General features: G+C 41.3%; 83 protein-coding genes and 1 CRISPR repeat array. Of the genes, 53 read left to right on the plus strand and 30 right to left on the minus strand.

Annotated features, from left to right (window positions below; genetic code table 11):
* Positions 1-280 precede the first annotated feature (280 nt).
* On the minus strand, positions 281-1,030 hold the full coding sequence (locus tag WAE64_RS22390; RefSeq protein WP_340240025.1) for a DeoR/GlpR family DNA-binding transcription regulator: 750 nt from the start codon (positions 1,028-1,030) through the stop codon (positions 281-283).
* Positions 1,031-1,406: 376 nt separating this feature from the next.
* Here WAE64_RS22390 and WAE64_RS22395 point away from each other — a divergent pair, with 376 nt between their 5' ends.
* Positions 1,407-2,462, plus strand: a complete 1,056-nt coding sequence (locus WAE64_RS22395) for a hypothetical protein (protein WP_340240027.1) — start codon at positions 1,407-1,409, stop codon at positions 2,460-2,462.
* A 257-nt stretch (positions 2,463-2,719) separates the two neighbouring features.
* Here the strand turns inward: WAE64_RS22395 and WAE64_RS22400 are convergent, their stop codons facing one another.
* Positions 2,720-3,298: a Crp/Fnr family transcriptional regulator gene (locus tag WAE64_RS22400; RefSeq protein ID WP_340240028.1), complete on the minus strand. Its 579-nt coding sequence runs from the start codon at positions 3,296-3,298 to the stop codon at positions 2,720-2,722.
* A gap of 1,094 nt (positions 3,299-4,392) precedes the next feature.
* Here WAE64_RS22400 and WAE64_RS22405 point away from each other — a divergent pair.
* The 9 genes from WAE64_RS22405 to WAE64_RS22445 all read left to right on the plus strand — a co-directional run bounded on the left by WAE64_RS22405 (position 4,393) and on the right by WAE64_RS22445 (position 14,611).
* Complete coding sequence (locus WAE64_RS22405; RefSeq protein ID WP_340240029.1) at positions 4,393-5,265, plus strand: universal stress protein; 873 nt, start codon at positions 4,393-4,395, stop codon at positions 5,263-5,265.
* Positions 5,266-5,617: 352 nt separating this feature from the next.
* On the plus strand, positions 5,618-6,010 hold the full coding sequence (locus WAE64_RS22410) for a hypothetical protein (protein WP_340240031.1): 393 nt from the start codon (positions 5,618-5,620) through the stop codon (positions 6,008-6,010).
* 285 nt (positions 6,011-6,295) lie between these two features.
* Positions 6,296-7,102: an MbnP family protein gene (locus WAE64_RS22415; RefSeq protein ID WP_340240033.1), complete on the plus strand. Its 807-nt coding sequence runs from the start codon at positions 6,296-6,298 to the stop codon at positions 7,100-7,102.
* The gene (locus tag WAE64_RS22420) at positions 7,099-8,142 is read left to right on the plus strand and encodes a cytochrome-c peroxidase (RefSeq protein WP_340240035.1); all 1,044 of its coding nucleotides are present in this window, start codon (positions 7,099-7,101) and stop codon (positions 8,140-8,142) included. The genes WAE64_RS22415 and WAE64_RS22420 overlap by 4 nt, the downstream gene beginning before the upstream one ends.
* Positions 8,143-8,205: 63 nt before the next feature.
* A complete protein-coding gene (locus WAE64_RS22425; protein ID WP_340240038.1) occupies positions 8,206-9,108 on the plus strand; it encodes a hypothetical protein in 903 nt (300 codons plus the stop codon).
* A gap of 410 nt (positions 9,109-9,518) precedes the next feature.
* A complete protein-coding gene (locus WAE64_RS22430; RefSeq protein ID WP_340240040.1) occupies positions 9,519-10,931 on the plus strand; it encodes an FG-GAP repeat protein in 1,413 nt (470 codons plus the stop codon).
* Positions 10,932-11,036: 105 nt separating this feature from the next.
* A complete protein-coding gene (locus WAE64_RS22435) occupies positions 11,037-12,194 on the plus strand; it encodes a tail fiber domain-containing protein (RefSeq protein ID WP_340240042.1) in 1,158 nt (385 codons plus the stop codon).
* 89 nt (positions 12,195-12,283) lie between these two features.
* Positions 12,284-13,423 (plus strand): DUF4268 domain-containing protein, encoded by a 1,140-nt coding sequence (locus tag WAE64_RS22440; protein ID WP_340240045.1) that lies wholly within the window; start codon positions 12,284-12,286, stop codon positions 13,421-13,423.
* 216 nt (positions 13,424-13,639) lie between these two features.
* The gene (locus WAE64_RS22445; RefSeq protein WP_340240047.1) at positions 13,640-14,611 is read left to right on the plus strand and encodes a hypothetical protein; all 972 of its coding nucleotides are present in this window, start codon (positions 13,640-13,642) and stop codon (positions 14,609-14,611) included.
* 269 nt (positions 14,612-14,880) lie between these two features.
* On the opposite strand, the gene WAE64_RS22450 is transcribed toward WAE64_RS22445, so the two are convergent.
* Positions 14,881-15,321, minus strand: coding sequence for a hypothetical protein (locus tag WAE64_RS22450; protein ID WP_340240049.1), 441 nt, complete (start codon positions 15,319-15,321; stop codon positions 14,881-14,883).
* An 88-nt stretch (positions 15,322-15,409) separates the two neighbouring features.
* Positions 15,410-16,159: a hypothetical protein gene (locus WAE64_RS22455; RefSeq protein ID WP_340240051.1), complete on the minus strand. Its 750-nt coding sequence runs from the start codon at positions 16,157-16,159 to the stop codon at positions 15,410-15,412.
* A gap of 150 nt (positions 16,160-16,309) precedes the next feature.
* On the opposite strand from WAE64_RS22455, the gene WAE64_RS22460 reads away from it, so the two are divergent.
* The 6 genes from WAE64_RS22460 (at position 16,310) to WAE64_RS22485 (ending at position 21,574) form a co-directional block, all read left to right on the plus strand.
* Positions 16,310-17,281 (plus strand): hypothetical protein, encoded by a 972-nt coding sequence (locus WAE64_RS22460; protein ID WP_340240053.1) that lies wholly within the window; start codon positions 16,310-16,312, stop codon positions 17,279-17,281.
* Positions 17,282-17,434: 153 nt separating this feature from the next.
* Entirely contained in the window at positions 17,435-17,911 is a 477-nt protein-coding gene (locus WAE64_RS22465) for a terminase small subunit (protein ID WP_340240055.1), read from the plus strand.
* Positions 17,904-19,460: a hypothetical protein gene (locus WAE64_RS22470; protein WP_340240057.1), complete on the plus strand. Its 1,557-nt coding sequence runs from the start codon at positions 17,904-17,906 to the stop codon at positions 19,458-19,460. Before WAE64_RS22465 ends, WAE64_RS22470 begins: the two co-directional genes overlap by 8 nt.
* Positions 19,461-19,757: 297 nt before the next feature.
* Entirely contained in the window at positions 19,758-20,426 is a 669-nt protein-coding gene (locus WAE64_RS22475) for a class I SAM-dependent methyltransferase (protein ID WP_340240059.1), read from the plus strand.
* A gap of 163 nt (positions 20,427-20,589) precedes the next feature.
* Positions 20,590-21,036, plus strand: coding sequence for an SMI1/KNR4 family protein (locus tag WAE64_RS22480; RefSeq protein ID WP_340240061.1), 447 nt, complete (start codon positions 20,590-20,592; stop codon positions 21,034-21,036).
* A 91-nt stretch (positions 21,037-21,127) separates the two neighbouring features.
* Positions 21,128-21,574 carry an SMI1/KNR4 family protein gene (locus WAE64_RS22485; protein WP_340240063.1) on the plus strand — a complete coding sequence of 149 codons (447 nt, stop codon included), beginning with the start codon at positions 21,128-21,130 and terminating at the stop codon, positions 21,572-21,574.
* Positions 21,575-21,726: 152 nt separating this feature from the next.
* Here the strand turns inward: WAE64_RS22485 and WAE64_RS22490 are convergent, their stop codons facing one another.
* The 4 genes from WAE64_RS22490 to WAE64_RS22505 all read right to left on the minus strand — a co-directional run bounded on the left by WAE64_RS22490 (position 21,727) and on the right by WAE64_RS22505 (position 25,415).
* Positions 21,727-23,400, minus strand: a complete 1,674-nt coding sequence (locus tag WAE64_RS22490) for a choice-of-anchor Q domain-containing protein (protein ID WP_340240065.1) — start codon at positions 23,398-23,400, stop codon at positions 21,727-21,729.
* Positions 23,401-23,610: 210 nt separating this feature from the next.
* Positions 23,611-24,018: a hypothetical protein gene (locus WAE64_RS22495; protein ID WP_340240067.1), complete on the minus strand. Its 408-nt coding sequence runs from the start codon at positions 24,016-24,018 to the stop codon at positions 23,611-23,613.
* 36 nt (positions 24,019-24,054) lie between these two features.
* Complete coding sequence (locus WAE64_RS22500; RefSeq protein WP_340240069.1) at positions 24,055-24,720, minus strand: hypothetical protein; 666 nt, start codon at positions 24,718-24,720, stop codon at positions 24,055-24,057.
* Positions 24,721-24,977: 257 nt separating this feature from the next.
* Positions 24,978-25,415, minus strand: a complete 438-nt coding sequence (locus WAE64_RS22505) for a hypothetical protein (RefSeq protein WP_340240071.1) — start codon at positions 25,413-25,415, stop codon at positions 24,978-24,980.
* 310 nt (positions 25,416-25,725) lie between these two features.
* Between WAE64_RS22505 and WAE64_RS22510 the strand changes: the two genes are divergently transcribed.
* The 4 genes from WAE64_RS22510 to WAE64_RS22525 all read left to right on the plus strand — a co-directional run bounded on the left by WAE64_RS22510 (position 25,726) and on the right by WAE64_RS22525 (position 30,050).
* The gene (locus tag WAE64_RS22510; protein ID WP_340240073.1) at positions 25,726-27,114 is read left to right on the plus strand and encodes a phage portal protein; all 1,389 of its coding nucleotides are present in this window, start codon (positions 25,726-25,728) and stop codon (positions 27,112-27,114) included.
* Between the two features lie 238 nt (positions 27,115-27,352).
* Positions 27,353-28,720, plus strand: a complete 1,368-nt coding sequence (locus WAE64_RS22515) for an OmpA family protein (protein WP_340240074.1) — start codon at positions 27,353-27,355, stop codon at positions 28,718-28,720.
* Positions 28,721-28,743: 23 nt separating this feature from the next.
* On the plus strand, positions 28,744-29,604 hold the full coding sequence (locus WAE64_RS22520) for a YfaP family protein (protein WP_340240076.1): 861 nt from the start codon (positions 28,744-28,746) through the stop codon (positions 29,602-29,604).
* Positions 29,605-29,774: 170 nt separating this feature from the next.
* Positions 29,775-30,050 (plus strand): hypothetical protein, encoded by a 276-nt coding sequence (locus tag WAE64_RS22525; protein WP_340240078.1) that lies wholly within the window; start codon positions 29,775-29,777, stop codon positions 30,048-30,050.
* Positions 30,051-30,113: 63 nt separating this feature from the next.
* Here WAE64_RS22525 and WAE64_RS22530 read toward each other — a convergent pair whose 3' ends face one another.
* From WAE64_RS22530 to WAE64_RS22540, 3 genes are all read right to left on the minus strand, one after another.
* Positions 30,114-31,646 (minus strand): NHL repeat-containing protein, encoded by a 1,533-nt coding sequence (locus WAE64_RS22530; protein ID WP_340240080.1) that lies wholly within the window; start codon positions 31,644-31,646, stop codon positions 30,114-30,116.
* A 446-nt stretch (positions 31,647-32,092) separates the two neighbouring features.
* Positions 32,093-32,425 (minus strand): hypothetical protein, encoded by a 333-nt coding sequence (locus tag WAE64_RS22535; protein ID WP_340240082.1) that lies wholly within the window; start codon positions 32,423-32,425, stop codon positions 32,093-32,095.
* Positions 32,426-32,639: 214 nt separating this feature from the next.
* The gene (locus tag WAE64_RS22540; RefSeq protein ID WP_340240084.1) at positions 32,640-35,069 is read right to left on the minus strand and encodes a TonB-dependent receptor; all 2,430 of its coding nucleotides are present in this window, start codon (positions 35,067-35,069) and stop codon (positions 32,640-32,642) included.
* Between the two features lie 418 nt (positions 35,070-35,487).
* Here WAE64_RS22540 and WAE64_RS22545 point away from each other — a divergent pair, with 418 nt between their 5' ends.
* The 4 genes from WAE64_RS22545 to WAE64_RS22560 all read left to right on the plus strand — a co-directional run bounded on the left by WAE64_RS22545 (position 35,488) and on the right by WAE64_RS22560 (position 39,552).
* Positions 35,488-36,285: an SDR family NAD(P)-dependent oxidoreductase gene (locus tag WAE64_RS22545; protein ID WP_340240086.1), complete on the plus strand. Its 798-nt coding sequence runs from the start codon at positions 35,488-35,490 to the stop codon at positions 36,283-36,285.
* Positions 36,286-36,293: 8 nt separating this feature from the next.
* Positions 36,294-37,214: a helix-turn-helix domain-containing protein gene (locus tag WAE64_RS22550; protein ID WP_340240088.1), complete on the plus strand. Its 921-nt coding sequence runs from the start codon at positions 36,294-36,296 to the stop codon at positions 37,212-37,214.
* Positions 37,215-37,630: 416 nt separating this feature from the next.
* Entirely contained in the window at positions 37,631-38,290 is a 660-nt protein-coding gene (locus tag WAE64_RS22555) for a FadR/GntR family transcriptional regulator (RefSeq protein ID WP_340240090.1), read from the plus strand.
* Between the two features lie 44 nt (positions 38,291-38,334).
* Complete coding sequence (locus tag WAE64_RS22560; RefSeq protein WP_340240092.1) at positions 38,335-39,552, plus strand: MFS transporter; 1,218 nt, start codon at positions 38,335-38,337, stop codon at positions 39,550-39,552.
* A 136-nt stretch (positions 39,553-39,688) separates the two neighbouring features.
* On the opposite strand, the gene WAE64_RS22565 is transcribed toward WAE64_RS22560, so the two are convergent.
* Positions 39,689-40,483 (minus strand): carboxypeptidase-like regulatory domain-containing protein, encoded by a 795-nt coding sequence (locus WAE64_RS22565; RefSeq protein ID WP_340240094.1) that lies wholly within the window; start codon positions 40,481-40,483, stop codon positions 39,689-39,691.
* A 7-nt stretch (positions 40,484-40,490) separates the two neighbouring features.
* Entirely contained in the window at positions 40,491-41,072 is a 582-nt protein-coding gene (locus WAE64_RS22570; protein WP_340240096.1) for a hypothetical protein, read from the minus strand.
* A 286-nt stretch (positions 41,073-41,358) separates the two neighbouring features.
* Between WAE64_RS22570 and WAE64_RS22575 the strand changes: the two genes are divergently transcribed.
* The gene (locus tag WAE64_RS22575) at positions 41,359-41,703 is read left to right on the plus strand and encodes a zinc ribbon domain-containing protein YjdM (RefSeq protein ID WP_340240098.1); all 345 of its coding nucleotides are present in this window, start codon (positions 41,359-41,361) and stop codon (positions 41,701-41,703) included.
* A 291-nt stretch (positions 41,704-41,994) separates the two neighbouring features.
* Positions 41,995-43,248: a type IX secretion system membrane protein PorP/SprF gene (locus tag WAE64_RS22580; RefSeq protein ID WP_340240099.1), complete on the plus strand. Its 1,254-nt coding sequence runs from the start codon at positions 41,995-41,997 to the stop codon at positions 43,246-43,248.
* A 72-nt stretch (positions 43,249-43,320) separates the two neighbouring features.
* Here the strand turns inward: WAE64_RS22580 and WAE64_RS22585 are convergent, their stop codons facing one another.
* Together WAE64_RS22585 and WAE64_RS22590 are read right to left on the minus strand one after the other, a co-directional pair.
* Positions 43,321-44,607: a type II toxin-antitoxin system HipA family toxin gene (locus tag WAE64_RS22585; protein ID WP_340240101.1), complete on the minus strand. Its 1,287-nt coding sequence runs from the start codon at positions 44,605-44,607 to the stop codon at positions 43,321-43,323.
* Positions 44,601-44,945 carry a helix-turn-helix domain-containing protein gene (locus tag WAE64_RS22590; protein WP_340240103.1) on the minus strand — a complete coding sequence of 115 codons (345 nt, stop codon included), beginning with the start codon at positions 44,943-44,945 and terminating at the stop codon, positions 44,601-44,603. The genes WAE64_RS22585 and WAE64_RS22590 overlap by 7 nt, the downstream gene beginning before the upstream one ends.
* A gap of 204 nt (positions 44,946-45,149) precedes the next feature.
* Here WAE64_RS22590 and WAE64_RS22595 point away from each other — a divergent pair, with 204 nt between their 5' ends.
* Positions 45,150-45,395 carry a Kazal-type serine protease inhibitor family protein gene (locus WAE64_RS22595; RefSeq protein ID WP_340240104.1) on the plus strand — a complete coding sequence of 82 codons (246 nt, stop codon included), beginning with the start codon at positions 45,150-45,152 and terminating at the stop codon, positions 45,393-45,395.
* A 162-nt stretch (positions 45,396-45,557) separates the two neighbouring features.
* On the opposite strand, the gene WAE64_RS22600 is transcribed toward WAE64_RS22595, so the two are convergent.
* Together WAE64_RS22600 and WAE64_RS22605 are read right to left on the minus strand one after the other, a co-directional pair.
* Positions 45,558-46,637: a 3-coathanger stack domain-containing protein gene (locus WAE64_RS22600; protein ID WP_340240105.1), complete on the minus strand. Its 1,080-nt coding sequence runs from the start codon at positions 46,635-46,637 to the stop codon at positions 45,558-45,560.
* 7 nt (positions 46,638-46,644) lie between these two features.
* The gene (locus WAE64_RS22605) at positions 46,645-49,374 is read right to left on the minus strand and encodes a hypothetical protein (protein ID WP_340240107.1); all 2,730 of its coding nucleotides are present in this window, start codon (positions 49,372-49,374) and stop codon (positions 46,645-46,647) included.
* Between the two features lie 627 nt (positions 49,375-50,001).
* Between WAE64_RS22605 and WAE64_RS22610 the strand changes: the two genes are divergently transcribed.
* On the plus strand, positions 50,002-51,537 hold the full coding sequence (locus WAE64_RS22610; protein WP_340240109.1) for a hypothetical protein: 1,536 nt from the start codon (positions 50,002-50,004) through the stop codon (positions 51,535-51,537).
* Positions 51,538-51,777: 240 nt separating this feature from the next.
* Here the strand turns inward: WAE64_RS22610 and WAE64_RS22615 are convergent, their stop codons facing one another.
* Positions 51,778-52,935, minus strand: a complete 1,158-nt coding sequence (locus WAE64_RS22615; RefSeq protein ID WP_340240110.1) for a redoxin domain-containing protein — start codon at positions 52,933-52,935, stop codon at positions 51,778-51,780.
* A 209-nt stretch (positions 52,936-53,144) separates the two neighbouring features.
* A CRISPR array of direct repeats spans positions 53,145-57,853; the repeat unit is 29 nt; unit sequence GTTTCAATTCCATTTGGTGCGATTAAAAG.
* Between the two features lie 347 nt (positions 57,854-58,200).
* Here WAE64_RS22615 and WAE64_RS22620 point away from each other — a divergent pair.
* Both WAE64_RS22620 and WAE64_RS22625 read left to right on the plus strand, forming a co-directional pair.
* Positions 58,201-59,265, plus strand: a complete 1,065-nt coding sequence (locus tag WAE64_RS22620) for a sensor histidine kinase (protein ID WP_340240112.1) — start codon at positions 58,201-58,203, stop codon at positions 59,263-59,265.
* Complete coding sequence (locus tag WAE64_RS22625; protein WP_340240114.1) at positions 59,262-59,987, plus strand: LytR/AlgR family response regulator transcription factor; 726 nt, start codon at positions 59,262-59,264, stop codon at positions 59,985-59,987. The genes WAE64_RS22620 and WAE64_RS22625 overlap by 4 nt, the downstream gene beginning before the upstream one ends.
* Positions 59,988-60,187: 200 nt before the next feature.
* On the opposite strand, the gene WAE64_RS22630 is transcribed toward WAE64_RS22625, so the two are convergent.
* On the minus strand, positions 60,188-61,756 hold the full coding sequence (locus WAE64_RS22630) for a glycoside hydrolase family 43 protein (RefSeq protein ID WP_340240116.1): 1,569 nt from the start codon (positions 61,754-61,756) through the stop codon (positions 60,188-60,190).
* A 346-nt stretch (positions 61,757-62,102) separates the two neighbouring features.
* Here WAE64_RS22630 and WAE64_RS22635 point away from each other — a divergent pair, with 346 nt between their 5' ends.
* Complete coding sequence (locus tag WAE64_RS22635; protein ID WP_340240118.1) at positions 62,103-63,074, plus strand: Gfo/Idh/MocA family protein; 972 nt, start codon at positions 62,103-62,105, stop codon at positions 63,072-63,074.
* A gap of 259 nt (positions 63,075-63,333) precedes the next feature.
* On the opposite strand, the gene WAE64_RS22640 is transcribed toward WAE64_RS22635, so the two are convergent.
* A complete protein-coding gene (locus WAE64_RS22640; RefSeq protein WP_340240119.1) occupies positions 63,334-63,540 on the minus strand; it encodes a hypothetical protein in 207 nt (68 codons plus the stop codon).
* A gap of 145 nt (positions 63,541-63,685) precedes the next feature.
* On the opposite strand from WAE64_RS22640, the gene WAE64_RS22645 reads away from it, so the two are divergent.
* The 12 genes from WAE64_RS22645 (at position 63,686) to WAE64_RS22700 (ending at position 71,547) form a co-directional block, all read left to right on the plus strand.
* The gene (locus tag WAE64_RS22645; protein WP_340240121.1) at positions 63,686-64,408 is read left to right on the plus strand and encodes a hypothetical protein; all 723 of its coding nucleotides are present in this window, start codon (positions 63,686-63,688) and stop codon (positions 64,406-64,408) included.
* A 16-nt stretch (positions 64,409-64,424) separates the two neighbouring features.
* Complete coding sequence (locus tag WAE64_RS22650; protein WP_340240123.1) at positions 64,425-65,003, plus strand: hypothetical protein; 579 nt, start codon at positions 64,425-64,427, stop codon at positions 65,001-65,003.
* Positions 65,004-65,194: 191 nt separating this feature from the next.
* Positions 65,195-66,277: a major capsid protein gene (locus tag WAE64_RS22655; protein ID WP_340240125.1), complete on the plus strand. Its 1,083-nt coding sequence runs from the start codon at positions 65,195-65,197 to the stop codon at positions 66,275-66,277.
* A gap of 1 nt (position 66,278) precedes the next feature.
* Positions 66,279-66,605: a DUF6706 family protein gene (locus tag WAE64_RS22660; RefSeq protein ID WP_340240127.1), complete on the plus strand. Its 327-nt coding sequence runs from the start codon at positions 66,279-66,281 to the stop codon at positions 66,603-66,605.
* Positions 66,605-66,925 carry a hypothetical protein gene (locus WAE64_RS22665; RefSeq protein WP_340240129.1) on the plus strand — a complete coding sequence of 107 codons (321 nt, stop codon included), beginning with the start codon at positions 66,605-66,607 and terminating at the stop codon, positions 66,923-66,925. The genes WAE64_RS22660 and WAE64_RS22665 overlap by 1 nt, the downstream gene beginning before the upstream one ends.
* Positions 66,916-67,389 (plus strand): hypothetical protein, encoded by a 474-nt coding sequence (locus WAE64_RS22670; RefSeq protein ID WP_340240131.1) that lies wholly within the window; start codon positions 66,916-66,918, stop codon positions 67,387-67,389. The genes WAE64_RS22665 and WAE64_RS22670 overlap by 10 nt, the downstream gene beginning before the upstream one ends.
* A gap of 191 nt (positions 67,390-67,580) precedes the next feature.
* Entirely contained in the window at positions 67,581-67,991 is a 411-nt protein-coding gene (locus tag WAE64_RS22675) for a hypothetical protein (RefSeq protein WP_340240133.1), read from the plus strand.
* A 17-nt stretch (positions 67,992-68,008) separates the two neighbouring features.
* On the plus strand, positions 68,009-68,521 hold the full coding sequence (locus WAE64_RS22680; RefSeq protein ID WP_340240134.1) for a hypothetical protein: 513 nt from the start codon (positions 68,009-68,011) through the stop codon (positions 68,519-68,521).
* Between the two features lie 369 nt (positions 68,522-68,890).
* Positions 68,891-69,397, plus strand: a complete 507-nt coding sequence (locus WAE64_RS22685; protein WP_340240135.1) for a hypothetical protein — start codon at positions 68,891-68,893, stop codon at positions 69,395-69,397.
* Between the two features lie 59 nt (positions 69,398-69,456).
* Positions 69,457-69,630 (plus strand): hypothetical protein, encoded by a 174-nt coding sequence (locus tag WAE64_RS22690; protein ID WP_340240137.1) that lies wholly within the window; start codon positions 69,457-69,459, stop codon positions 69,628-69,630.
* A 53-nt stretch (positions 69,631-69,683) separates the two neighbouring features.
* Entirely contained in the window at positions 69,684-70,145 is a 462-nt protein-coding gene (locus WAE64_RS22695) for a hypothetical protein (RefSeq protein WP_340240138.1), read from the plus strand.
* A 166-nt stretch (positions 70,146-70,311) separates the two neighbouring features.
* Positions 70,312-71,547 carry a protein NO VEIN domain-containing protein gene (locus tag WAE64_RS22700; protein ID WP_340240139.1) on the plus strand — a complete coding sequence of 412 codons (1,236 nt, stop codon included), beginning with the start codon at positions 70,312-70,314 and terminating at the stop codon, positions 71,545-71,547.
* A gap of 181 nt (positions 71,548-71,728) precedes the next feature.
* On the opposite strand, the gene WAE64_RS22705 is transcribed toward WAE64_RS22700, so the two are convergent.
* Positions 71,729-72,298: a hypothetical protein gene (locus WAE64_RS22705; protein ID WP_340240141.1), complete on the minus strand. Its 570-nt coding sequence runs from the start codon at positions 72,296-72,298 to the stop codon at positions 71,729-71,731.
* A 193-nt stretch (positions 72,299-72,491) separates the two neighbouring features.
* Between WAE64_RS22705 and WAE64_RS22710 the strand changes: the two genes are divergently transcribed.
* Together WAE64_RS22710 and WAE64_RS22715 are read left to right on the plus strand one after the other, a co-directional pair.
* On the plus strand, positions 72,492-73,391 hold the full coding sequence (locus WAE64_RS22710; protein ID WP_340240143.1) for a DMT family transporter: 900 nt from the start codon (positions 72,492-72,494) through the stop codon (positions 73,389-73,391).
* 280 nt (positions 73,392-73,671) lie between these two features.
* Positions 73,672-74,376, plus strand: a complete 705-nt coding sequence (locus tag WAE64_RS22715) for a hypothetical protein (protein WP_340240144.1) — start codon at positions 73,672-73,674, stop codon at positions 74,374-74,376.
* 112 nt (positions 74,377-74,488) lie between these two features.
* Here WAE64_RS22715 and WAE64_RS22720 read toward each other — a convergent pair whose 3' ends face one another.
* From WAE64_RS22720 to WAE64_RS22730, 3 genes are all read right to left on the minus strand, one after another.
* Positions 74,489-74,704, minus strand: coding sequence for an acylphosphatase (locus tag WAE64_RS22720; RefSeq protein WP_340240146.1), 216 nt, complete (start codon positions 74,702-74,704; stop codon positions 74,489-74,491).
* A 47-nt stretch (positions 74,705-74,751) separates the two neighbouring features.
* Positions 74,752-74,991 carry a hypothetical protein gene (locus WAE64_RS22725; protein WP_340240148.1) on the minus strand — a complete coding sequence of 80 codons (240 nt, stop codon included), beginning with the start codon at positions 74,989-74,991 and terminating at the stop codon, positions 74,752-74,754.
* A gap of 506 nt (positions 74,992-75,497) precedes the next feature.
* Complete coding sequence (locus WAE64_RS22730; RefSeq protein WP_340240150.1) at positions 75,498-76,559, minus strand: threonine aldolase family protein; 1,062 nt, start codon at positions 76,557-76,559, stop codon at positions 75,498-75,500.
* A 106-nt stretch (positions 76,560-76,665) separates the two neighbouring features.
* Here WAE64_RS22730 and WAE64_RS22735 point away from each other — a divergent pair, with 106 nt between their 5' ends.
* The 7 genes from WAE64_RS22735 to WAE64_RS22765 all read left to right on the plus strand — a co-directional run bounded on the left by WAE64_RS22735 (position 76,666) and on the right by WAE64_RS22765 (position 85,111).
* Positions 76,666-77,523, plus strand: coding sequence for a LysR family transcriptional regulator (locus tag WAE64_RS22735; RefSeq protein WP_340240152.1), 858 nt, complete (start codon positions 76,666-76,668; stop codon positions 77,521-77,523).
* 489 nt (positions 77,524-78,012) lie between these two features.
* Entirely contained in the window at positions 78,013-79,092 is a 1,080-nt protein-coding gene (locus WAE64_RS22740; protein ID WP_340240154.1) for an FUSC family protein, read from the plus strand.
* Between the two features lie 236 nt (positions 79,093-79,328).
* Positions 79,329-80,480 carry a hypothetical protein gene (locus tag WAE64_RS22745; protein WP_340240156.1) on the plus strand — a complete coding sequence of 384 codons (1,152 nt, stop codon included), beginning with the start codon at positions 79,329-79,331 and terminating at the stop codon, positions 80,478-80,480.
* Between the two features lie 419 nt (positions 80,481-80,899).
* Positions 80,900-81,307, plus strand: coding sequence for an FISUMP domain-containing protein (locus WAE64_RS22750; RefSeq protein WP_340240159.1), 408 nt, complete (start codon positions 80,900-80,902; stop codon positions 81,305-81,307).
* 67 nt (positions 81,308-81,374) lie between these two features.
* A complete protein-coding gene (locus WAE64_RS22755; protein WP_340240160.1) occupies positions 81,375-82,208 on the plus strand; it encodes a hypothetical protein in 834 nt (277 codons plus the stop codon).
* A gap of 491 nt (positions 82,209-82,699) precedes the next feature.
* Positions 82,700-84,424, plus strand: coding sequence for a histidine kinase dimerization/phosphoacceptor domain -containing protein (locus WAE64_RS22760; protein WP_340240163.1), 1,725 nt, complete (start codon positions 82,700-82,702; stop codon positions 84,422-84,424).
* Positions 84,425-84,430: 6 nt separating this feature from the next.
* Positions 84,431-85,111, plus strand: coding sequence for a LytR/AlgR family response regulator transcription factor (locus tag WAE64_RS22765; RefSeq protein ID WP_340240164.1), 681 nt, complete (start codon positions 84,431-84,433; stop codon positions 85,109-85,111).
* A 271-nt stretch (positions 85,112-85,382) separates the two neighbouring features.
* On the opposite strand, the gene WAE64_RS22770 is transcribed toward WAE64_RS22765, so the two are convergent.
* The 5 genes from WAE64_RS22770 to WAE64_RS22790 all read right to left on the minus strand — a co-directional run bounded on the left by WAE64_RS22770 (position 85,383) and on the right by WAE64_RS22790 (position 89,615).
* Positions 85,383-85,649 (minus strand): hypothetical protein, encoded by a 267-nt coding sequence (locus tag WAE64_RS22770; protein ID WP_340240165.1) that lies wholly within the window; start codon positions 85,647-85,649, stop codon positions 85,383-85,385.
* 5 nt (positions 85,650-85,654) lie between these two features.
* On the minus strand, positions 85,655-87,061 hold the full coding sequence (locus WAE64_RS22775) for a tail fiber domain-containing protein (protein WP_340240167.1): 1,407 nt from the start codon (positions 87,059-87,061) through the stop codon (positions 85,655-85,657).
* Positions 87,062-87,270: 209 nt separating this feature from the next.
* The gene (locus WAE64_RS22780; RefSeq protein ID WP_340240169.1) at positions 87,271-88,179 is read right to left on the minus strand and encodes a helix-turn-helix domain-containing protein; all 909 of its coding nucleotides are present in this window, start codon (positions 88,177-88,179) and stop codon (positions 87,271-87,273) included.
* A gap of 13 nt (positions 88,180-88,192) precedes the next feature.
* Positions 88,193-88,543 carry a hypothetical protein gene (locus WAE64_RS22785; RefSeq protein WP_340240171.1) on the minus strand — a complete coding sequence of 117 codons (351 nt, stop codon included), beginning with the start codon at positions 88,541-88,543 and terminating at the stop codon, positions 88,193-88,195.
* A gap of 145 nt (positions 88,544-88,688) precedes the next feature.
* Positions 88,689-89,615: an SDR family oxidoreductase gene (locus tag WAE64_RS22790; protein ID WP_340240173.1), complete on the minus strand. Its 927-nt coding sequence runs from the start codon at positions 89,613-89,615 to the stop codon at positions 88,689-88,691.
* Between the two features lie 659 nt (positions 89,616-90,274).
* Here WAE64_RS22790 and WAE64_RS22795 point away from each other — a divergent pair.
* The gene (locus WAE64_RS22795) at positions 90,275-90,736 is read left to right on the plus strand and encodes a glycosyl-4,4'-diaponeurosporenoate acyltransferase CrtO family protein (RefSeq protein WP_340240175.1); all 462 of its coding nucleotides are present in this window, start codon (positions 90,275-90,277) and stop codon (positions 90,734-90,736) included.
* Positions 90,737-91,379: 643 nt separating this feature from the next.
* Here the strand turns inward: WAE64_RS22795 and WAE64_RS22800 are convergent.
* Positions 91,380-92,186 (minus strand): CPBP family intramembrane glutamic endopeptidase, encoded by an 807-nt coding sequence (locus tag WAE64_RS22800; protein WP_340240176.1) that lies wholly within the window; start codon positions 92,184-92,186, stop codon positions 91,380-91,382.
* Positions 92,187-92,359: the final 173 nt, after the last annotated feature.

A 92,359-nucleotide genomic window follows, 5' to 3' on the forward strand; every position in this document is an offset into this window, starting at 1 on the left:
GAAAACCTTTAGCTCATATTACGACCCTTCGCCAGAGTCCCCTAGCTGTGTTAAGGCACTCGCACACGGGAGACTCTGGCGAAGACCCAACGGTTTTAGTATTTTGATAAATTTGTTGTCTCGGCAGAGTCTCCCGTGCGAGTGAGCCATTAGAGTAGAAGGGGACTCTGCCGCTATGGAAAACCTTTAGCTGATATCACGACCATTGGGCCAGAGTCCCCTAGCTATGTTAAGGCACTCGCACACGGGAGACTCTGGCAAAGACCCAAGGGAATCACCCTCACAACATCTCCAAACCAAAACCACGATAAATATCTAGTTTCGGGTCGTTGCTCAATAGGTCGGTTATCAGGGTTTCGATTTTTGTAATGGGGGCTACTCTGTAAAAATCTACTGTTTCGAGCTTTTCGTGGGTGCTCAACACCGCCGTTTTAAATGCCGACTCCATAAAGGCTGTTTTTACTTCTCCTTCTTCTTCAACAGAGGCTGTTATGCCAACTTTGCTATCAATAGCACAAGTGCCCATCAGGTATAAATCTGCCTGATATTTGCGGGCTTCGGCGCAGGTTTGTGCGCCTACATTGGTTTGGGTAAGTCTGTTGTAGCGTCCGCCCAGTACAACGATTTCGATGCCTTTATGAGCCGATAATGCGGGTATCAGCGCAATATTATTGGTTATAATTCTGAATCGGGCATCTATCGGTATTCGGGCCGCTACTTCTAGCATGGTTGTGCCACCGTCCATAAAAACTGTGTTTACACCTTGTAGCAATTGCTGGGTTTTAAGGGCTATAATGCTCTTGCTTTCTGAATATAGCTCGGCTCTGTCGCTGAACGACAAAGGGTTTTTATTCGGGTTGATAGCCCCGCCACGTACTTTTACCAGCAATCCGCTTTTATGCAGAATCTCGATGTCTCGCCTGATGGTATCTTCTGATACACTCAGTGCTTTCGAAAGCTCTTCAAAAAGTACTTTATTGCTTGCTTTCAAGCCGTTTAATATATATTCAAATCGCTCTTCTTTTAACATGCGGTTTCTGTTTTACTTTTGGTGTAGCAAACCACCATATTTCTATTAAAAATAATAAAATATCGGTAAAACTAAATGCATTTTAGAGCGATGTTTGTTGCCCAAGTGGCGTGTGTCATAAACCGATAAAATAGTATGCAAAACTACGAAAAATTGCAAAATATTGTAATAAATGATTGTGTTGGCTTAGTAAAAACTTGGTAATTGTAAAGAGTAGTACGCTAAACTTGATACAATAGATGTTCAATTATATACTTTCAGAAAATCGCAATTATGATTATCGGTTTATTCGTGCTTACTTTTGATAATTTCGGTTACTTTTTATTAACTTTACTTATTAGCCTGTAATTCGGATTCTGCTAAATTATAAACTCTTATGAAACATCTATTTACTATTGGTTTTTTATTGTTTTTATGCGCTTGTAAACCTAAAGATTCGGTGGTGCCCGAATTAATTCTTGAGCTTGACTTGCAACTCGAAGGCAACCAGCTTGTGGTATTTAACAAAGTACAGAACGCCATAAAGTATGACCTGCACTATGGAGATGGCACCGAAATAATAGGCCAGACAGATTTCAGCAAAGCTACTATCGGTTTTAATTCGGGCAGCAAATATACTTATCAGAAAGATGGCGTGTATATTGTTACCCTAACGGCCTACGACCTGAAAGGCAAGGCGAAGTCGGTGAATAAAACCATAAGCATTGATTATTATGCACGAAACAAGCCCACAGCCGATTATGCACTTTTGCAAGCAGGCAATGGAGTAGTAGAATTAAAGAATCAGTCGAAAAACTACCAGTGGATGATGATAAGTGTGATTGGCGGCGGAATGGGCTATAAAACCGAAACCGAAAATCCGGTATTTAATTTTGATTTAAACGGCACTTATATCATCAGCCTTGTGGCAAATGGCGTGGGGCAGTCGCAGAGGATTGATACCGTGGTGGTTAAAAACATAAAAGACCGTGAACTAGGCTATTTTAAAGGCGAAGTTTTTAATCAGGAAGTAGCTATTACAGAGAGTTTTACTAACCAGTCGGTTACCGAATACAATGTGGCAGGCGGTAGTAAAGATAATGTTCAGCTTACAAATAGTTTTCGTTTGCCGGGTAACCAGATGCTTAAAATTTATAATTTCAACCTAAAGCCCAACCAGATGCAAACCAATCAGATGAAATATGAGCAGATTATTTCTAACTACACGGTTGGCGTAAAGAATCCACAGCTATGGGCTATTGAGTTAAGTGGCGTAGGTATGGCTCGCTCAAAGAGCATCGAAATACTAGAAGTAAAAGAGGTTGCACAGCAAAAGATTGTACCCGAAATGGACAACAGGGCTATTTGGGTAACTTATAAAATACAAGCCGACTTTGGCCCCGAACGAGGCATAGTAAAAGGCACCTGGAAAGTACGTTATACAATTTATTGATGAGGCTGTCTCAAAAGAAAACGGCACAAAATATTATTTGGCAAGGTATAGACCCCACTCCCCAACGGCAGCGGCCGACCGTCCCTCTCCCCAACTGTGGGGAGAGGGGCTTTTTAGTCCCCTCCCCATTGTTGGGGAGGGTTAGGGTGGGGTCTTTTCCAAATATTATTTGGTATAAAAAACTTTTGAGACAGCCTCATATTATTTATTTGCTATAAGCTTGTTTCAAAATTATACTGCAAAAGCAAAGTCTGTTTTTATTCTGAAATTTCTTTTCGGATTCGGCTCAACGAAAATTTGGTGATACCCAGATAAGTGGCAATGTGCTTTACGGCAACGTTTTGCACAATATGCGGTTTGGTTTCGAGCAGGTGTATATAGCGGGCCTTGGCTTGGTCGGCAATGATAGACACGCTGTGGTTTTTGAGGGCAAAATAAGAACTTACCAGTCGGCGGCGGCCATGCTCACGAAAGGTTTCGATGCCATTAAACAATTCCTGAAAACTGTCGAAGTCGAGCTGCCAGCATACACAGGCCGAAAGCGCCTGAATGTTTTCACGGGTGGATGTGCGCAAGAAGAACGAGGGCCAGTCGATAACAATATCACCTTCGCTATAAAAATCAGTGCTTATGTCGTTTCCATCGGTATCGTTTACAAAAGAGCGCACAAAGCCGCTTTCTACAAACCAATAATGGTTGGCGGTTGTGCCTTCCTGCAGCAGAAATGCGTTTTTGGCAAACTTAACCCGCTTGAATTTAGGCAGAATAAGCTCTAGTTCACGGGTGTTAAAATCTGTTGGCGAGAAAATATTTTTCAAAAAGTTTTCGTGATTCATGCTTATAAGTGTATGGTAAAAACAATACAAATATAAGCCCGATGCATTAATAGAACATTAATTTTGTGTTTTAAATGGGGCATGAGGGCATTGAAACGACACAAACAACTGTAAAATGTTGCAAAAATTTCTGATTTAATAGCACCAGGTATTGGCTTGTTTTTTTATATGCAGCTCGGCATCAATGCTTATATTTTTAGCCCTTTCTACTTTACACAAACTTCGATTTATTATATTTTTAAAGAATTGCTTCAAGCGGCCGAAAAGTAAATTTGAAAAATAGTGCCGTTTTCTAAAAAATGACTAAAAGGTGTTTTTTGTCGATGAAAAAAAACAATGTATCTTTTTAATATTTTTTGGGTCTTTTTTGTCAAATATTGTGCTAACTTTTGGTGTCAAAAAAAAATATACGAAAAGTCTATTTTTTTTTATGATTTTTATTTTAAATTTGCTTCATGTTACTAACCTGTTATATTTTATAATCATTGCTCTGAATGTCTGTTTATTTACGCAAAAAATATACTTGCTCAAATCGATGGCACAAAAGTAGCATGCCCCTACTGAGAGCCGATTTCCGACAGTGTTGCTCGGTCTGAAACTCCGGTGTTTTTTTTCCTCTTTTTGACTTCACACTTATAAGCATCCATAGAAAACTAAAACTTTAAAAATTGCCTGCAGAATACTATTGCAAGGGCTTGCATTTGCTATGTTCTTCTGGTGTTTAAAAGAGGTTTTTTTTATAGTTACAAGATATTACTATTTGCCGTGCGGCTTCAGGTTAGCTTGCTAGGTTCATTGAAATTGCTGAGGTTTATAATGTACCGTGAACAATCTGCGCAGCTTTATTCGTATCCAAAAAGTAATTTTTTATTAAATTATTTGGAAGTTGAATATTAGTGGTTAGGTAATGGAAAAAAGGCAAGGTTATTTTAACCTTGTCTTTTTAAAGAAAAAAAGCTTTTTATATAGAATCTGTTTAAACAGGTTTGTAATTAAAATATTGATAATCAAACAATTAACACTCTAAGAATTTGCCAGGTTTAAAAGTGTAACAAGAATTTTAAGTGAGACCATTTAATTACTGAGTGTTATCTATGAAAAAAGTATTGCTTACGACCGATTTTTCGGCAGTATCAGAAAAAGCGGTGCGGTATATGTTGAATTTATTGGGCAATCATGCCTGCGAGTTTACTTTTCTACACGCTTATTATTCGTTTCCGAGCGATAGCTCTGCCGAGGCTTCGTTTAGCTATTTCGAGACCATTTATAGCCATTCGAAAGCCAGTATGAGGCAATTTATTGCTAGCGCCGAGCAGGCCGACCAACGCCAGATTCATACTTTCAAGCGTCTGTTGTTGCCGGCGTCTCCGGCCGGAGCACTCCGGTTTCTGAGCTATCAGAACGATTTCGACCTGATTGTTGCCGGTACCAGAGGGCAGCGAGATGATATTTTCTTTGGCAATATGGCCACCGATATTGTGCGCAATGTGCCCGGCAATGCACTGATTGTGCCCGAAAGAATGAATATGGCCCCACTGCGAAACGTAGTGATGGCAGTAGATGCCCAAAGTACTTGTTCGGTAGGGGAGCTAACGGCCTTAAAATCCATATTAAAGGCCAACAATGCCACGCTTACCTTGCTCACAACCATTAAAAACAAGGCTTCAGAGAAAGACCTGAGTATGTTACCTACCTACGACTACCACTATTTCTTTAAGGGTATCGAGGTAGTTGATTATCCGGTTTATGCCAGAAATCTGGAAGACGGCATCAGCAAATACCTTAATTTTCATGAGGCCGATATGCTGGTGACAGTAACCCGCCAACGTTCGTTTTTTGAGGGGCTGTTTAACCGCTCGCTTACGAGCAAACTGGCACAGAATCCAACAGTGCCATTTATGAGTATTTACAGCAAAGCAACAGCAGCAGTTGTTACAAATGAAGCATCAATTTTTAATCAACGCTAAATTGTCTTAGGAGAGTTCTGACGGTTTTATTCTCAATTTTTAAACTTTTAAAATGTGTAAGCAAATCAATTACGGTCCCAGATTTCTCAACTTTATCAATTGAAGTACAGTATCTTATTTCAAACATGAAACCTAAAGCAAAACGGTTTTGGCTTTACTGCCGAAACCGTTTTTTTTGCACCGTGGCACGCCTATACTCGAAAGTAGACGGGCGTGTCACGGTTAATAAGGCTTAGCTACCCACTTCTCACCACTTCCCCTATTACCCGTGCCACAGGGATGTTTTATTCAACAAAACAAGAAGTTTAAAAAAAGTAATGAAGTTTTTCAATTATGACTTAGCTTTGTGGCCATGTTTCAATTCAAGCAAATAGCACTCGTTATTCTTTCACTGGCATTGTTGGTGAAATCGTTTATAGTGCCTTTTATTTGCCTTGATTATCAGATTCGCAAAGACTTTATCATTAAAAACTACTGCGTTAATAAAAATAAGCCCGAGTTACATTGCGATGGTAAGTGTTTTTTAGCTAAAAAAATCCACGAACAAACCGAAAAAGAAGAACAAAACGCACTTCAGAATTTCATTTATAAGCTTTTAGAGGTAAACACATTTGAAAGTCATAGTAATTTTGATTTTACTAATGTGGTTGATATTAAAGATTTTGCTGTTAATAATTATCCTTTTGCAGCACAAACAACAATTGATTTCTCATCTTCTATTTTTCATCCGCCGTCATTGGTCTGATACCCTCCCTTTGATTGTTGTATAGCCAAGATTATTTCTGGGGCTATCAGTACTATTTATCAATAATTTCATAAACAAATTCTCTGTGTTTGTTGAGATATGCCTGTGCGTACCTCACAATACTTATGAAGTTGATTAGGATTGTTTCTTGCGTTTAAAAATGCCTTGTTTTGGCTGCGCCTTGCGCTGCTATTGCCTCACCATCTGGTTTGGCTCGCTCAAAACAACACTATTTTAAACTGTAATTAAACTCCTGAACAACTTCTATATATACTTTCTAAAATAATGAAAAATCTTACATATTTATTCCTTGCTCTTTTTGCGTCTGTTATCATTGTTTCATGCCAAAAAGAAAACGAAATCAATCCGAACGATAAAAATACCGTTATTCTTGAATTTGACAACCGTGTTGGCGACCAAAAATTGGTTTTAGGTACAACAACAGCCAAAAACTCGCTTAACGAAGATTTTACAGTTACACGCCTGAATTATTTTGTTTCGAATATTAGCCTTAAAAACGAAAACGGTAATACGGTAAAGTTTTCGGATAAATATTTTCTTGTAAAGCACTCAGACCCTAATTCGCTGCTTATTAAATTAGAGAATGTTCCGGCCGGAAACTACAACGAAGTGTCGTATATGATAGGCGTCGATAGCCTCAAGTCGGTCTCTGATGTGAGCCAACGTACAGGAGTACTTGACCCCGCTTCTTATGGCGATGATAACATGTATTGGTCGTGGAATATGGGCTATATTTTCTTTAAAATGGAAGGAAAATCGAGTGCGATTCCTCAAAATATGATGAACATGACCGAGTATCAGTTTCATATAGGTGGTTTTGGCGGTATGACAGGCAAAACACCTAATAACCTGCATACCATTACTTTGCCAATGGCCAGCGTAGCGCAGGTTAGGGGTGATGTATCGCCGCAAATTCATATAATTAACGATGTTCAGAAGGTTTTCAATGGTGTGAATCAGATTAGCATTGCTAACTCGTACATGACACACGCACCAGCGGCTGGTATTCCGATAGGTCAGAATTACGCTAAAAGTTTTATTGTTGACCACGTTCATAATGAAAAGAAATGATAAAATCTAAGCTCGTTATTCTGGCGATTAGTGTTTTGATTTACCTGGGAGTTGCCTGTTCAAAAGACAGCTCTCAGGTTATCAAACCTGAAGAACTGTTTACGGTTCCTGCTAATTTCCCTAAACCAGTCTATGATTTATCGAAGAATCCGGTTACAAAAGATGGTTTTGAGTTAGGCAAGGCTCTGTTTTATGACGGGAACTTATCAAGAAACGGAACCATCTCTTGTGCCGAATGCCACAGCCAACCCTATGCTTTTACGCATCATGGCCATGATTTAAGTCATGGTATTGATAACAAGATTGGCATCAGAAATGCGCCGCCTATCCAGAATATGGCTTTTCAGAAAGATTTTTTCTGGGATGGAGGCGTGTTTGATTTAGATATGTTTTCTATTGCACCTATCGAGAATCCGGTTGAAATGGATGAAAAACTGGGTAATGTTTTAGATAAACTCCGCAAGCAAGAAAAATACGCCACGCTTTTTCAGAAAGCCTATGGTAGCAAAGAAATCACTACCGAAAGGTTTCTGAAAGCACTTTCTCAGTTTATGCTTACGTTGGTTTCGGCTAATTCTCGCTACGATAAATACGCAAGAAAAGAGGCTGGGGGCACGCTTACTACCGATGAGTTGGAAGGGCTGGAAATTTTTAAACAAAAATGTGCTTCTTGCCATTCGGGCGAACTCTTCACCGACCAGTCGTATCGTAACAATGGCTTGCCCGTTTATACCAAAGAAGATACAGGCAGGCAACGGATTACGGCAGCGCAAGCAGATAATTATAAGTTTAAAGTACCAAGCCTTAGAAATATAGGTGTTACTGCACCTTATATGCACGATGGCCGCTTTTATAGCCTTGATGCCGTATTGAACCATTATTCAGATGGCGTAATTGATTCAAATACACTTGATGGTTTGCTAAAAAATGGACAGACATTAGGCATTGCTTTGTCTAAAGACGAGAAAACAAAGCTTATAGCGTTTCTTAAAACATTGACCGATGAAGAGTTTTTGAAGAATAAAAAGTTTGCTATCTAATTATAAAAGAATCAGGGTTTGAGGTATTGTTATGAAAGAAATAGACAATGTAAATAGAATGAAATGAAAAAAATACTTCTTGTATTATTATTGATAAGCAGCCAACTAGAAACACTTGCCTGCGATATTTGCGGCTGTGCCAACGGAAGTGCATTTGTGGGACTTACTCCACGTGCAGGTACACAGTTTATCGGGCTTCGGTATAGACACCGCACGTATGATTCGCACCTGAATAGTGTATTGCTGAAAACCCGTGAAACTTACCAGACAGCCGAGCTGTGGGCACGGTTTTATCCGGTTAAAAAAGTGCAATTGATGTTTTTTTTGCCTTATAATTCCAACCATCAGGTATTATTAAATAGCAGAGCCGAAGCGGTTAAAAATGGTATCGGCGATGCCATTGTTTTAGCCCATGTAAATGTATTTAACTCTTTTTTAGATACCACCAATACAAGCCATATTTACCAAAGCCTGATGATTGGCGGAGGGGTGAAACTAGCAACCGGTAAATTTGAATATGGCTATGAAGATGAAATTAATCCTAATTTTCAGTTAGGCACCGGAAGCACCGATTTCCTTTTGAGTGCCATTCATACAATTAAAATTCATGATTGGGGCATAAATACCGAAGTTGGTGCAAGGCTTGCAACCCGCAGTAATGCTAAATATCGGTTTGGTAACCGTATTAATGGGTCGCTGACGGCGTTTTATTCAAAAAACTGGGGGGGATTCTCGATAATGCCCAATGTAGGTGCGCTAATTGACTATGGTTTCAGAGACATAAAAGAAGGGCAACGTAACTCACAAACAGGCGGTTTTGCGACACTGGCTAACGCAGGGCTTGAAATGTACTACAATAGATTCAACGTTGGGCTATCTTACCGGCTACCTGTTTACCAGAACTTAGGCGGCGGCGAACTAAAATCTTTGCCACAATACGGCGTAAGTTTTACAGTAAATTTTTAATGCGTGTCTTTAGTATCGGCAGAGTCTCTCATGTGCGCTTGCCCAAGCTTAGCATGGGGACTCTACCGCTTTGTTTTTCAGCTTTTTGACCACTTCTCCCCACTTACCCGTGCCACGGGCTTTTTCGGACCAGTATACCCGTGTCACGGAGGCCATGTCTCGGCAGAGTCTCTCATGTGCGCTTGCTTAAGCATAGCATGAGGACTCTGCCGCTTTGTTTTTTAGTTTTTTGACCACTTCTCCCCACTTACCCGTGCCACACTAGCCGTGCGCCGTCTTTTTCGGACGAGTATACCCGTGGCACGGGGCGGGGTGATGCGCCTACTTATTTTAGTAGTTTTTTGCCAGTGTGTGAGGCTTTAATTTTGAGCCAACAAAATTTATAGCCAACCAAACCTCACACATGCTTCATGAAAACTAGCGTTTTACTTCTATTGCTTTGCCTTTTTAGTACTTTTTCTTTCGCTCAGAGCATCACACTTTCGCCCGGTACAGAGCAGCAACCTGCCATGATAAACATCAGCAATGCCTATCAGCGAGGTGTTGAGATTCCGCAGATAACGAGTTTGGAGCGCCTCAAAATTGCCAAGCCCTCAGATGGCCTTACGGTTTTTGATACCGACAAAAAAGGACTTTGTACCTATTACGAAAAAGCGTGGTATTGCTCAACCAAAGACAGCATTGTAGATTACAATACTATGCAGAATTTTTCGCCCGATAGCGCTGCCAACGATAAATTCGGGCATGCGGTTGATATTTCGGGTTATTGGGCTGTGGTAGGTGCTGCCCAAACCAAGGTCGGCAATAATGCCAATCAGGGTGCTGTTTATTATCATGGTTTGGCCTACGGTGGCGAAAGCTGGCTTATGGTGAAAAAACTGGTAGCTCCCGACGGCGCAGCCAACGACAACTTTGGCGCAAGTGTGGCACTCGTGGGTGATTATATAGTAGTAGGGGCGCCGGGTGCCAATGCCAATACGGGGGCGGTGTATATTTTTAAGCAGACCTCGGGTGTGTGGGCGCAGGAGGCAAAACTCACAGCCGCCGACGGCGCAACGGGTGACAGATTTGGCACAAGCGTCGATTTTTATAAGAATGCCGCCAATGTACCATTTGTAACCATAAGTACATCGGGCGACGATTTGGTTTCGCCGGCGGTTTCTAATATTGGCTCGGTTTATGTGTTTTCGCCGAGTGCAGGTATCTGGACATTCCAGCAGAAAATTATGAATACCGAAGGCAGCGCCAACGAGGGTACAGAAATAATTGCCCGCATGAAAGACGAAAACACCATTGTGGTAGCCAAACCAAAAGCCAGAAAAGACCAGGAATATAATAACGGTAAGATATTTACTTACCGAAAATCGGGCAATGCATGGAATCTCGTGCAGACTTTTTCAGCACTTGCCCACGATAACCTGGGGCATGATTTAGCCATATCAGGCAATTATATGGTAGTAGGAGGCGCACGTATAGCACGGGTGTATCAGTATAATCCGACTACTAATTTGTGGTTTACCACTTTTGCAACTTTGGTTTCACCGCACCAGTATATGGTGTATTATGGGTATTCGGTGGCCATTGATGGCGACAGGGTATTGGTAAGAGATGTGTACGACAATTTCGGGGTATTTTTTAAGCGCACCGGAGCCACCAACAACACCTGGGTTGCCTACCAGACCATAAGCACACCGGGTTTTTGCTACAACACCGGCGAGGGACAATTAACCGCCATTTCAGACGGCTATTTTATAGCCGGCGAAGGCGCCAACCACTGCCAAAAGCCCGGAGAAGTGCGGTTTGGGTTTTATAATGATAAATAGGGAAACGGCAGGCGTAGCACTGTGCTAAGATTTTAAAACTCCCCTTTTGTTTATCAAAAGGTATTTTGTATAATTGAAGGATTTTTTAATCTTAACATTGTGACTGTGAAAAAACTGCTACTCTTTCTTTTTATTTCTAATCAATCTTTTGGGCAAATTAAAGTTTCAAGTTCTGTTGATGGCTCGATTACAATTACTCCGATGGGTATAAGAGGCCAGACAAATCAAGATTTTTCTTTAGGCAGTATTGCACTTGGAACCAATGCATTAGCATCTAATCCGGTTGGTTATTATAATACTGCTATTGGCGATTCAAGTCTACGGTTTAATTACAGTGGGAGATTTAATTCAGCTTTAGGCAATAAAGCTTTGTATCTAAATAATTCTGGAGACTTTAACACATCTATTGGAGCATATTCTATGAAGGAAAATCAGTTTGGGTCGTTTAATACAGCCGTTGGAATGAATGCGTTAAGAGAAAACAGAGGCGGAGAGGCGAATACTGCTATAGGTCTTTCGACTTTGTTTAATAACTTATATGGTATATATAATGTAGGAATCGGCGCAAGTGCTCTTTTTGAAAATACTACTGGGTTTGGTAATGTTGCAATTGGCGTTAATACTTTAGTAGATGAAAGAGAAGGAGAAGAAAACACTGCTATTGGTAATCATGCAGGGTTTGGTATTATTAATGGAAGCAATAATACCTTAATTGGTGCTCACTCAAGTAGCACTGGAGATTTTTCAAATGCTACTGCAATTGGTGCATATTCAAGTATTAACGCTTCGAATAAAGTTAGAATAGGCAATTCGGCCGTTACAGTCATTGAAGGACAAGTGCCTTGGAGTAACCCCTCGGACCGACGATTAAAAGAAAATATTAACTACACTAGCCGTTTAGGCTTGAGCTTTATTACTCGCCTACAAACGGTATCGTACAACTACACTGCCGACCAGAACAAAACCCGTCATGATGGTTTCATTGCACAAGACGTAGAAAAGGTAATGAAAGATTTAGGTGTGCCTTTCAGCGGACTAAAGAAGTCGGGCGATGGTACTTATTCGTTAGCTTACTCTGATTTTGTGATGCCATTGGTTAATGCTGTGAAAGAGCAACAATTGGAAATCGAAAAACTAAAGAATCAAGTAGCCGACCTAGAAAAACTCAAAGAGCAAAACCAAGTGCTGTTATCTAGTATTGAGGATATTAAGGCGGAGTTGGCAAGAATGAGAGCATCAGATGCTAAGATAGTGGGCAAGTAATAGAGGATATAGCTGTATCATCGTAACTCAAAACTAAACCAGATTAACCTATTCTTAACTTGAAAATCAATTTTAACCCTAATTAACTTATGTATTTAATAAATAAAACTGCTAATAAAATCGAAGAACTAACCCGTGTATCATTTTCAGAAATAGGTTTTACAGAAAGAGCTAATTTGCAAGAATGGCTTGAAGACTTACCTAACGCTCTAGGAGAGCCTTTATTAATAATTCAGAAAGAGTTTAGTGGCTTTGATGATACAAACGAAAGATTGGATTTATTAGCCATTGATAAAGAAGGGAACTTGGTAATAATTGAGAATAAACTTGATGATACAGGAAGAGATGTAACATGGCAAGCGATAAAATATGCCTCTTATTGCTCAACTCTGAAAAAAACACAGATAGAACAAATATACCAACAGTATCTTAATAAAAAGGGTAAAGGTGAAATTGCTATTGAAAAATTGGGAGATTTCTTTAAAGATACCGAATATAGTTATGATGAGTTAAGTATAAACAATAGCCAAACACAAAGAATATTTTTAGTTGCAAAGAAGTTCAAAAAAGAGGTAACATCAACTGTATTGTGGCTATTAAATTATAAAATTCAATTGAAATGTTTTAAAGTTACTCCTTTTATATTACAGGAACAGTATTTTTTAAATATTGAACAAATCATTCCAATTAAAGAGACAGAAGAATATATTATAAAAATGGCTGATAAGATTCAAGATGAATTGTCGACACAAGAGGAGTTAAAAGAAACTCATCAACTGCGATTAGAATTTTGGTCTAAATTATTATCAAAAATAAAAGGTCAAACTTCAATATTTCAAAGTGTAAATCCGACAAAAGACCATTGGCTAAGTTCTGGAGGAACTGGTATCTCAGGCTTATCTTATAGTTTTGTGGTTACCAGGTCACACTGTAATATAGAGTTGGCCATTTTAAAACCTGATGCGCTGGTTAACAAATACATTTTTGATGAATTAAGAAAATTTGAAGAGGAAATAAATAGAAACTTTGGTCATGAATTAATTTGGGTAAGGTTAGATAATAAAAAAATGTGTCGGGTAGCATATGCGCTAGAGGGTGTAAACTTTTTTAAAAGACAAGACTGGGAACAGATGTCAGATTTCTTAATTACAAATATGATTAATCTTGAAAAAGCAATGAGAGAACCCTTGAAAAAAGTAAAATTAAGGTTAAATGAAAAAGAAGAGTAAGAATAAATAGTTTTATTCTCTCGTTCGGCTGAATTTTTAATTTAGTCGGGTGCCGCAGTGGAACTGTCAAGCGTTCTTTGAACGCATTTTTAACATTGTATGCAACAGCCGTTTTAAAAACGGCAATCATGTCGAGGTAATTTTTCAGCCGAACGGCATAAAGAACTTCAATATTAATTCATATACAAGTATTTTAAATTTTGACTAAATAAAACAATGAAAAAAACTCTACCAATATTATTCTTTGCATTTCTTTTGAACTCTTGTGGTAAGTCTAGTGTAAATATTGATCTCAATACTTTTAATGGCGATTTAGCTAAAGCTTTTTATAGTAAATTTAAGTTGACTAATGATGAGGTTTATTTATTGGATTCGCAAAGCCCGTTTACTGGTACAATTGAATTTAAGGCAGACTCAACCATAGGCAAAAAAATGTATATAAAAGATGGAATTATATATGAAGTAACATCTTTCAAAAGTGATGGAGAAGTTTATGATAAAATTACAATTAAAGATAAAGAAGGGACTTTAGAGAATATTCCTGATTCAAATAAAGTAGAAATAAAGTGTAAATTCTTCAATTTAGGGAATCTAGGAATAATTTCTAGTAATCTAAACGATCATGAGTGTGATTGTACTGTGAACGATAAAAAAGAAAATAAGTCATTAAAAATTGTTACCAGAATTGATAAGAAAACGGGAATTATTGTTAGTAACCATAAGGGTACTTCATTAACTTCGAATGAAACTAAAGCCAAGGTAAGAATATATACAAAAAAACTGCCTAGTGGGCTTATTTTAAGAGTGCGTTTAAGTGAAGACTTTGAACCAGAACATTCGTTTTCGTCAATATATGAAGAAGATATGAGTGTAGAAAAAGATGGTGAGTCGGTACGTCTGAGTATTTCATATAGTAAAGATGAAGATATTTATTTATACACGGATATTGCAGATTATGAAAATAAACATTGTAGAGAGTCCGATAAATTAACAAATCATGATACTTACTTATTCCCTAATTTTCAACCTGATAATTCTACTTGTGTAAATGATGGTATAGAGCTTATAAATTCAGCTTTTAATAAGAAATTTACTAGAGAAGAGCTGAAAAACAGGATATTAGATAAGATAAAAAATAATATGTATTTAGGAAAAGATAGGGAGGATGTTAAATTTTTCTTTGAGTAAAGTCTAGTTCAGATGAATTGTACTAATATGTTTCGGCAGAGTCTCTCACGTGCGCTTGCCCAAGCATAGCCCGAGGACTCTGCCGCTTTGTGTTCATAGCGACCGAGTCCTCGTACTTGGTGAAGGCTTTCACACATGAGAGACTCGGTCGAGACTGTAAAGCCTTATTATGATTTTCTGATTCCCTGAGCCTCAGCGCCCCCTTGATTTGCTTTAGGCTATGCACACGGGAGAGATTGAGGGGACGAAAAGTTGTATTTTCTGCTATATTAAGAATTGTTTGCCTTTTTACTCGCGAGATAATCTATATATTCATCGTAATTTTCAAATATTCGTACACCAAAATTGAGAGCAAATTTTACAGTTTCATCATGCGATTCTGAATCCCTTTGGGGCGATCCCCATGAATCTAAATATACAAACAGATATCCTCTGTGATATTTGACTAATGCGTATTTTTCTTTATCCTCTTTTATTTTTTCAATCAAAGTTTTCGTATTATTATCCCTATACTCCCTAAATTCAGAGTAATTTTTAAATATTCGTAAACCAAAATTGAGTGCAAATTCTATAGTCTCATTAAGTAATTCTAAATCCTCATAATGTATCATTCCCCCATTTTCTAATTCGACAAAAAAATATTCTCGTGGGGGCCCGACTAATGCATATTTGTCTTTATTCTCTTGTATTTCTTCAATCAAAGTTTTCATAGTACATGTTAGAATTTGTATTTCGGCAGAGTCTCTCATGTGCGTTTGCCCAAGCCAAGCCCGAGGACTCTGCCGCTTTGTATCTACATCACGGAAACTGTTTTATATGTGTTTTAACATAATTATAAAGCGTTTCAATCAATAATTCGGCATTGTCATGATAAGCTTTTTCAGCGTTTTTATAGAGTGAATCTTGCCGTATTTCATCATAAGCTTTCATAAAACCCCGTTTTTTATGCTCGTACTTTTGATAAAAATAGGCTTTTCTGTTTCTAGATATTCTTATATAAGTAGCTATCTCTGGTAAAAGAAGAATCGTTTCAATTTGCTCGGTTACAATAGCTGTATGAAAAGACACAGCATAATCGAAACCTTCAGAATCTTCATACAAAAGCCACTTTGCAATAGCGGCGAAAGTAAACAAATCCGGGCTTAAGGTATTTAATAATTCAAAATTAAACCATTCATATACCTCTGATTCTTTCTTCTTATCAACTTCTGCTTTTATTTTTCTCTCTATTGCATCAAGCATTAATTTTATTGCGTCTCTTTTATTATTACCACGCCTAAGGATTAACTCCGTAATACTATAAATTACTTTTTCAATTGAATTGAGTGCGGTCTCGACATTGAATTTATTTATAAGCAAATGATGCTGCGCTATTTCTCTGGATACACCTGTTTTGTGTATTAAAATAGCAGTATATTCTTCTTTGATTAATTCTTGCGCTGTATCAATATTACCTCCTGATTTTTCAAGAATTTTTAGGGCATGCGTAACTCCAACCGGGATTTTTTCTCGTAGAATCTTGATTTTCTCTAAGTAGTCTTTATTCATTTTTAATCACAGTGGTTATTCGCTGCTAATTTACTCTAAAAATATTCATTTTAATATATGGTATTAATACTTAAAAATTTAACAATCAGCTTTACTTAAATCATGGTAGATTTTTTTGTAAATTCGGACTTATTAAACCAAAAAGTAAACATGAAGAATAAAATCATTGTATTTCTAATACTAACTATCCAAATTATTGGTTGCAAGTGCGAAGAACCTCTCAAAGAAATTAAAACTGAAGTTGCTTTAGGTAAGGGCGCAGTTTATTATGGGGTATCCAATTCGGATATTTTAAAAAAAGTTGGAGAGTTTAAATTGGTTATAATCGAACCGGGGCATATATCCTCAACTAGTGCTCCTGCTAATGCAATTCCTTATGTGTCGCTTACTGGTGTTAATCAGAACAACGAATCTCTTAGAAAACTTTCCCAAGATATTGCAAATGTTGATGGGTTTTTAAAGAAAAATGGAGTTATTGTAAATGATCATAACGGCCCAGGTACTTATTTAGTTGATTTACGAAAACCCAAGGCCTTTAGCATTATGAAAGATTTTATGGTGGCTCAAGCTAAGTCATACAAAGCTGGGATTTTTCTTGATGCAATCGATTCTGCAACTTGGCAAGAAAATAACAATCCTGAATTTTTAGGATTAATCGATGCTTCTGTAAATCTTATGATAGAGGTAAGTACAGAGGTACATAAAATGGCATCTAAGCAAGTTGTAGTTAATGGAGGGCTTTTCCAGCGTATTAAAAATACTGACAAAGATATTTTTGAAAGTATAGCTTCTGTAGCAGATTGGATTACAACGGAAGCACAATATTATAATACTGATTACTCTGTACGACCAGCATCAGATAACACTTGGACAAATGCAAGACTATCAAGAGCTGCAAATATTTTTGCAGCAAATAATAAAGTAATGCGTCTTTTAATGCTAGAGCCATGTCGTGCAGGACAGCATGCAGCAGCTGCAATGGCGGCTAAGACTTTTTTTCAAACGTTTTTACAGGAAATTGGGAAAAATGCAAAATGTAGTATTGAGGCCTACATTTATGTAAGCCCTAGTTACACAAATGCTATAGATTTAACTGGGAATATTAATTTGCTGGATAAGTAATTCTTTAGTATTCATCTATTTTTTAGCCTCTTTCGTGTTGTAGATATCTACAACACGAAAGAGGCTAATGTTTTTAAATATAAACACTTTTTGGATACATCCTTACAATATAAGCACAAAAATCGTTATATTTGTAGATAATAAATATTCCACATGACTGTTTTGACTGAGAAAGAGTATTACCGCCTGCGGTCTCGTAATGGGCAGGATAAAGTGTATAAAACCGCTAAAGCCCTCGTTGAGGCCTGCAATAATTATTTCGACTGGTGTATCGATAATCCGATGATTGAAGAGAAGGTTTTTCAGCATCAGGGTAGGCCCGTGTCGGCCGAGATTCGTCGCACACGTCCGTTTACCCTTGAGGGGCTTTGTAACCATATCGACATCAGCCTTGCCACTTTTAAAGCCTATGAAGAGCAAGACAAGCTCAGGAATGCTGCCGCACGCATCAGGCAGATAATTGATAATCAGCAGTTTGAGGGTGTTGCTGCGGGGCTGCTCAATGCCAATATTATAGCCCGTAAGCTGGGGCTTGTCGACAAAAAAGACCACACAAGTGCCGGCGAGAGCATTGGCCGAGGCTTTTTTGATTTCCTGAAAGAAACTTCGACCGAGCATGACGATGAATGAAACCTACGAACTGAGCGCCAAGGCTAAGATTATAGCATGGCGGCAGGATTGGTGCGCATTTGCCCGTGAGGCACTGGGCGTGAGTCTTGATGTCGAGCAGGAGGCCATTCTGCGTTCGGTGCAGCTTAATCCTCGCACCAGCGTGGCATCGGGCACGGCTCGGGGCAAAGATTTTGTAGCGGCTGTGGCGGCCATCTGTTTTATGTATCTTACGCCCAAATGGAACGAAAAAGGCGAGCTGATAGCCAATACCAAAGTGGCGCTCACGGCTCCAACCGAGCGACAGGTAAAGAACATTTGTGTACCCGAAATTGCCCGTTTGTTCAACCGAGCCAAAAGTCGGGGCATTGATTTGCCGGGTAAAATGATGGCTTTCGACATCAGAACCGACCACGAAGAATGGTTTCTGACAGCCTTTCGGGCCGACCCTCACAGGCATGAGTCGTGGTCGGGGTTTCATGCCGTCAATACCATGTTTGTGGTTACCGAGGCGTCGGGTATTTTAGACGATACCTTTACGGCCATTGAGGGGAATCTGCAAGGAAACTCAAGGATTCTGATTGTTTTTAATCCTAATACCACCATTGGCTATGCTGCCCGCAGCCAGAAAGGCGAGCGTTGGAGCAAGTTTCGGCTTAATTCGCTTACGGCCCCAAATGTGGTGCAAAAACAAAGCATTATTCCCGGTCAGGTTGATTACGCATGGGTGAAAGACAAGATTGACAACTGGTGCAGCGTGATTCAGGAGGCTGATTATAACGAGACTTTCGACGATTTTGTGTTTGAGGGCATCTGGTACAGGCCCGAAGATAATTTCAGAAAAAAGGTGCTGGGCAAATTTCCGAAGGTATCAGAAGATAATCTGATTCCTGAGGTCTGGATTGAACTGGCACAAAAACGCTGGCTCGACTATCACCAACAACATGGCCAGCACCTGCGCTACGCCGATGCCCTGCGGCTGGGTGTTGATGTGGCAGGTATGGGTCGAGACAGCACCGTGTTCTGTTATCGCTATGGCAATATTGTGCAGCAGTTTACGCAGTCAAATTCGGGCGGAGCTGCCGACCACATGCAGGTGGCCGGAAAAATTGCGGCCATATTGGGGCTTGATAGGCAGGCGCAGGCCATTGTTGACACCATAGGCGAGGGGGCGGGTGTGTATGCACGTATATTGGAGGTCGGTTACAAGTCTCGGGCGGTGTCGTGCAAGTATAGCGAGGCCGCTACAAACGACAAAGGGGAGAAGCTCACCGACCTGACGGGGCAGTATAGTTTTGCTAATATGCGGGCGTATTTGTTTTGGGCGGTACGAGACTGGCTCAACCCCAAAAACCAGCAAAACGCCATGTTGCCTCCCGATGCGGCACTAATGGAAGAGGCAACGGAAATAAAATGGAAGTTTCAGAGCAACGGTGCTATTATCATTGAGCCCAAAGACGAAATCAAAAAGCGACTAGGCCGCAGCACCGACGCCTTTGATGCCCTAGCCAATACTTTTTACCCAACGAAGATGAATAAACGTATAATGAATCTGGGGAATTTGTTTTAGGTGGTGGGTTCCCTCACCCCAACGGCAGGGGCCGTCCCTCTTCCCAGGGAGAGGGGCTAAAAGTCTCTCTCTACTTGGCTACTTTGTACTCATAACTTTTTGTTTAAAATTTCCCCTCCTTTGGGGGCACTTCTCCTTTGCAGTAAGGAGGTTTTAAAGTCCCTCTCCCGTGGGAGAGGGATTTAGGGTGAGGGACTGTTGGTAGCGAGGAAATTTTTCTCTATATCATTTTCTTTGAAACTTTGCCTGGCTGCTTGTATGTTGCTTTAGAGATGGCGTACATTAATTAACACACACATGAATAAAGTAGAGATATTTGAAAACGAGAGAGCAATGGGGTATAATCAGTTTGTGGAAACCTGGATACCAAACTATAATTATTTTCTGGACTGTCTGCCCAAATTATTGAGTGAAACTGCCCAAAAAGACCTCTTGGTGGTTGGTTGTGGCACGGGCAATGAAATAGAACGCTTTGCCAAAGCCGCCGAGCAATGGCAGATAACGGGTATAGACCCCTCGCCGGAAATGATTAAGCAGGCCATTGAAAAACTGCAAAGTTTTGAGAACATACAGCTTATTGAAGGCTTGGTAAATGCACTCGACACCAACAAAAAATACAATGTAGCCACGCTTTTACTGGTCTTACATTTTCTTGACGATAATGGCGATAAGTTGAACTTACTTAAAGATATTGCCGATAGACTGGTTTCGGGTGCAACGTTTGTGATGCTTGATATAACGGGCAACAAAGACCAAATCAAACAAAACCTAGCGGTTCTGAGGCTTCTTTTGCCAGCGGGTTTAGACGAACAACAGATTAACAATCGGCTGAAAAGAATAGAGAATGAGCTTTTTGCAGTATCAGAAGAACGATTGGCTGAGTTATGCGTAGAAGCAGGCTTTGAGCCACCACTCCGCTTTTTCCAATCAGCAATTTATATGGGTTGGCTCACCAAGAAAAGATAATTTACGCAGGGGTTCAAGGTTTTGAACCCCTTTTTATTTTATTATCTTTGGGGGTGTGGGGGAAGTGTTTGATAGATGTTTTAAAAACGGTAGATGCAGGGGCTGTAATTCTATTATGGATTGAACAATCAGGCGAAACAAAGAATAAAAACACATCTAACTAATGAAATACTTAAACGAACTACCCGAATGGTTTATTCAAGATAAGGATAATATTGGCTGTACAAAAGAAGAAATTGAAGAGATGGAAGAGTTTTATGGTTTCTCTTTCCCGGAAGCATACAAAGAATTACTATCTCTTATGGGCAAAAAGCCAGCATATGCATACTTTTTACAAGGTTTTTGTTATTGGAACTACAAATTTATGAAAGAGTATTCTAAGGAAATCTTAGCCATCTATAATGAGTCTTTTGGTTCGGTTTCTCAATATGAAGATAGTTTTATAATTATTGCGATGAGCGATGAGAGTTTTGTTCTAATAAAAAATAATGAAGGAGAAAATCCCCCAGTGTATCTTTTTTATTCAGATGGGCTCGGTTCTGAAATTAAAAAATCACATGATTTTTTCTCTGAATATGTTAAAGACCTTGTACCTGGTGGAGTTAGCTGATATGGGATGAAAAAACAGTTATTAACCTGAGTAAAGCCTGTTCGGATGAATAGCTATTTAACCAAACAAAGAATAAAAACACATCTAACTAATGAAATACTTAAACGAACTACCCGAATGGTTTATTCAAGATAAGGATAATATTGGCTGTACAAAAGAAGAAATTGAAGAGATGGAAGAGTTTTATGGTTTCTCTTTCCCGGAAGCATACAGAGAATTACTATCTGTTATGGGTAAAAAATCACCATATGTATGCTATTTACAAGGTTTTTGTTATTGGAACTATAAATTTATAAAAGGATATTCTAAGGAAGTTTTAGCCGGCTATGAGGAAGATTTTGGTTCGGTTTCTCAATATGAAGATAGTTTTATAATTATTGGTATGAGCGACGAGAGTATTGTGCTAATAAAAAATAATGAAGGAGAAAATCCTCCGGTGTATCTTTTTAATGCAAATGGCCCCGGTTCTGAAATTGTAAAGACACATGATTTTTTCTCTGACTATGTTAAAGTGCTTGTACCTGGCGGAGTTGATTAATGAATTATACCCCATTCGGCTTATTATTTATTCAATATGTGTGTCAAGCCTTCTTCTAGCACATTTTTAATGCATTATACAATTAAATAGCCGTTTTAAAAGCAGGGGTTCAAAACTTTGAACCCCTACAAAATATCGATTAAATATCCACCTCAATTCGGCGTAGCTAAAAGCACAGCACCTTTAGGGGCATCTAATACTGCGTTGGGTTCGGTTTCCAGGGTTTTGCAGCGGGCGTTTTGGCCGTTGTTGAGGCTTACTTTATGGCTGCTTTTGATAACTACGTCGTCGCAGGGTAAAGGCACTAGGTTTAGAGCCCATGTGCCTGGCGTGAGCCAATTGCCCGATGCCTTGCTTAGGTGCTTGTATCGCTCAAATTCATCGGCACCGATGTCGATTTTTGTGCCTCTTACTCTTGGTGTTCCTGAGTAGTCGGTTGCGCCGCCATACACCACCGTTGAGCCTGCATTGATGGCCTGTGAGGCACACCTGATGTTCAGATTACCCTGTGCTGGAGCCTGATAGTAGGGCGTACTAAACAATGAATTTGGGCCATTAGAACAAGCCTTGAAAGTATTGAAATCGCCCGATGAACAGCCGTAATAACGGAACGATTCGCCATAGAGACTTACATCAGAAAACCACAGGTTATAGTTCATCTGGAAACCCGACGGCGTGCTCGGATACTGCGCATTTACTAATTGATTGTATGCACCTGCATAAAAAATGTTATTGATAACCTTGCTGTTTTCGGCGTAATATAGAGTGATTTCGCCAAAATTAATAGGCGATGATTCGCCTGGAGCCGCTATGGCCGGATTGAAATTCTGATAAGTAGAATTGTTGATAATGGCCGAATTTATCACATAGCCGCTTGAACTTGTATGGGCATTGCCGCCTATGTTAAATGCGCCTCGGGTGTTCAGGTACACGTAATTGTTTCTGAGGGTGTCGTTTTCGGCTGTTTTACCATTGGTTTCACAATTAATACTCATGCCTTTCTGGCAATTGTACACTGTGTTGCGCTCGGCGGTTACATTCTTTGCGCCATCGATATAAATACCTGCTGCAATGGCAAAGGGGCTTTTACAATTATAAACTTTATTCTGTAATATTTTGCCATTAGTGGCTCGTCTGTTAATACCGCCATGAAAACCCCCAGCCACAATGCCAATGTTGGTGATGTTGTAGACTTCGTTGCTGCGTATCTCAAAATTACGGGTGTCGTAATTGACCTGTATTCCTTCCGACCAACCTGTGTTGCAGTCGTGCACTTTGTTTTCGGCAATCAGGATATTGCTGATAAAGAAGGCGGCATTGCTGGCACTATGCCCATATACCACCAGCGGATTACAGCTTGAACTGTTGTTGGTAACGTTGATGTTATAAATCTCGTTTTTTACAATCTGGATGTTTGACGTACTACTGCTGGTGCAATAAATACCAATGCCCTTGGCAAAATTGGCTATGTAGTTTTGTATAATCAATCCCTCGATTCTGACATAACTGGCACTTTGAATAATAAGGGCCTCTTTCGAGGTCTGGTTTGTGCCGTCTAGTCGCACAACTTCGTTCAGGTAGGGCTTTATGGTGAGGTAGCCGCTTGAAGTGCCGGATTTTTCAATCCAGAGGTTTTCACGGTAAGTGCCACCTCTTATATTGATAATCGTATAGCTATTAGGGGTAGCGGCGTTTATGGCTGTTTGTATGGTGTTATAGGGGCTTGCAAATGTGCCGTTTCCACCCCCTGGGGCAGAAACATTTACATATAAATTGGTTTGGGCAGCCACAGAAAAAGTGAGCAAAACGAGTAAGAGTGTTTTCATATTTGTTGGATTTTGGAGTGAAAAATAAAACGAAAATTGTGTCGGCGAATCAAGTTAGGCCGAATAATTTAACTTCACAAGTTAAATTTATTTTAAGGAGTGTGTTGAGTTAATATTATTAAGCGGATACGTTTGTGCTTTGGCTAATAAAAAACCGGATAAGCGATTGGCTTTTCCGGTTTTCATTCATATTCAAGTCAAGAAATTTTGCTACCTCACCCGATACACTTTAATTTTTATTGACCCCGAATTATTGTCATAATGCCTGATAGCATCGTTGGCGAAAAAAGACAGAGACGATTGTCGGGCGGGAACAGTCGTTTGGGCATCCAGACCGATGGCGAACAAGTGCTTTTCGTTTTCGTTGTAGGCACCACATAGGCAAAAACAAGGGGTACGTTTGAGCCTTAAGCCTGCTAAAATAGCCAAAGGGTTGAAGAAACCTTTGGGTGTGGTATTGATTAGCCAGTCTTTCCATCGCTGATTAGGTTCGGCGCTGATAAGATAGGTTTCTCCGGCCGATACGCTAATGCGTTCGGAAGAATAAATTTGTTTGGCATGAATCGTCAGTAAAACGCTTTCGCCAACGCCAACTTTATTCATATTTATAATGTTCATAAATCAGGTGTGTTTGATGCAGGTAACGGCAAGGTTCTAGTTGTCTTCCAGAATAAACTCGCCTTTTACAAGCCATGATGTACCAAAAGCCCACAACGCAACCCATTCGCCGATAAACATAATTGTGAAAGGCAAACCTAATGCTTTGGTAAGGGCTCTATCGAGCAGCTCATCAAGGCCTATCAGAATAATACTTGCCAGCATTATATAACCGCAGGTACGGTAAACCCTGTTTCGCTTTTGTTTTTCGGGCGTAGGCTCATGGTCTTTTTCGGTTTGTGGAAACTGAAATAACGAGAAATAAGTGATAACCAGAAAGAACGAAACCGCACAGATATTGTGCAGAACCGGAAACTGATAAAAGCCGTATTCGCCACAGTTTATCTCTTTGGCCGAAGTAGGCAGAAAAGCTACGCCTAAAGCAAAAAAACAAGCCAGATTGGCCGCTATGTCGTCGGTTTTATCGTAGCCTCTGTAAGTAAACAAGAACAAGGCAATAACGCAGATAACCCCAACAAATACATCTCGCACAATGCTATGGTAGTAGTCGCTGACGGCCCCTAATATAAAATCACAATGGCTGAACAACATAGTGCCCAGCACTAAGGCAGGCGGCAGAAGAATACCCAGAAAGCCGATACTACGGCGTACCCATAAAAGCGGAATCAATTGGCTCTGACCCTTTCTTTCTTTTGTTGACATAATAGGTATAGTTTAAAGGTAAGCCTGAATTTGAGAAGATTAAGGCTGAGTATCAAGTATTTTTTATTTAAGGGTACTTTTAATTTCGGAGTAGATAGGCCTGGGGCTTATATGTATTTAGCTGCGAAAAGCAAATGCAAAAAGTAAGCTGACAGGCTCTTTGAATACCAATGAGTTGGAATTAAATTTGAAGATGTGGGCAGAAAAGGGTACGTTGAAGGCAGGGAGGTAGTGATTTTAGACTTTTGATAGCCTGACTACTTCACCTTAAAATAATAATAAGTAGCAGGCATGGCCGACGAGCCTACAAAATTATAGTTGCTTACTTGTATGCTGCCGTCGGAAATCAGTTTGAAATCTCTGCTGGTTTTGTCTCGGTAAGAAACTGTCAGTTCTTTTCTTTTGCAATTTGCATTGGTAGTATCCCATATTTTTGTTGAAACAGTACTATCTTGTTCGAGTACAGTTTCTTCCGTATAACCTTTTCCGCCAGACGTGGGCAAGGTACTTAGGTAATCAATACGTAGGTATTGTGGTTTATCGAAGGTATTGATAGTTGAATTGGCGGTAACAATTTTTTCTAGTTGCCATTTACCAATTAGGTCGGTGGAAACTGGCTCAACACAATCTTTACAGTTCTGAAAAGTAAGCAAAGTTGCTAAAAGGAGTAGACTGATGGCGATTTTGGTTTTCATGAGTTTAGTATGTTCTGGTTATATTGAAGAAGGAGATGTTTTTTAAAAACGAATTTTGTAGAGGTGTATTGCAGTACGACTCTTATCGGCAAATAGATTTTTTGTTTAAGGATACGTTTATTATTGTTCGGCTATATGGTCTCTCTAATGAAATTATCCGTCGAAGTTTCAGGCATTCTCTAAACAGCATTCAATAATTATACTACCAACACAACAAGCTCCACCACAAAATATTTTCAAATATTATCTGTAATTCGTGCTTATAATGTAAGTATAAATTATTATATTTGTTGGATATAAACACACAATAATGAAAGTATTTGAAATAACAGAGACTGATGACATTGAGGCATCGATTAAATTCTTCAAAGATGCCATTGAACAACCAAGAATCGACGAACTGAAAGCGCAGTATCAGGTGGCTCAACACCCTGTTTTTGATTTGCGGAAACGTCCCGACAGAAAAGTACTGAAAGAAGATGGCAGCTTTGAACGCTGGGATTCGGTGAACAGGCTTGGCTTGCCGATTCAGAAAAAAATAGTAGGGGCGTCGGTAGCCTTTTTATTCGGGAATCCCGTAAAACTTATGTGCCAGACACAGAGCCCCGCCGAAACCGAGGCACTTGATTTGATACGTAAAGTAATGCTGGGCAATAAGATTGACAGCTTCAACCGCCGCATTGCCCGTGATTTGTTCAGGGCTACGAGCGTGGCCGAGGTTTGGTTTGTTACAGGCGAAAGCAAGGGCCCCAAACACAGCGACTATGGTTTTGAAACGCCCTACCGCATAAAGGTAATGAAACTAAGCCCCTGGGAGGGCGACGAGCTGTATCCGTGTTTTGATAAATATGGCGATATGGCGGCTTTTTGCCGTGGGTATAGCCTCTTTGTTGATGCCAAAGAAGTACCTTATTTTGAGGTTTACACCGACGAAGAGTATAAACTCTTTGAGAAAACCGACGATGGCTGGCAGGAGCGAGAATCGACTGTGAATAGTATCGGGAAAATTCCGGTGGTTTTTGCGAGCGAAGAGCAGTCAGACTGGGCCGATGTGCAAACGGCTATCGAGCGCCTGGAGCACCTGTTGAGTAATTTTGCCGATACAAACGATTATCATGGCAACCCCAAGATTTTTATTGAAGGCGAGATTGAGGGCTTCGTGAAAAAAGGCGAATCGGGGGCTATTATACAGGGCGAAAAAGGCTCAAAGGCTTCGTATTTGAGTTGGGACCACGCCCCCGAATCTATCAAGCTCGAAATCGAAACGCTTTTCAAGGTTATCTATTCGTTTACACAAACGCCTGACATTTCGTTCGATACTCTGAAAGACCTCAAACAGGGCATTTCGGGCGTGGCACTCGAAATGTTATTCATGGATGCCCACCTGAAAGTACACGAGAAACGAGAGATTTTTGATGAGTATCTGCAACGACGCATCAATATCGTGAAGGCTTATATAGGCTGGCTAAAACCAGAGTTGAAAGCCACGCTGGGGGCAATGGCGGTACAGTCGGAGATTATGCCCTTTATGATAAACGATATAGGCAGCGTTATCAGAAATATGCAGAGTGCGAGTGGGGGCAAGGCGATATTATCGCAGAAAACGGCTATCGAAAAAGCGGGAATGGTAATAAACGCCGAGGCCGAATTGAAGCAGATACGGGCCGAAGAAGAGCTGAAAATAACGAGTAAGTTATAGATTCTTAAACAGTTTGGCCACGTGTGGTGGCATTTTAGGTTTAGATTGTAGAAAAGGCAAATACGATGTGTTTGCTTTTTTTGTTTTTAGGGCTATGCTACAAATATCTGATATAATTTTTGGAAGGAATGTAACCTAATGCTGGTCAGAGAGAATGAACGGTAAGTTAAATTACAGCAGGCAGAAAACCTGCAAATATTGTATTTGGAGTAATACTAATTTTTTAAAACCTGACTAAATGATAAAACCTATCTCTAAACTCATGGTGTATCTGGTTTTGCTGCTGTGTGCCTGCACCACAGTAATTGCACAAGACATTGTTCTTTCGAAAGACAGTGTAGAAACCAGATGTAAAGTTAACTCAATGAGTAGTACGCTCATAAAATTTACACGAACCGACAATGGTTTGCAGGATTCGGTAGAAACGGCCAGTCTCAGGTCGGTTACAATCTCAGATTCAACGTATGTGGTGTATCCGCTTGCTTTTGCAAACGAGGTAAATCTTTTAAGCATGAGCGAGTTTCAGCAGGCATTGGCAATGAAAGATTATGCACTGCTGTTACATGCAAAAGTTATATTGGCTGATGCCGTTTTTCTGACGGGCAGAACCGACTTGCCGCCAAGCTCCCGAACAAAACTTTTGCCTTTTACAAACTTACTCAAAGCCCAGAAAGGGCTTAAATACGCCATTTATGTGCATACCGACTCTATCGGGAAAGCCTATAATAATCTCATGATTTCGCAGAAAAGGGCAAATAGTTTGCGTATTTTCTTTGTCAATAATGGCATAAAAGCCGATAACATTATAGTAGAAGGTAAGGGCGAAACAGAGCCTTCGGCGGAAACCAATGTGAGCGACCGCCGGGTTGAGGTTCAGGTAACAAGCGTTGAAAAACTTCAGATTCTGTATGCCGAAAAATACATACCACCTGTTGTTACGCCTACTCCGGTAGTAGAAGAAAAGAAAGCTGAAACGCCTGTTGAGGCAATCAGTGTGCTCCAGAATCTGGAAAAAGCAGAGTATAAGCCCGTGAAACGTGCAGCTAAAAAGCCAATCAGCTTTGTGCTTTCGGCCGATGGATTATATGCCATAAATTCCCTGTCGGGCGATTGGTCGAGCAAAGATGGCATAGGTATTCTGCAAGGTTTTGGCGCAGAGCTTATGTTTTCGTATTACCCTAAAAAATGGCTGGGGCTAACCATTCAAGGCGGTATGAGCCAATGGAAAGTGCTGCGTAGATACATGACCGACAACAACGAGGTTGTGTACACCACACGGTCGACGGTTCAGCGGATTCCGTTAAGAATAGGTACGAGGGTCTTTTTAGGAAAGACTTTCTATATTCATCCGCAGGGGGGTATGCAGATGCTGAATTTAACTATACAAAATTCAGACACGCATCCGCAAAGTAATGCTACCGAAAAATCAAATGCCTTTAAACCTATTGTAGGTGGTGCTTTGGGTATTGAAAAGAAAATAGGCAAAACCGCCATTTTAGATATAGGGCTGCAGTATTTTATGACACCTAACGAAGACTTTAGCGGTGTAAGAGAAGACCTGCATTATGGCGGTATAAAATTGGGTATCGGCTTTAAAAACGATTAATCTTTCATCAAAAAAATATAATAATGAAAAGACTACTATTTATCTGTTTATCATCTCTTTTTCTGTTTGCCGGTTGTGAGCGTAAAATAGATATAGTTGCGCTACCAGCCAGCATAAACCCGGCAGACGTTAATCTTCTGAGCAAATATTTAACAATGCCTTTTGGTACCAAGTTGTTGAATGGCTTAATGCCCACCACAAGCACAGGCACAAACGTGCCAGTAATTGCCAATTTCGGAAACACTTCTGTTACAACAAGTAACGGGGGCACTACGGCCATTACAGTTAGTATTACTAATCCGGGCGGTGGGATTCAGGGCTATTATGTGCAATTAGAAGGCTCTGATATATACTTTCAGGTACCTTACACGGCATCAACTGATAATCCTAATATTATCAATATTCCGATTGGTATTCCAACCATGACCGAAAATGGGTCGTTTTGTGTCATTATAAGTGTTTATGATAACAATAACCGTATTAGTAGGGTTGTACGCCAATGTGTTGATGTATTAAAGCTAGGCTCGGGTTCTTTGCAAGTTAACCTTACCTGGAACACCAATTATACCGATATAGATTTGCACGTATTAGACCCTAGCGGTACTGAAATATACTACGGCAATCCGTATTCTTATACCGGAGGAGAATTAGACAGAGATGATGTGAATGGCTTTGGGCCTGAAAATATTTTCTGGCTTGGTACAGCACCTGACGGCCAATATAAGGTCTGGATTGAGTATTATGATGGCTACACACCAACTACCAGCTATGTTACAATCAACGTGCCGGGCAGAAGTAAATCTTTTCAGGCTACGATGTCAAGAACAGGAGACCGTAGAGATATAGTAACCATTACGAAAAGAGGAGATACTTATAGTTTTTAGCCACAACGAGGTTCTAAACCTAGTTGCCGACCGTGAGGCTGTTTCAAAAGAAAATAACTCAGTATAGGGTATTTCTTTTGAGGCAGCCTTTTTGGGTTAGTAAGCAGCAACTGAAACTTAACTTGCTGGTACACTTTTTTTGTGTTGTTTGCTATAAAACACACAACAACATGAAAACAATAGAACTATTAGCATTATCGCCGGGATTGATGTATAGCTTCCGATTCCTTAATTTATTTATGAACCCGGGTGATGGTACTTCTTATAATGGTGGCGATATAGCCAACGAAGAAATATTAGAAGACGAAAATCTGGAAGATGAAGAGCTGCCAGCCGAAGCTCCAACGCCATCGCAAGACGCACTAAGCTACGTAGCCGACGACCAGAAAACCCCGCCCGAAGTAGAAGAAAGCAACTTTGAACCCAATAATATTGATGAGAAGTAAGTGGGTTTGGCAATAGCTTCTGCTTTCTATTGAAAGCAGAAGCTAAATGCTGCCTGGCTATTACTACTGTAACCTTGCCACAAAGATGTCAGATGAGCCTTTTGATACTAAACCGACACCACCAAAATTGCTTGTCTCGTTAAAAAAGCCGGAGACATAAATGTTTCCGGAATTATCAATACTTATATCCATAGGCTCTTCAAAGCCTGGGCTTCCTGCCGTTTGTATCCATTGAAACCTTCCATTCGTATTGTATTTAACCACAAAAATATCGTGTTCGCCCAAACCTGTTTTGGAAATATTACCAAAACTAATAGTCCCTCCAAAAGCTCCTGTAACGTAGACACTGCCGGCGTTATCAACAGCTATACCTTTAACAAAATCGCCCTCACCTCCTCCGAAAGTTTGTACATCCAGAAACGAGCCATTGTTATCATATTTAACAATAAATACATCAGGGCCACCATTGGTGGTTTTATTGATAGTCCCGAAAGAAGCATTATTTTGAAAAAAACCGGTAACATATACATTTCCGGCAGCATCTAAGGCAATGCCTTCTGCATTGTCAGGATAGGATCCGCCTGCTGTCTGCACCCATTGTATGGCGCCGCTGGCATTGTATTTGGCTACAAACATATCTGTTTCGCCTTTCCTTACTACACTTAAGCCGCCAAATGTTTCTGTATAATAAAGATGCCCGGTAACATATACATTTCCGGCAGCATCGGTCGCCAGTTTAGTTCCCATATCCTGCCCTGTTCCGCCTGCTGATTGCAGCCATTGCAAACTACCATCAGTGCCAAACTTTGCCAGCATCATATCAAAAGAGCCCAACGATGTGCGGCTGGTGGTTTCAATCGTAATTGTATTCATAAAACCTCCCGTTATGTACACGTTTCCGCTATTATCAAGCGCCAGGCTAGGGAAAAATACAAAATGCTCAATGGTTTTTACCCACTGAAAAACCCCGTTGGTATTGTATTTAACTATAAATATATCGTTTCCTACAGCAGTTTTTGTAGTACTACCAAATGTGGCTGTGCCACCATAAGTACCAGTAACAAGCACATTGCCCGATGCATCTACTTTAACAGCGAAGGCTTCTGAAGGCCCCGTGCTTGCAAGCGTTTGTACCCATTGCAATACGCCGTTGTTATTGTATTTAGCCACAAAAGCATCCCTTTCGGCAGGTGCAATTTTGCTTGTATTACCAAAAGCTACGGTATCGGCATAGTTTCCGGCAACATACACGTTTCCGCTAGCATCTACTGCTACCGAAGAACGGTAATCTCCGCCCTTGCCCCCTATCTGGGCAATAGCCGTGATATTAGGCGAAGGAGAAGGCTCATAGGGTGATTGATACGAACATACCCATTTGCTGCCATTATACACACGTAGGCAGGCAAAGGTGAGGTCGTAGGCTATGTCGCCTTTCTGAGGGTTTGGCAAAGCTACAATAGCATCATAGCTGAGGCGTGGGTGGGTGCTTGCAGGTGTAATGCCGTTGGGAGTAACAGTAACGTGCTGCGCAAACAGTTGAAAATTTATGCCAAGCAAAAGCAGGCATACTAAAAATTTAGTAGTTATTTTTTTCATAAGCTAGGTGATTAGAACAAACATTTACAAAAATATAAAAATATTTTTGATTGAAGTATATACGTAAGTTATTGATAATGAGATAAATATATTTTTTTAGGAAAATTAAAAATTGAATTACAATATTTTGACTAGAGAAAATACAGTATTCAAAGATTTGGAAGATGGCAAAGTAAGTAAGACCAATTATTTACTTTTTGGTAATTGGGAAGTTGGAGGAAGTATTCTGAAAAAACAATAAAAAAAGGCTGTCTCAAAAGAAAACTACACAAAATATTATTTGGCAAGGCTTCAACCCCACACCCCAACCCCTCTCCCCAACTGTGGGGAGAGGGGCTTTTTTGTCCCCTCCCCACAGTTGGGGAGGGTTAGGGTGGGGTTTTTCCCAAATATTATTTGGTATAGAAAACTTTTGAGACAGCCTCTTTAATCTATATAAAACATAATTAATATCTCTGAAAAAGCCAGCTTTTCGAACGGGGCTTTTGGTGCTGCATGGCAAACAATGCTTCTACCAAACGCTTGGTGGTTTGTGCTTGATACGTTGGTTTCCAGCGGCGGCCTGTATAAACCCTGTGGCACGAAAAAGTGAGGTCATAAACAACATCGCCTCTGCTGGGGTTTTGTATGGCCTCAATGGCGCTGTGGCTCATACGAGGGTAATTACTTGTGGGCGGCGTAGTAACACCGCTTGATGCGATGGTTTTCTGGGCATTGAGCTCAAAATAAACTGTAGCGATAAGTAATACTGCTGTAAAGGTAAAAAAGGTTTTTTTCATAATTTTGAACTATTAAATAATAGGCAAATTTAACTCTGAAAAATTGTTATAATACGTTTTTATGTATAGAACGTAAAAAACATGTAATGAATTGTTGTACCCTTGCAGGTTTTTAATAGGCTAATTTACAAGCAATTATAAAAAAAAGCAATGTTTTTGCATCGGTTTTTAGTCGATACAAAAACATTGCGACCACAAATCAGTTAACTGAAGTTTATTTTCTGAGGCGTTCCCGCTCTTCGTCGTCGCTGTTGCGGTTGATGCTGCGGGTATTTTTGCCGAAACTTCGTGAATAAGTCAATTTCACAACTCTGAAACGGGCCGACTCGTCTCTGAAATGCGACTCACTTCTGATATGAAAAGCAATGGGTGTCATGCTACCAATGTGCGTAAAATAAGAGGCGGTCTGAAACAAATCTGGCAAGGCTAACTGAAAAGTCCCTTTGTCGTTTTTCAGTTTCTTGGCTATTCCCAGATTCACCATACCAAAGCCATTCAGGCGATTAGCCCCATCAAAAAAAGGAAAGTTCTGCCAACCCGATAATTCAATTTCGAAGTTTTTTGGCAAGCTAAAGCTCTGCGTAAAACTCAGGTTTTGGAAAAGATAAGTTTTTTCGGCCGGATTGATGCTGTAAGATATTTTGTATCGGCGCAGTGCCGTGTTGCTGCCCAAAGTGAGTTTCCACCATGAAGCAAGCTGAATAGGCGCACTAAGAAACAGGTTGATGCTTTTCTGATAATCAAGGTTCTGCGGCGATTGCATACCAATATCATTCTGCGGATTGGCCGTTATCTGATAGCGCAGAATCGGGTGTAAATCGTACTGAAACGATAGCCCTACGCTATAACCTTTTTTGTTAAACTCGGCTTTCAAAACATCAGTAATGGTAGGTTTCAGTAGTGGATTGCCTGTAAAAACAAAGGTGGCATCAGTATAAAACAGATTCGAGATTAAATCGGTATAAGCGGGCCGACTGATTCGTCGGTTATAACTCAGGTTTATGCTCGACTGGCTGTTTGGGCTAAAACTATAAACCACCGACGGAAACAATTGGGCTATCGTGAAGGCATCTTTCACCGTATTTATGTTACGCTGCCAATACTCGTAGCGCAAGCCCGCCTGCAAATTTGCCTTCGGATTCAGCAGAAAACGAAACTGTGTATAAGCTGCCCATATTTGCTCGCTACCATAAATATTGCTTTGGGTGCGAGGGTCAGGCTCCCATGCATCGCTTACTTTGCGCTCTACGTTGCTATCGTTGGCGTTTTTGGTGTAGCTGCCCTTTATACCAGCCTCGGCATGAACTTTAGCACTAATTTGCAAGGCATAATCGGCCTTGAAAACACCTACATGAATGGTCGAGTGGCTTTGCCCTCGGTTACCATAATTAAATATCGGGTTGGTGGGTGGTATCTCGTTTCTCTCTTTGTCGAAGTAGCGATAGCTGACAAGATTGGGGCTATCGTTGGTATAAGCCAGATAACTCAAATCAAAATTGAGCTGTGATTTAGCCGAAAGTTTATGATTCAGATACACCGACGAGATAAGGTTTGTTCGGCGGTTAGTGCCATCAGAATAACCCCGTGAGCCTAAAAAACTACCATCAGGCATGATGCGGTCGCCAAGAATTTCAACCAGATTATGCGTTTTACCTGCCGCCAGCGAAAACTCTCCACCAAAAGAAGTACGGGGCGTAGGTCGAAACTCGGCTAGTAGATTGAGGTTATGTACCTGCTGAATGCGCTCGGTTAGTCCGCCAAAATCGGTACTATTGAAACCGCCAAGAAAAGGAAAAATTGCCGTGCCGTGACCCAGATAACCCGAGTAGTCGTGGTTATGACCGAAAGAATACGAGGCATTGAGATTAGCTTTTTTGAAACCATGCGAAACGCCCACCGAAGTAAGGGCTTTTTCACGATAACCATAACCAACCGTGGCCGAGAGGTTGAAGCGTGTGCCCTCGTTTTCGTTCTTTTTGAAAACAATATTGATAATACCCGCCCCACCATCGGCATCGTATTGGGCGGTAGGTGCGGTAATAAGTTCTATTTTTTCGATATTATCGGCAACGGTGCTTTCGAGCAGATTCATCAATTCTTCCATAGACATTGGTACCCGTCGGCCATTAAACAGAATTGTTACCCCGTTTTGTCCGTTCAGGCTAAACTGACTATTGCGTCGGTCGGTGATTACGCCGGGCAGTCGTTCAAGCACTTGCAGGGCGCTGCTGCCCTTGGTCATAAGGCTGCTTTGCACATTAATTACCTTGCCCGTTGGCGTGTTTTGTATTAGGTCTTTTCGGGCCGCTACCGTTACTTCGCCAAGTGCATTGCTCTCTTCCACAAGTCGAATAAGCGGCAGTTGTATTGCCATATTGCTAAAAGCAAGAACCCCCGATTGATGGCTTTGAAAACCAATGCTACTAATGCGTAGAAAAAAACTACCTGTTTGGGCAGGGCTTAGTCGAAAATCTCCGTTTTCGTCGGTACTTGTGCCCATAACAATGCTAGAATCTTGTGCCGATAGCAGCACAACGTTGGCAAAAGGTACGGCTTCGTCTTTTGAACCTGTTACCTTACCACTTATTTGCCCCAAAGCGGTAAGCGAACAAAATGTTGTCAGTAATAGCAATAGCGTTTTCATAATGTCTTGAATTTTCATTCAAGTTACGCCGCTGCTAAAAGCGGTTTTGAAGGAATTGATGAAGTGTGGGTGGTGGTTGATGAAGTGTAGGGGAAATGTGATTTGTGATGTTAGAAAATCGTTTTTAGTAGAGCCGTATTGCAATACGGCTCCTATCGTAGAATCTGTTTTTTACCTGATAATTGAGAGAAATTAGAAAAAAAAACAATATTTTTTGCTCAAATTTAATTCGAAAAATTAGATAGTCCTCTGAGCCGTATAGCAATCGCGCGGCGAACCGTACGGCTCTACAAAAAAACTTACAATTCCCCTTCCTCCCCACCAAAAACTCATTTTGGATACAACACACAGGGGTTTGGATACTTTTATGTGGCTTTGGTGTCAGACCTTTGCAGTACAATAAAAACAAACCAAAAATATGAAAGTTACATTGCTTACAGGGGCTTCAAGCGGTATTGGTGAGGCTTGGGCTGATAGATTAGCTGCCGAAAAACATAACCTTGTGTTGGTAGCTCGCTCCGAAAATAAACTGAAACAACTATGCGCAACGTTTAGCCAGAAATACGGCGTTTCGGCGCAATATATTGTGGCTGATTTGAGCCAGCCAAATGCCGATTTGCATATATTTGAAGAAACCGAAAAACGAAAACTAACGGTAGATTGTTTAATAAACAATGCAGGCATAGGCACAGCCGGCGATTTTGTACAGCTTGACCTAGCCAGCGAACAAGCCATGTTGTACCTCAATATTACGGCTTTGGTGTCGCTTACGCACCGTTATCTGAGCCAGATGCGTGAGCGCAACAGCGGTACGGTAGTAAATGTGGCCTCGATGGCGGCTTTTATCCCTGCGCCATTTATGGCAGCTTATGCGGCCAGCAAGGCATTTGTAAAATCGTTTACCGAGGCATTGGCCGAAGAAAATCGTCCGTTCAATATCCGTATTATGTTGCTGTGCCCGGGCGCAACCGAGACCAGGTTTTTTGAAACTGCCAAGATTAACGAGACCGAGAAAAAAGCCTTACTCGGCCAAACCACTATACAAACCCCCGACATGGTAGCCGACGAAGCCATGCGTGGCATGAAAGGCAGCAAAACGGTGGTGGTGTCGGGCTTTGGCAATAGAACAATGGCAAAATTAACCGCCTTAGTGCCTAATAGCCTTGCTGCCAGATTTATAGCCAAGGGTGCACGTGCAACATTACAGAAAGTATAAGTTTGATTATGAAAACCAAAGCAAAAACCTTATTTACGATTGATTCTATTGCCCAGCAGCATGAATTAATGGGCCTGCCAAAGCCGCAACATCCGTTGATGAGTATCAGCCAGTTTGAGGAATCGAAGGGCGTTACGACTAAAGAAACGGGGCAGTTTATAAATAAGTTTTATGCCATTGCTATTAAACGAAAATGTACTTGCCGCACTCGCTATGGGCAAAACGATTATGATTATAACCAGGGCATGATGTCGTTTTTTGCACCCGAACAGGTATTGAGCTGGAATGCCGACGACGAAATGCCGTCAACGGGCTGGTCAATTAGCATTCATCCTGATTTTCTGCGAGGGCACGCGCTGGAGCAAAAAATAAAAGAGTATGGCTTTTTTAATTATGCCGTCAACGAAGCCCTGCATCTGTCGCCCAAAGAAGAAGCAATGCTTGAGCGTCTGCTAAAAATCATTCATGACGAATACCATACCAATATCGATAATTTTAGTCAGGATATTATTCTTTCGCATCTGTCGCTTTTGTTGAGCTATGCCAATAGGTTCTATAACCGCCAGTTTATCACCCGCAAACACGCCAACAGCGATTTGCTAACCAAGCTGGAAGTGTTGCTGACCGAGTATTTCAACAGTACCAAAATAGAAGAAAATGGTTTGCCGACAGTAAAATATCTTTCTGAGCAATTGAATATTTCGCCTAATTATCTGAGCGATTTACTGCGTAATCTGACTGGGCAAAATACCCAACAGCATATTCATAACAAACTGATTGAAAAGGCGAAGGAAATGCTGGCTTCATCAAACCTCACAGTCAGCGAGATAGCCTATTATCTGGGTTTTGAGTACTCACAGTCGTTCAACAAACTCTTCAAAAGCAAAACCAGCATCACACCGCTTGAGTTTCGGGCGTCGTTTAATTGACTGAGTGATTAGTGATTTTTGTCTGAACTTTGATTTAGCTGATTAAACTGATTTTTATGATTAAGTAAGACTTAGAGTATGTTTAAAAATTATGATTCGACCTGCGAAGTAATCTTTTTAGCTATACTTCGTTGCATTTTTTCGATGTAGCTGCTGGCTACATCTGCAAAATGGCGCCTTGTCTAGCCAAAAAATCTTTACTTCTCGGTCAGAATAACAAAATTTAAACATACTCTTAATTTCTTTATCATTTTTTGATTAAATAATGAGTTCATATTTTCAATCAAATCATATTTCAACATCTTAAATCAGGTAAATCACACAAATCAGCTAAATCAAAGTTCAGACAATAATCACTAAATAGCTTTTTAATTTGCTTCATCAAAAATTCAATCTTACCTTTGTCGTCAGATGATATGATGACTACACCCATACATAAACATTCGTTGGCCGAAGTGGTAGCAAACCAACTCAGCAGCCATATTCAGTCGGGGCACTATGCGGTAAATCAGAAATTACCCACCGAGCCCGAACTGATGAAGCAGTTTGGCGTGGGGCGTTCTACTATTCGTGAAGCTGTGCGTATGCTCGCAAACTCTGGTTTGCTGCGGGTACAACAGGGCGTAGGCACGTTTATCAAAGAATATTCATCAGGCAATGAAACCCTGAACCAAAGGCTGAAACGGGCAAAATCTAAAGATATTGACGAGATACGCCAGATGATTGAGGTGAAAATTGCGCAGAAAGCCGCCCTTAACCGAAGCGAAGCGCATTTGGATATTATAGAGGGTTTTCTCAAGCAACGTTTCGAAGCCTCACACGCAGGTTTGTTGGAAGAGTGTATCACGGCCGATATTAATTTCCATGTGAGTATTGCAAGGGCATCGGGCAACGAGATTCTGGCCGATATTTATCACGCTTTTTCGAGCCATCTGAAAAGCTGGTTTTTGCAGGTTCACCCCGATACAACAGCGTTTATCGAAACAAACGAACTTCATGCTTTGTTGTTTCAGAGTATCAAAGAGGGCGATGCCGCCAAAGCCCTGCATTACGCCAATTCGATTTTGAATCTTTAAATTTTTGAGTCTTTATATTTTTTTATCCATAATCATCAGATGATATGATGAATGCAGCAAAACCAAGCACTACCACTCCTCAAACGGGCATTGTACAGCAAACAGTCTATTCGGTATTGTATTCGATTAGCTTTGCGCACTTGCTCAACGACATGATTCAGGCCGTTATTCCCGCTATTTATCCATTAATCAAAGAGAGTTTCCACCTCGACTTTGCACAAATCGGCTTGGTTACGCTGGCTTACCAGCTTACGGCATCTATTCTGCAACCGTTTGTGGGCCTTTATACCGACCGCTACCCGAAGCCCTTTTCGTTGGCCGTGGGTATGGCTATTTCATTGTTAGGGCTTTTTAATCTGGCCTATGCCTCAAACTTCTATTGGATTCTGGCATCGGTGAGCCTGATTGGCGTAGGTTCATCTATTTTTCACCCCGATTCTTCAAGGGTTGCTTATCTGGCATCGGGTGGTAAGCGTGGGCTTGCGCAGGCTATTTTTCAGTTAGGTGGCAATGCAGGCAGTGCTTTAGGGCCATTGCTTGCGGCGCTTATTGTGGTACCGTTTGGTCAGCGTAGCGTTATGTGGTTTGGTATTGCGGCTCTTATTGGTATTGTTTTGCTGTTTAACATAGGCACTTGGTACAAAACAGTGGCATTGCCAAAGGTAACTAAAGCCGTAGATGCCACAAGTGTGGGTTTGAGCCAGAACCGCATCATTATTTCGATGATAATTCTGCTTTTGTTAATCTTCTCTAAGTTTTTCTATATGGCAGGCGTTACGAGTTATTACACTTTTTACCTGATGGATAAGTTTCAGTTGGGTGTAAAAGATGCCCAGATTCAGTTATTTATCTTCTTGGCTGCTGTGGCAGTTGGTACGTTTGCAGGAGGCCCGCTAGGCGATAAATTCGGCCGAAAATATATTATCTGGATTTCTATTTTGGGTGCTGCGCCGTTTACTTTGCTACTGCCTTATGCCAATTTATTCTGGACACCCATCTTGGCTATCTGTATTGGCTTACTTATTTCGTCGGCATTCTCGGCTATTCTGGTTTATGCACAAGAGCTAATGCCAGGCAAAGTGGGTATGATTTCGGGGTTATTCTTTGGTTTAGCCTTTGGCATGGGCGGCCTTGGTTCGGCCTTGCTGGGCACACTAGCCGACCACACGAGCATCAGCTATATGTTTGAAGTATGTTCGTACCTGCCGCTATTGGGTATCCTGACGGGCTTCTTGCCGAATGTTGAGAAAGGTAAAAAGTAGGAGGGAAGTTTTCAGAACCTGTTTGAGTTAAGGTAAAAAAGAGTTTTTTATCATTCAAATTTAACTCAAACAGTTTCTAAGGCAATGAAATGCGCTAAAGCGGTATGCCGCCCTGCAAAGTTCAAGATGACGTTTCTTATTGTCGGTAAGCAATTCCCATTTCGTTGGCTCTGTACGATTCTTCTGTGCCATGAAAATCAATGATGGCGCTGCTGGCGTAGGGGGCGTCGTTCCAGGCATCTTTTACTTTCAGGGCTTTGCCTGTGGTAAGATACACTGCCGTAATTTTATATCTGCCAATCGGAATATCAATCAGTCTGTTGCGGTTTTGCGTGCCGGCTTTGCCGCCTCTTAGTTTCAGGGTTTTACCTTGCGAGCCATCTATTAGGGCACCTTCGGGTGTAAAGGTAAACTCTACGTTTTCGGTGTCGTCTATCTCAATTTCGTTTGGGTCTTTATAGAGTTCAGCCGAGCCACCGTAGTATTGGTTCAGACTTAGGTCGGGCACATGGCCTTGCAGTTTCCATTGAAAATTGCGCACAGGTTTTTCTTCTGCCGAAAACGAATCATCGTTCGATGGGTCGAGCAAAAGTTTATATACACGGCCATTGTATTGTTTCAATATAAAGCCTTTGGCTATCCATTGTCCTAAACCTGCTACCATTGCAATTTTATAAGTGCCGTCGGCTGCTGAAGATGTTTCGGCGCTGCGGTCTTTGATAACCGTATTGTTGATATACACCGTTGCTTTTGAGAGCGGCTTGCCGCTAGGGTCGCTTACTTTACCGATAAGGTAGCCTGCTTGGCCTGTGCCGTTGCCATTGCCCGGGTCTGGGCTGGGGTCGGCCCCTTCGGGTGTAGTGCATGAGGCGGTGCTTGCTGCCATACAGGCAAAAATGACTAAAGGACGGAAACTTGATAAGATAGACATGGCTATATTAGTTGAGATTTTGTTTATGATTGAATCTTAAATAAGAAATAAAATGATTGTTTTGGGCATTCATGGCCGCAATAGCGAACATCGACCACATAAGCGTAGAGTAAATACCTCCGAAATAAAGGGCGAAGTCGTTTCGACCTAAAAGCATACACACCGGAAACCAAAGACCTATCGTTAGTGGCAGAAATTGTCGGAAACCTTTCAGTACGCCACTTTTAATTACTACCCATGCTAGCGGGAACATCAACAAATGGCTTACCGGCCATGCGGCATCGAGTATGTAATACAAAGCAGGTTTAGCGGTGCTGGCAATAGCCCAGATATTTGAGAAGTTGGCTATCAGGAGCGTAAACATAAGCGTGCGGATGGCATACCAGCCAAAGCTATATTTTGGCGTAACTATGGCACGTCTGAGGTTTTCGATAGAGGCCAACCAGCCACTGATGTAGAGGAGTCCGGCCAGACCAGAGAACCAAGGTGTATGCTCGATGATGTGAGGGAATTTTGCTCCAACTACCATATCGATAAATAGGAATGGTGCGCCTACCAAGGCAAAAATCCCTAGAGATTTCGTTTTCATTTGTTTTAAGTAATAGCCCCGTGTAAGTGGGTGTCGATTTTTCATAATTGATGGCTCAAAACTACAGGCTATTGCCAGCAACTGAAATGCGGTGTGTAATGAATTGTAGAATTGGGGTATTGAGGTGTTGGATTTGTGTGGTGAAATGTGGGGACTTGGAAAAGAGTTCTGCCTAACTTCTGCTTTTATGACAACAATCAGTTCTGATTTGTCAGTAAATTATCCTTACTTTGCGGCAAATATTGAGTAATGAACTTCTCTTTTTATCAATAAAAAATATAATTGTATGTCTGAGTTTCCGCCTTGTCCGAAATGTAAAAGTGAATTTGTGTATCCGAGCGATGGTTTGTTAATCTGCCCTGAGTGTTTTTATGAGTGGAATCCTGATGAAGAAGTAGAGGCCGAAGAAACAGGCTCAAAAGTGCTTGATGCCAACGGCAACGAGCTGAAAGATGGCGATACGGTAGTGATAATAAAAGATTTACCCGTAAAAGGCGCACCAAAACCCGTAAAAGCAGGTACAAAAGTAAAGAATATCCGCCTAACCGACGGCGACCATAACATTGATTGCAAAATAGATGGCTTTGGTGCAATGGGTCTGAAATCGGAGTTTGTGAGGAAGGCGAATTAAAAATGGCGAATTAGTGAATGAGTGTTTTTTGTCTTGAACTTTGATTTACCTGATTTATGTGATTGATCTGATTAATTTTTGATTACATTTTCTGTAATTTCAAATTGATTTCAACTATAATCACTTATATATATCTCAAATCAGCGAAATCAGTTTAATCAGCTAAATCAAAGTTCAGACAAGAATCGCTAATTCACCATTCGCCATTACAATTCTTCCCCCTGCAAAACAATATAAAGCCTCTTGGGTTGTTAATAGTATAACCACAGACTTTATACTATCTAATAGCCAATGAAACGACTAATCATTTTACTACTGATTACGGCTCGTGCTGTACAGGCACAAACCATTGCGGAGTTCAGACAATGGTATCTCGATAAACAAATTACTAATCCGGCCTTGCTAGCCAATGCCTCCGATAATAACGTTTTACTTTCGTTTTCGCCCGGCCGTTATACGCTCAATTATCCAACCGAAAAATACACATTCAATAATTACCAGTTTCTGGCCTCGGGTACATATAGTGCGGCTAACAGTGGGCATCATTTTGGGGCTTATGTATGGGGGCAGCAAGAGGCAACCAATAGTTTTGTGGCCAATTATGCCTACGAAATGCCTATCAGCCGTAATACAAATCTGGCTTTCGGGGCAAATCTGGGGGTGTATAAACCCATTCAGTTCGATGGTGGCAAGGATTTCAGGTATGGGGCGGGCGTAGCTTTGCAAAGTAAAAACAAAGAAAACTACGTGGGGCTATCGTTTCCACATATAGTTACGGGCGTGTACAATGGCAAATTCTCGCAGGGGGCTTACAAAGCCCTGATTCTGCAAGGAGGCTACACGTTTTATCTGACCCAGAATATAAGGTTTATTCCGGCGGCTTATTTGCAGGTTGATGTTATCAAGAATCATGGGCCGGCCGGGCCGGGGCAGTTTTTTGCTGCTGATTTGGCCTTTAAATACAAAGACTTTATTTATGTAAATGCAGCGGCAAGCGTAAAGAATTTCAATTTTAAGACTACTGCTTTGCAGCGTTTCGGGGCGGGTATTATGCCGCAACCCAATATTATGATTGGTTACCAGCGAGATGCCCTCGACGGCACCGATTTCAAGTATCATAGTATCTGGGTGCGATACTCGTTTTTAGCAAGAGGCAGAAGGGTATCGAGGTCGAAATCGTCAGGCATTAATAGCAATACCCCTGCGGTAGTTACGCCCAAGCCTATTACAAATAGCCCGACGCCTTCGGTGAATACCAGCAGACCAGAGCCGCCTACGCCCAAACCAACGGTAAGTACGCCTGATGCTAAAACGAATACGAGTGTTAAACCAACTGTCAGCACACCAAATACGAAGGCAAATACTACTACCAAACCAGCGGCGAAACCTGCTAATACTAAGCCAAGCACGAGCAAAACACCTGTAAAAACCACTAAGCCCAAGCCAAGCAGCACAAAGCCTGCTTCAAAAACAGGCGGTACGCAAACCAAGCCTGCGGCCAAACCCACCACAACAAAACCCAAGCCTGTTGTGAAAAAACAGTAGGGGAGTGGCATGCTTAGCACTGGCTTAGGTAGTTATGATTTTATATACTGCCTAAGCCTTTTTATTGAATAGCTATATTTTTTTGATCAGGGTACTGTCAATGCTTTGGGCGAGTTTGCTTTCTACTTTGTATGTTTCGGCATATTCCATCCATTTTCCTACTGTCTCCGATACTTCATTCAGGATACCTTCAGGGTTTCTTATATTGTTCTGTTTGGCAATTGTAAGTAAATCTTCCCTCACAAAGTCTTTTCTTTTGCCATTAATGCTCAGGTTATGCTGGCTCACCCATTCACTTTCGGGGCGGTATGCATGGCATATATCGTAGGCTGGCGCTAATCTCCATTTACCGTTGGGTTCCATCAGGAAAGCAAAGTTTTTGGTATGGTCGTCACAGTTTCTGGCAAGTACATTAAATACCATGCGCCTGTACATCTGCTCTGCTTCGGCATAGCTCAGTTTCAATTGGCGCATGGTCTGAAATAGTTGCTCATAGCTATAACTACTAATCTTATTGAAATCGTAATGCTGTATGGCGCAGAAGGTTTGCATGTGTAGTTTTTCGTTTCCGTTTCTCCTGTCAAACCGCTTGGTCATAAAATGGGCCCTGTTTTCTTCTTCAATCAGGCGGCATTCGGTCATTTCTAAACCTGCATCGGTAGCCATTTTATAATAAGCCATTTCTACACGTCCGTACCCATAGGTAGCTCCAAACTGAGTATCGTTCACCCCGTCGAATTTGATGAGCCAATGTTCATAGCCAGGTTCATGCAAGGTTTGGCCTGAACGAATCATGCCCGTTGCTTCATTGTAGGCTATTATCGCTTTCGGTCTGGCTCCACCGGCCGATGTTCCCATCTTCAGCACGTCGAGCAGTACATCCTGCATATCATTGTCGGTATGGGCTTCAAACTTTTCTCTGCTTTCCAGTAGCTTCATTGTAGTCTCTATCAGGCTGGATAGTTCCAGTGATTGTGTGCTGGTCTTTGTAGCTAAGGTAGAAGGTTCAAATTCTAGTGCGCCCATGCCTCTGTTACCGATAAAACAGAGCAACTCAACCGGATTGAGTGAATTTTCCGGACGGCCGTTTCGAGCAAGCCATATATTAATCAACTCGTTACCGTATCTGTCTGGCAGTGCGTCTGCAAGTAGCCCCGGCAAACCTTTAAAGGTTGATGTGCCTCTAAGTTCCGGAAATGAATATACCCGACCTGCCAAGGGCATACGCACAGGAGCTATATTCAGGTTACCTGTTATAAACTTTTTCTCATATTCAAAGAAGCCCAGTTCCTGGCTTTCATCCCATGCCACAGCGCCAATCCTTTGGCCCCATAGTTTTACAAAAGCGGTCTTTACCATCCCAAGTTATCTTTATCATTTTTATTGTTATTGCCCGAAGCCCTTTTGCGTTTTTTCTCGTCTTCTTTTGCGAGCTGTAGTGGGCTAATCTGCCCTGTTATCTTAAACTGCTCAAATACATAGAGGGCATCTAATACCCGCAATACTTTAAGCAGGTTAGATAAGGAGATGTTATCGCCACGTTCTAGTAAACTGAGGGTAGAACGGCTCATAGCCGCTTGTGCTGCAACTTCATCCTGTGTCAGGTTTTTGTCTATACGTTTGGCTTTTACAAACTCCCCAATCTCTTTCAGTATAGCTGCATCGCTTAATGATGAAATGTATGACAAATCATTCATAGTGGTTTCATTTAGATTCTAATGCGTAAAATATCATTCAAATTTATGAAATCATTTCATCTTTACAAAGCCAATAATATAGGGCACATTTAAAATTTATTGTTCGACCTACAAACGCAGCTTTTATTTGTAAAAAGAATAAAATTTAAACATACACTAAGCTATTTTAGTTTTTCTAAAATGTTAACAAAAACTTTAGATACCATGAAAACCAAAAACGCATTTTTAGCCATAGCAATATTTCTTACCTGTGTGTGTTGTAGTAAGAAATCAAATTCAACAGGCCAATGTGTTGAAAAAGTGAGAAGCGATGTAGCCTGTACAGCCATTTATCAGCCCGTGTGTGGTTGTAATAATAAAACCTACGGCAACGCCTGCGAAGCCGAAGCCCGAGGCATAACAAAGTACACGAGTGGCGAATGTGGTGGTGAGAAATCTCAGAGTTTGTAGGTGGGGTACGTTGACGTGTATAATTTAAACCCTAGTCTATAAAAAAGGTGGCTGAAAGGTTTATAAAATAATTTTATAGAACCTTCAACCACCTTTTTTGACTTTACAAAAAATCTAAGCATTCTCACCTCAGGAGCGAGAATGCCTTATCCCTTCCCTTCATTAATTACAAGCCTTTATTTCGGCTTTGAATACTGCTCCCGGTTTTACTTCAAAACCTGCGTTGAGTACTATTGCGTTGCCAGCCTGATAATTCACGGTTGCACCTTCCAGCTTGTTGCTGGCTGTTAGGGTGCTGCCCACTTTCTGGGTTTTTGTGCCGCTGCTCAAATCATCGGTAGGGCTGCTCAGAAACTTGGTTACTGGGCTTACTGATACCATATCCATAGCCGGATTCCCGGCATATACCTGATTCGACGATACCACCCGCAGCAGGTATTTGTCGCTTTCGGCCGCATTGGCTGGTATGGTACACACCACTGTGCCTGCTGTTGCGCTGTTGCCTATCACGGTCGGGAACTCAAAACTTCCGCTTGGTTGTGATAATTGCACATAAAAATGGTTATCGGGACTGAAAGTACCTGTTGTGGTAAAAGTTACGTTTACGTTACTACCCGCACAGATACTTGCGCTTGATAGTGTGGGCATTGAGATAGTGGCCAGATTACCCACTACTGTAAACTTTGTTATTACAGGGCCGTAGGTTAATACGCCTCCTTTATTGTCTTCCGAATACCCCGTTACGGTGAGCGTGTAGTTACCCGGTATGAAGTTACGGCCGTTGACATTGTTCTGGAAATTATCAAACAGGGCGTTTGGTGTTACGTTCTGAATGATGTTCCAGTTGAGTTCAGGGCCTTGTATGTTCATCTCGAAGCTCTCGATGTTTACATTATCGCACACATCGGTTACGAGAATACTTACTTGCTCGGGTATCTGGTCTATCACCATGTTGTTGGTAAGCGGGAACAGCCCCTGATAGGGGTTTCCGGCTTTTACATAGCGGTAATCAACAATGCTGAGGCAGATATTTGTATTCTGCTGAAATCCCTGCGACAAAGATAGGGTAGGGGCACTGATGGGCGCAATGAAGGTCTCGCCGAGTGTCCAGGATACCTGCAAGTTGCCTGTACCACCATAGCCCCCTGCCGAGGCAGTTACTTGTGGGCTGAAATTCTGAGCCATTGCTGCCTGCCAGCCAAAGCCTGAAACATATAAAACGAAAAGAATTATCTTTTTCATGGGCTTGTTAGTTAAGAGGTGTAGCAATTAGAAAAGAACCAGCACCTACAATAGTAGGGTTGCCGTTGGTAGTCTGGTTTTGTGCCCATCTGACTCTGAAAGTACCTGCCGAACCCGTAGTAATGTAGACCTCAATTGGCAAGGTAGTTGAAAGCGTTGGGTCGGTTACGTTACCGATTTGCGACAATATTAGGTCAGTAGGGAAACTTGTATCTGATGCTGCGGCTATGCGGGGCTCAGTAGGGTTTAGCACAGTTACGTTGGTAGTAGTACCCGAGAAACTGAAATTATACTTGAAGCCATCGCTCGAACTTGCATTGGTACGTCTTCCTAACAATATTCCCTTAATGAAATAAGTTTTGTTTGCTGCCAGAGACAACAAAAGTTCGTCGTCATCTTGCAGGGTTGTGCTTGCTGTAACTGTTTCATCTGTTGTTTTACGAACAAATAATGGCTGGCTGGCTGCTGACGTCCAGACTAGGTTTGTTTCATCTCCTTGATTATCAGCTCCATTTGCAATAGTTGAGCCAACCGTTAATACCTGCCCCAAACTGCCAACTGCTGCTGGCCAGACGTATCTACTTATAACAGAAACATTTGGTGCTCTAATACCTACATATTGCGTGCCGGTACCCGAAGGCTCCTGCCATCTGATATCTCTTGCCAGATTATCAGAGTTTACTAGAGCAATACGGCTATTCGACGTTATCAAAAATGTGCCTGCAAATGTCTGGTTGGCTGTCCATGTATTACTATTGCTTAGGTTTATACCTAATGGGCTACCCGATGTGCCATTTCCCGTCAGGGTGGCGTTACGTGTAACACTTGTCAAGCCATCGGCACCAGTAGGTCCGGTAGGGCCTGTTGCGCCGGTATCTCCTGTTGCTCCCGTTGCGCCAGTAGGCCCGGTTACACCATCGGCACCAGTAGGTCCGGTTGGTCCTGTTGCACCAGTAGCTCCTGTTACTCCGGTGAGTCCAGTTTCCCCTGTATTTCCAGTTGCTCCTGTTGGCCCGGTTACACCATCGGCCCCAGTAGCTCCTGTAGGGCCAGTTGGTCCTGTTGCACCAGTAGCTCCTGTTATTCCGGTGAGTCCAGTTTCCCCTGTATTTCCAGTTGCCCCAGTAGCTCCTGTAGGGCCAGTTGGTCCTGTTGCACCAGTAGCTCCTGTTACTCCGGTGAGTCCAGTTTCCCCTGTATTTCCTGTTGCTCCGGTAGGCCCAGTTGGTCCTGTTGCGCCAGTTACTCCTTGAATACCTTGGATACCTTGCGGGCCTTGTGGGCCAGTTGCTCCGGTATTACCAGTTGCCCCGGTAGAGCCAGTTGCCCCAGTTACTCCTTGAATACCTTGGATACCTTGCGGGCCAGTTGCACCCGTTACACCTTGTGCGCCAGTCGCTCCGGTATTACCAGTAGCCCCAATTGCTCCTTGAATCCCTTGGATACCTTGCGGGCCTTGTGGGCCAGTAGCCCCAGTTACTCCTTGAATACCTTGGATACCTTGCGGGCCAGTTGCACCGTTAGTACCAGTTGCACCAGTCGCTCCGTTAGTACCAGTAGCCCCAGTTGCGCCCTGAATCCCTTGGATACCTTGTGGGCCAGTAGCACCCGTTACGCCTTGTGCGCCCGTTGCTCCGGTACTACCAGTAGCCCCAGCTGAGCCTTGTATCCCTTGGATACCTTGTGGGCCAGTTGCCCCCGTTACGCCTTGTGTGCCCGTTGCTCCGGTATTCCCAGTAGCGCCAGTTGAGCCTTGCATCCCTTGGATACCTTGCGGGCCAGTAGCCCCCGTTACGCCTTGTGCGCCCGTTGCTCCTGTATTACCAGTAGCCCCAGTTACTCCTTGAATCCCTTGGATACCTTGCGGGCCTTGTGGGCCAGTAGCACCCGTTACGCCTTGTGCGCCCGTTGCTCCGGTATTACCAGTAGCCCCAGTTGCGCCTTGTATCCCTTGTATCCCTTGCGGGCCTTGTGGGCCAGTAGCCCCCGTTACGCCTTGTGCACCCGTTGCTCCTGTATTCCCAGTAGCGCCAGTTGAGCCTTGTATCCCTTGGATACCTTGCGGGCCTTGTGGGCCAGTAGCCCCCGTTACGCCTTGTGCGCCAGTTACTCCTTGAATCCCTTGGATACCTTGCGGGCCAGTAGCACCTGTTACGCCTTGTGCGCCCGTTGCTCCGGTATTACCCGTTGCTCCTTTCACTCCCTGAATCCCTTGGATACCTTGTGCGCCTGTTGGCCCGGTAGGGCCTGTTGCGCCTGCAATTCCTTGTGCACCCGTGGCACCAGTTGACCCTTGTGCTCCTGTTGCTCCGGTAGGGCCGGGTGTTCCGGGTGTGCCGCTTTTTTCGGCATATAGTGCATAAGGCACGCTCATCATTTGTGTAGTGCCGATATTCACATAATTAGTTCCTGCGGCGGGGTCTACCTCAACTTGTAGAAACTTGCTACCTACAGCCCAGTTGATACTTGCAAAGGTGTTTGTAAGGGCTGTGCCTGTTCCGACCGAAAGCGTAAATAAACCTAATGCATTGGTAGTGGTGGTGTGTCGCTCGGCATAAGCTATTGTACCACTGGCACTACCTGTAAAAATTGTAAACCTAACGGCAATATTCTGGTTTATGAGTGCATTGCCAGAGGCATTGCGGGCAATAGCCTGATAAGGTATTGCCTGTGGCACTTGTGCCTTTGCATTGTAGCAGAGGCAGAGAAGCAAAAGAAATTTGTAAATTTTTTTCATGGTAAAAAATAATAAATAATAAGGTGAAAAAAGACTTCAGAGTACTACTCATACTTTAGTTTGATGAGTGGGCATATCTATCTGAACTAGCAATTGTTTAAGGGGTTTTATTGCAATGAGTTATTTGCTGCTGATAATACCGTGCAAAAGCCTTATGAGGCAGTTGTCAATTCTGATTGAGTTCGGTTGCAACTGCTCAATAGTGGCATGGTGTATTTACAGAAATAATTCAATTTAATAAATATTAATAACAGTTTATAAGATGTAAAGTTAGTTTTTGAAAATCAGATTTTAAAAGATTTTTTGGAATTCAAACCTATCCGCTTATTATGCTAATTCGTGTGCCAAATTTAGGGTTTAAACAGGGCTTTGCTTTAACTCAAAAATGACATTCTTTAGCTCATTTTGGACATTCGGCCTTTTTTTTGGGTCAAATTCTTAGTTTTATACGATAAATAGCTTGGCCGTGTTTATGGCTAACAGAATAAATTGTGCTGTTAATACTTATCGGATTTTGGCTTCATCAGGCAAAATCTTGCCAACCATTGAATCAATAGCTAGCCATTTTTTATGCTTCTGCTACTTAATTACCTAACTTTGTAAGAAACAATATTTTGCATATCTGGTATGAAAAAAATACTCTACTTAGGTTTTAGTTTTATAGTAAGTTTACAAGTCTATGCTCAAAACGTTACTATTACGCCCGACGGTATTACTCCGGCCTTGAGTGGTACTTATGCCCGCCTGAGCTACGATGCCATATTGGCGCTGCCATCGCCGCAACGAGGTGATATGGTTTATGATATTACTTATGACTGCCTACGTACTTTTGCTTCTGGCAAATGGCTCTGTACATATCAAGATCCTTATAGCCATACGCCAAATGTAGTACCTGTTCTTACAGCCGGAACCATAAATAGCGAGGCTATAAATGATATATTGATAGGCACAAACAACACAATGTATCTGACGGGAACTTTTAATAATACCATTACTTTCGATACAATTACTGTTACTTCTTCAACAACAAGCGATGCTTATATTGCTAAACTAAATGCAGATGGTAAGGCACAGTGGGTTAGAACAATTACGGGGTCATCGATTCAGGTTGCGGAAGATATTGCTGTAGATGCCAGCGGAAATGTTTATGTAACGGGTTTTTTTTTAGGAAGTACCAATTTTGGCGGAACGATAATAAACGCCGTAGGAAATTACGATATGTTTGTGGTTAAATATAATGCAAGTGGAGCATTGGTTTGGGTACGAACAGCAGGTAGTACAGGCGCAGATCAAGGAAACAAAATTAGGCTTGATGCCAGTGGAAATGTATATGTTGGGGGTACTTTCAGTGGCACAATTACTTTTGGCGCAACTACAGTTACGAGCATGGGAAGCACGGATATATTTATAACCAAATATAATGTCAACGGAACTGTGCAGTGGGCATTACCAAGCGGTGGCATAGGTGCCGAATTTATGGGCGATATTGCATTAGACAGCAATGGTGATGTGTTTGTAGGCGGTAGCTATTCGGAAAGTGCTACTTTTGGTACTTTAACCCGAACATCAAATGGTAGTATCGATGCTTTTATTGGTAAATATGATGTTAGTACAAGCAGTTGGAAGTGGGTGATTTCGATAGGTGGAACAGGTATCGATATTATAAGCGCACTGCTAAAAGATAATGCTAATAGCGTATATGCCGCAGGCTCGTTTTCGGGTAGTGTTAATTTTGCTAGTACAACTAAAACAAGTGAGGGAAATGATGATATTTTTCTGCTAAAGTACACCAATGATGGCTTTATGGAGTGGGTGCAAACAACCGGAGGTACAAGTGCAGGTTTTATTGAAGACCTTGCTGTTGATACCGACAATAACGTGTATCTGGCAGGTAATTTTTTTGATATTAGTACTATTGGTTCGGTAACAAAATCGGCACGGGGTTCGTCAGATGCTTTTGTGGCCCGATACGATGCCAACGGTAGTTTCGCATGGGTGCAATCATTCGGCGGAATCAATCAGGATATAGCCACTTGTATCAGTCTCGATGCCAATAATAATATATATGCCGGTGGTATTTACAGAAACACCGTAAACTTTGGCCGAACTTCCAGAACGGCTGTTGGCAATGGAGATATTTTTGTGGTGAAGTTTGATAAATAGGAGGGCTCACGGCCTTTGATTTATATGCCAAAAAACAAAGTTATCACATTCAATTTCACTTTTCAAATTTTTAAACCCGAAATATCTGTAAGCCCGGCTTAGGCCGGGGCGGGCAGATACAATTGTGGTTTGCTAGCGTGTAGTGCTAGTTTTGGAGGGATGATTTAAGAGGGGCATAGGGCACAGCTATAAGTATATATTTCAATACCATTTGGTGCGATTAAAAGACGAGTATATGCGTTAGTACAATGTCTTTTCCAAAAACGATTTAAGCTCTTGCGTGTTTATGCTTCTTTTCAATACTACTCCATCTTTGTCTAACAAGAACTGTTCTATAGGAAAATAGGGTTTTAAGAATATCTGTTGTATGTTTTCCTGATTTTCATCCAGGTATTCAGCCCATGGTAAATTATGTTTTTTTCTGATTTTCTCCAGAAATGCTAAGCCGTCTGAAGTGTCGGTGGAAATATGCATAATTTCAAAACCTTTGTTTGCATACGCATCATACAATTTTTTAAGTTCAGAAAACTCGCCAATACATGAACCGCAACGCCCCCACCAGAAATAGACATAAGTGTAGTCTGCTTTGAGTTGTATTTTTTCACAGGTTTGGGTCTTTAAATTCTTGAAAGCAAGCGAGAATGGGAATTTTGCGCCAACTCCGGTTGGACTAGCCCTATTTAATTTAAGGTTTAAAAGTTGTCCGTATTTGCTTTGTTTTATTTCATCAGAAAGCGATTCATAATAAGTGTCAAAAGTGCCATCAAATTTGATTGAATAAAATCTATCGTACAATACCCATAATGCTAAGTAAGAATCGTTCATGTCTGTAAAAAAATGTCCTCTAACCGTAGTGTCTCTTAGAGCCTGATTGGCTTTAATCCCAATCAGCACATTGGCCAGGCTATCAGGCATTTGTGTTGGGTAAACAGCTTTCAGACTATCAGCAAATGCCCGAAACCATTTTTTATCTCTTTGATACCTCTTGTTCATCGAGTAAAATAAAGTTGTGTAGTAATGATTCATTGAGGCATTAAGCAACTTTGGCATATTGTTGTCTAATTGAATTTCGGCTTTTTGAGTGCCTGCATCGACCAGAAAATAATCTGAGCTATAAAGCAATGAATCATTTCTGACATATTGGAATGCATACATAGCCGGAAAGTCTAAATCGCCATTTATTGTAAATGTTCCATTGGTGATTTCGGCTGCATATACTTTCATTGGCTTTGAATTATTGGCTGAATCAATCGGATTTTTGCATAGCAATTGTACGATTCCGCCATTGGCATTGATAGAGCCATTGATTACAAAAGACGAATCAGTTTTAGATTGACCGATAGTTTTGAAAGAAAGTAAGAAGAGTGCGAGGAGCACTTTTAAGTGTTGATTTTTCATAAATGTAATAGAATATGGAGTTAATTTAGTCAGAGCTGAATGCACAGTAAGTGTTTTACTTGTATAGATTTACCACACAAGATTTTACTTTTTTATTAGTGGGGGCAAGTTAGAAAAATAATTCAGATATTCAAACTAAATTTTTAGTTGAATATTTTTAGTCCAATAAAACTGTGATTTGGGTTATGGTTTTAGGAGATGAGGTAGGGGAGAAAATTCCATTTGGTGCGATTAAAAGCACAAAGAGACGAAATGGTGGTTTGTGAAAGATTTGTTTCAATTCCATTTGGTGCGATTAAAAGTAATAGGGAGGCTTTTTTGTCTGACCTAAACTAAATGTTTCAATTCCATTTGGTGCGATTAAAAGTTAATTTTCTTTTCGCTTAAAACGCCAATTTGGTTGTTTCAATTCCATTTGGTGCGATTAAAAGACTATAATGAAAGAAACATTTATCATCAGAACAGAAGTTTCAATTCCATTTAGTGCGATTAAAAGAAAATTCCTAAAGGTGGCAATCTAATGTCATTTGCGTTTCAATTCCATTTGGTGCGATTAAAAGTGCGGTTACTAACGATGCCTGCACCGCCTGACTAAAGTTTCAATTCCATTTGGTGCGATTAAAAGTTTCTCTACGTGCATCCATTTCACGGCTCGGTTGGGGTTTCAATTCCATTTGGTGCGATTAAAAGTTTCTCTACGTGCATCCATTTCACGGCTCGGTTGGGGTTTCAATTCCATTTGGTGCGATTAAAAGTTTCTCTACGTGCATCCATTTCACGGCTCGGTTGGGGTTTCAATTCCATTTGGTGCGATTAAAAGTTTCTCTACGTGCATCCATTTCACGGCTCGGTTGGGGTTTCAATTCCATTTGGTGCGATTAAAAGGGCTTCGGCTTCGTATCAGGCTTTTTGTCTTGCTCGTTTCAATTCCATTTGGTGCGATTAAAAGCGTAGTAATAGCGGCCTTTTTTGCTCCCTTTTATCTGTTTCAATTCCATTTGGTGCGATTAAAAGGAAAGGCCAAGCCTGGTGCGCATACTTCTGCGAGCGTTTCAATTCCATTTGGTGCGATTAAAAGAAACTGGGATGGTATTTATGCGCAAATGGCTGATGTGTTTCAATTCCATTTGGTGCGATTAAAAGGATTTAGTTTGCGAAGATTTCGTTTACGATATGTTGTTTCAATTCCATTTGGTGCGATTAAAAGGTTACTACAACGGCACAGCCTGGAAGCAGGTTACTGAGTTTCAATTCCATTTGGTGCGATTAAAAGACTGCCTTGATAGATGACATATTATTAGCTCTAAAAGTTTCAATTCCATTTGGTGCGATTAAAAGAATTACCTGGTTTATAAAGAACTTGGTAGCTAATTTGTTTCAATTCCATTTGGTGCGATTAAAAGAATCATAACGGCTTAAAAAATGAACACTAACATTTTGGTTTCAATTCCATTTGTTGCGATTAAAAGTATAAAGAAGCCTTCAAACTCCATGCTGTATGTATCGTTTCAATTCTATTTGGTGCGATTAAAAGCCTTTTTACTTAGCTCTCATGGAATAACTTACCCAATGTTTCAATTCCATTTGGTGCGATTAAAAGGGAGAGATACTTGAGCGTTGCCGCTCCTGGTAGCATGTTTCAATTCCATTTGGTGCGATTAAAAGTATAACAAAGATTATGACTTGTAATCAGTAGGTCGGTTTCAATTCCATTTGGTGCGATTAAAAGAAAAAGAGTTTCTTGATTTCCTGACTACCGACCCGAGTTTCAATTCCATTTGGTGCGATTAAAAGTGAAGCGAAACCGGATTATTCAAAACCTTGTAAACAGTTTCAATTCCATTTGGTGCGATTAAAAGTACGCCGCTTTTCACCCTTTTGTCGACTGGGGTAGCGTTTCAATTCCATTTGGTGCGATTAAAAGGTTGGGGAGTACTGACAAGCCGTTGACGATTAACGAGTTTCAATTCCATTTGGTGCGATTAAAAGTGTGAAGATTCAGCACGACCTTGATGCACAGAATGAGTTTCAATTCCATTTGGTGCGATTAAAAGGCGGTATATTAATACTAATAATGCAACTATTACCGTGTTTCAATTCCATTTGGTGCGATTAAAAGCTTTCGCTACCCGGTCAATGCCGGCAGCAAACTGTTGTTTCAATTCCATTTGGTGCGATTAAAAGGTAGTAGGGAATGACAAAAACTATCCGCCCGAATACGTTTCAATTCCATTTGGTGCGATTAAAAGTACTCCATCCGATATTGTAGCATAATATCGACCTTCGTTTCAATTCCATTTGGTGCGATTAAAAGCGTAGGTGTAGCGATTACCGGAAGCGTATTTCAAAAGTTTCAATTCCATTTGGTGCGATTAAAAGAAATTACAAAATTGCTTTAAAGAAAGCAAAAACTATGTTTCAATTCCATTTGGTGCGATTAAAAGAATGGACCAAACAGGTTACCCAATGAGGGTAAAAGGGTTTCAATTCCATTTGGTGCGATTAAAAGAACATAAGAAGCTTTTAAGCCGTCTAACGCTCCCTGTTTCAATTCCATTTGGTGCGATTAAAAGAAGGGTAATTAACACATTACTTGAACAAATACGAAAGTTTCAATTCCATTTGGTGCGATTAAAAGCGTAGTAATAGCGGCCTTTTTTGCTCCCTTTTATCTGTTTCAATTCCATTTGGTGCGATTAAAAGGGCGCATACCTAATGCATCGGCAAATTTTTCAAGATGTTTCAATTCCATTTGGTGCGATTAAAAGGGTATATTCGTTAAGTGCGGATGTTTTGATGAAAATGTTTCAATTCCATTTGGTGCGATTAAAAGACTACCTTTCAAGTAATGCAGGAAGTTTCGAAAAAGCGTTTCAATTCCATTTGGTGCGATTAAAAGGATACAGAAAATAACTAAGACAATGGAAGATTTAATGTTTCAATTCCATTTGGTGCGATTAAAAGAACGGTTCTACTATTGCTAGCAGATGTTGGTTCATGGTTTCAATTCCATTTGGTGCGATTAAAAGGGAACGTTTCTAACAAAAGATAGCGGCCTTTGGGACGTTTCAATTCCATTTGGTGCGATTAAAAGTTCACCCAACTTTCAGTTTGCGGGGTGTAATCTCCGTGTTTCAATTCCATTTGGTGCGATTAAAAGTTTACACTATTGAGATGCGAAATGAAGGCGAATTAAGTTTCAATTCCATTTGGTGCGATTAAAAGGTAATAGGCTGAATATCATCTATAGAGTGAATAAGAGTTTCAATTCCATTTGGTGCGATTAAAAGTACTTCAAAATGGGCAAAGACAACCTTATTGAGTAACGTTTCAATTCCATTTGGTGCGATTAAAAGTATGGGGTGGAATGACAAGATAGATGTAACCACAGGGTTTCAATTCCATTTGGTGCGATTAAAAGGAACTCGGCCTTATACTCGGTTCAGTAATCAAAATGTTTCAATTCCATTTGGTGCGATTAAAAGTTTAGAGTCCTCGCAGTCTGTAGGGGTGATATTTGTGTTTCAATTCCATTTGGTGCGATTAAAAGTAAAAAGCCAGTTTGATCGTCATCATCACTTGTTACGTTTCAATTCCATTTGGTGCGATTAAAAGGCCTGACTTGTCGGAATACAGAGGGCAGTCAGCAACGTTTCAATTCCATTTGGTGCGATTAAAAGTATTTATTATACCCCTCTTTTGCCGATTTGCGAGCAGTTTCAATTCCATTTGGTGCGATTAAAAGTAGCCAAACCTAATATATTTTCAGGGCAAGAAAGTATGTTTCAATTCCATTTGGTGCGATTAAAAGCCTAATGACCAATTAGTCGAAAGACGGGTTTCTTAGTTTCAATTCCATTTGGTGCGATTAAAAGTAAGTTTGTTGTAAGCGTTCGGATGCCTTCCCGATTGTTTCAATTCCATTTGGTGCGATTAAAAGCCACCCGGCAAATTTCTTTTGACTTAGGCTTTGTGGGTTTCAATTCCATTTGGTGCGATTAAAAGAAAAAGTTGAAGGCGTCTTCTACCGTTTTAATATCCGTTTCAATTCCATTTGGTGCGATTAAAAGGGAGAAACTGCATATACCTTTGATTCTTGCAGTAATGTTTCAATTCCATTTGGTGCGATTAAAAGTCTGAAAAATACGAGTCTGGTCTTATTCAAATCGCAAGTTTCAATTCCATTTGGTGCGATTAAAAGACATCAGTATGTGTTTGTGCTGTGGGAGCGTGTTTAGTTTCAATTCCATTTGGTGCGATTAAAAGAAATACTACTACTACTACAAGCGCAGGTGATTTTTTGTTTCAATTCCATTTGGTGCGATTAAAAGACACTTGAAAGTAAATTAGCAAATGCTAATCCTGCTTGTTTCAATTCCATTTGGTGCGATTAAAAGTACTTTTTGGCCAGCCATTCTTCATCGACCTGAATAGTTTCAATTCCATTTGGTGCGATTAAAAGGTTACCGCTTACTTCGAGCTTATTCCCGGCATTGGGGTTTCAATTCCATTTGGTGCGATTAAAAGGCTCGTAGCCTTCGTTACGTAGGCCGTTATCTTCATGTTTCAATTCCATTTGGTGCGATTAAAAGGACCAAACTAGGTGTAGTGATAAGAGATGTAAATGCGTTTCAATTCCATTTGGTGCGATTAAAAGATTTTTTAATTCCCTCGAATTCGAGGGAATTAAAAAGTTTCAATTCCATTTGGTGCGATTAAAAGTTTCAGCTCTTTTTTGGATGCACGCTCAAGTAAACTAGTTTCAATTCCATTTGGTGCGATTAAAAGATTTCAAACAAATCTGTTCTTATGTTTAAATCTTTGGTTTCAATTCCATTTGGTGCGATTAAAAGAAAATCGTAAAAACTAAACAAAAAGACGAATGCTGTGTTTCAATTCCATTTGGTGCGATTAAAAGCCGTTTTTGTGATGGCTTTAGAGATGCTATTTTACGGGTTTTTTTGGGAAAAAACAAATCAAAAAGTCGTCGATGTTTAATCATATAATTTACTAGGCTGTCCGACGACCGCCCATTTGGTGTTTCTTGGGTCGTATTTGAGCATTTTTTAATAATTATTCTTTCCTATTCTGTAAATTAAGTCCTCAAAAAAAATCATCGACGACATACTTATTAATTTTTCGGGGTAAGTGCCTAATCTTTCGGCCTCCACACATTTCATCAATTATTTCTTACCATACGTCAAGCAGGGTTTGCGGAAGGTCACAATTATTTTTATCTTTCAGTTTAGATAATTGCGCTTTTTGATGCAAAACTGGTTTTTTAGATACAAACTTCACCATATTCCGTTCTGGATAGGCTATCATTTGTTGTGGCTCTGGATAAACATAGGTAATCTGCCCGATGCCTTTGCCTATCTTTTTCTTGGCCCGCTGCCTGTTAAGTTTTATTTCTATATCGTTTTTCAGGCATTGGGGGCTTATTTTAACCTTTATTATCTGATGCCGAAATTCCTGATTGCGGGGCGGTATAAAACTTATATTGCTTTGGTGTTGCTTACCATTATGGCTTGTTCGGCGTTTATTGTGAGTGGGTATTATCTGGCACCTTATTTTTCGGGCGTGTCGTTTGAGCAGATGTTTGGCCGTAGGCCCGACCAATATCTGCAAATATTTACGGGTAATGCCTTGCCGTCGACGGCTTCGAGTATGACCCTGGCTATGAGCGTAAAACTGGCTAAAAACTGGCTCGAAACCGAGAAAAAACGCATTACGCTCGAAAAAGATAAGCTGGAAACCGAACTAAAATACCTGAAATCGCAGATAAATCCGCATTTTTTGTTTAATACCATCAACTCAATATTTGTGCTGATACATAAAAATCCCGACCTTGCCTCAGAGTCGCTGGCTTCGTTTTCGGAGATGCTGCGGTATCAGCTCTATGAGTGTAACGACCAGCAGATTCCGCTAAGTAAAGAGTTGCATTTTCTGGAAAACTTTATCGAACTCGAATCATTGCGCCTCAACGAAAACCAGACCGAGCTGCATTTTGAGATAAACCATGCTTCGGCGCAGGGTATCGGCATTGCACCGTTTATACTGCTGCCTTTTGTTGAAAATACATTCAAGCATGTATCGAAAGGCAAAACACAAAAGAATTTTATACGGATGTGCCTGGCCGTAAATGCCCATAAAGTGCTTGAAATGCAGATAGAAAACAGCCATAGCGGCGAGGCCAACACGCTGCCCTCGGGCATTGGGCTGGCAAACGTGAAGCGCAGGCTTAACCTGATTTATCCGGCGCAGTATCGGCTTAGTATAGAGCCGCAGCCTCAAACTTTTAAAGTAGCACTGGCTATAAATTTGCAATGAAACTCAGATGCGCCATAGTAGACGACGAGCCATTGGCAAGCGAGGGCCTGATGAAATACATTGAGGTGATTGACTACCTCGAGACGGTGGCTGTGGCCGAAAATCCGCTAGAATTGAATAAGATTCTGGAAACAGAACGCATCGATTTGATTTTTCTGGATATTCAGATGCCACACATGACGGGGCTCGATTTTCTGAAAATAAAGACTAATCTGCCGATGGTTATCATCACGACGGCCTACCCCAACTATGCGCTAGAGGGTTTTCAGTTCGATGCCCTTGATTACCTGCTTAAACCCATTACTTTCAACCGTTTCTTTAAGGCCACCAACAAGGCAAAGGAACTCTACTGGCTCAAAAATCAGAAGCCGGAGAACGCCGCCAAACCAGTCGAGCCCGACTACCTTTTTATTAAATGCGAAAGCAAGTATGAGAAAATATTAATCGACGAAATATTGTTTGTGCAGGCGCTACAAAACTACGTGATTATCTTTACGACCCGAGGTAAATACATGACATTGCTACCATTGAAAACGGTAGAAGAATACCTTGACCCCAATCGTTTTCTGCGGGTGCATAAATCTTATCTGGTGGCTATCAGCAAAATTGGCAGTATCGAAAACAACGACCTCACAATCCAGAATCACCTAATCCCCATCAGCCGAACCATGCGTGAGCAGGTGATTGCTATTGTGGTGAAAAATAGGCTTCTAAGTAAGTAATTGTCGAATGAAAAAAGTAATTGACAAATACTTATTGTGAAACATTGTGTATGTAGTGTACATTGTGGCAGCAATAATTTAGCCACGAAGTACACAAGAAGCACGGCGATGCCTGGTCAATGTTTCACAATTGCAGAATTTAACTGTGACACGCCCGCTTTCGGACGAGTATAGGCGTGCCACAGTTGGTTGATTAACAATCAATTATATTTCATTTCCAAAGCCCGGATTTCGCCTTTACCTGTGGCTGTGCCTGCAACATTTACGCCCACTCTTGCGGCTCTGTCCCAACGAGGGAGCCAGAGTGTATCTGTCTGCACGGCTTTGTTGGCGGCATCAGGTTTTTGACCTTTTACTTCCCAGCTAAACTCATAAAAACGCCCGTTGTGGCTTTGTAGTTTTAGGGTTATGGCTTTTTGTTGTGCAGGTATCTGTTGGGTTTTCAGGGTGCTGAATGTACCATCTTTTATCTGCCAAAGCTCTACGGTATTGCCACGCACGCCATAGCCAAGGGCATTGTCGGCATCGCCGTATATCACAATGCTTTGGGTCAGGTCGTTTTTGCTTACTACGTCGGCCGTAAAAGTATAGCTGCTTTTTTTGAGATTAAAACCCACAAAATTGCTTGTTTGGCCTGGCGTTTTGTTTTCTATTCTTAGTGCTCCGTCTTGCACGGCATACACAGGCTCAGGCTGGCGCACATCATATATCCACCTGATATTGGGTTGAGCAACGGCGAAATCAAGATTAAAGCCCGAAAAATTGGCAAAACTTGTGCCTGCCGGCGCCTCGGCTTGTGCCGGAGTAGCACTGCCGTATCTGAAAACAGGCCAGTGCGTTTTATCGTTCCAGACAAGTTCGCTGAGTACGCCCTGGCGGCCTACAAATGTAAAATCGGCAGCACTATAAGCATGATGCAGATAAAAATAACGCTTGTCGGGCGTTGTAACCACCGTGCCATGCCCGGGGCATTTCCAGGTATCATCACTCACCAATACCGGATTCCCCGCATATTTTTCCCAAGGGCCTTGTAGTTTTTCGGCTCTTGCCATTCCTACCATGTAGTTACATTTGCTACCACAGCACGAGTTGCCCGAGTAGAGCATATACCAGTATTTGCCACGTTTAAAAATACTTTGTCCTTCGGCGCCGCCGCCTTCCCAGTCGTTTGTGTTGGCTTTTATTATCGTAAATTCTTTGCCTACTACTTTCAGCCCATCGGCCGATAATTCAGCACCTAGCAATTCTATTGCCCGGCCTTTGTCGAGGCCGTACGCTTTCCAGGTAATATACAATTTGCCTTTGTCTTCAACCACATAGGCATCAATGGCCTCCGATGTCCATTCTATAATTATACCGTGGTCGGTAAAGCCTTTTTTTAGGTCTTTGGTAGTAGCCACGCCAATAAACGACTGCTTGTCTGATTTTCGGCGGGCAGTATAATAGCAATAATATGTGTCTTTGTAATAAAACAATTCAGGTGCCCAGAAACTCCCCATTGTCCAGGCTGGAATTTCGTTAAACACAGGGCCGAGGTATTGCCAGTCGGTGAGGTTAGTTGATGAATAAATCGGGTAAGCAGGCCCCCATTCTGACGATGTTCCGGCGGCATAATAGGTATCACCCACACGAATAACCGAAGGGTCGGCGAAGTCTCCGGCAATTACCGGATTGCGGTAAGTATTTACCGGGCCGAGCTTTTTTTTCTGTGCCAGAAGGCTTGTACTGATAAAAAAGGTAAATAAAAAAAAGGTTGACAGGAATTTCATTCGTTCATGGGTTGATTGGTATGACGAAGAAAAGGAAATATTTTGAGATAATGAAACGGTGTTGGCGGAATGTTGGGCGTGTGAGCAGCTTTGTTTTTATTGATGCCGTAGCAAGGTATGGCCGTGTTGATGAATTTTTTGGGTGCTTCAAAACAAATATTATAGACCAGATAGGGGCGTAAGTGTTGGGCGTGGGGTAGAGAGAACGGGTAGTTTTTTGTCAGGATTTACAGATGCATGGCTGTATGTAAAACTAAAAATGTGTTGTGAAACGCTTAGGCGTTATTTTTGTTTTTATTGGCGCAAAATATACTGATATTTGCCTTACAAGAATCATCTATTCAGCATGGAAAAAATTAACTGGGGAATTATCGGTTGTGGCGATGTAACCGAACTTAAAAGCGGGCCTGCTTTCAATAAGGTGCCGCAGTCGTCATTAATAGCTGTGATGCGCCGTGATGCGGCCAAGGCAGCAGACTACGCCCGCAGGCACAATGTGCCCAAATGGTACAGCGATGCGCAGCAATTAATAAACGACCCCGATATAAATGCTATTTATGTAGCCACGCCACCATCAACGCACGAAATGTACACTTTGGCAGCCATTGCAGCAGGCAAACCTGTGTATGTAGAAAAGCCAATGGCCGGCGATTATAAAACGGCTTACAGTATGGCCGAGGCTGCTACGGCCGAAAATATCAAACTTGTAGTGGCGCATTATCGCCGTGAGCAGGAGCGATTCAAGAAAGTAAAACAACTGATAGCCGATAATGCCATAGGAGACGTGCGTCTGGTGCGCCTTGAGCTTGCCAAGCAAGCCTTGACACCCGAAGAACTGGCCGACCCAAAAACAGCATGGCGTGTTGACCCCGCTACGGCTGGCGGTGGTTTGTTTCATGATTTATCGCCGCATCAACTCGATTTGATGTATTATTTCTTTGGCGAGGTTGAGAAGGTAACAGGCTTGGCCACAAATCAGGGCGGTGTTTATGGGGCCGACGATATGGTTGTGGCTAATGTGCTGTTTAAGAGCGGAACGGTTTTTAATGGTACATGGTGCTTTAGTGCCGCAAAAGCCGCCGATTATTGCGAGATTCAAGGTACAAAGGGCAAAATCAGTTTTACGGTTTTTAGTACTGATAGCATTAGGGTTGAGATTGAAGGCAAAACTGAAATCCTTGATTTTTCGCCGCTTTTGCACGTGCAACAACCCATGATAGAGGCTACTGTAAAGTATTTTCTGGGCACAGGCCCAAACCCGTGCAGCGGCTACGAAGGCGCAGAAGTAATGCGCTTGATTAGCGAGGCGAGTGCATGAGTGATTGGGCAGAGGTGTTTATACTCCAATCATCTCACGACAGATTAAGGCAGAACGACCAACGCAGCGTTTTGCACTGAGTTTTACGGGGTGTTTATTGAAACCGCCGTGCAACTCAGTGCTATGCTTTGTGCAACTCTGTGGTGAAAAAAATTCTGTGTACCCTGATTAACCGTGCCATGCCCTTTTGCAACCGAGAATAGGCATGACACGGTGAGATACAAACTATGTTCGACGATCCGAAATTGACATTCGACAATTACCTAATTTCCACCAATTCAATTTTCACTCTTTTGTTCATAAAGGGTTTGTCGTATTCAATCTTGAAGTCGTAGAGATTGCCTACCATGCAGCCTATTTCGTCGCGGTTGTGGTAGGCATAAATGCCTTTTAGCTGGCGGTAATATTCGGTGTGATTGGTGCGGCGAAACGTAAGCCGGTAAATCACATCTTTTTTGTATTTCATGTTGTGTGGCGGTAAAAATCCGTGTTAATGTTGGTATCAACAAAGATAATCAAAATTACTGATGCGTATATTATAAGTACAGAATCTTTGTTTTTATCTTTGTGATGAAGAACATTATCATTCAAAATTCACACAATTACACCTGATGACTTTAAAAGGGAAAATTCTACAAACGCTGAAAACTAAGTACAAAAACTTAGGGTTCGGCGAAAAAACTTTCGATGCGGTTGCTACCTTACTGGAAACTTCGGTAACTGACGAAAGCGAAATTGACACTGCGATCGGAGGGATTGAGGCTTTGTTGAAGGCTTTTCAGGGCGATGCCGACAAACGGGTAACTGATGCCATTGCTAAACGAAAAGCCAACACAGAAAGCAACGAAACCGGAAACGAAAACAAACCGGAAAATGATGATGTGCCAAACTGGGCGCAGGGCTTGATTGAGTCGAACAGGGCATTGCTGGCAAAAGTTAATGCACTGGAAGGCGGAAAAACCACTGAAACCAGAAAAGAGGCACTTGAGGCGCTGTTGAAAGACACGCCGGAGACATTCAGACAAATGAAACTACGTGATTTTGCCCGAATGACTTTCGGCGACGAAAGCGAGTTTGAGGCTTACAAAACTGAATTGGAAACAGGGTTGGAAGAGGTCAGACCATTATTCAGCGAGCAAGGGTCGGGTAAGATTCCACAGCCGATGTCGGGCAGAGCCAATAAAAATGGCATTTCCCTCGATACGCAAGCCTATATTGATGCCAGAAAAGCCGAAAGCGAGGGCAGGGGCGCCACCACAGGCAAACCTGTTTTTGGCCAGAAAGCAGATACAAAAGCAAATGCGGGCATCGGCAAGCAGGTTTTTAATTCTTAATTTTTAAATCTCAATTATGCAAAATTTCAGAGAGAGCGATGCGGCCGAAACGCTTGCATTTGCTAGCAAGTTAGAAGACATAAGCGGAGGTGTAAGCCTGGCAGCAGCCGATTTTAACGATGGTGCGCTTGTGCCGGCGGGTTCGGTGATAGGCAAAGATGGCAATGGTTTGTATCATGTGCTCAAAACTGCCAAGCTGCACACGGCCGCTGGCAATACAGCTACCGATTATCTGGTATTGAAAGGGCATGGCTTCAAAATCGGTGATTTTGTTGCTGCGCAGACAGGCGCTAAAGCCTATGCCATTACGGGCATCAACACAAGCAATGCCGCTTACGACACCATTTCGGTAGGCACAACGCTTGGCGTGGCTATTGCGCAATATGCAGGTATTTTTCAGGCGGCTGCCGAGGCTACAAGCAACACTTCGGCTTTTAAGGTTACGCCTTTGGCAGTAACAGGCCACAGCATCAAACTAAAATCGGGCGATACCAATGTGGTTGACGCCTGGCTAAGAGCCACCCTGATTGAAGCCAATGCGCCCGTGGCCACAGCCCAGATAAAAGCTGCTTTGCCGCAGATGCTGTGGGTTTAGGGTTTAATATTAATTAGAAACATGGGTTTTAGGGGAACGGTGTTTTTAGAGATTTGACCCCACCCTAACCCTCCCCAACAGTGGGGAGGGGACTATTCTAACTCCCTTCCCCACTGTTGGGGAAGGGTCGGGGATGGGGTTCTTCGAAAGACCCATAGTATTTATTTTTCCATTCAAATTTTAGTCAATTCATGATAAAATCATTGATAAACGGATTGAGCGAGAAGGATATGCAGGCTGTTGCCAATGAGTACACGCTTGACGATTTCTATTTCCCGACGCTTTTTCCGCTCAAATTCGTTACCTCTCTCAAATGGGAGTCGTTGGAGGGAGAGTTTGGTGCGCCCGTAGCAGGTGACGTGATTTCGTGGGATTCTCGTGCGCCACGTAAAAGACGTGAGGTAGTATCGAAACTAAGTGGTAGTATTCCGAAAATCGGTGTAGCCCGTGAGAAGACGGAGTCGCAGATGAACGAGTACAACACCCTGAAACGCTACGCCGACGATGCCGCCAAAAAAGAACTGTTGAACTGGATTTGGGAAGACCAACTCTTCGTGTTTAAAGGTGTAAATGCCCGCTTGGAATGGTTGGCGCTACGAGCAGCATCTACCGGAAAGGTGATACTGACAAACACCAACAACGAGGGCCTTGTGACTGAATCGAACGTTGATTTTCTGGTGCCAAATGCTAATAAATCGGGTGTTACAACAAACATTACGGTTGAAAACGCTTCAACATCAAAACCTATCAGCAAGATTCGTGATGTAGTAAAAGCCGCCAAAGCAAAAGGCAAAAAACTGAACTACATCTTTACCGACCAGGATATGATTGATGCCATTCTGGTATCGGCCGAAACCATCGCTTTTGTTGCGCCCTGGGCGGCTCAAACGCCTGCGCCTACGCAAGTATCTTTGCTTTCGACACTCAACATGGCTTTGAAAGCGCAAGGCTTGCCTGTAATTGGCTTGATTGAAAGCTTCATCGAAATTGAAATTAAAGGTGTGCGTACACAGGTGAATCCGTGGGAAGCCGGTGTGTTGCTTTTCTCAGAAACGCCTGTGTTGGGTAATACGGCCCACACCCGCCTGGCCGACGAAGATGTTGAAAGCTCAACTGCACTAAAAGTAAAACGTGAGCACGTGCTCATTAAACGTTTTGCCAACGAAGAGCCACTGGTTGAAACCTGCCTGGGTATTGCCAATGCTTTTCCGGTGCTGAATAGTGCAGGGGCAAAGTGGCTGGTAGATGGTTTAAACTCAACCTGGACGAAATAAGATGTTAGTAGCAGACTACATAAAAAGTAAACTCGGAAAGTTTGGCGTGTTTATCGACGACAACGAGATAGAGGCTTTGCTTTTGAAAAATAGTATTGCTTCTGATGCCACGTATACAGTTGATAGTGTAGATAAAACTGAGCAGGCACTTTATGATTATATTCCTGAGTTGCTGGTGCTTTCGTCGGTATCGGAAGGTGATTATAGCATCAACTACGACAAAGAAGGAATACTCGATTATTATGCCTTGCTGAGTAATAATCTGGGGCAGCCAAACAAACTGCTGGTGCAGCAACCCAAAGTAAAAAACAAATCGTATCTCTGGTAATGTCAATTCAATATCCATACACCTTACAAAGGCTGAACGTAGTGCCATCGACACAAGACGAGCACGGGGATTTTCAGGCCAGTGCGCCAGCGTGGGCTGTGTTAGGGCCATGCCGTAATGAAGACGGCCGCCAGCAGCAATTCAGCCTTGAAGATGGCACTTATCTAAGAGCCAGCCATCTGATTCAATGCCCTGCAGGAACGCTGCCACTAAAGGCAGGCGAACGCATAAAGGTAAGCGAAAAAGATGGCACAGTAAGGCTGGAAGGCGACGTGATTTTTGCCACCAAAGACCGATTTCATACAAGAATATGGCTCTGAAATCCACTTTCAAGCAGGCCGACATCAGGAAGATGCTGGACGCAAGCGCACGGCAGGTACGGACGGGAATATTGCACTCGCTGAATAAATTGGGCGAAGAAAGCGTGAAAATTGCACGCGATAACGCTAATAGAAATGATGCAACAGGCAGGCTGGCTAACTCTATAGGCTATCTCATAGTGGCCGACGGCCAGGTGATAGCCCAAGAATTTAACCGGAGCTTGAAAAGCCCAACCAATACCACAAGCCCGACTGAGCAAAACGCCACGGATACCGATAATGATGCAGAGGCGGGTGAACAATTTGCCAGAACGCTGGCGGCCAAGTACCCGAAAGGTTATGCATTGATTGTGGTTTCGGGGTCAGCGTATGCAGTGCAGGCTGAGTCAATGTCGGAAGATATTCTTACTAGTGCCGAAATGTATGTGGGTGGGGAATTGAGTGATTTGTTGTCTGAACTTTGATTTACCTGATTTTTATGATTTCATGATTGTAAATAGGTATTTATCTACATTTTATTATTAAAAACAAATTCAAGATTAGCTGTTAAGCGAGAAACATATTTACTCATTATCAGCGAAATCATAAAAATCAGGTAAAGCGGTACGCCGCCCCGGCAAAGTTCAGACAAAAACCACTAAATAAAAAAAGCGACATGAAAACAACAGCCGACCAGGATGGCATTTTGTATGAGCTTATCAGCCAGTCAGCGTTGAAAAACCTTATCAGAGGCGGAATCTACAAAGGGCAACGCCCCTTGGATTCGCAAACCGAAGATATTGTGATTAGCAGCATGCTGATAGGCGACGGAACCCTGCAAAAGGGTGTAGCCAATGTAAATGTGTATATACCGAAATTATACCACAATATTGGCGGCAAAATGCAGCTCATTAAAGACACCGCAAGGATAGCAGAACTATTGCCTGTTGCCGGAGAAATTTTGAAAGAAGCCTACGGCAAATATTATTCGCTGTGGACATCCCGCCAAGGCGATTTCGACGAGCCTGATATTAAACAAACAAGGCTCCATTTCAGAATAGAGTTCAGATTACACAACACAATTTAAAAATTTAAAAAAACAAAATGGCAGATTTAATAACAATTGGTTTATCGACAATTGAAATCGGAAATATTGCTACCGATGGTGGTATGGGTGACCCCTTAGAGCAAATAGGCTATACGGCAGAAGGTACGGCCACTATCGAAACCGAAGACCCGGAGGTTACCGAGTTTTTTGTAGAAGAGATTGAAACACCTATCTATCAGTCGAGCAAAATGGGTAAAACTACCATCAGTTTTGCTTTGGCATCACCTGATTTAGCTCAGTGCCATAAGGTGTTTGGCGGTGAAGCTCCGACAGGCACAGGTGCTGCTATGACCTGGAATTACCCAAGCGGAACGATAGTAGTAGAACGCTCATTAAAGATTACGCCAAAGGAGGGTATCGTATTTGAGATTCCGAGAGGTAGAATCTCAGCGAAATTCGCCGGAAGTTTCGGCCGTGCCGATACCCTGAAAGTTGAGGTTTCGGTATCAGTTCTTCAACCGAAAAAAGCGGGCACTCCGCCAATGATTTTATCGTTGGTTGGTGCTTAATGATTACACAACCCCATTTCTTGTTTTTTTAAGTAGTATATGTATACCCAGAATCGTAGAGCCGTATTGCAATACGGCTCCTGTCGACGAATATGTTTTTTTGCCTGAAAATGAGTTAGATTTGGAGAAATTTAGAGATTATTTCCTCAAATATCTTTTAAAAATCAGACAGACCTTTGAGCCGTACGGTTCGCCGCGCGATTGCAATACGGCTCTACAAAAAACGGTTTTCATTTGTTGTTTTAAATAGTATTTATTTCTTGGGAACTATTAAAATAGGGCAGTTTCAAGCATAGACTTATGGAGATATAATAGTCATTATTAAAAAAGGTTAGAAATGGGGTTCTTTTCCCCCTACAACAAAAAACCATGTTTGAAAATTTTGATTTTGAGCCACACAAAGCCGAGCAGCACGAAGCCGATGTGCTGATAAACAAGGGCATACGCTTTACTGTGCCGAAGCGTAGCTTGCTGCGGCATTTTTCGAAGCAAAAACAGCGGACTTTTACTATTGAACAACCCTACTTGGGTACGCTCGATATACTGAGCCGGGTGTTTCTGAGCATTGAGTTTGAGGAATCTATGCTGGCCGAAAATGCGCTGGCCGAAGCCAAACGGATAACGGCCGAGTCGGCCAGGAAATGTGCTTTGGCTGTTGCAATTGCGGTGCTTAATGCTAAATGGAAAATCAGGCTATTTGCGCCGCTGATGGCCAATTATTTTTTGTGGCGCATACAGCCCTCGAAACTCATACAACTGGCTATTTATATCAACCAGATAAACAACCTCGGGGATTTTATCAGCTCTATCAGATTGATGTCGGCAACCAGAACGACGGCTCCTCGTCGGATAGAGACAGCAACACAAGCGGACTAAACAGTCCGTTTGGTTCAAGAGGGGCCATTTGTGCGCATTTTCATTGGCCTTATGAGTACTTGCAGTGGGGTATTCGCTGGGGCATTGTGCAACGTATGTTGGCCGACGCACCCCAGTATCATTACGACACCGACACCAAAGGCAAACCAAAGAATTTAAAACAAGCCAAAAAACTAAGCAACAAAAACGCCAAAGAAATGATGGCCTATTTTAATAGTTTGCATGGCGGTTGAGCAGGCGCAAGCCTGCTTTTTTGAGATACACAAACATTGAAAAAACAAACAACATGATGAAAACAGGACCTTGGAGATGTGATACTTGCGGCAGGCCAATAAAAAAAGCCAAAGATGGCTACCTTGAGTGGCTTGTTAAAAAAGATACTTATGAAGGCTACGGCTTGCACCTTGTGCATCATAAACCTGCTAGCCCATTAGGTGGTTTTGATGGGTGCTATTATGACGAAACGAAACATTGGAGGCAAGACGGCGCAATGCTTGCCAGTAGAGAATTAGACTATTACTTGGGAGACGAAGGGCTTGTGAATCTGTTGGAAATGATACATGGTAACTGGGTAGATAAAAACGAAGGCATAGAAATGATTATGCGCCTCCACACACCCGGTTACGAGCAGGCAAGAGCCCACATACAATCGGCGATTGATGAAGAAGTGATAAAAGACAAAGAATTTCCCGAATTTAGAACACTGGATGAGATTAAGGAGGTTAATAATTGGGTTAAGTTTGGGTAGTGGGAAGCAGGCGGTAGCCTGCTTTTTTTGTTTTTAAGTACCGTTAAATAGATTCCGTTGTAATAAATCATTATTTATATTCTAAAATAAGTACATTGTCAAATTCTTGATGTAGTATATTCAAGAAGAATACCTTTTTTAATTCTTAAAACATATTATTTCTAAAATGGATTCATCTAAATATTTTTACGAAGGACTTGAAGAAAAAATAAAAGAAATTGACTCTCAAAAACATCTTATTATTGAAAGATTAAGGAATGCGGAAGCATTGAGACAGCGTTTTGTAGAAACCTATACAATTGATTCTATAAGAGATATGCCAGTTGAAAATTATGTCATCGGTCTTAAATCTACTGACGATGTGAATAATTTTAACTTTTGTTTTATATTGGAATATAAGCTTATTGATTTGGGGAATATTAATGGCAGCGATGCAAGACGTTACGGAGTTTACTATAGTAAATCAAAAAAAGCATTTGAATATACTCAAAAATATGGAGGAGAGCTGACCGCTTTTCAGACAGTAAAAGAATTAATAATTGATATAATTGAAAAAGGTAGTGAGAGGAATATTGAAGATTTAGTTGAAAATCGTTTGTCTCCCGTTTTAAAGGGTAAAATTCTATCTGTTTACTATCCAAACCTATTCCTAAATATCTTTTCACAAGAACATTTACAACATTTCTTGAAAAATATCTCTATTGATTATTCTCCACAAAATATTGACCTCATATTAGTTAGAGAAAAAATAGTTGATTACAAAAACAGTCACCCAATAATGAAAGATTGGGAAATGGTAGTCTTTACGGATTTCCTTTATAAAACTTTTACGATAAATGGAGAGATTACAGGAGAGGTTCTTAAAAATAATGATGACAATTCACCTTTAATTCCATTTGAACCTAAGCCTGATTTTATTGATTTACAGATAGGTGAGTTTGATATAAGAAACTTTGAAAATATATCAGGACCTCCTTCTTCTAAAAATCCTAATTATATTAAGCAAGCTATAATACAAAAGCGCATCGGAAGTCTAGGAGAGGATATAGTGTTAAAATTAGAATCAGATAGAATAGAGAAGGCTAAACTAAAAGGAAAAGAGGTTAGAAAAACTCTTCTTGATTCCGAAGGGTATGATATACTATCTTACGAAAATGATGGGTCTGAAAGGTTTATAGAAGTAAAAGCAGTAAAAAATAGAAAAGAATATATAGATTTTTTTATAACTGCAAATGAGTATGAAAAAGCACAAAGGTTGCCGAATTACTGGATTTATATAGTATTTGGCGTATTAAGTTCTGAACCTAAAGTTTGGGCTATTAAAGGCAGTACTTTATTGGAATCGCCAAATGTTCGTTTATCTCCTGTATTATATAAAGTCCAATTGAATACAGTTAACTAATTTTATTAGAAAGATAGTTATATTTCAGCCGAGCCTGCTGCCTCCAAGCAGCAGGCTCGGCATTTTTATTTATTCCATTGCCCAAAAAAACTCACCATTTCAAAAAAACATTCTGAATTTGGCAACATTGGTTTTTGTTTCATTGCTGAATCCAAGCTCCGCATTTATATATACATAGTATTTATGAAATCACTTCCAGGATAGTTTCTTCTTTTATATAAAAAGCCACAGGGACAAAAGCTAAAACCACTTCTCGTCTTTGACTTTTGTTCCATAATGTCCAATTATCCGATTTTTTAAAGGTGTCAATATGTTTCTCAAGTCCCTCTAATAAATAGGGGTAGTTTTCTATGTATTCCTTTCTGATATATTCGCTAGGTGGTCTGTATTTTTTGCCATCAATACTACTTTCGGCAGTATCAAGGTTGTTCTTCAAAATTTCAAATCCTCGGGCTTTTATAAAATAGCTATTCTTATTATTTATAATTTCGAAGTACTGTCCGGCTTTTAGCGTAATATCAGCGTTAATTGTTAAATCCTCAGCTCCTTTTTTTATTAGTAATCCATTTTCGAAAAAAGTAGGAATTTGTACAAAATGAGTACCGTCAAAAAGTAAGTCAATATTTTCGTGTGAAATATATTCTCCTGCTTTTTCTGTTACCGTAGTTCCTCTGATTAAGAGTACTTTATGGCTTAAAGAAAAGTCCATCACACAAAAAAAATCTTCAGATTGGAACAGTATTTCTTCCATTTATTTAATATTTTTAAACTAAAAGTTTGATTCCTATCCGAGCCACACTACCCGTGCGCCACTAGCCGTGCCACGCCCATATCCTTCCGAGTATAGGCGTGGTACGGGTTTGGGAAAATCTCCCAAATTTAATGAAAAACTCCCCCGATTTTAATGCAATTTTGTACTTTGAATTATTGCAAGGTTTATCAGTATGGATGCTAGAATTTTAAGAGGGTTTATCATGGCTATTTCGGCGGCTATTCTTTGGGGGTTGTCGGGTGTGTCGGGGCAGTTTTTGTTTCAGCAAAGGGGCGTAAATGTTGAATGGCTTATTACGATACGCCTACTCATTTCGGGCTTCTGTTTGTTGGCCTTTGCCCGATTCGGTGAGAAACAGGATATTCTTGCTATCTGGCAAAACAAGGCCGATGTCATACAACTACTGGTGTTCAGTATCTTGGGGATGTCGGCGGTGCAATATACTTTTTTTGCGGCTATCAAGCATTCTAATGCGGCTACTGCTACGGTTATGCAGTATTCGGGGCCGATTATGATTGCTGTTTTTCTGGCTATTAAATACAAGCGTTTGCCCAAAATTACCGAGTTTATTGCCATTATTATGGCCGTTGCGGGTACTTTTCTACTGGTTACGCATGGCAATATTAATACGCTTAGTATCTCGGGTATTGCCTTGTTTTTTGGCTTGGCCTCGGCCGTTACGCTGGCTATTTATACTTTGCAGCCGATGGGCTTATTGGCTAAATACAATTCTTCGTTGATTATCGGCTGGGGAATGTTCTGCGGTGGTGTGGTTTTTAGTTTCGTGAAAGCGCCCTGGCAGGTTGAAGGCCACTGGGATTTCCAGACGTATCTTTTTACTTCTTTTGTTATTTTACTGGGGGCTTTGCTTGCGTTTTATATCTATATGTCGTCGGTGAAGATTCTGGGCGGACAAAAAGCTAGTCTGCTGGCATCGGCTGAACCGCTGGCGGCTACTTTACTGGCTGTTTTCTGGCTAGGGGTTCCGTTCTCAACCATCGACTGGATTGGTAGTTTGTGTATTGTTTCAACGGTGTTTTTGTTGAGTAAAAGTGAGGCGGTGGGGGTTTAGTGCAGAGAGGGGGATTTGCTTTGCTCGACTATAATTATTGGCATAAGATATGCTGATGCAATAGGTGTTTATTTCGTATTTAAGAAACCCCACCCTGCTCGGGTCGCCCAACCGTGGGGAGGGGACTGTTTTAACTCCCTTCCCCACGGTTGGGGAAGGGCTGGGGATGGGGTTTTTATCACCAACCACACCCACTACCACTCAGTAAGAATTTTTGATAGTCTGGAATATATTTTCATCCTTTGATTGCCCAATTTTATACCAAACAAAGGGCGGCATCATGGAAAAAAGATTGCAGAATAACATCGTTTACTTTTTTATTGCTGTATTACTTATCTCGGTTCTGGGGTTTTATCCTACTTATTTCAAGAAATTTCCGGCGTTTGAGGGGCTTAACATTGCGCACCATGTGCATGGTTTGCTGGCTATATTGTGGATACTGATGCTCATTGCACAGGCTTTTCTGATACGTGCTCGCAAATATGCTTTGCATCGCATTTTGGGTAAGAGTTCTTATGTGCTCATGTTCTTGCTGATACTATCAATTTATTGGGTGTCGAGGGTAGGGTATTACCGCAATATTCAGACCATGAGCGAGGCTGATACGCTTGCGCAACTCACCAACGGGATTCCTGATATATTTTATTTGGCTACGCTCTATGTGCTGGGTATGGCGTATAAAAAGCGAGTCGACTGGCATTTACGCTTTTTTGCGCTTTCGGGGCTGCTGATTCTTGCGCCGGGATTGGCTCGGTATCTGGGCATTTTTTTGGCTTTACCCAACCCGCTGCCCATTGTTCTGAATCTATCAACCATTGCCGGAATCCCGCTTGTGTGGCTCTTTTTCGATATTCGTAACAAGAAATCGCCCGTGCCAATTCTTATCTTTCTGTTGATATTTGTAATAGCTACGTATGTGCTACTGAGCGGCTACGCCAACTGGTGGCAGGCAATGGCCCGTTGGATTGTGAGGAATGTTTTTTGAGAGAGAAATATGCACATTGGCCAGCATACATACGTTTGGCCAATAAAGGCAATTCATTATGATAATGAAACGCCTAAACTATTTTAATACCGATAAATGCTGAGCCGACTGCTTAGCTCAGGTTAGTATCTTTGGCTCCTTTTCTGGCTCCATGCATGGTTACTAGCAATCCTCCGAAGATGAATATAATAGTGATGCCTAATAGTATATCTTTCAGATTATCAGTGTTTTGGGGGCTTGTCAATACATTATCTGGTGTATCGATGCTATGGGTGTAATAGCCAAATCCTAAGCCAATAAGAATTAACGCCGTGCCTATGTGTTTCATTGACTAAAGGTAGGGCTTTTATTGAGATTTAAAAGCTTTTCTGCTTTTTACTCATCATAAACGGGGTCATTCAGCAAGGTTAACAGAAACATACCATTGTTGGGTGATGAGTAGAAAAACAGTTCTTCTTCGGCGCAAAACTCAACCAGGGCTTCGTAATGCAATAGGGTAAATGTGGGATAGATTATGTGTAGATAATCGCCGCTATGGTTAATGCCCGTGAAGGTATTGAGCAAACCGATGTTACTTAATTTATCAAGAATATTATCTACTTGTTGCGCTAACATACCTTTATTGTTTATTTCGGCACAAAGGTAGGTATAATTGTGGGTTTTTTGGGGTATTGAGAAAATGGTTTTAAACCACAGAGTATCTCAGAGTAAACACACACAGCGTTGCACGGAGTTTTAGAAGAAGGTTAATGGCAATAATCTATATTCAATTGGAGGCTGTCTCAAAAGTTTTTTGTACCAAATAATATTTGGAAAAGACCCCACCCTAACCCTCCCCAACAATGGGGAGGGGATGAAAAAGCCCCTCTCCCCACAGTTGGGGAGAGGGACGGTCGGCCGCTGCCGTTGGGGAGTGGGGTCAGTGTCTTGCCAAATAATATTTTGTGCTATTTTCTTTTGAGACGGCTTCATTGTTTCAATGAAATCAAATTCGGCTTTAGCCAAAGTTATAAAATTAGATTTTGGCTAAAGCCGAATTTGATTTTTAATTTATCCCACCAGCTAAAGCTGGCGGCAATAGAAATAATAAAATGTGCCTATCTATACTTTACAATATTCCCTCAATCCTGCAAGCAAAGCTCTCTTTCCGGCTTGTAGGCGTTTACTGAACATGCTGCAAGGTCGGCAATGAATTGTTCAATGATTGCCTCTGACATGGCCCAGTTGGTTACCAATCTTACTATTGCTTTTTCGTTGTCGAGCTTTTCCCATACGTAGAAATCGTATTTTTGTTCTAATTGTCTGATGATGGAATAAGGCAGAATCGGGAATATCTGGTTGGTTTTTGAGTTTGTTGAGAAGCTGTAACCCAATTGGCTGATGCCCTTGGTTAATAAAGCAGCCATGCGGTTGAGGTGTGCGCCAATTTTGAAATACAAATCGTCACGGAACAGTTCAACAAACTGAATGCCCAATAAACGGCCCTTGGCCAATAATGCACCTCGTAATTTGAGGTTATAGCTGAAATCTGCTTTTATATCAGCATTATTTATCACGATTGCTTCGCCCAGCAATGCACCATTTTTTGCGCCACCAATATAAAATACATCGGTATATTTAGCCAAATCGGGGAAAGTGATGTCTCCGGCATCTAGGCCAGAGGCTAGACGTGCGCCGTCCATGAACAGAAACATATCTTTTTGTTTACAAAAATCCCAAAGGGCTATCAGCTCGTTTCTGGTATAATGCGTGCCTATTTCGGTCGAGTTTGAGATATACACCAATTTTGGTATGCGCATGTGCACCGGCATGAGGGTATCCATAAAAGCCTCAATCAATGCAGGTGTTAGCTTACCATTAGGCGTCGGGATGGTCTCAATTCTGTGTCCGGTAGCTTCAATAGCGCCCGTTTCCATGTGATTGATGTGCCCCGTAACTGCCGATATAACCGACTGGTATGGTTTAAGTATAGACGAAATAACGGTGAGGTTGGCTTGCGTACCGCCAGAAACAAGGTGAACGTCAGACGCCTGATTTTGCAGTTTATCTCTGATTAAGTCGGTGGCTAGTAGCGAGTAATCGTCTTGTCCGTAGCCTTGTTGTTGTGTTTCGTTGGTATCAAGTAGCGCTTTTAAAATGCTTGGATGCGCCCCCACGCTATAATCATTTTTAAAACTATACATACTTTGGTTTTTGTTTGATGCACAAATGTAAAATGCGTATTAATTCAGAAAAATGTTATTTTTGTATTAATTAATGCGCAAATCGCATTAATCATTGATAAATTATATGACTTCACAACAAATTACATCTTTTATCAGGCTGGCTAAAGAATTGCACTTCTGGCGCACCTCTTATGAGCTTAATACTACGCAGTCGGCATTGAGCAGGCAGATTCAGGCTTTGGAAAACGAACTGGGGCTAGTGCTGTTTAAGCGTACCAAGCGGAAAGTAGAATTGACCGATGCCGGAAAATACCTGAAAGACCACTGGGAACCGCTCATAGAACAACTGGAAGCCACTACGGCCTATGCCCGAAAAATCCAGAACGGGTCGGTTGGTACGGTTGCCATCACGCACCCGGGGTCGATTAGTTACAAACTCTTGCCCGATTTTCTGAGTAGGGTATCGGAGCAGTATCCGCTGGTGAAGGTTGAACTGGTGCAGCTAAAATATGACCAGGAAGTTGAGTTTCTGATTAATTTCAAAATGGATATTGCCTTTAGCAGGTATTTGCATTCTAACGAATTGCTCGAATGCAGGCAGGTGAATGTAGAAAACTTTGCTTTTGCGGTTTCTGAAAACCATTTCATAAAAACATTAGATGATTTCAGAACGGCATCGCTCGATAATCAGAAATTTATTTTACCTGCACATGAGCCGGGCTATAGCTATGCCGACTTGATAAATCAGGTATTGGCCCATTATAATATTAAACCTAGCCTATATTATGAGTCTGACTACGCCTCTACCGTACTGGCTTTGGTGGCTCGGGGTTTGGGGATTTCGGTAGTGCCTATTAGTGCCTCATATCCGTTTGTGCCGGGTGTGCGGTTTATTGAAACACCATTTGAGCTGCCGCTCTATGTATATTGGCGGAAAAATGAAGAAAATCCGCTGATAAAGAATATTATTTTGTTGATTTAGGCGAATTGGGCTAAAATCAAGTTATTTGGCATTGCACCGAATGATTAGGTGTCTAAAGTAACAAAGGAATTATTTTATATATATTGCGGATTTATTAGGTTTCAAGAAATAAGCATTCTTTAATTTTTTACAATAGATTTTCCAAGGTATGCAAAGTAGAGGCTGTCTCAAAAGTTTTTTGTACCAAATAATATTTGGAAAAGACCCCACCCTAACCCTCCCCAACAATGGGGAGGGGACAAAAAAGCCCCTCTCCCCACAGTTGGGGAGAGGGGTTGGGGAGTGGGGTCAGTGTCTTGCCAAATAATATTTTGTGCTATTTCCTTTTGAGACGGCCTCTACAAAACCATGCATTCCAAAGAACGCTTATTTCTTGAATCTTAATAAGTCCGCATGTAAGAGTACATATCCTTTGTTGTTTTAGCCGGTGAATTTATTCACCGTTGCATTATTTACCCCATTCTGCCAATAAAACCTTATATTTGCCGCATGTTAGCACAGGTAAAAGATATATTACAACGAGAGGCCAGACTGTTTTTTCAGCTTAAAAAATCAGAACGGCTGTGGCATATTCCGGTGCTGGCATCGGTATGTACGGGCTTACCTTTGCTGATTGGCTATTATTTGGGTCGGCTCGATTATGGTACGCTTGCGTGTCTGGGCGGCTTGGTAATACTTTATATGCCCTCTACCACGCTCGAAAACCGTATGCTTACTTTGTTGGTGTGTGCCTTTGGGTTTATTATGAGTTTTGCGGTGGGCATTGTGTTTAGTTTTAATCATTATTTGTCGGCCGCTGTGTTGGGTGTGTATGCTTTTGGTGTCAACTGGCTCACCAATTATTTCAGACTTTCGCCGCCCGGTAATTTCTTTTTTATCATGATAGCCTCAATGGCTAGCTGTATGCCTTTCGACCTGTTGGCGATTCCGACCAAAGTAGGTTTACTGGCGCTCGGCACAATGGGCGGAGTAATATTTGCGATGCTATACAGCCTGTATATTGTGCGGCAACACCCCGACAAAATGCGTGACCCCGGTCAGCGGAAACGCCATTATACCAATATCACCGAATCGGTTATTATGGGCGTGTTTATAGCTATCTCTTTGCTGGTAGGCCATGTTTCGGGGCTTGATAACCCCTATTGGATACCGATTTCGTGTCTGGCTATTATGCAGGGGCTTAATGTGGTGCAGGTAGGTCAGCGGAGTTTTCATCGCATTGTGGGTACGTTTATAGGTATGGGTTTTTCGTGGCTTTTGTTGCAACTCAACCTCAGCACGTTGCAAATCTGTATCAGTATTATTGTGTTGCAGTTTATTATCGAGATATTAGTAGTTCGGCATTATGCGCTAGCGGTGATATTTATTACGCTCTTGACGGTGTTTCTGGTAGAGTTAAGCCGAGGCGCAGGTATTGACCCCAACCGAGTAATCGCCTCCCGATTCCTGGATATTTTTATTGGTAGCCTGATAGGTGTAGTAGGCGGCTGGCTGCTCCACAACCAGAAACTACACCAAAAAGCCGAAAGGCAATTGCGGAAGACTAGAGTGGCGATTTTGCGGAAGTGAGGGAATTTAATTTCTTTGTGTCGTCTCAGAGTCTCCCGAAGGCACGTAGGGGACTCTGAGCGCAAGGGTCGCTCTTAATTATCAGAGTCCCCTTGCTTGGCTTTGGCTGGCGCACACGGGAGACTATGATAATACGAAGCCTAACGAATAGCAGCTACAAAAAAAGCAATATATAGAAATTTTCCTTATTTTGCGCCCTTTAAAAACGCCACTATTGGCAAACGAAAAACCAAATTATGAAAAAACTTATTACACTTGCCTTGCTGGTGCAGGCATTTGTTGCACAGGCACAAAGTTCTACGCCCATTATTAAAGCTAAGGTCAAAGAAAGTGCCTATGTGATTGAAGGCAATGATGAAAAACGTCGCTGGTTGTTGAACCCGAAAGTGAGACCGCAACGATTTACGCTTAGCAAGAGTCCGAAGGCTAAATGGGTGAAATTTATAACTGATTCTGATTCGATTAAAAGACAGTTAAAGCCTAACGAAAAACTCGAGTTTAGGGTAGTAATCGCCGAAAAAGACACCTGTTTTATTAGTATCGATAGTCCGCCGATTAAGAATTATGCTAATCTAAAACCCGTGCAACATGATACCATTCCGTTTGTGCTTACTGATTATAACAACATCAAGTTTAAAGCCGTGCTCAACGAACGTGATACGCTCAATTTAAAGTTTGATTCGGGTACTACGGGGCTGCTGCTTACGCACGATGCCATCAAGAACAAAACCCATAACCTGAACGTAGAGAAAGAAGAAAACCACCTGCAAATAGGTAATTTGAGTTGGGATAACCTGGAGGTTTATCCGGTAGCTTTATCAGGGCAGGGGACAGACGGCCGCTTCGGTTGGGACTTGTTCGACGGAAAAGTTGTTGAGATTGATTACGACAAAAACCTGATGATTGTGCACAGCCGTGCCCCGAAAATCGGCAAAGGCTACTCTAAATTCCCGATAGAATATACACGGACGCTCTTTTGTATTACTGGCGAATTGCAGATACAAGACAAGAAATTCAAGAACCGCTTTTTGTTTGATAACGGTTATCAGCGCACCATTATGCTCGATACCCTGCTGATGCACGAGCAAAACTACCCCAAAAACCTTGAGGTGATAAAAAAGGTTGTGATGCGCAACGGTCAAGGCAAGGAGATTCCGGTGTACACAGTAAACAACGAAAGGTTGAATCTGGGTGATATGGTGCTGCGTGATATTCCGGTGCAATTGCTGGCAACGGCTAATCCGGCCCGATTCAAAACCCATATCATGGGCAACGAGGTGTTGAAACGTTTCAACACGATTCTCGATTTTCAGAACAATTTTGTCTATCTGAAACCCAACAGCCTCTTCAATATGCCTTACACTGAGGCTAAACAAAAAAACGGCTAATCTTTTCTCCGTGCCATGCCTATACTCGGACGAGAACGGGTGCGAACGGCTAGTTTGGCATGGGTATTGGGATTTAAGACTTAACTATACCAAACTACCCGTGCCACGCTCTGTTACGGACGAGTATAAGCGTGACACGGGGTGTAAACTTCTTCCTTAGAACGTGATTATAAAATCCTGCCGGATTTTGGCGAACTGCAAGTTCGCCCCACAAGCTTACCCGTGCCACGGCGATGCCCTGAATTCTATCCCTAAAATCGGCATTCTATCCCAGAAATTTTAAGGTTGACATCCCAAAAAATACCTTTGTTATATGCTGATGAGGCAAATGTTGATGCAGCAAGCCATCAATACATGATGCTGCTATTCAAGTATTAAAATTCTTATTTAGCTGTAGATTTTAAACCAAAACCTGAAAAATGCCTAGAAACCATCCAACACTTAATGAAAAAACATTGAAATTAGCCAAGACGGCACTTCTTTTCTCTTCTTTTGTCGCTGTTTTTTTTCAACCGTTCAAAACCTTGGCACAAAGCGGTACGGTAAAAGATGCCGATGGTAATACTTATAAAACAGTAAGTATAAACAATCGGGTATGGATGGCCGAAAACCTGCGCACTACCAAGCTCAACAACGGAGAGGCCATTAAAGTAATTACGGTAGGGCAGAAAGAAACTACCTCGGGAATGTATTGGTACGATAACAATAAAAACAGTGCAAACAGTAAAGCCTATGGTGCATTGTATAATTACCTGAACAGTCAATTGTTTAATCAGCCTGAGAATACCTCATGTCTGGCTGTTCGTATGTGTATTATCGTTAGTTAATCTGAAAAGCGCAGTAAGCCGAAAATGCGGAAAAAGAGTAGGCATATAATGATACAATATAAATAATATGAGATTATCACCAGTTTTTATGACTTCACTCATGCTTATGAGTGCATTTTTTGCCAATGCTCAGGTTGCTGTAAGCCCGTGGGAAATCCATGAGGGCAACGAAGGCGTGCAAGCGCATGAAGGTAAATTTGCCGGCGACCCAAGTGCTTACAAATTGGCAAAAATGCCTGCCAAAAACGATGCAGCTTGGAAAACCGCTCCGCTAGATGCTAAGGGAAATGTGTTTATGAAAAGAACCTCGACCCTTAAATGCAGAAAAGAAGTTGATTTTACGTATTTTCAAACCATTGTAAACGTGCCTGCAAATACTGTTGTTACCGATTTTAAGGTTTCATACGATAACGCCGACGACGGAGCCAGAATCTATTTTTTCAATTCAAAATTCCCGAATGGTACTTTTGATGAAAAATCAGACTTAGTGGGCAAAGGCTCGCAGTTTTCGTCGACCAATCTTAAAGACAAAGTAGCTCCCGGCGAAAACCGTATTTTGGTGGTTCAGTTTGACGACTGTGCTGTGGGCAATAATATTTCAGGAATCCATGTGCAGGTAAACGGTAAAGAGGTAGCTCCGGTAGCTAACGTGCTTACTATATACGAGCATTTTAATTACGGTGGCAAAACCAAATCTTTTGGTGTAGGAACATACGACATAACCCAGACCGAATTTAATGATATTGTGAGTTCGCTTAAAATTATGAAAGGTTATAAGGTAACGCTTTATAAAGACTGGAAAACTACGGGCGATAAAGTAGTGATTACGGCTGATACCGCCGATTTGAACAAACTGAATTTTAACGATTTTACCTCGTCTTTAAAAGTTGAAGCTTTATAAAAAAAGATATGCACTTGTTAGAGTATGTTTAAAAATTATCATTCGACCTCCAAAGTCATCTTTTTAAGCCATACTGCGTTGCATTTTTTCGATGTAGCTGCCGGCTACATCTGCAAAATGACGCCTTGTCTGACTTAAAAATATGTCCTTTTCGGTCAGAATAATAAAATTTAAACATACTCTTATAAGGCAATTTCAATAACCAATAGCGTTTATTTAATTGCTATACTTTACTTTTGGGGGTTAATGCATAGGCCTTGCTGAAAATTGCAATTTTTAGCAAGGCCTATGCATGAAGAAGTTGTTTGAGTTAAATTTTTTGAATCAAAATGTGCTATTTTTGGCAACGCAGGCTTTGTGGAAAAGGGCCGTTTTGAGCAAAACAAGATTAACTCAAACAACTTCTAATATATAAGCAGGCAGGGGCAGGCTAAAAATTGAAGACCTTATGGGCTGTTTGGCTTTAACCAAAATTTGATTTTTAAAATTACATGAAGTTACAAAGGCTGTTTATTGTGTTGTTTGTGCTTGGGCTTGGCCACGTGGCCAAGGCGCAGAATTTTAGTTTGGATAAAGAAATAAACAAAATTGATAGCCTGATAAACTATGGCCAAATTGATATTGCCCAAAGAAAAACCGATAGCCTTTATAAGTTATTAAATAACTACAAAGGGCAGAAAAAGTCTAAGGCTGAATTGCTGGAGGTAAGATACCGACAGGCGGTTTTGCTACACAGAAAACATAATTCGCCCGCCGAGCCTCTAAAGATACTTATTGACATAATAGAGGAAGCCGAAAAGGAACGTTTGCACTCATTGTGCTGCCGTATATACCTGATGATGGCGCTGGCACACGAGAAAAACACAAGTCTTGAGTTATGTAACAAGTACCTCAACCTGGCTTATGCCAAGTACAAAAAAAACAATCTTGAGCAAGATTATAGCACCTACTGTATCAGAAAAGCCTCTTATTACCGCTGGAAGGAAGACCTTGATTCAATGTTTTATTATGCAAACAAGGCCAAACAATATGCCGAAAAATACCATAATGAAACCGACCTCAATGATTCTTACCTCTTGCTGGTTATTTTTTATAATAGAAATAAAAATTATGCTGAAGCATTAAAAAATAGCTACCCCACATTGGCGTATTACAAGAAAGCCGATAACCATGACCTTATGACTGTTAGCTATTATAATATAGCTAGAAGCTACCTAAAAATGCAGAAGTTTTCTGCTGCATTAACCTACAACGATTCAGCACTGGTTTTCTACAAAGAGATACCTTTGCCGATTAAAATCGCTGTAAGTAGAGAAAGATATGAAATATTTGAAGCCATGGGTAAGGTAGATTCTGCTTATTATTATTTCAAGCAATTTCATGCCGAACTACAGCTTTTGCAAGAAGAAGAAAGGGAGGTTAACACCCGAAAACTGGAAGAGCAGTACCAGAATGGAAAAAAGGAAGCCATCATCGAAACCAAAAATCAACAAATAATTTTGATTGGCAGCTTACTTGGGGTAATTGTAATTGCTTCTGTTTTATTCGTGAGAAATAATCGGCAAATAAAGAAGCAAAACAAAATAATCAGTACGCAGGTACTAGAGCTTTCGAAAACGCTCGAGCAAAAACAAATATTATTATCAGAATTGCAGCATCGGGTAAAAAACAATTTGCAACACGTAATAAGCATTCTGGAAATTCAGAAAGAATCGGTTGATTTTAATAATATCGATGAGTTGATTCGTGAAAACCAGAACCGTATTCATTCTATGGCCTTGTTGCACAAAAAACTGAATGTAACAGATAATGTGAATGATGTAGATTTTGAAAGGTATATTACTGAGCTTTCGGCATTAGTGAAGGAGTCGTACGACGACCACAAAAAGAAAATTAGTCTAAATGTTAGCTGTGAAATAGAAACGCTTTCCATCGAAAAGGCACTTCCGCTTGGGTTGATTATTGTAGAATTGGTAAGCAATAGTATGAAACACGCTTTCAAAAACCGGAGTATCGGCATCATTAATATCGAATTTGCCAAAACCGAAACCGCATATAAATGTTATTATTGCGATAACGGCGATGGTTTTGATTTTAATAAATCAAGCGAAAAAGGCTTAGGGCAAGAGATTATCAAAGGGCTGATTGACCAATTAGACGGGGTTTTTGAGAGCACTGGCAAAAATGGTTTCGAATTAGCAGTTTATTTTAAATAGTTGGGCATGGAACAAAAAAAAATATTGCTTGTAGAAGATGATTTTCTGAACCGAAGGCTTTCAAAAAAAGTACTTCTCGAGAATGGCTTTGCTGTGCTGGAGGCTAAAAATGCCAAAGAAGCCTTAGAAATATTGAAGAGAGAAGCGATAACGATTGCTATTCTGGATATTCATCTTGGCGAAAACGAACAGGATGGTATAAGTTTAGGGCAGCAAATAAAAGACAAATATGCCGTGCCTTTTATATATCTAACGGCCTACGCAAATGTAGAAACGATAGGAAAAGCAATAGCTACCTCGCCTTTTTCGTACCTTACAAAACCATTCAAAAGCAGCGACCTTATTGCATCGGTCGAAATCACTATTCGGCAGGCGGCAAGTATGGCAAATTATCAACCAAAACTTGTGGTAAAAGATGGCGAGTATAGTGTAGAGCTTGCGATTGACGAAATAAACTATATAGAGTCAGATGGAAACTATTTGGTGATTCATACCGATGGAAAAAAATACAAGGTTCGGTCGACAATCAAAAAAATGATAGAAGAACTCTCGGCTTCTATATTTGTGCAAACGCACAGGGCTTATATTGTTAATAAGAATAAAATAAGGAGTTTCAACAGCAAAAAGGTAATGATAGGCGATACGGCTATTCCGGTTTCAGATAATTATGCTGATGGGCTGAGTTAACGCTTCCCCGTGTCACGGGTATACTCGTCCGAAAAAAACCGTGGCACGGGTAGTTTGGCACAGATACTGCGGGTTTAAGACTTAACTATACCAAAGTACCCGTGCCACGCTCTGTTACGGACGAGTATAAGCGTGACACGGGGTGTAAACTTCTTTCTTAGGACGAGATTATAAAATCCTGCCGGATTTTGGCGAACTGCAAGTTCGCCCCACAAGCATATCCGTGCCACGGGCTTTTTCGGACGAGTATACCCGTGGCACGGGCGGATTTTTAATTATTCTTGACCCTTGCTGTTTTGCGAGGTGCTTCTGCTTCCGATGCTAGCTTTCGGGTTTTATCGGCCACTTGTGTTCTGGCTGTTTTGGTGGTTTTCAGGGTGTCAGTCTCTGATGCCAGTTTGCCGTTTTTTGTATTTGTTTGTCCGATGGCTGCCGCTGCCGCCGGAGCCGCCGGAGCGGGGGTGTCGCTGGCTAGCTGGGCGCTGGCAGAGCCAATGCCGAGGGCTGATAGTAATAATATTTGATATATGCTTTTCATACTTTTCATTTTTTAAGGTTTGCTTCCACTAATTGTTTCAATGCGGCTAGTTCTGTTGCCAAGGCATCTATTTTGGCCTGTTGTTTCTCAATAATAGCTTGTTGTTCCTGCACTGCTTTTACAGCCAGTACGCCTATACGAGAATAATCCATGGCATAGTTCTGTTGGCCATCATCGTGGGTGTAAGAGTAAACAATTTCAGGAAAATACTGCAAGGCTTCTTGTGCAAGCAAACCGACTTCGGTTTTAGATGAATTTATAGCCTGATATGATTTTACGCCTATTTTCATCAGTTTGTCGAGCGTAGAACCATAAGCCTGTATATTGTTTTTAAGGCGGCTGTCAGATACCGTTGTATATGCTCCGGTAGAAGGATTGAAGTAACCACGATAACTTCCTTTGGCATATAAGCCTAAATTACCATCGGCATTGGTTGTATATAATGTCCAGGAGTTTAGATTGCCGCCTGTATTGAATATCCGTAAGCCTGTCATACCTCCAGAACCCTCAATCGGATGCCTTACTTCTAAATCAGCATTAGGGTTTGTTGTATATCCGCCGCTGTACGGATTGCTTTTCTGAACAATTGCCCCTGCGCCATTGCCCCCGCTATTCTGGTTGCGGAAATATGCCCCTGCTCCGGTTCCGTTGGTGCTTGTTTCGAGCGCATTAGAACTATTGGCTGCGTTTACATTTTCAAAGCGGCCGCCAATGCCTGTTCCTCCACTGATACCTGCTTGCCCCAGCACGCCTATACCGCCTTTGGTATTAAACCCTCTTACGCCATAGCCGGTGCTATCGTTTCGGCCTACTACTGCTCCAACACCGTTGCCTCCACGGTTTCGGCCTACTACGGCTTCGCCAAAAGTATTATCGCCTATTACGCCTGCTGCCGATATTGATGATGTAATACCCCAAAGCCCCATACCGCCTGAACTTGTAGCAAATACGCCCGACCCTACACCAGCGTGTGAAACATCAATGCCTCGGCCGCCGCCAGAAGCATTTATCATTTGCACCGTAATACCACTACCAATACCAGCATTATACACTTGCACGGCTTGATTTGTGGTGTTTGTGGCTGTTAATTCAAACCGACCTGCATTGCCGCTCACGCTTGAGCCATAGAGTGCATACCCACTTAACGAAGTACCATAAACGCCCCAGCCGCTACCGGCATGAGAGCCCCATAGACCAATGCCGTTTGCGTTTGTACCATTGTTTTGCCCACGCACACCCACCGAAAAACCACCCGGTGAGGTGCTTGTAATAATACCTCTAACGGCATAAGCACCGCCTGCGGTAGTATTGTTCGAAAAATCGGCTTGCGTAGGTAGAATTGTACCTGACTGAGCAAATAATATGTGAAAAGAAAATAGCATTAAAATGCCTGAAAAGGAGAGTTTTTTCATGATGTTTTGCTTTTTGAATAAACGATAATCTAAATTACGTTGAATAAAATTATTGTGTTCTTAAGCCACCATAAAACCGCAAAAGAATTTACTAAATGGTAAATTTGAGAGGAAAAGGGGTAGGAAATGGGGAGAAATAGGGTTTTTATGTCCACTCAGAGTCTCTCGAAGGCACGTAGAGGACTCTGAGTGCAAGGGTAATATTAATTTCAGTTAAAACGCTCTCTAAATTCTAATGGGCTAACCAATGTTTTCGTTTTAAATAATTTACTAAAAGATTGTGGATGCTCAAAACCTAATTGGTATGCTATTTCGCTGACTGATAATTGGGTGGTAGATAATTTTTCCTTGGCTTTTGATAGTAGTTTTTCATGAATGTGTTGCTGAGTACTAAGGCCCGTGAGTGAGGTAAGAAGACCCCTTAAATAACTTGGCGACAAATTGAGCTTATCTGAAACATACTGAACCGTGGGAAGTCCCTTTGAAATTATATTTTCGTCTTCAAAATAATGATTGAGTATTGTTTCTAATTGCTCCAATATTTGGTGATTTGTTTTTTTTCGGGTAATAAATTGCCTGTTGTAAAATCGTTGAGCGTAATTAAGAAGCGTCTCAATCTGAGAAATAATGATTTCTTGACTAAACGTATCAATGTTTGCATGATATTCCTGACGGATGTTTTCAACAATACCATTTATAGTTATTTCCTCTTTTTCAGATAAGAAAAGCGCTTCGTTTGTGGCATAATTAAAAAAATCATAGTTTTTTATTTTTGATGCCAAAGAGGTATTCCATAGGAAATCCGGGTGAATAAATAACATCCATCCTGTAAGGTTAGGAGGGGGCGCACCGGATTCTCCTCGTAATATTTGACCAGGTGCCATAAACGCCATTAATCCTTCGTCAAAATCATATTTTTGCTGACCATATATTAAATTATCACAACCACGTTTCAACGAAATCACATAGAAATCAAAAATAACTGAAGTTACTGTGGTGTGGCTTTTAAATTGAGATACATCGACAAGACTTATGAGCGGATGGTTTGGTTTTGCGAGACCAGCCACTTTATGACCATCAGTTATGGTTTTTATTTTTAGAGGGGGCGTATTTTGCATTTTAAAAAGTTGTTTAACTTTTAAAGGGATATTTAAGCCAAATCATTACCAAAGGCATTATTAAAAATGGAATTTCAATCAATACCATCCTATAATTTTCGGCCTTTATGGCAAATGCCATGATTGTAATAATAACAAAGGCATTTAATAAATTACCCAAAAAGAAGGTTTTAGGAATGAGCTGAAGTACGGCTATCAATATACTAAAAATACCTATATATTTCATACCAGACTCGTTCAGACCTAATTGGGAAATCATTTTTTGTTGCTCAAGCGTGGGTGTTTTGAAAGCATCTAAACCATGTTTGAAATTTAACCCGGCCGAAGCGAGTAGTAGTGCTAGAGAAATTATATTTTTTATCATTCTTGTTTAGTTTTAACGTATGTTATTTATAGAACCTGTTTAAACTTATTATTTGATGAAGGCGTAGCCAAATTAACGCATTTTTAGACGAAAGAAATAATCCTAAACAACTTCTGATTGTTAATCGTCAAGAAAACCGTTTATGCTAAAATTTAACATCTGCTAATTGTTGCGATACTTCCCATAGCTTTGCAGCAACATTTTCGTCTTCGGCTTGTGCTGGTATTTTTGAGAGTGAAGGGTATCCACGGGTTTCACTCAATTTGTTTGGCCCATAATACGAACCACCTGTTGCGTCGGGCGATGTTGCCGCAAATAATGTTGGTAATGCTCCTTGAGCTGGTGATTGGAACAAAAAAGGGAGAAAGGTTCGCATCATACCAGAAAAACTCCATCTGCCTGCACCAGTTATAAGTAGGTTGGTACGAGAAACACCAGGATGCGCCGCTAAACTTTGTATACCCCAACCATTTATATCACTTTGGCGTTGGAGTTCAAACGCAAACATGAGATTAGCGAGTTTCGACTGAGCGTAAGCAACCCCAGGTGTATATGATAGTTTTGATTGGAGGTCGGCAAAATTAATTTTCCCTGAACGATTAGCAATGCTTGACACCGTAACAACGCGTGCGTCTTTCGCTTTACGCAACAAAGGTAAAAGTTGGGCTGTTAAAGCAAAGTGTCCAAGATGATTGGTGCCAAATTGTAACTCAAAACCATTGGCGGTTTCGAGTCTTTTAGGCGGGGTCATTACCCCTGCATTATTTATGAGAAGATTAATGGCTTGCCCTTTTGATACCATTTTCGAAGCAAAATCTTTGATAGATGAAAGATTGGCAAGGTCAATTTTTTCAAAGCTCACTTTTGCAGTTGGGTTAACTTGTTTTATCTTGGCAATTGCTTCAGCTCCTTTTTGCGAGTTACGCCCCATTATTATTACACTCCAACCTGCCAATAACAAGGCCAGGGCATCTTCGTAGCCAACTCCTTCTGTGCTACCTGTTATTAGAGCCAAGCCCTCGTTTCTTTGTGGAATATCATCTGCTGTCCAGTTTTTGGTTTCATTTTTCATAATTTATATGCCATATATTTAAGTAAAAAATTTATTGTTTAATCTCAAACTAAAGAAACTACTCTTTGCTTTTGCCTATGTTCAGGTAATTATCTATGTTATATTTTTGAGCCAAAAGCTTCAATACCTTTTCTGGTTCTGATAAAGCTACACCGCTGACTGGCCAAAGCAAGGGAATCTAGGGGGTGAGCGGCCATTTCTAATACTTTGTTATTTATTGTTAAGTTTAGCTTCATTAGGCCTATGTTTTAAGGCATGTTAAACTTTGTAAAATACCAAATGCGTGCGTGTTTATAACGGTACAAAGTTCAGCATTGTAAAATCTTATACTGTAGTCAAAACGACTTTTGATGTAGCCAAAAAGTATAATTTCAATGCTGCATTACCAGCAGTTTGCTCATTTATGGTCGATAACTGGATAGCTAAACCACTCTTTGTTTGTTCAGGGTTTCTAAAAGGCAAGTATTAAACGCTAAGTTGGCGGGTATTTGGCAGGTTCCGAATGGGGTATAACAATGCTATTATAGTATTTGAGGCGAACAAATTTCCAACAAGCTATACTACTCTATGCATCATATTTTTACGTATTTTTGGCATCAACAAAATAAAACGCCTATTCACTATGCTTGTTTGTGGAGGGCATAAATGTGTTCGGGTTTATGATTATAAAATACTTTACGTTTAGTGTTTCAATAACTATTATTTCGTGGATTGTGGGCATGATTGTAACGGCAATTCTGGCACGAACGCCTTCTTACAAAAACTTATCGAGCCTTAATTTTATACCTGGTGCCAGTGCCAATAAATTAATTGGTATTGATGCTTTCAGGTGGATTGTGAAAAATACTTTTTTCAGATTCTTTAATCCAAAGCTCAAGATAAAAGGTAGAATTGAAACAGCTCAAATGCTTGAGTTACGCAAAGAAATGACATTTTCGGAGATAAGTCATTTTGCAGGCTTTGGCTTTGTAGCTGTTTTTGCTGTGGTGAAATTTATTAATGCCGAGTTTTTGTTTGGCATGATAATGATGCTCATAAACGTATTAATGAACCTGTATCCATCATTATTACAGCAGGAAAACAAACGACGGATTGATAAATTTTTGATGAGGTTTAGTTGAAATATCTATATTTCCCCTAAACTCAAAATCCCCCTTGCTTGGCTTTGGTAGGCGCACACGGGAGACTCTGAGGCGACATCAAATACAAGTGAAGAAGTTTTAAGAGTCATTACTTTTTTTGGTAAATAGGGTGATTTCTGTCCACTCAGAGTCTCCCGAAGGCACGTAGGGGACTCTGAGTGCAAGGATATTAGTTAAGCCTCAGAGTCCCCTTGCCTAGCTTTGGCAGGCGCACACGGGAGACTCTGAGGCGACATCAAATACAGGTGAAGAAGTTTTAATGCTCATTACTTTTTTTGGTAAATAGGGTGATTTCTGTCCACTCAGAGTCTCCCGAAGGCACGTAGGGGACTCTGAGTGCGAGGATATTAGTTAAGCCTCAGAGTCCCCTTGCCTGGCTTTGGCAGGCGCACACGGGAGACTCTGAGGGGACATCAAATACAGGTGAAGAAGTTTTAAGAGTCATTACTTTTTTTTTGGTAAATAGGGTAATTTCTGTCCACTCAGAGTCTCCCGAAGGCACGTAGGGGACTCTGAGTGCAAGGATATTAGTTAAGCCTCAGAGTCCCCTTGCCTGGCTTTGGCAGGCGCACACGGGAGACCCTGAGGGGACATTAAGGCTACACAATTAGTGCCACAGGTATTAGGCCTTTAATGATTCTGCCCTCGAAATATTCATGTTTGAAATAATAAGCATCATTATAATACTAACACCCAGATATGGCAACAACACATTGGTCGGATGATAAAGTCGCTCGTCTTGTGTGAGTGTAAAAAGCATAGTTTTGCTTTCTTGGGGCGACCTGGGCAGAAGTGCCTGTGCCAGATTCCAACCCAGATGCAGGCCGATGGGTAATAGCAGTTTTCCGGTTTTAAGGTAACAAATGCCGTATAGAATTGAGCCTATGCCTGTTGTGAGCCATGTCATCAGAAATTGTTGCCAGCTAATAAGAGTATTTAGCTTTAGATGCATAACAGCAAACGGTAATGTGATTGCTAGTTGGGCAACCCAAGGGCCATAAGCCTTTAGTAATTGCTGAAAAGGGTAGCCTCTGTAAGTAAACTCCTGTGCAAACGACGACCACAGATGAATTAATAGCAGAATAATGAGAAAAACAGGGTCTATGCGGCCAGTAAATTCCAGACGACTGCCATTTAGCCATATCGTGATTCCGCCGCTAATCAATAAAGCCACAATGCCTACGAGCAGCCCAACAAAGAAGTGCTTTAAATCCAATCGGTTTTCCGGTTTGAATCCGAGGCTAAGCAGAGACTTGCCTTCTGCCCGAAGCAGCAGGTAGCTTAATAGCAAAGCAATACCAAAATAAAAAAATATGCTATCGAGTATCTCTATTTTACTAGCAAGCCATGCAGCGGCAATAATGATTAGAAAATAGCAAGCTACTTTTATCCAAGCAGAAAATACAGGTGAAGAAGTTTTAATGCTCATTACTTTTTTTTGGTAAATAGGATGATTTCCGTCCACTCAAAGTCTCCCGAAGGCACGTAGGGGACTCTGAGTGCGAGGATATTAGTTACGCCTCAGAGTCCCCATGCATGGCTTTGGCAGGCGCACACGGGAGACTCTGAGGCGACATCAAATACAGGTGAAGAAGTTTTAAT

This window comes from Emticicia soli, assembly GCF_037860775.1.
In the GTDB taxonomy this organism is placed as follows: domain Bacteria; phylum Bacteroidota; class Bacteroidia; order Cytophagales; family Spirosomataceae; genus Emticicia; species Emticicia soli.

What these genes read in the sequence shown, in the direction of transcription:
- WAE64_RS22465 (WP_340240055.1), top strand. Translation starts at nt 17,435, where the DNA reads ATGACTGTTTTGACTGAGAAAGAGTATTACCGCCTGCGGTCTCGTAAT.
- WAE64_RS22570 (WP_340240096.1), bottom strand. Translation starts at nt 41,072, where the DNA reads ATGAAAACGAAATCTCTAGGGATTTTTGCCTTGGTAGGCGCACCATTC.
- WAE64_RS22685 (WP_340240135.1), top strand. Translation starts at nt 68,891, where the DNA reads ATGTTTGAAAATTTTGATTTTGAGCCACACAAAGCCGAGCAGCACGAA.
- WAE64_RS22725 (WP_340240148.1), bottom strand. Translation starts at nt 74,991, where the DNA reads ATGTTAGCGCAACAAGTAGATAATATTCTTGATAAATTAAGTAACATC.
- WAE64_RS22680 (WP_340240134.1), top strand. Translation starts at nt 68,009, where the DNA reads ATGGCAGATTTAATAACAATTGGTTTATCGACAATTGAAATCGGAAAT.
- WAE64_RS22595 (WP_340240104.1), top strand. Translation starts at nt 45,150, where the DNA reads ATGAAAACCAAAAACGCATTTTTAGCCATAGCAATATTTCTTACCTGT.
- WAE64_RS22525 (WP_340240078.1), top strand. Translation starts at nt 29,775, where the DNA reads ATGAAAACAATAGAACTATTAGCATTATCGCCGGGATTGATGTATAGC.
- WAE64_RS22590 (WP_340240103.1), bottom strand. Translation starts at nt 44,945, where the DNA reads ATGAATGATTTGTCATACATTTCATCATTAAGCGATGCAGCTATACTG.
- WAE64_RS22740 (WP_340240154.1), top strand. Translation starts at nt 78,013, where the DNA reads ATGTTAGCACAGGTAAAAGATATATTACAACGAGAGGCCAGACTGTTT.
- WAE64_RS22415 (WP_340240033.1), top strand. Translation starts at nt 6,296, where the DNA reads ATGAAAAATCTTACATATTTATTCCTTGCTCTTTTTGCGTCTGTTATC.
- WAE64_RS22700 (WP_340240139.1), top strand. Translation starts at nt 70,312, where the DNA reads ATGGATTCATCTAAATATTTTTACGAAGGACTTGAAGAAAAAATAAAA.
- WAE64_RS22455 (WP_340240051.1), bottom strand. Translation starts at nt 16,159, where the DNA reads ATGAATAAAGACTACTTAGAGAAAATCAAGATTCTACGAGAAAAAATC.
- WAE64_RS22460 (WP_340240053.1), top strand. Translation starts at nt 16,310, where the DNA reads ATGAAGAATAAAATCATTGTATTTCTAATACTAACTATCCAAATTATT.
- WAE64_RS22600 (WP_340240105.1), bottom strand. Translation starts at nt 46,637, where the DNA reads ATGAAAAAGATAATTCTTTTCGTTTTATATGTTTCAGGCTTTGGCTGG.
- WAE64_RS22510 (WP_340240073.1), top strand. Translation starts at nt 25,726, where the DNA reads ATGAAAGTATTTGAAATAACAGAGACTGATGACATTGAGGCATCGATT.
- WAE64_RS22770 (WP_340240165.1), bottom strand. Translation starts at nt 85,649, where the DNA reads ATGAAAAGCATATATCAAATATTATTACTATCAGCCCTCGGCATTGGC.
- WAE64_RS22775 (WP_340240167.1), bottom strand. Translation starts at nt 87,061, where the DNA reads ATGAAAAAACTCTCCTTTTCAGGCATTTTAATGCTATTTTCTTTTCAC.
- WAE64_RS22585 (WP_340240101.1), bottom strand. Translation starts at nt 44,607, where the DNA reads ATGGTAAAGACCGCTTTTGTAAAACTATGGGGCCAAAGGATTGGCGCT.
- WAE64_RS22425 (WP_340240038.1), top strand. Translation starts at nt 8,206, where the DNA reads ATGAAAAAAATACTTCTTGTATTATTATTGATAAGCAGCCAACTAGAA.
- WAE64_RS22655 (WP_340240125.1), top strand. Translation starts at nt 65,195, where the DNA reads ATGATAAAATCATTGATAAACGGATTGAGCGAGAAGGATATGCAGGCT.
- WAE64_RS22515 (WP_340240074.1), top strand. Translation starts at nt 27,353, where the DNA reads ATGATAAAACCTATCTCTAAACTCATGGTGTATCTGGTTTTGCTGCTG.
- WAE64_RS22390 (WP_340240025.1), bottom strand. Translation starts at nt 1,030, where the DNA reads ATGTTAAAAGAAGAGCGATTTGAATATATATTAAACGGCTTGAAAGCA.
- WAE64_RS22705 (WP_340240141.1), bottom strand. Translation starts at nt 72,298, where the DNA reads ATGGAAGAAATACTGTTCCAATCTGAAGATTTTTTTTGTGTGATGGAC.
- WAE64_RS22765 (WP_340240164.1), top strand. Translation starts at nt 84,431, where the DNA reads ATGGAACAAAAAAAAATATTGCTTGTAGAAGATGATTTTCTGAACCGA.
- WAE64_RS22550 (WP_340240088.1), top strand. Translation starts at nt 36,294, where the DNA reads ATGAAAACCAAAGCAAAAACCTTATTTACGATTGATTCTATTGCCCAG.
- WAE64_RS22760 (WP_340240163.1), top strand. Translation starts at nt 82,700, where the DNA reads ATGAAGTTACAAAGGCTGTTTATTGTGTTGTTTGTGCTTGGGCTTGGC.
- WAE64_RS22530 (WP_340240080.1), bottom strand. Translation starts at nt 31,646, where the DNA reads ATGAAAAAAATAACTACTAAATTTTTAGTATGCCTGCTTTTGCTTGGC.
- WAE64_RS22500 (WP_340240069.1), bottom strand. Translation starts at nt 24,720, where the DNA reads ATGTCAACAAAAGAAAGAAAGGGTCAGAGCCAATTGATTCCGCTTTTA.
- WAE64_RS22520 (WP_340240076.1), top strand. Translation starts at nt 28,744, where the DNA reads ATGAAAAGACTACTATTTATCTGTTTATCATCTCTTTTTCTGTTTGCC.
- WAE64_RS22490 (WP_340240065.1), bottom strand. Translation starts at nt 23,400, where the DNA reads ATGAAAACACTCTTACTCGTTTTGCTCACTTTTTCTGTGGCTGCCCAA.
- WAE64_RS22430 (WP_340240040.1), top strand. Translation starts at nt 9,519, where the DNA reads ATGAAAACTAGCGTTTTACTTCTATTGCTTTGCCTTTTTAGTACTTTT.
- WAE64_RS22405 (WP_340240029.1), top strand. Translation starts at nt 4,393, where the DNA reads ATGAAAAAAGTATTGCTTACGACCGATTTTTCGGCAGTATCAGAAAAA.
- WAE64_RS22715 (WP_340240144.1), top strand. Translation starts at nt 73,672, where the DNA reads ATGGAAAAAAGATTGCAGAATAACATCGTTTACTTTTTTATTGCTGTA.
- WAE64_RS22750 (WP_340240159.1), top strand. Translation starts at nt 80,900, where the DNA reads ATGCCTAGAAACCATCCAACACTTAATGAAAAAACATTGAAATTAGCC.
- WAE64_RS22540 (WP_340240084.1), bottom strand. Translation starts at nt 35,069, where the DNA reads ATGAAAACGCTATTGCTATTACTGACAACATTTTGTTCGCTTACCGCT.
- WAE64_RS22710 (WP_340240143.1), top strand. Translation starts at nt 72,492, where the DNA reads ATGGATGCTAGAATTTTAAGAGGGTTTATCATGGCTATTTCGGCGGCT.
- WAE64_RS22485 (WP_340240063.1), top strand. Translation starts at nt 21,128, where the DNA reads ATGAAATACTTAAACGAACTACCCGAATGGTTTATTCAAGATAAGGAT.
- WAE64_RS22695 (WP_340240138.1), top strand. Translation starts at nt 69,684, where the DNA reads ATGATGAAAACAGGACCTTGGAGATGTGATACTTGCGGCAGGCCAATA.
- WAE64_RS22615 (WP_340240110.1), bottom strand. Translation starts at nt 52,935, where the DNA reads ATGAAAAATCAACACTTAAAAGTGCTCCTCGCACTCTTCTTACTTTCT.
- WAE64_RS22440 (WP_340240045.1), top strand. Translation starts at nt 12,284, where the DNA reads ATGTATTTAATAAATAAAACTGCTAATAAAATCGAAGAACTAACCCGT.
- WAE64_RS22675 (WP_340240133.1), top strand. Translation starts at nt 67,581, where the DNA reads ATGAAAACAACAGCCGACCAGGATGGCATTTTGTATGAGCTTATCAGC.
- WAE64_RS22785 (WP_340240171.1), bottom strand. Translation starts at nt 88,543, where the DNA reads ATGATAAAAAATATAATTTCTCTAGCACTACTACTCGCTTCGGCCGGG.
- WAE64_RS22605 (WP_340240107.1), bottom strand. Translation starts at nt 49,374, where the DNA reads ATGAAAAAAATTTACAAATTTCTTTTGCTTCTCTGCCTCTGCTACAAT.
- WAE64_RS22625 (WP_340240114.1), top strand. Translation starts at nt 59,262, where the DNA reads ATGAAACTCAGATGCGCCATAGTAGACGACGAGCCATTGGCAAGCGAG.
- WAE64_RS22645 (WP_340240121.1), top strand. Translation starts at nt 63,686, where the DNA reads ATGACTTTAAAAGGGAAAATTCTACAAACGCTGAAAACTAAGTACAAA.
- WAE64_RS22480 (WP_340240061.1), top strand. Translation starts at nt 20,590, where the DNA reads ATGAAATACTTAAACGAACTACCCGAATGGTTTATTCAAGATAAGGAT.
- WAE64_RS22665 (WP_340240129.1), top strand. Translation starts at nt 66,605, where the DNA reads ATGTCAATTCAATATCCATACACCTTACAAAGGCTGAACGTAGTGCCA.
- WAE64_RS22445 (WP_340240047.1), top strand. Translation starts at nt 13,640, where the DNA reads ATGAAAAAAACTCTACCAATATTATTCTTTGCATTTCTTTTGAACTCT.
- WAE64_RS22495 (WP_340240067.1), bottom strand. Translation starts at nt 24,018, where the DNA reads ATGAACATTATAAATATGAATAAAGTTGGCGTTGGCGAAAGCGTTTTA.
- WAE64_RS22575 (WP_340240098.1), top strand. Translation starts at nt 41,359, where the DNA reads ATGTCTGAGTTTCCGCCTTGTCCGAAATGTAAAAGTGAATTTGTGTAT.
- WAE64_RS22745 (WP_340240156.1), top strand. Translation starts at nt 79,329, where the DNA reads ATGAAAAAACTTATTACACTTGCCTTGCTGGTGCAGGCATTTGTTGCA.
- WAE64_RS22755 (WP_340240160.1), top strand. Translation starts at nt 81,375, where the DNA reads ATGAGATTATCACCAGTTTTTATGACTTCACTCATGCTTATGAGTGCA.
- WAE64_RS22545 (WP_340240086.1), top strand. Translation starts at nt 35,488, where the DNA reads ATGAAAGTTACATTGCTTACAGGGGCTTCAAGCGGTATTGGTGAGGCT.
- WAE64_RS22620 (WP_340240112.1), top strand. Translation starts at nt 58,201, where the DNA reads ATGCAAAACTGGTTTTTTAGATACAAACTTCACCATATTCCGTTCTGG.
- WAE64_RS22670 (WP_340240131.1), top strand. Translation starts at nt 66,916, where the DNA reads ATGGCTCTGAAATCCACTTTCAAGCAGGCCGACATCAGGAAGATGCTG.
- WAE64_RS22790 (WP_340240173.1), bottom strand. Translation starts at nt 89,615, where the DNA reads ATGAAAAATGAAACCAAAAACTGGACAGCAGATGATATTCCACAAAGA.
- WAE64_RS22475 (WP_340240059.1), top strand. Translation starts at nt 19,758, where the DNA reads ATGAATAAAGTAGAGATATTTGAAAACGAGAGAGCAATGGGGTATAAT.
- WAE64_RS22795 (WP_340240175.1), top strand. Translation starts at nt 90,275, where the DNA reads ATGATTATAAAATACTTTACGTTTAGTGTTTCAATAACTATTATTTCG.
- WAE64_RS22400 (WP_340240028.1), bottom strand. Translation starts at nt 3,298, where the DNA reads ATGAATCACGAAAACTTTTTGAAAAATATTTTCTCGCCAACAGATTTT.
- WAE64_RS22635 (WP_340240118.1), top strand. Translation starts at nt 62,103, where the DNA reads ATGGAAAAAATTAACTGGGGAATTATCGGTTGTGGCGATGTAACCGAA.
- WAE64_RS22555 (WP_340240090.1), top strand. Translation starts at nt 37,631, where the DNA reads ATGATGACTACACCCATACATAAACATTCGTTGGCCGAAGTGGTAGCA.
- WAE64_RS22395 (WP_340240027.1), top strand. Translation starts at nt 1,407, where the DNA reads ATGAAACATCTATTTACTATTGGTTTTTTATTGTTTTTATGCGCTTGT.
- WAE64_RS22450 (WP_340240049.1), bottom strand. Translation starts at nt 15,321, where the DNA reads ATGAAAACTTTGATTGAAGAAATACAAGAGAATAAAGACAAATATGCA.
- WAE64_RS22410 (WP_340240031.1), top strand. Translation starts at nt 5,618, where the DNA reads ATGTTTCAATTCAAGCAAATAGCACTCGTTATTCTTTCACTGGCATTG.
- WAE64_RS22735 (WP_340240152.1), top strand. Translation starts at nt 76,666, where the DNA reads ATGACTTCACAACAAATTACATCTTTTATCAGGCTGGCTAAAGAATTG.
- WAE64_RS22730 (WP_340240150.1), bottom strand. Translation starts at nt 76,559, where the DNA reads ATGTATAGTTTTAAAAATGATTATAGCGTGGGGGCGCATCCAAGCATT.
- WAE64_RS22720 (WP_340240146.1), bottom strand. Translation starts at nt 74,704, where the DNA reads ATGAAACACATAGGCACGGCGTTAATTCTTATTGGCTTAGGATTTGGC.
- WAE64_RS22420 (WP_340240035.1), top strand. Translation starts at nt 7,099, where the DNA reads ATGATAAAATCTAAGCTCGTTATTCTGGCGATTAGTGTTTTGATTTAC.
- WAE64_RS22610 (WP_340240109.1), top strand. Translation starts at nt 50,002, where the DNA reads ATGAAAAAAATACTCTACTTAGGTTTTAGTTTTATAGTAAGTTTACAA.
- WAE64_RS22565 (WP_340240094.1), bottom strand. Translation starts at nt 40,483, where the DNA reads ATGTCTATCTTATCAAGTTTCCGTCCTTTAGTCATTTTTGCCTGTATG.
- WAE64_RS22800 (WP_340240176.1), bottom strand. Translation starts at nt 92,186, where the DNA reads ATGAGCATTAAAACTTCTTCACCTGTATTTTCTGCTTGGATAAAAGTA.
- WAE64_RS22660 (WP_340240127.1), top strand. Translation starts at nt 66,279, where the DNA reads ATGTTAGTAGCAGACTACATAAAAAGTAAACTCGGAAAGTTTGGCGTG.
- WAE64_RS22535 (WP_340240082.1), bottom strand. Translation starts at nt 32,425, where the DNA reads ATGAAAAAAACCTTTTTTACCTTTACAGCAGTATTACTTATCGCTACA.
- WAE64_RS22630 (WP_340240116.1), bottom strand. Translation starts at nt 61,756, where the DNA reads ATGAAATTCCTGTCAACCTTTTTTTTATTTACCTTTTTTATCAGTACA.
- WAE64_RS22780 (WP_340240169.1), bottom strand. Translation starts at nt 88,179, where the DNA reads ATGCAAAATACGCCCCCTCTAAAAATAAAAACCATAACTGATGGTCAT.
- WAE64_RS22640 (WP_340240119.1), bottom strand. Translation starts at nt 63,540, where the DNA reads ATGAAATACAAAAAAGATGTGATTTACCGGCTTACGTTTCGCCGCACC.
- WAE64_RS22560 (WP_340240092.1), top strand. Translation starts at nt 38,335, where the DNA reads ATGATGAATGCAGCAAAACCAAGCACTACCACTCCTCAAACGGGCATT.
- WAE64_RS22650 (WP_340240123.1), top strand. Translation starts at nt 64,425, where the DNA reads ATGCAAAATTTCAGAGAGAGCGATGCGGCCGAAACGCTTGCATTTGCT.
- WAE64_RS22470 (WP_340240057.1), top strand. Translation starts at nt 17,904, where the DNA reads ATGAATGAAACCTACGAACTGAGCGCCAAGGCTAAGATTATAGCATGG.
- WAE64_RS22505 (WP_340240071.1), bottom strand. Translation starts at nt 25,415, where the DNA reads ATGAAAACCAAAATCGCCATCAGTCTACTCCTTTTAGCAACTTTGCTT.
- WAE64_RS22580 (WP_340240099.1), top strand. Translation starts at nt 41,995, where the DNA reads ATGAAACGACTAATCATTTTACTACTGATTACGGCTCGTGCTGTACAG.